104 protein-coding genes, 1 tRNA gene and 1 pseudogene are annotated in these 113,448 nt (G+C 61.9%); 48 read left to right on the forward strand and 58 right to left on the reverse strand.

The window, feature by feature from the left end; translation table 11 throughout:
- Positions 1 to 400: 400 nt before the first annotated feature.
- The 6 genes from AC1DUY_RS28845 to AC1DUY_RS28870 all read right to left on the reverse strand — a co-directional run bounded on the left by AC1DUY_RS28845 (position 401) and on the right by AC1DUY_RS28870 (position 4,607).
- A complete protein-coding gene (locus tag AC1DUY_RS28845) occupies positions 401 to 622 on the reverse strand; it encodes a hypothetical protein (RefSeq protein WP_068732570.1) in 222 nt (73 codons plus the stop codon).
- A 35-nt stretch (positions 623 to 657) separates the two neighbouring features.
- Positions 658 to 888: a hypothetical protein gene (locus AC1DUY_RS28850; RefSeq protein WP_089263849.1), complete on the reverse strand. Its 231-nt coding sequence runs from the start codon at positions 886 to 888 to the stop codon at positions 658 to 660.
- A gap of 205 nt (positions 889 to 1,093) precedes the next feature.
- A complete protein-coding gene (locus tag AC1DUY_RS28855; protein ID WP_478118774.1) occupies positions 1,094 to 1,453 on the reverse strand; it encodes a hypothetical protein in 360 nt (119 codons plus the stop codon).
- A gap of 201 nt (positions 1,454 to 1,654) precedes the next feature.
- Positions 1,655 to 2,167 carry a transcriptional regulator LdtR gene (ldtR, locus tag AC1DUY_RS28860; protein WP_068732529.1) on the reverse strand — a complete coding sequence of 171 codons (513 nt, stop codon included), beginning with the start codon at positions 2,165 to 2,167 and terminating at the stop codon, positions 1,655 to 1,657.
- Positions 2,168 to 2,506: 339 nt separating this feature from the next.
- Positions 2,507 to 4,072, reverse strand: coding sequence for an AMP-binding protein (locus tag AC1DUY_RS28865; RefSeq protein WP_478118777.1), 1,566 nt, complete (start codon positions 4,070 to 4,072; stop codon positions 2,507 to 2,509).
- Between the two features lie 55 nt (positions 4,073 to 4,127).
- Complete coding sequence (locus AC1DUY_RS28870; protein WP_478118778.1) at positions 4,128 to 4,607, reverse strand: DUF6163 family protein; 480 nt, start codon at positions 4,605 to 4,607, stop codon at positions 4,128 to 4,130.
- A gap of 230 nt (positions 4,608 to 4,837) precedes the next feature.
- On the opposite strand from AC1DUY_RS28870, the gene hemB reads away from it, so the two are divergent.
- The 3 genes from hemB (at position 4,838) to AC1DUY_RS28885 (ending at position 7,500) form a co-directional block, all read left to right on the forward strand.
- Positions 4,838 to 5,899 (forward strand): porphobilinogen synthase, encoded by a 1,062-nt coding sequence (gene hemB / locus AC1DUY_RS28875; RefSeq protein ID WP_478118780.1) that lies wholly within the window; start codon positions 4,838 to 4,840, stop codon positions 5,897 to 5,899.
- Positions 5,900 to 6,042: 143 nt separating this feature from the next.
- A complete protein-coding gene (locus AC1DUY_RS28880) occupies positions 6,043 to 6,624 on the forward strand; it encodes an RDD family protein (RefSeq protein WP_089263843.1) in 582 nt (193 codons plus the stop codon).
- A gap of 99 nt (positions 6,625 to 6,723) precedes the next feature.
- The gene (locus AC1DUY_RS28885; RefSeq protein ID WP_089263842.1) at positions 6,724 to 7,500 is read left to right on the forward strand and encodes an arginyltransferase; all 777 of its coding nucleotides are present in this window, start codon (positions 6,724 to 6,726) and stop codon (positions 7,498 to 7,500) included.
- A 59-nt stretch (positions 7,501 to 7,559) separates the two neighbouring features.
- Here AC1DUY_RS28885 and AC1DUY_RS28890 read toward each other — a convergent pair.
- Positions 7,560 to 8,046 (reverse strand): annotated as a pseudogene (locus AC1DUY_RS28890) (divalent metal cation transporter); the annotation flags it as partial.
- Positions 8,047 to 8,381: 335 nt separating this feature from the next.
- Here AC1DUY_RS28890 and AC1DUY_RS28895 point away from each other — a divergent pair.
- On the forward strand, positions 8,382 to 11,708 hold the full coding sequence (locus tag AC1DUY_RS28895) for an adenylate/guanylate cyclase domain-containing protein (RefSeq protein ID WP_478118783.1): 3,327 nt from the start codon (positions 8,382 to 8,384) through the stop codon (positions 11,706 to 11,708).
- 19 nt (positions 11,709 to 11,727) lie between these two features.
- Entirely contained in the window at positions 11,728 to 12,408 is a 681-nt protein-coding gene (locus AC1DUY_RS28900; protein WP_478118785.1) for a peroxiredoxin-like family protein, read from the forward strand.
- A gap of 347 nt (positions 12,409 to 12,755) precedes the next feature.
- On the opposite strand, the gene AC1DUY_RS28905 is transcribed toward AC1DUY_RS28900, so the two are convergent.
- Entirely contained in the window at positions 12,756 to 14,150 is a 1,395-nt protein-coding gene (locus AC1DUY_RS28905) for an Nramp family divalent metal transporter (RefSeq protein ID WP_439064131.1), read from the reverse strand.
- A gap of 154 nt (positions 14,151 to 14,304) precedes the next feature.
- Here AC1DUY_RS28905 and AC1DUY_RS28910 point away from each other — a divergent pair, with 154 nt between their 5' ends.
- The 5 genes from AC1DUY_RS28910 (at position 14,305) to AC1DUY_RS28930 (ending at position 20,893) form a co-directional block, all read left to right on the forward strand.
- Positions 14,305 to 15,564 (forward strand): MFS transporter, encoded by a 1,260-nt coding sequence (locus tag AC1DUY_RS28910; protein WP_478118788.1) that lies wholly within the window; start codon positions 14,305 to 14,307, stop codon positions 15,562 to 15,564.
- Between the two features lie 198 nt (positions 15,565 to 15,762).
- Positions 15,763 to 16,896, forward strand: a complete 1,134-nt coding sequence (locus AC1DUY_RS28915; RefSeq protein ID WP_089263837.1) for a TRAP transporter substrate-binding protein — start codon at positions 15,763 to 15,765, stop codon at positions 16,894 to 16,896.
- Between the two features lie 118 nt (positions 16,897 to 17,014).
- Positions 17,015 to 17,683 carry a TRAP transporter small permease subunit gene (locus tag AC1DUY_RS28920; protein WP_120292142.1) on the forward strand — a complete coding sequence of 223 codons (669 nt, stop codon included), beginning with the start codon at positions 17,015 to 17,017 and terminating at the stop codon, positions 17,681 to 17,683.
- Positions 17,680 to 19,536, forward strand: a complete 1,857-nt coding sequence (locus AC1DUY_RS28925) for a TRAP transporter large permease (protein ID WP_478118791.1) — start codon at positions 17,680 to 17,682, stop codon at positions 19,534 to 19,536. Before AC1DUY_RS28920 ends, AC1DUY_RS28925 begins: the two co-directional genes overlap by 4 nt.
- A 130-nt stretch (positions 19,537 to 19,666) precedes the next feature.
- Positions 19,667 to 20,893 carry a multidrug effflux MFS transporter gene (locus AC1DUY_RS28930; RefSeq protein WP_478118793.1) on the forward strand — a complete coding sequence of 409 codons (1,227 nt, stop codon included), beginning with the start codon at positions 19,667 to 19,669 and terminating at the stop codon, positions 20,891 to 20,893.
- On the opposite strand, the gene AC1DUY_RS28935 is transcribed toward AC1DUY_RS28930, so the two are convergent.
- Genes AC1DUY_RS28935 through AC1DUY_RS28945 form a run of 3 tightly spaced genes read right to left on the reverse strand, consistent with a single transcriptional unit; the run spans position 20,890 to position 26,516 of the window.
- Complete coding sequence (locus tag AC1DUY_RS28935; RefSeq protein ID WP_093761424.1) at positions 20,890 to 22,152, reverse strand: adenylate/guanylate cyclase domain-containing protein; 1,263 nt, start codon at positions 22,150 to 22,152, stop codon at positions 20,890 to 20,892. The two genes, AC1DUY_RS28930 and AC1DUY_RS28935, sit on opposite strands and share 4 nt — an antisense overlap.
- A 51-nt stretch (positions 22,153 to 22,203) precedes the next feature.
- The gene (locus AC1DUY_RS28940; RefSeq protein WP_309945368.1) at positions 22,204 to 25,371 is read right to left on the reverse strand and encodes an efflux RND transporter permease subunit; all 3,168 of its coding nucleotides are present in this window, start codon (positions 25,369 to 25,371) and stop codon (positions 22,204 to 22,206) included.
- Complete coding sequence (locus AC1DUY_RS28945; RefSeq protein WP_420882336.1) at positions 25,368 to 26,516, reverse strand: efflux RND transporter periplasmic adaptor subunit; 1,149 nt, start codon at positions 26,514 to 26,516, stop codon at positions 25,368 to 25,370. The genes AC1DUY_RS28940 and AC1DUY_RS28945 overlap by 4 nt, the downstream gene beginning before the upstream one ends.
- 388 nt (positions 26,517 to 26,904) lie before the next feature.
- On the opposite strand from AC1DUY_RS28945, the gene AC1DUY_RS28950 reads away from it, so the two are divergent.
- Positions 26,905 to 28,206, forward strand: coding sequence for a hemolysin family protein (locus AC1DUY_RS28950; RefSeq protein WP_439058706.1), 1,302 nt, complete (start codon positions 26,905 to 26,907; stop codon positions 28,204 to 28,206).
- A gap of 30 nt (positions 28,207 to 28,236) precedes the next feature.
- Here the strand turns inward: AC1DUY_RS28950 and AC1DUY_RS28955 are convergent, their stop codons facing one another.
- Together AC1DUY_RS28955 and AC1DUY_RS28960 are read right to left on the reverse strand one after the other, a co-directional pair.
- Positions 28,237 to 29,697: an MmgE/PrpD family protein gene (locus AC1DUY_RS28955; RefSeq protein WP_439058707.1), complete on the reverse strand. Its 1,461-nt coding sequence runs from the start codon at positions 29,695 to 29,697 to the stop codon at positions 28,237 to 28,239.
- A gap of 142 nt (positions 29,698 to 29,839) precedes the next feature.
- Complete coding sequence (locus tag AC1DUY_RS28960; protein ID WP_441229926.1) at positions 29,840 to 31,318, reverse strand: MmgE/PrpD family protein; 1,479 nt, start codon at positions 31,316 to 31,318, stop codon at positions 29,840 to 29,842.
- Positions 31,319 to 31,740: 422 nt separating this feature from the next.
- On the opposite strand from AC1DUY_RS28960, the gene AC1DUY_RS28965 reads away from it, so the two are divergent.
- Positions 31,741 to 32,709 carry an amidohydrolase family protein gene (locus AC1DUY_RS28965; RefSeq protein WP_478118797.1) on the forward strand — a complete coding sequence of 323 codons (969 nt, stop codon included), beginning with the start codon at positions 31,741 to 31,743 and terminating at the stop codon, positions 32,707 to 32,709.
- Between the two features lie 175 nt (positions 32,710 to 32,884).
- On the opposite strand, the gene arsC is transcribed toward AC1DUY_RS28965, so the two are convergent.
- From arsC to rpoZ, 17 genes are all read right to left on the reverse strand, one after another.
- Positions 32,885 to 33,232 (reverse strand): arsenate reductase (glutaredoxin), encoded by a 348-nt coding sequence (gene arsC, locus AC1DUY_RS28970; RefSeq protein WP_478118799.1) that lies wholly within the window; start codon positions 33,230 to 33,232, stop codon positions 32,885 to 32,887.
- An 11-nt stretch (positions 33,233 to 33,243) separates the two neighbouring features.
- A complete protein-coding gene (gene parC, locus AC1DUY_RS28975) occupies positions 33,244 to 35,502 on the reverse strand; it encodes a DNA topoisomerase IV subunit A (protein WP_120292122.1) in 2,259 nt (752 codons plus the stop codon).
- A 181-nt stretch (positions 35,503 to 35,683) separates the two neighbouring features.
- Positions 35,684 to 35,938 carry a copper-binding protein gene (locus AC1DUY_RS28980; RefSeq protein ID WP_244528470.1) on the reverse strand — a complete coding sequence of 85 codons (255 nt, stop codon included), beginning with the start codon at positions 35,936 to 35,938 and terminating at the stop codon, positions 35,684 to 35,686.
- Between the two features lie 103 nt (positions 35,939 to 36,041).
- Positions 36,042 to 36,503 (reverse strand): cupredoxin domain-containing protein, encoded by a 462-nt coding sequence (locus tag AC1DUY_RS28985; protein WP_478118801.1) that lies wholly within the window; start codon positions 36,501 to 36,503, stop codon positions 36,042 to 36,044.
- A gap of 52 nt (positions 36,504 to 36,555) precedes the next feature.
- Positions 36,556 to 37,941, reverse strand: coding sequence for a multicopper oxidase family protein (locus AC1DUY_RS28990; RefSeq protein WP_478118803.1), 1,386 nt, complete (start codon positions 37,939 to 37,941; stop codon positions 36,556 to 36,558).
- A 13-nt stretch (positions 37,942 to 37,954) separates the two neighbouring features.
- Complete coding sequence (locus tag AC1DUY_RS28995) at positions 37,955 to 39,421, reverse strand: TolC family protein (protein ID WP_478118805.1); 1,467 nt, start codon at positions 39,419 to 39,421, stop codon at positions 37,955 to 37,957.
- A gap of 9 nt (positions 39,422 to 39,430) precedes the next feature.
- Positions 39,431 to 39,724, reverse strand: coding sequence for a hypothetical protein (locus AC1DUY_RS29000; RefSeq protein WP_478118807.1), 294 nt, complete (start codon positions 39,722 to 39,724; stop codon positions 39,431 to 39,433).
- Between the two features lie 77 nt (positions 39,725 to 39,801).
- Complete coding sequence (locus AC1DUY_RS29005) at positions 39,802 to 40,290, reverse strand: hypothetical protein (protein WP_478118808.1); 489 nt, start codon at positions 40,288 to 40,290, stop codon at positions 39,802 to 39,804.
- Positions 40,291 to 40,371: 81 nt separating this feature from the next.
- Positions 40,372 to 41,121, reverse strand: coding sequence for a DNA repair protein RecO (recO, locus tag AC1DUY_RS29010; protein WP_089263820.1), 750 nt, complete (start codon positions 41,119 to 41,121; stop codon positions 40,372 to 40,374).
- Positions 41,122 to 41,166: 45 nt separating this feature from the next.
- Entirely contained in the window at positions 41,167 to 41,559 is a 393-nt protein-coding gene (locus tag AC1DUY_RS29015) for a hypothetical protein (protein ID WP_120292114.1), read from the reverse strand.
- Between the two features lie 33 nt (positions 41,560 to 41,592).
- A complete protein-coding gene (gene era / locus AC1DUY_RS29020; RefSeq protein WP_175368495.1) occupies positions 41,593 to 42,546 on the reverse strand; it encodes a GTPase Era in 954 nt (317 codons plus the stop codon).
- Positions 42,536 to 43,417: a ribonuclease III gene (gene rnc / locus AC1DUY_RS29025; protein ID WP_478118811.1), complete on the reverse strand. Its 882-nt coding sequence runs from the start codon at positions 43,415 to 43,417 to the stop codon at positions 42,536 to 42,538. The genes era and rnc overlap by 11 nt, the downstream gene beginning before the upstream one ends.
- Positions 43,354 to 44,112, reverse strand: a complete 759-nt coding sequence (lepB, locus tag AC1DUY_RS29030) for a signal peptidase I (protein WP_089264616.1) — start codon at positions 44,110 to 44,112, stop codon at positions 43,354 to 43,356. The genes rnc and lepB overlap by 64 nt, the downstream gene beginning before the upstream one ends.
- Positions 44,113 to 44,397: 285 nt before the next feature.
- Positions 44,398 to 44,817: a holo-ACP synthase gene (gene acpS, locus AC1DUY_RS29035; protein WP_093761400.1), complete on the reverse strand. Its 420-nt coding sequence runs from the start codon at positions 44,815 to 44,817 to the stop codon at positions 44,398 to 44,400.
- A complete protein-coding gene (locus AC1DUY_RS29040) occupies positions 44,814 to 45,578 on the reverse strand; it encodes a pyridoxine 5'-phosphate synthase (RefSeq protein ID WP_441229935.1) in 765 nt (254 codons plus the stop codon). The genes acpS and AC1DUY_RS29040 overlap by 4 nt, the downstream gene beginning before the upstream one ends.
- A 32-nt stretch (positions 45,579 to 45,610) precedes the next feature.
- Positions 45,611 to 47,932, reverse strand: coding sequence for a RelA/SpoT family protein (locus AC1DUY_RS29045; RefSeq protein ID WP_093761398.1), 2,322 nt, complete (start codon positions 47,930 to 47,932; stop codon positions 45,611 to 45,613).
- A 153-nt stretch (positions 47,933 to 48,085) separates the two neighbouring features.
- A complete protein-coding gene (gene rpoZ, locus AC1DUY_RS29050; protein ID WP_068732476.1) occupies positions 48,086 to 48,478 on the reverse strand; it encodes a DNA-directed RNA polymerase subunit omega in 393 nt (130 codons plus the stop codon).
- 369 nt (positions 48,479 to 48,847) lie between these two features.
- On the opposite strand from rpoZ, the gene AC1DUY_RS29055 reads away from it, so the two are divergent.
- Together AC1DUY_RS29055 and AC1DUY_RS29060 are read left to right on the forward strand one after the other, a co-directional pair.
- Complete coding sequence (locus tag AC1DUY_RS29055; protein WP_068732474.1) at positions 48,848 to 49,474, forward strand: LabA-like NYN domain-containing protein; 627 nt, start codon at positions 48,848 to 48,850, stop codon at positions 49,472 to 49,474.
- Positions 49,455 to 50,165 (forward strand): uracil-DNA glycosylase, encoded by a 711-nt coding sequence (locus AC1DUY_RS29060; protein ID WP_478118816.1) that lies wholly within the window; start codon positions 49,455 to 49,457, stop codon positions 50,163 to 50,165. The genes AC1DUY_RS29055 and AC1DUY_RS29060 overlap by 20 nt, the downstream gene beginning before the upstream one ends.
- Before the next feature lie 53 nt (positions 50,166 to 50,218).
- On the opposite strand, the gene AC1DUY_RS29065 is transcribed toward AC1DUY_RS29060, so the two are convergent.
- The 4 genes from AC1DUY_RS29065 to dapA form a co-directional block, all read right to left on the reverse strand.
- Entirely contained in the window at positions 50,219 to 50,794 is a 576-nt protein-coding gene (locus AC1DUY_RS29065; protein WP_478118818.1) for a peroxiredoxin, read from the reverse strand.
- A 38-nt stretch (positions 50,795 to 50,832) separates the two neighbouring features.
- Positions 50,833 to 51,306, reverse strand: a complete 474-nt coding sequence (gene smpB, locus AC1DUY_RS29070) for an SsrA-binding protein SmpB (protein ID WP_068732465.1) — start codon at positions 51,304 to 51,306, stop codon at positions 50,833 to 50,835.
- A gap of 65 nt (positions 51,307 to 51,371) precedes the next feature.
- On the reverse strand, positions 51,372 to 51,788 hold the full coding sequence (mscL, locus tag AC1DUY_RS29075; RefSeq protein ID WP_089263809.1) for a large conductance mechanosensitive channel protein MscL: 417 nt from the start codon (positions 51,786 to 51,788) through the stop codon (positions 51,372 to 51,374).
- Positions 51,789 to 51,888: 100 nt separating this feature from the next.
- Complete coding sequence (dapA, locus tag AC1DUY_RS29080) at positions 51,889 to 52,782, reverse strand: 4-hydroxy-tetrahydrodipicolinate synthase (RefSeq protein ID WP_478118821.1); 894 nt, start codon at positions 52,780 to 52,782, stop codon at positions 51,889 to 51,891.
- Positions 52,783 to 53,118: 336 nt separating this feature from the next.
- On the opposite strand from dapA, the gene AC1DUY_RS29085 reads away from it, so the two are divergent.
- Positions 53,119 to 55,278 (forward strand): lytic transglycosylase domain-containing protein, encoded by a 2,160-nt coding sequence (locus tag AC1DUY_RS29085; RefSeq protein WP_478118891.1) that lies wholly within the window; start codon positions 53,119 to 53,121, stop codon positions 55,276 to 55,278.
- Positions 55,279 to 55,452: 174 nt separating this feature from the next.
- Here the strand turns inward: AC1DUY_RS29085 and AC1DUY_RS29090 are convergent, their stop codons facing one another.
- Positions 55,453 to 56,979, reverse strand: a complete 1,527-nt coding sequence (locus tag AC1DUY_RS29090; protein WP_478118823.1) for a porin — start codon at positions 56,977 to 56,979, stop codon at positions 55,453 to 55,455.
- A 667-nt stretch (positions 56,980 to 57,646) separates the two neighbouring features.
- Between AC1DUY_RS29090 and AC1DUY_RS29095 the strand changes: the two genes are divergently transcribed.
- Both AC1DUY_RS29095 and AC1DUY_RS29100 read left to right on the forward strand, forming a co-directional pair.
- Positions 57,647 to 57,737, forward strand: a tRNA-Ser gene (locus AC1DUY_RS29095).
- 263 nt (positions 57,738 to 58,000) lie between these two features.
- Positions 58,001 to 58,531, forward strand: coding sequence for a DUF4145 domain-containing protein (locus AC1DUY_RS29100; RefSeq protein ID WP_478118824.1), 531 nt, complete (start codon positions 58,001 to 58,003; stop codon positions 58,529 to 58,531).
- Positions 58,532 to 58,728: 197 nt separating this feature from the next.
- Here AC1DUY_RS29100 and AC1DUY_RS29105 read toward each other — a convergent pair whose 3' ends face one another.
- Entirely contained in the window at positions 58,729 to 59,049 is a 321-nt protein-coding gene (locus tag AC1DUY_RS29105) for a hypothetical protein (protein WP_478118826.1), read from the reverse strand.
- Positions 59,050 to 59,200: 151 nt separating this feature from the next.
- On the opposite strand from AC1DUY_RS29105, the gene AC1DUY_RS29110 reads away from it, so the two are divergent.
- Positions 59,201 to 59,593 carry an AprI/Inh family metalloprotease inhibitor gene (locus tag AC1DUY_RS29110; protein ID WP_478118828.1) on the forward strand — a complete coding sequence of 131 codons (393 nt, stop codon included), beginning with the start codon at positions 59,201 to 59,203 and terminating at the stop codon, positions 59,591 to 59,593.
- Positions 59,594 to 59,658: 65 nt separating this feature from the next.
- Here AC1DUY_RS29110 and AC1DUY_RS29115 read toward each other — a convergent pair whose 3' ends face one another.
- From AC1DUY_RS29115 to AC1DUY_RS29155, 9 genes are all read right to left on the reverse strand, one after another.
- Complete coding sequence (locus AC1DUY_RS29115; RefSeq protein ID WP_478118830.1) at positions 59,659 to 59,928, reverse strand: hypothetical protein; 270 nt, start codon at positions 59,926 to 59,928, stop codon at positions 59,659 to 59,661.
- A gap of 1,395 nt (positions 59,929 to 61,323) precedes the next feature.
- A complete protein-coding gene (gene gatB / locus AC1DUY_RS29120) occupies positions 61,324 to 62,808 on the reverse strand; it encodes an Asp-tRNA(Asn)/Glu-tRNA(Gln) amidotransferase subunit GatB (protein ID WP_478118832.1) in 1,485 nt (494 codons plus the stop codon).
- Between the two features lie 88 nt (positions 62,809 to 62,896).
- Positions 62,897 to 64,285, reverse strand: coding sequence for a patatin-like phospholipase family protein (locus AC1DUY_RS29125; protein WP_478118834.1), 1,389 nt, complete (start codon positions 64,283 to 64,285; stop codon positions 62,897 to 62,899).
- A gap of 201 nt (positions 64,286 to 64,486) precedes the next feature.
- Positions 64,487 to 65,584 carry a sensor histidine kinase gene (locus AC1DUY_RS29130; RefSeq protein ID WP_309945308.1) on the reverse strand — a complete coding sequence of 366 codons (1,098 nt, stop codon included), beginning with the start codon at positions 65,582 to 65,584 and terminating at the stop codon, positions 64,487 to 64,489.
- Between the two features lie 87 nt (positions 65,585 to 65,671).
- Positions 65,672 to 67,150: an Asp-tRNA(Asn)/Glu-tRNA(Gln) amidotransferase subunit GatA gene (gene gatA, locus AC1DUY_RS29135; RefSeq protein ID WP_478118836.1), complete on the reverse strand. Its 1,479-nt coding sequence runs from the start codon at positions 67,148 to 67,150 to the stop codon at positions 65,672 to 65,674.
- Positions 67,151 to 67,384, reverse strand: a complete 234-nt coding sequence (locus AC1DUY_RS29140) for a hypothetical protein (RefSeq protein ID WP_478118838.1) — start codon at positions 67,382 to 67,384, stop codon at positions 67,151 to 67,153.
- Positions 67,385 to 67,415: 31 nt separating this feature from the next.
- On the reverse strand, positions 67,416 to 67,703 hold the full coding sequence (gene gatC / locus AC1DUY_RS29145; RefSeq protein ID WP_093761362.1) for an Asp-tRNA(Asn)/Glu-tRNA(Gln) amidotransferase subunit GatC: 288 nt from the start codon (positions 67,701 to 67,703) through the stop codon (positions 67,416 to 67,418).
- An 89-nt stretch (positions 67,704 to 67,792) separates the two neighbouring features.
- Positions 67,793 to 68,869, reverse strand: a complete 1,077-nt coding sequence (locus AC1DUY_RS29150; protein WP_478118841.1) for an NAD(P)H-dependent flavin oxidoreductase — start codon at positions 68,867 to 68,869, stop codon at positions 67,793 to 67,795.
- Positions 68,870 to 69,006: 137 nt separating this feature from the next.
- On the reverse strand, positions 69,007 to 69,231 hold the full coding sequence (locus AC1DUY_RS29155; RefSeq protein ID WP_478118843.1) for a hypothetical protein: 225 nt from the start codon (positions 69,229 to 69,231) through the stop codon (positions 69,007 to 69,009).
- 83 nt (positions 69,232 to 69,314) lie between these two features.
- On the opposite strand from AC1DUY_RS29155, the gene AC1DUY_RS29160 reads away from it, so the two are divergent.
- The 3 genes from AC1DUY_RS29160 to AC1DUY_RS29170 are packed head-to-tail and all read left to right on the forward strand — an operon-like array spanning position 69,315 to position 71,342.
- Entirely contained in the window at positions 69,315 to 69,872 is a 558-nt protein-coding gene (locus AC1DUY_RS29160; RefSeq protein WP_478118845.1) for a GNAT family N-acetyltransferase, read from the forward strand.
- 47 nt (positions 69,873 to 69,919) lie between these two features.
- On the forward strand, positions 69,920 to 70,411 hold the full coding sequence (gene ruvX, locus AC1DUY_RS29165; protein ID WP_184517728.1) for a Holliday junction resolvase RuvX: 492 nt from the start codon (positions 69,920 to 69,922) through the stop codon (positions 70,409 to 70,411).
- Positions 70,412 to 70,415: 4 nt separating this feature from the next.
- Positions 70,416 to 71,342 carry an AEC family transporter gene (locus AC1DUY_RS29170; protein ID WP_093761352.1) on the forward strand — a complete coding sequence of 309 codons (927 nt, stop codon included), beginning with the start codon at positions 70,416 to 70,418 and terminating at the stop codon, positions 71,340 to 71,342.
- Positions 71,343 to 71,404: 62 nt separating this feature from the next.
- Here AC1DUY_RS29170 and AC1DUY_RS29175 read toward each other — a convergent pair whose 3' ends face one another.
- From AC1DUY_RS29175 to AC1DUY_RS29185, 3 genes are all read right to left on the reverse strand, one after another.
- The gene (locus tag AC1DUY_RS29175) at positions 71,405 to 72,199 is read right to left on the reverse strand and encodes a lysostaphin resistance A-like protein (RefSeq protein WP_478118848.1); all 795 of its coding nucleotides are present in this window, start codon (positions 72,197 to 72,199) and stop codon (positions 71,405 to 71,407) included.
- Positions 72,196 to 73,842 carry an acyl-CoA dehydrogenase family protein gene (locus tag AC1DUY_RS29180; RefSeq protein ID WP_478118850.1) on the reverse strand — a complete coding sequence of 549 codons (1,647 nt, stop codon included), beginning with the start codon at positions 73,840 to 73,842 and terminating at the stop codon, positions 72,196 to 72,198. Before AC1DUY_RS29180 ends, AC1DUY_RS29175 begins: the two co-directional genes overlap by 4 nt.
- Positions 73,843 to 73,909: 67 nt before the next feature.
- The gene (locus AC1DUY_RS29185) at positions 73,910 to 74,683 is read right to left on the reverse strand and encodes a M15 family metallopeptidase (RefSeq protein ID WP_478118852.1); all 774 of its coding nucleotides are present in this window, start codon (positions 74,681 to 74,683) and stop codon (positions 73,910 to 73,912) included.
- Between the two features lie 146 nt (positions 74,684 to 74,829).
- Here AC1DUY_RS29185 and AC1DUY_RS29190 point away from each other — a divergent pair, with 146 nt between their 5' ends.
- The 4 genes from AC1DUY_RS29190 (at position 74,830) to AC1DUY_RS29205 (ending at position 78,632) form a co-directional block, all read left to right on the forward strand.
- Entirely contained in the window at positions 74,830 to 75,783 is a 954-nt protein-coding gene (locus AC1DUY_RS29190) for an aspartate carbamoyltransferase catalytic subunit (protein WP_089263769.1), read from the forward strand.
- A gap of 5 nt (positions 75,784 to 75,788) precedes the next feature.
- The gene (locus AC1DUY_RS29195) at positions 75,789 to 77,090 is read left to right on the forward strand and encodes a dihydroorotase (RefSeq protein WP_089263768.1); all 1,302 of its coding nucleotides are present in this window, start codon (positions 75,789 to 75,791) and stop codon (positions 77,088 to 77,090) included.
- Positions 77,091 to 77,174: 84 nt separating this feature from the next.
- On the forward strand, positions 77,175 to 77,762 hold the full coding sequence (gene plsY / locus AC1DUY_RS29200) for a glycerol-3-phosphate 1-O-acyltransferase PlsY (RefSeq protein WP_478118854.1): 588 nt from the start codon (positions 77,175 to 77,177) through the stop codon (positions 77,760 to 77,762).
- Positions 77,763 to 77,930: 168 nt separating this feature from the next.
- A complete protein-coding gene (locus AC1DUY_RS29205) occupies positions 77,931 to 78,632 on the forward strand; it encodes an alpha/beta fold hydrolase (protein WP_478118856.1) in 702 nt (233 codons plus the stop codon).
- Positions 78,633 to 78,674: 42 nt separating this feature from the next.
- On the opposite strand, the gene AC1DUY_RS29210 is transcribed toward AC1DUY_RS29205, so the two are convergent.
- Positions 78,675 to 79,139 (reverse strand): hypothetical protein, encoded by a 465-nt coding sequence (locus AC1DUY_RS29210; protein ID WP_478118858.1) that lies wholly within the window; start codon positions 79,137 to 79,139, stop codon positions 78,675 to 78,677.
- A 79-nt stretch (positions 79,140 to 79,218) separates the two neighbouring features.
- Here AC1DUY_RS29210 and dprA point away from each other — a divergent pair, with 79 nt between their 5' ends.
- On the forward strand, positions 79,219 to 80,367 hold the full coding sequence (gene dprA, locus AC1DUY_RS29215) for a DNA-processing protein DprA (RefSeq protein WP_478118860.1): 1,149 nt from the start codon (positions 79,219 to 79,221) through the stop codon (positions 80,365 to 80,367).
- Positions 80,368 to 80,371: 4 nt separating this feature from the next.
- On the opposite strand, the gene AC1DUY_RS29220 is transcribed toward dprA, so the two are convergent.
- Positions 80,372 to 80,752, reverse strand: a complete 381-nt coding sequence (locus tag AC1DUY_RS29220) for a winged helix-turn-helix transcriptional regulator (RefSeq protein ID WP_439077507.1) — start codon at positions 80,750 to 80,752, stop codon at positions 80,372 to 80,374.
- Positions 80,753 to 80,849: 97 nt separating this feature from the next.
- Between AC1DUY_RS29220 and AC1DUY_RS29225 the strand changes: the two genes are divergently transcribed.
- Positions 80,850 to 81,458: an FMN-dependent NADH-azoreductase gene (locus tag AC1DUY_RS29225; RefSeq protein WP_120292059.1), complete on the forward strand. Its 609-nt coding sequence runs from the start codon at positions 80,850 to 80,852 to the stop codon at positions 81,456 to 81,458.
- Between the two features lie 172 nt (positions 81,459 to 81,630).
- Here the strand turns inward: AC1DUY_RS29225 and AC1DUY_RS29230 are convergent, their stop codons facing one another.
- Positions 81,631 to 82,404 carry a glucose 1-dehydrogenase gene (locus AC1DUY_RS29230; protein WP_120292057.1) on the reverse strand — a complete coding sequence of 258 codons (774 nt, stop codon included), beginning with the start codon at positions 82,402 to 82,404 and terminating at the stop codon, positions 81,631 to 81,633.
- A gap of 126 nt (positions 82,405 to 82,530) precedes the next feature.
- Between AC1DUY_RS29230 and AC1DUY_RS29235 the strand changes: the two genes are divergently transcribed.
- Positions 82,531 to 82,980 carry a winged helix-turn-helix transcriptional regulator gene (locus AC1DUY_RS29235; RefSeq protein ID WP_441229955.1) on the forward strand — a complete coding sequence of 150 codons (450 nt, stop codon included), beginning with the start codon at positions 82,531 to 82,533 and terminating at the stop codon, positions 82,978 to 82,980.
- Here AC1DUY_RS29235 and AC1DUY_RS29240 read toward each other — a convergent pair.
- Positions 82,969 to 83,175 (reverse strand): hypothetical protein, encoded by a 207-nt coding sequence (locus tag AC1DUY_RS29240; RefSeq protein ID WP_441229956.1) that lies wholly within the window; start codon positions 83,173 to 83,175, stop codon positions 82,969 to 82,971. The genes AC1DUY_RS29235 and AC1DUY_RS29240 overlap by 12 nt on opposite strands.
- Before the next feature lie 232 nt (positions 83,176 to 83,407).
- On the opposite strand from AC1DUY_RS29240, the gene topA reads away from it, so the two are divergent.
- From topA to AC1DUY_RS29265, 5 genes are all read left to right on the forward strand, one after another.
- Entirely contained in the window at positions 83,408 to 86,152 is a 2,745-nt protein-coding gene (gene topA, locus AC1DUY_RS29245; RefSeq protein WP_478118864.1) for a type I DNA topoisomerase, read from the forward strand.
- Positions 86,153 to 86,163: 11 nt separating this feature from the next.
- A complete protein-coding gene (gene rnr, locus AC1DUY_RS29250) occupies positions 86,164 to 88,560 on the forward strand; it encodes a ribonuclease R (RefSeq protein ID WP_478118866.1) in 2,397 nt (798 codons plus the stop codon).
- A gap of 4 nt (positions 88,561 to 88,564) precedes the next feature.
- Positions 88,565 to 88,987 carry a DUF983 domain-containing protein gene (locus AC1DUY_RS29255; protein WP_089263757.1) on the forward strand — a complete coding sequence of 141 codons (423 nt, stop codon included), beginning with the start codon at positions 88,565 to 88,567 and terminating at the stop codon, positions 88,985 to 88,987.
- A 54-nt stretch (positions 88,988 to 89,041) separates the two neighbouring features.
- Positions 89,042 to 89,779, forward strand: a complete 738-nt coding sequence (locus tag AC1DUY_RS29260) for an NUDIX hydrolase (protein WP_184517759.1) — start codon at positions 89,042 to 89,044, stop codon at positions 89,777 to 89,779.
- Positions 89,780 to 89,896: 117 nt separating this feature from the next.
- A complete protein-coding gene (locus AC1DUY_RS29265) occupies positions 89,897 to 90,124 on the forward strand; it encodes a hypothetical protein (RefSeq protein WP_092144352.1) in 228 nt (75 codons plus the stop codon).
- A 51-nt stretch (positions 90,125 to 90,175) separates the two neighbouring features.
- On the opposite strand, the gene AC1DUY_RS29270 is transcribed toward AC1DUY_RS29265, so the two are convergent.
- Positions 90,176 to 90,913, reverse strand: a complete 738-nt coding sequence (locus tag AC1DUY_RS29270) for an SDR family oxidoreductase (protein WP_089264610.1) — start codon at positions 90,911 to 90,913, stop codon at positions 90,176 to 90,178.
- A gap of 117 nt (positions 90,914 to 91,030) precedes the next feature.
- Here AC1DUY_RS29270 and AC1DUY_RS29275 point away from each other — a divergent pair, with 117 nt between their 5' ends.
- The 4 genes from AC1DUY_RS29275 (at position 91,031) to AC1DUY_RS29290 (ending at position 94,812) form a co-directional block, all read left to right on the forward strand.
- Positions 91,031 to 91,945 (forward strand): LysR family transcriptional regulator, encoded by a 915-nt coding sequence (locus AC1DUY_RS29275; RefSeq protein ID WP_478118869.1) that lies wholly within the window; start codon positions 91,031 to 91,033, stop codon positions 91,943 to 91,945.
- Positions 91,946 to 92,156: 211 nt separating this feature from the next.
- Positions 92,157 to 93,482, forward strand: coding sequence for an LLM class flavin-dependent oxidoreductase (locus AC1DUY_RS29280; protein WP_478118892.1), 1,326 nt, complete (start codon positions 92,157 to 92,159; stop codon positions 93,480 to 93,482).
- 126 nt (positions 93,483 to 93,608) lie between these two features.
- A complete protein-coding gene (gene rpmG / locus AC1DUY_RS29285; RefSeq protein WP_068732385.1) occupies positions 93,609 to 93,776 on the forward strand; it encodes a 50S ribosomal protein L33 in 168 nt (55 codons plus the stop codon).
- Positions 93,777 to 94,038: 262 nt separating this feature from the next.
- The gene (locus AC1DUY_RS29290) at positions 94,039 to 94,812 is read left to right on the forward strand and encodes a hypothetical protein (RefSeq protein ID WP_439064175.1); all 774 of its coding nucleotides are present in this window, start codon (positions 94,039 to 94,041) and stop codon (positions 94,810 to 94,812) included.
- 7 nt (positions 94,813 to 94,819) lie between these two features.
- Here the strand turns inward: AC1DUY_RS29290 and AC1DUY_RS29295 are convergent, their stop codons facing one another.
- Both AC1DUY_RS29295 and AC1DUY_RS29300 read right to left on the reverse strand, forming a co-directional pair.
- Positions 94,820 to 96,193, reverse strand: a complete 1,374-nt coding sequence (locus tag AC1DUY_RS29295; RefSeq protein WP_089263751.1) for a PleD family two-component system response regulator — start codon at positions 96,191 to 96,193, stop codon at positions 94,820 to 94,822.
- Between the two features lie 10 nt (positions 96,194 to 96,203).
- A complete protein-coding gene (locus tag AC1DUY_RS29300; protein WP_068732379.1) occupies positions 96,204 to 96,569 on the reverse strand; it encodes a response regulator in 366 nt (121 codons plus the stop codon).
- A 222-nt stretch (positions 96,570 to 96,791) separates the two neighbouring features.
- On the opposite strand from AC1DUY_RS29300, the gene AC1DUY_RS29305 reads away from it, so the two are divergent.
- From AC1DUY_RS29305 to AC1DUY_RS29325, 5 genes are all read left to right on the forward strand, one after another.
- Complete coding sequence (locus tag AC1DUY_RS29305; protein ID WP_092144364.1) at positions 96,792 to 97,085, forward strand: DUF3572 domain-containing protein; 294 nt, start codon at positions 96,792 to 96,794, stop codon at positions 97,083 to 97,085.
- Positions 97,082 to 98,377: a DNA polymerase IV gene (locus AC1DUY_RS29310; RefSeq protein WP_309945264.1), complete on the forward strand. Its 1,296-nt coding sequence runs from the start codon at positions 97,082 to 97,084 to the stop codon at positions 98,375 to 98,377. Before AC1DUY_RS29305 ends, AC1DUY_RS29310 begins: the two co-directional genes overlap by 4 nt.
- Positions 98,378 to 98,896: 519 nt before the next feature.
- A complete protein-coding gene (locus tag AC1DUY_RS29315; RefSeq protein WP_478118873.1) occupies positions 98,897 to 99,304 on the forward strand; it encodes a FixH family protein in 408 nt (135 codons plus the stop codon).
- The gene (locus tag AC1DUY_RS29320) at positions 99,301 to 100,716 is read left to right on the forward strand and encodes an efflux RND transporter periplasmic adaptor subunit (protein WP_478118875.1); all 1,416 of its coding nucleotides are present in this window, start codon (positions 99,301 to 99,303) and stop codon (positions 100,714 to 100,716) included. Before AC1DUY_RS29315 ends, AC1DUY_RS29320 begins: the two co-directional genes overlap by 4 nt.
- Positions 100,713 to 103,868 carry an efflux RND transporter permease subunit gene (locus AC1DUY_RS29325; RefSeq protein ID WP_478118877.1) on the forward strand — a complete coding sequence of 1,052 codons (3,156 nt, stop codon included), beginning with the start codon at positions 100,713 to 100,715 and terminating at the stop codon, positions 103,866 to 103,868. Before AC1DUY_RS29320 ends, AC1DUY_RS29325 begins: the two co-directional genes overlap by 4 nt.
- A 28-nt stretch (positions 103,869 to 103,896) precedes the next feature.
- Here AC1DUY_RS29325 and AC1DUY_RS29330 read toward each other — a convergent pair whose 3' ends face one another.
- Positions 103,897 to 104,943 carry a 2,5-dihydroxypyridine 5,6-dioxygenase NicX family protein gene (locus AC1DUY_RS29330; RefSeq protein ID WP_478118879.1) on the reverse strand — a complete coding sequence of 349 codons (1,047 nt, stop codon included), beginning with the start codon at positions 104,941 to 104,943 and terminating at the stop codon, positions 103,897 to 103,899.
- A 140-nt stretch (positions 104,944 to 105,083) separates the two neighbouring features.
- On the opposite strand from AC1DUY_RS29330, the gene AC1DUY_RS29335 reads away from it, so the two are divergent.
- Positions 105,084 to 106,085, forward strand: a complete 1,002-nt coding sequence (locus AC1DUY_RS29335; protein ID WP_478118881.1) for a flavin reductase — start codon at positions 105,084 to 105,086, stop codon at positions 106,083 to 106,085.
- 190 nt (positions 106,086 to 106,275) lie between these two features.
- On the opposite strand, the gene AC1DUY_RS29340 is transcribed toward AC1DUY_RS29335, so the two are convergent.
- Positions 106,276 to 107,262, reverse strand: a complete 987-nt coding sequence (locus tag AC1DUY_RS29340) for an ABC transporter substrate-binding protein (RefSeq protein WP_068732554.1) — start codon at positions 107,260 to 107,262, stop codon at positions 106,276 to 106,278.
- Between the two features lie 174 nt (positions 107,263 to 107,436).
- Here AC1DUY_RS29340 and AC1DUY_RS29345 point away from each other — a divergent pair, with 174 nt between their 5' ends.
- A complete protein-coding gene (locus tag AC1DUY_RS29345) occupies positions 107,437 to 108,816 on the forward strand; it encodes a malonyl-CoA decarboxylase (RefSeq protein ID WP_478118884.1) in 1,380 nt (459 codons plus the stop codon).
- A gap of 170 nt (positions 108,817 to 108,986) precedes the next feature.
- On the opposite strand, the gene AC1DUY_RS29350 is transcribed toward AC1DUY_RS29345, so the two are convergent.
- Complete coding sequence (locus AC1DUY_RS29350; protein WP_439077521.1) at positions 108,987 to 109,862, reverse strand: cell envelope integrity EipB family protein; 876 nt, start codon at positions 109,860 to 109,862, stop codon at positions 108,987 to 108,989.
- A gap of 252 nt (positions 109,863 to 110,114) precedes the next feature.
- On the opposite strand from AC1DUY_RS29350, the gene AC1DUY_RS29355 reads away from it, so the two are divergent.
- From AC1DUY_RS29355 to AC1DUY_RS29370, 4 genes are all read left to right on the forward strand, one after another.
- Positions 110,115 to 110,582 (forward strand): RidA family protein, encoded by a 468-nt coding sequence (locus AC1DUY_RS29355; RefSeq protein WP_089263740.1) that lies wholly within the window; start codon positions 110,115 to 110,117, stop codon positions 110,580 to 110,582.
- A gap of 78 nt (positions 110,583 to 110,660) precedes the next feature.
- Positions 110,661 to 111,407 carry a glycerophosphodiester phosphodiesterase gene (locus AC1DUY_RS29360; RefSeq protein ID WP_478118886.1) on the forward strand — a complete coding sequence of 249 codons (747 nt, stop codon included), beginning with the start codon at positions 110,661 to 110,663 and terminating at the stop codon, positions 111,405 to 111,407.
- 199 nt (positions 111,408 to 111,606) lie between these two features.
- Positions 111,607 to 112,842: a GNAT family N-acetyltransferase gene (locus AC1DUY_RS29365; protein WP_478118888.1), complete on the forward strand. Its 1,236-nt coding sequence runs from the start codon at positions 111,607 to 111,609 to the stop codon at positions 112,840 to 112,842.
- Between the two features lie 71 nt (positions 112,843 to 112,913).
- The gene (locus tag AC1DUY_RS29370; protein ID WP_184517779.1) at positions 112,914 to 113,345 is read left to right on the forward strand and encodes an HIT family protein; all 432 of its coding nucleotides are present in this window, start codon (positions 112,914 to 112,916) and stop codon (positions 113,343 to 113,345) included.
- Positions 113,346 to 113,448: the final 103 nt, after the last annotated feature.

Raw genomic sequence — 113,448 nt, forward strand, 5'->3', positions numbered from 1 at the left:
ATCGAAACGCGTTCGGCCAAGTGCTTTGCGGCTACCCTGTCCCTCCGCCCTGGGACATTAATTTTGGTGATGGGACCGTTCGCCATGGCAGATGTGCAGGCAACCGAAAAAACACCGCAGGCGGAACGCTGGGCACTCGCTCGGCGCCTCCGAAAGTCCTGATGCACACTAACCTGCGGAAGACCGCATTCGCATCAGGCCCAAGGGTGCAACGGGCACCCGGCGTTCCGCACGCCCTCTCACAAGGGGCGGGAATGCAAGCAACGACGGCGCCCCCGCGCCGCAAATAACAGGGGTGATGACGCATGTCTGAAGGGTCGTGGCTGTTTGACAGTTGAATCTGATGAAGCCCTGGACAGGGCGCCAGCGCTTAAACGCAGCGCTATTGCGCCCTACTCCCTCAAAGGCCGGTAAACCCGGCCTTCACCGGATCGTTGCTGCCATCAAGCTCACGCAAATAGGTCAAGCCGAACACCGTCAGCCGGTGCGGATCCTTCTCGCCGCCGTCGAACAGCGACTGCACATAATCGGTCACCTTGGTGCGGGCTTCGTCCGATGCCGCCTGGGTGCGGCTCATCATCAGGTCATAGGTGTGCATGATGCGGTCGATGGCAATCTGCATGTCGTCATTTTCCCCGTTGGACATCAGAAAACCGGCTACGCGGCTTCAGCCCGTGCAGCCTGGAATTGCGCGATCGCTCTGTTCGCAAGGCGAAGCTTGTTGTCTTCGCCGCGATGAAACATCCGGACGATGATTTCGAGCAGCCGATCGTTGGTGAGATAAGTATCGGGGATCGCGCCGGACTTGCGCAGGTAGTTCGCAGCGATGGCATAGGCGTCGCCCACCGCCTCGACATTCATCACTTTCAGACCGCGTTCGACCAGCATGACTTGATCCCTTCTGACGAAGCGATAAGCCGCGAGAATGGAACCGGTTCCACGAGAGACGAAGGAAATTTCGCGAGCGGCAGAACGGAACGCTACGCTCTCCTCCAAGGAAGCGCAGGACGGCAAGAGCCAAGGCGTCGCGCGAAGCGCGCCCGATGTTAAATTCCGCAAAACCCATCAAGGCTTGGCACGAGCGATGAATCGCTCACGCCGCCTTCACGCTTTCCCTTGGTTTATTTGACAGCCACGAACACACGGCGGCTGGAATTGCGCCGATCAGACCGAGTGCCACGAGTTGCTTGCTGGAGCCGAGAAGCAAGGCCATCGCCAACACCGATAGCCCGTAGGCAAGAAGCGTCGTCGTCATGACCGCAGGCATAGACGTTCTGGCGACGAGCCAGTCCAGCAAGGCGACTAGGAGCCCCGGCACAATAAAGACGAGATACATTACAACCGGCCCTGTCCCACTGTCCTGCGCCGCGCCTGTCAGGATGTACGTCACTGCGTAGAACGCGACAGTCGCAACGGCAGGAAAGAGGAGCAGAAAGATCAACAAGCGCTTCATGAAATCATCTCCAATATCTCTGTGTCTGTCTTGGAGGTGTTTTCGTTCAGCAAGCGTGGGATGCGCGTAACGCCAAAGAAAAAGGCGCCCTGCGAGGGCGCCTTGATCAATTTCAGTGTCGCATGCGTCTTGCGCGCATTTCGATGTGCTTTCGGAGGGCAATCCGTCGGCAGTGGTTCGGCGACTTGGAGGTCGAAAGTCTCAGAGACGATACAGGATCTGGTCGGTCCAGAAACGCTCGAGGCGATGCAGCGACTTGTTGAGGGTCGCGAATTCCTCGTTGGAGATGCCGCCGACCTGCTCGACCGTCTTGACGTGCTTCTGATAGAGCGCGTCGACGATGTGGCGGATTTCCTGGCCCTGCGCCGTCAGACGAATGCGAACCGAGCGACGATCGACGCGCGAGCGCTGATGATCGAGGAAGCCGAGTTCGACGAGCTTCTTCAGGTTATAGGACACGTTGGAGCCGAGATAGTAACCACGAGTGCGCAGCTCGCCGGCGGTCAGTTCCTTGTCGCCGATATTGTAGAGCAGCAGTGCCTGGACCGAATTGATATCAGCGCGGCCGCGGCGATCGAATTCATCCTTGATGACGTCGAGCAGACGGCGATGCAGACGCTCCACCAACGTCAAGGCTTCCAGATAAAGCGGCTGAACCGGCGCCTGGCCCGGAACGAGATCGACGCTTTCCACCGTCGCAACGGTCTTCATCATGACACTACCCCTGTTGTCGTTTTTATCGACTTATTCGACGAAACTTGTGTCCCGTCTGATAGGGCCAACTTAAGGGGGAGCGTTTGAAGAACCGCTTAAATAAGACAATAAAGAGATCATGAATTTGAGACAGTGAATCTGAGATTAAGCCGGTGAAACAAGGGGTTTTCGCAAGGTTTGATTCACGCTGCAGAGCCCATGTTCCAGCTTTGTCCGCCCGATCTGTCGCATAGCGGAACAGCTTCCGTAAAATTCGAAACACTCGCGTAAGGTTCGTAACCGGGGCGTTAGGGTGACCGAAGTCTTACCGCCAACGCCCCGAAAATTAATTCGACAATTTTACGCAACTCCGCGCGTTCGCCCGTCCCAATATGGCGCCCGCAATGCCTTGCGATCGATCTTGCCGAGGCCCGTCACGGGGATCTCACTGACGAAATCGATGGTCTTCGGCGACCACGGCGCGCCGCGCTTGTCTTTCACATGCGCCTGAAGTTCCTCCGCGGAATTATTCGCGCCGGCTTTCAGCACCACGAAGGCCTTCACCGCCTCGCCCCACTTCGCATCGGGAATTCCGATGACCGCAGCGGACGCCACCGCATGATGCGCCATCAAGGCATCCTCGACTTCACGCGGATAGATGTTGAAGCCGCCGGAAATGATCATGTCCTTGGTGCGGTCGACGATATAGAAGAAGCCGTCGCTGTCCTTCACCGCGACATCGCCGGTGTGCAGCCAGCCACCGCGAAACGCGTCTTCGGTGGCATCCGGCCGTTTCCAGTAACCCTCCATCACCAGCGAGCCACGCACGCAGATCTCGCCGGGCTCCCCTGTCGCCACTTCGCGCATCTCGGCATCGAACAGTTTGACCTCGACCATCGGATTGGCGCGGCCGCAGGAACCGAGACGGCCCGGCTTGCTGTCGTCGTGATCGATCTTGCGCATGGTGGTGATGATCTGCGGCGCTTCGGTCTGGCCGTACAGCTGCACGAACACGTTCCCGAAGATGCCAACGCCCTCGCGCAACCGGTCCGGCGACATTGGCGCCGCTCCGTAGACGATCATCTGCAATGACGACATGTCGTATTTGGCGCGCAGCTGCGGCGCGTCGATCAGCGCATAGATCAGCGTCGGCACCAGGAAGGTCGCGGTAATCTTCTCCTCATGCACCACGCGGCAATAGGTTTCCGCATCGAAACCCTGCACCAGCCGTGCGAAACCGCCGCGCAGCATCACCGGAAACAGCGTGATGCCGGCGGCGTGGCTGATCGGCGTCGCCGCGAGATAGCGGATATCGGCCGGCCAGTCCCAGTCCGCATAGATTGCCAGCGACATCGCCACCAGCACGCGATGCGGCAGCATCACGCCCTTGGAACGGCCCGTGGTACCGCCGGTATAAGCGAGCCAGCAGATATCGCCGGTGCTGCTCTCGTCGACCAGCGGCGCCGGCGTCGCATTGGGCAGTTCGGCCAGCAGATCGCGGGCGCCCTCAAGCGCGCCGAAGGAAAGCAGATGTTTCAGGCCCGGCACGCGGCTGCGCAGTACGAGGCCGCGCGCGGCGAACTTGCCGGCCTCTACAATCAGCGCGGAGATCTCGGCATCCTCAAGAATGAAGGCGTGATCGTCCTCGGCGGCCATCGGATGCAGCGGCGTGTAGCGCAGGCCCATCACGGCGGCGGCGGAAATCGCGGCCCAGCTCTCAGCGCGGTTGCCGGAGAGAATGGACAGCGCATCGCCTTTCTTCAGGCCAAGGCTGCGGAACAGGCTGATGAAACGCGCGACCACGTCGCCGAAGTCGCGGTAGCTCCAGCGGACATGGCCGTCCGCGAGCGCGGGCTGGTCGCCATAGCGGGCGATCGCGCTGACGATGAGGCTGCCGGCGGTGCCGCCGGAATAAAGCTGGTTCAAAATGACCTCCCTGAATGCAGGGCCTTCTGCGAGGCCTCTGCTTGACGTCCTGAGCCTATGGCGGCCGCTCGCGCGCCGCCATCCATGCCAGCGCAAGGTAGCCTGCGAGAAACGCAGCCTGGACGCCGACGATCAGGAGGTTGCCGCCATAAATGGTCGGAAACATCAGCTCGATAACCGCCATGGACACCACGGTTGTCAGCCAGACGACGGCGCCCCATGGCGTCGCGAGCCAGAGGCCGACGGCGCTGACCAGCTCGATGACGGCGAAATAGACCGTGGCGGCCTGCCAGCCCATGGTCTGGACCTCGAAGGCATCATCCTCGGTGCCGACAAAGCCGGTGACCTGCGCCCAGTGATAAAGGCCCTGCATCATGGAGACGACGGCCATCACGCGCAGGAACAGGACCAGGCGCCGGGTCCAGATGTTCTCATCAGATTCGATGCGTCCGGACGAGATCGCCGCAACCGACATGGCATGGTCCCGCGACGTGGGGTCTCTCGACCCAAGGTCGCGCGGCATCTGCTCAGACATGCGAATGCGATCTCACGGGTGCGAACTGGACGTTTGGGCGACGGTTCAGGCGATTCATGGGGGCTTTTTGTGAGCCTTTGGGCCTGCAAAATCAATGACCCAGCCCGTCACATCACGCGCGCATGACGTGCATGATCGCGGTGACGCCGGGACATCAAGGTGCTAGACTTAGAACAGGTCGAATTTAAGGGGCTTTCGACCTCACGAAGGCCCGCGGGAGAGACGGTATTATGGCAATCAAGTTCGGGCGCCCCATCGAATTGCGCGATCACGCCCCCCGCCCGGCCACTTATGATGCCCCCTCCCTCGGCCTGACCACCCGCCCCCGCCGTAACCGCAAGTCCGAATGGGCTCGTAGGCTGGTGCGCGAGAACGTGCTGACCACCGACGACCTGATCTGGCCGCTTTTCGTGATCGACGGCGACAACCAGCGCGCGGCCATTGCCTCGATGCCTGGCGTGGAACGCCTCAGCGTCGATCAGGCGGTGCGCGATGCCGAGCGCGCCATGAAGCTGGACATCCCCTGCATCGCGCTGTTCCCCTATACCGACCCGTCCTTGCGCGACGAGATGGGCACCGAGGCCTGCAACGCCAACAATCTGGTTTGCCAGTCCGTGCGCGCCATCAAGAAGGAATTCCCCGATCTCGGCGTGCTCTGCGACGTGGCACTGGATCCGTTCACCAGCCACGGCCATGACGGGTTGATCCAGAACGGCAAGATCCTCAACGACGAGACCGTGGCCGTGCTGGTCCAGCAGGCGCTGGTCCAGGCCGAAGCCGGCTGCGATATCATTGCGCCATCGGACATGATGGACGGCCGTGTCGGTGCGATCCGCGAGGCGCTTGACGAAGCGGGATTCCTCGACGTGCAGATCATGGCCTATGCCGCGAAATATGCCTCGGCCTTCTACGGCCCGTTCCGCGACGCCATTGGCTCGGCCAAGACGCTAACCGGCGACAAGCGTACCTATCAGATGGATAGCGCCAATTCCGACGAGGCGCTGCGCGAGGTCGAACTCGATCTCGCCGAAGGCGCCGACATGGTCATGGTCAAGCCTGGCATGCCCTATCTGGATATTGTGCGCCGCGTGAAGGACACGTTCGCGGTTCCGACCTTCGCCTATCAGGTGTCCGGCGAATACGCGATGATCATGGCCGCCGCGAACAACGGCTGGATCGACGGCGACCGCGCCATCATGGAAAGTCTGCTCGGCTTCAAGCGCGCCGGCGCCGATGGCGTGCTGACCTATTTCGCGCCGCATGCCGCGGAACGCATCAAGGCATCGCGCTGAGCGCATCCGCGCTCAAGCCTCGCCTGATTTAGATCCACGCCTGATTTACGTCATGGACAGTCTGTAACGATTCCGCGCACTTGTTGCGCGGTCTGGTGATATCCATGTGATGGACCGTGAGGATGCAAACGGAGGGATGCGTCATGTCTGATACCGGCCCGAATGCTGGCGGCCCCAATAACGGAAGCTGGCAGGGTGACACCTGGCGCAGTGCCGGTACCCCGCCCCGCGCCCATGCCTTCGACCCCTATGCGCAGCCGGATTTGTTCCGCGGCGTGTTGATGCGGCGCGTCGTCGCCTTCCTGATTGATCTCGTGGTGCTGTCGATTCCGATCGTGCTGGCGTGGGTGTTCATTCTTCTGTTTGGCGTCGTCACCCTCGGCCTCGGCTGGGCGCTGTTCTGGCTGATCTCGCCGGCGACGGTGATCTGGCCGGTCGTCTATTACGGCATGTCGCTGGGCGGGCCGCATTCGGCCACCGTTGGCATGCGGATGATGGACCTGCAGATGCGCACCTTCAGCGGCACGCCGGGCTACTTCGTTCTTGGCGCCGCACACGCGGTCTTGTTCTGGGCCTCGGTGTCGCTACTCACGCCGCTGGTGCTGGTGGTCGGCCTGCTCAACGGCCGCCGTCAGTTGCTGCACGACCTCGTGCTGGGAACCGTGGTGGTGAATAATTCCGTGGTCCGCGCCGCTTACGCCCAGCCGCCCGGCCGCGCCTACTAACAGCCGCGATTGACGCCAACTTGGCCGGGCAAAGCGATTGACCGTTTGCCCGGCCGGCGCGATGCTACGCCAAACTGCTTCGGAGACCGACGGCAACCCGTGACCCAGCACTCCCGCGACACTCCGCAATTCTACCTCACGGCGCCGTCGCCCTGCCCCTACTTGCCGGGCCGGCACGAACGGAAAGTTTTCACCCATCTGGTCGGCGACAAGGCCGGCGATCTCAACGACCTGCTCACCCATGGCGGCTTCCGGCGCAGCCAGTCGATCGCCTATCGCCCGGCCTGCGACCAGTGCCGCGCCTGCGTCTCCGTCCGGGTCATCGCCAATGAGTTCAAGCCGTCGCGCAACTTCCGCAAGATCCAGGCACGCAATGCCGACGTGATCGGCGAGCAGCGCAGCGCGGTGCCGACCTCCGAACAGTATTCCGTATTCCGCGCCTATCTCGACCAGCGCCATCGCCATGGCGGCATGGCCGACATGACCGTGCTCGACTACGCCATGATGGTGGAAGACAGCCACGTCGAAACCCGCATCATCGAATATCGCCGCCGCGGCCCCGATACAGGCATCACCGGACGCGGCGAGGACCTGCTCGCAGTCGCGCTGACCGACGTGCTGAGCGATGGGCTGTCGATGGTCTATTCGTTCTTCGAACCTGGTGAGGAAAGCCGCTCGCTCGGCACCTTCATGATCCTCGACCACATCGCCCGCGCCAGGCGGCTCGGCCTGCCTTACGTCTATCTCGGCTACTGGATCGAAGGCTCCAAGAAGATGGACTACAAGGGCCGCTACTTGCCGCAGCAGCGGCTGGCGCCCTCGGGCTGGTTGCGCGTGGACGCGACTGGCGAGACGATGCCCGAACCGCAGGATTAGCTGGCCCGGCTGACGATCCGCCTTCGGCATCATCCGCCACCGTCCTGGATTTCAGGTCTTCAGCCGAAAAAAGTGTCGTAAAGCAGCTTGCAGTTCAGGATCACGATGATGCCGGCGATGATCCATGCCACCGTGGCGACCGACCGCGAAATCACGAAGTCACCCATTTTTCGCCGATCCGAGACAAACCGCACCAGCGGGATGACCGCAAACGGCAGCTGCATTGACCTGACTGAAGACGAGGAGTTGTCCGGTGCCGCGTTCGCCATAGAGCGCGGTGACGACCACGACCGGGACGATCGCGATGCCACGGGTCACGAGCCGGCGCGCCCAGTTCGGCAGGCGCAGCCGGAGAAAGCCTTCCATCACGATCTGGCCGGCCAGCGTCACCGTCACCGTCGAGTTGAGACCGGATGCCAGCAGTGCGATCGCGAAAAGCGTCGATGCGATACCGAGGCCTAGCAACGGCGACAACAACTCGTAAGCCTGACCGATCTCGGCCACATCGGCATGACCTGACGTATGGAAGGACACCGCGGCATCGACGGAGTGCCGTCTGCAATCGTCGAAACTGGTCGATCCGATCGTCACGCGCCACATTGCTCTGGCGATGTCGCGTCATGGAAGCCTGACGCTGGCATGTCGGACTGTCATGGAGCTCATGCGGGAGATCGCGAAATCCAGCGCTGCGGGACTACGCCGCGCGTAGTCGAGGCCCGATCAGCGGCATCGGTGATCCCGGTCGCGCATGCGGCTGGCAGGGCCGCAGTCATGGCTTGCTCTTCCGGCGCCACAAGCCCATTGTTACCAGGGATCCAGGGCCTGTTCGACGAGGTCCAGGATTAGATCGTGCCATCGCGGCTTCCGCGAGGTCTTGATCCATGAACTGCTCGTGTTGCGGTTTCGAGGTTCGGAGCGGCTTTGCGTTCTGCCCAAAATGCGGCGCGAAGCAGCCGGACCCATGCCCCAGTTGCGGCTACGCGTGCGCACCGGATTTTGCGTATTGCCCGAAATGCGGCGCCCGCGTCGATCACGCCCCCAAGGCCGGCAACCAGCGGGAGCCGTCATCGCCAACAATTCCGGCGACGGTCACGACTGGCGCCCGTTCACCGGCGCTGATGCTTGTCGAGCCCGAGCGCGCACCCCGGCGGACGCTCCATAAGGTCGACAGCGAAGCTAACCGCCGCACCATCACGGTGCTGTTTGCCGACCTCAGCGGCTTCACCACGATGAGCGAACGGCTCGACCCGGAAGTCGTGCAGGCGTTTCAGAACGAATTATTCGAGGAACTGACCGCAGCGGTGCAAAATTTCGGCGGCTTCGTAGACAAATTCATTGGCGATGCGCTACTCGCTCTGTTTGGTGCGCCGGCCGCGCACGAGGACGATCCTGAGCGGGCACTCCGCGCGGCCCTCGACATGATCAAGCGGACGGCGTGCTTGAGCGAACGTTCGAAGATATCCGCCGGATCGCCGCTCATGCTTCATATCGGAATCAACACCGGGCACGTGGTTGCGGGTGGATTGGGCGCAGGCGTTGCCAAGTCCTATTCAGTGACCGGCGACACGGTGAATACCGCTCAACGCTTGCAGTCGATGGCCCCCCCGGGCGACGTGCTGGTGGGACCGCTGACCTACCGCCTCACCCGGCATGCATTCTCGTATGAATCGCTCGGCGACGTTGCGCTGCGCGGCAAGGCAGGCAGCGTCCTGGTCCATCGTCTGAGGGGGCCGCTCGAGACACCGCGTGCGGCACGCGGACTCGAGATACTGGGCCTCAGCGCGCCGCTGATCGGGCGCGACGCGGAGATGGCCCGTATGATGGGGTGCCTTGACCTGGCGTGTGGCGGAGCTGCCCAGCTGATGCGGCTGGTTGGCGAAGCCGGCATCGGAAAATCGCGCCTGGTGGATGAATTCGTTACCCGCGCTCGCGATGAGGATCGCTTCGCAGGCGTGGCGATCCGGCGAGCCGCTTGCTCGCCGCTGGGCGAGCAATCCTACGGTACTCTTGCCGCAGTGCTGCGCAGCGCCTACGGCATCGCGCACAAGGCTTCGGCGGCAGAGGCGCAAGCCAAGCTAGCCGAAGCGTTGTCGGGGCTGGGCATGGCGACCGAAGAGGTCGAGCGGCTGATGCCCCTCTATTTTTATGTTCTTGGTCTCGGCGACCCCGACGACGCCCTGCAGCACGTTGAACCGGAACAGCTTCGACGGCAGATTTTTTTCGCGATCCGCACCGTCTTCGAACGGCGTCTGGCCCTATCGCCCCTCCTGATCATTGTCGAGGACCTGCACTGGGCCGACGCCGTATCGCTTGAGGCGCTGCGGTTCGTGATGGATCGGCTGGAGCGCGGGCGGCTGATGCTATTGTTCACACACCGGCCGACACTTGAAATGGATCAGCTCGACTCAAGTCGAATTAGCCATACAACACTGCGGCTGGTACCCCTTGGCATCGCCGACGGACAAAAGCTGCTCGCGGCGTTCTTCGGTGACGGTTGGAATGGATCATCCGGCAATCTGTTCAATCGAATTCTTGAACGCGCAAGCGGGAATCCGCTGTTCGTTGAAGAAATCATACGCGGTCTCATCGAAGCTGGCATTTTGGAACGTGACGGCTCGCATTGGCAGATCAAGTCAGATGAAGCGGCCGCTGACATCCCGGCGAGCATTCAGGCGCTGCTGCTCGCGCGAGTGGACCGACTGCCACACGGCGTGCGCAGGTTGGCTCAGGAGGCAGCGGTCATCGGGCCGCGCTTTGATGCGGCCCTTCTCGGTGCCACAGCGACCGACCCGGCGAAAGTAGAGGCAGGGCTTGAACTGCTATGCGACGCCGAGATCATCGAGGAGATCGCGGGCGCAAACTCGATTTCGCTGCAATCCTATCGTTTCACGCAAACCATGCTTCAGGATGTGATCTACCAAAACCTCCTTCTGCAACGGCGCATTGAGATGCATGGGCGGATCGGTGCTGCCCTGGAGCGGCTGTGCGGAGATGATCCGGAGCGGCTCGAAGACCTCTCCCTACTGGGACATCATTTCAGCCTCAGCGCGAGCAAGCCGAAGGGTGCACATTACCTGAGCGCGGCCGGCGATCGCGCACGCGCGATCTATGCCAACGACGACGCCATCCGCCTCTATCAGCAGACCCTCGCCGTCTTGTTGACCGCTGGCGATCAAGGACCGGAACGGCTTGTGCTATACGAACGAATTGCCGACCTGTGTGGAGCGGCGGGCCGGCGTGACACGGCCGACGAACATTACCAGACGGTATTGGAGGCACACCGCGCGGCCGGGGACCGCGCCGCCGGAGCGCGGATACTTCGCAAGCTTGGCCGTTTGATGTGGGACGCCGGCAAACGAAACGGGGCGGAGGCGCATTACGCCGAGGCGGCTGCGTTGCTCGAAGGAACGGACGCGCCGATCGAGTGGGCGCACCTGTTACAGGAGCGCGGCCACCTCGCGTTTCGCATCGGCGATCATGCTGCGGCCGCGAGATGGGCAGACGATGCGCTTGGCTACGCTCAATCCGTGCCGCCGGAGGTAGACAAGCAAGCCGGACTAGAAGCGGCTCGCGCCACCGCGGAGGCACTCAATACCAAGGGGGTTGCATTGGCGCGGCTGGGCCGAAGCCAGGAGGCCGTTCGCGAGGTGGAGCGAAGCGTCGCAGTTGCCGAAGCCGCTGGCCTTCTCAGCGCAGCCTGCCGCGGCTACACCAATCTTGGCGTGCTCTACACGATGGTCGATCCGGCGCAAGCCATGGAAGTATGCCGGCGCGGTCTTGATGTCGCCCGCCAGATCGGCGATCTCGGTTTTCAGGCGCGTCTCCTTGTCAATCTCGCTGTCGCCTGTTGCACCTTCACGGACAGGTGTGCCGACGAAGGCGTGCCGGCGGCCGAAAAGGCGATCGAACTCGACCGTGCGCTTGATCAGCGCGAACATCTCGCTGTGCCATTGATTGTGCTCGGGCAAATTCATCAATGCCATGGCCAGCCGGAACTTGCCGCCCGCTGCTACAATGAAGCAATTGAGGTGGCGCAGGAAACGGGCGAGCCCCAGCAGCTCTTTCCATGCTATGATGGTCTCGCGACGCTGAACCTCGATCGAGGCGACATGCCTGAGGCCGAGCGGTATTTTGCTCTGGCGCACGATGTCTGCGCCCGGCACGGGCTTGATCCCGAAGCGCTGGTCGTACTGCCATTTCTTGATTAGCAAGTAGAGGAGGTTGACCATGTCTGAACATCATGTCGATGGGTTACTCCACGCGGGCGACCGCGCACCGAACATCGTGCTGGATGCGATCACACGTGACGGCAAGATCGCGCTTGACGACTTTCGCGGCCACAGCCCAGTATTGGTCGGCTTGTTTCGAGGCCTGCACTGCCCGTTTTGCCGGCGCCATCTCGCGGCCCAGGCGCAACTTGACCCGGCCCTGCGCGAGAAAGGCGTCGAGAGTCTCGTGGTGGTCAACACGCCTATCGACCGTGCGCGGCTCTATTTCCGGTATCATCCCCTGCCCAATCTGCTCGCCGCGTCCGACCCCGAGCGCGTCTCGCACCGCGCGTTTGGCTTGCCCAATCTCGAGTTCACGGAGAGCGAAACCGAGTGGCCGCGCAAAATGGGGATGAACGCCGTGATGAGCATGCGGATGGACATGCCGGGCGAGCTGCCCGAGCCGATGAATCCGATGGCGGCGGCTGATCTTCTCAACACCAAGGACGGCTACGAAATAACCGAAGCCGACGAGCACATGCTGGCAACTGGCCAGGGTCAGCTCTTTGGCCAATTCCTGCTTGACCGGGAGGGCATCGTACGTTGGAGCTTTACCGAAGTTCCTGAGGGTGGCCATCGCATGTTCGAGGCTCCCACTCCGCGAGAGCTGATGTCGGCGGCTTCCGAGGTTGCAGGCTAAGGCATTTCGCTCAACGTCGCCTTGGAGGCCGATTCACTCAGCCTGCAAACGCATATTGTCGCCGAAGGAAGCATCTACGCTTTGCTGGGACCCTATGCAGTCGCCGAGGCATCGAAGGATGTGCCGTCTGCAATCGTCGAAACTGGTCGATTCGGTCGTCACGCGCCACATTGCTCAGGCGATGTCGCGTCACGGAAGCCTGACGCTGGCATGCTGGACTGTCATGGAGCTCACGCGGGAGATCGCGAAATCCAGCGCGGCAGGATTACGTCGCACATAGCCACAAAGGCCAGTCCCCTTCACCAAAGTTGGTGGCATCATCTGCAGCTGCCTTAAATTTCAAGGCTTCAGCCGAAAAAGGTGTCGTAAAGCAGCTTGCAGTTCAGGATCACGATGATGCCAGCGATGATCCATGCCACCGTGGCGACCGACCGCGAAATTACGAAGTCACCCATCTTTCGCCGATCCGAGACAAACCGCACCAGCGGGATGACTGCAAATGGCAATTGCATCGACAGGATGACCTGACTGAAGACGAGGAGTTGTCCGGTGCCGCGTTCGCCATAGAGCGCAGTGACGACCACGACCGGAACGATCGCGATGCCGCGAGTCACGAGCCGGCGCGCCCAGTTCGGCAGGCGCAGCCGGAGAAAGCCTTCCATCACGATCTGGCCGGCCAGCGTTGCCGTCACCGTCGAGTTGAGACCGGATGCCAGCAATGCGATCGCGAAAAGCGTCGATGCGATGCCGAGGCCTAGCAACGGCGACAACAGCTCGTAAGCCTGACCGATCTCGGCCACATCGGCATGACCTGACGTATGGAACGTCGCGGCGGCGACGATGAGGATCGCCGCGTTGATGAACAGCGCCAGCATCAGCGCGATGGTGCTGTCCGTCGTCGCCCACTTGATCGCGTCGCGGCGGCCTGCATCGGTGCGCGGATAGGCACGGGTCTGCACGATCGACGAATGCAGATAAAGGTTATGCGGCATCACGGTTGCGCCGATGATGCCGATCGCAATGTAGAGCATTTCGGGATTGGTCACGATCGCGGTGGACGGCAGGAAGCCGCTCAACACGGCAGCCACGGGCGGCGCCGCAGCGACAATCTGAACCGTGAAACAGACTGCGATGACGATGAGCAGCGCGATCACAAAAGCTTCCAGAAAACGGAAACCCTTGTTCATCAGCAATAGCAACAAAAAGGCATCCAGCGCAGTGATGAGCGCGCCCCCGATCAGCGGAATGCCGAACAGCAGCTGCAGCGCAATCGCGGTACCGATCACTTCCGCCAGATCGCAGGCGATGATCGCGGTCTCGCAGGCCAGCCACAGCATGATGTTGACCGGCCGGGAAAAGCTGTCGCGGCAGGCCTGCGCCAGGTCGCGGTCGGTAACGATGCCGAGACGCGCGGCCAATGCCTGCAGCAGGATCGCCATCACGTTCGACAGCAGGATCACCGAGAGCAGCGTGTAGCCGAATTTCGAGCCACCTGCGAGATCGGTCGCCCAGTTGCCGGGGTCCATATAGCCGACCGAGACCATGTAACCCGGTCCCGCGAATGCCAGCAGCCGGCGAAACCAGTGGCCGCCGATCGGAACCGGGATCGACGAATTGACCTCCGAGAGGCTGCGCCGGAAATCCCCGCCAAGGCCGGAGCGCCAGCCGGCCGCGTCTGGAACGCTGCCGGGGATTGGAGACGTTGACGAATCGGGCGAGGTTTTTGGCGAAAGTGCATCCATCAGAGCTGCATAGAGCAATCCCTCCCTTGTTGCAACTCATTTGCAACTGCATCTAGCCGGTTGGTGGGCACTCCCTGTCACGGCGCACGCTCAGTAATCGGGTGGCTGCGTGCTCGTCCGGACCCCATGGTGGCTGTCACAGACAGGAATCGCCATGTCCCACTCCTCCATTGATCGACTGCCTGACACTTTCAACCGCCTCGCCTGGTCGAACCTCGCGGCGCAGTCGGCCGAGCAGATCGCGCTGGCGGCCGCGCCTATCGTCGCGGTGCTGTTGCTCGGCGTCGGTGAAGGCCAGACCGGATTGCTGCAGACCGCGCTGACCCTGCCCTTCGTGCTGTTCGCCATTCCCGCCGGCCTGCTCGCCGACCGGATGTCGCGCCGCACGCTGATGGCCGGAGCTGAGGCGCTGCGTGCGATCGCGCTGTTGCTGACGCTGGGGCTGATCTGGTTCGGCGCGCTGACGATGACGCTGCTCGCTTTGCTCGGCTTCGTCGCGGTGTGCGGCACCGTGGTCTACAGCGTCGCCGCGCCGTCGCTCGTGCCATCGCTGGTCGTGCCGCAATTGCTCGGCGCGGCGAATGCACGGATCGAACTCGCGCGCACTGTGGCCTTTGCAAGTGGTCCCGCCATCGGCGGCGCGCTCGTCGGCTTCACAGGCGCCGCGCCTGCCTTTGGCTTTGCCGCTGCGCTGTCGATCATCGCTGTCGCCTTGCTATCGGGCATCCATGAGCCCACGCGCACAACCATTCAACAACGCAATCCGGTGCAGGACATCGCCGAAGGTCTGTCCTTCGTCTGTTATCACCAGTATTTGCGACCGGTCTTCATCACACAGTTCATCTTCAGCGCCGCATCCTTCATGGTGCTGGCAGTGTTCGTGCCTTACGCGGTTCGCCGTCTCGGCCTCTCCGCCTCCGGCGTCGGCGTGACACTCGCGATGTATGGCGTCGGCATGGTGGTCGGCGCCCTACTGGCGACGCGCGTGATGAGGCGGCTGCCGTTCGGCACGGTGATCGCGCTTGGCCCCGTCACCGGCTTCGTTGCCTCCGTTGTGATGGCACTGACCACATGGATCCCCTCGCCGGCTTTGGCGGGCCTGAGCTTCTTCCTGCTCGGCGTCGGTCCGATCCTGTGGGTGATCTCCACCGCGACGTTGCGACAGTCGGTAACGCCGCCGAGCCTGCTCGGACGCGTCTCCGCGATCAACACCCTGAGCTATGGCGCCCGCCCGATCGGAACCGGCATCGCTGCCGTTGTCGGCGGGCTCTATCACGCGGAGGCGTGCCTCTATCTCGCCGTCGCGGGTTTCGCCTGGCAGGCCGTGGTGATCCTGACTTCGCCCGCAGTGACGCTGGAACGGCAGCCAGACATGATCGGCGATGTGACCGGATGTGTTCCGACGAAAGTCTAACAGGCTTGGTGTAGTTCATCTGTAGTTCGCACTCGCTCATGATCTCCCCGCACCGCAGCACGGCTAGTTAGTGTAGTTACGCCGCGTCGAAGCGTCGCAGCAAAGCGAACTTTCTTGCCAAAGCTGCAAGCAAGCCTTTGTCTTGTCACCAATCAACAAGGTCAGTCCGCAAAAGGACGACCATTCGGGGAGAACACAATGGCTTCATCCAAGGACAGGACTCCGTCTCGGCGCCGTTTTCTGAAGGTCGCCACCGCCGGTGCCGCTGCAAGCGTCGTCGCACCGGCAATCGCCCAGGCGCAGGGCCCGATCAGCATGCGCTGGCAGAGCACCTGGCCGGCCAAGGACATCTTCCACGAATACGCGCTCGACTACGCCAAGAAGGTCAACGACATGACCGGTGGCGACCTGAAGATCGAGGTGCTTCCGGCTGGCGCCGTAGTCCCGGCCTTCGGCCTGCTCGATGCGGTCTCCAAAGGCACGCTCGACGGCGGCCACGGCGTGATGGTCTATCACTACGGCAAGCAGACCGCGCTGGCGCTGTGGGGCTCTGGCCCGGCCTATGCGATGGATGCCAACATGCTGCTGGCCTGGCACAAATTTGGCGGCGGCAAGGAGCTTCTGGCAAAGCTCTATGCATCGATCAATGCCAATGTCGTGTCACTTCCCTACGGGCCGATGCCGACCCAGCCACTCGGCTGGTTCAAAAAGCCGGTGACCAAGGCCGATGATCTCAAGGGTGTGAAATTCCGCACCGTCGGCATCTCCATCGACGTGTTTACCGGCCTTGGTGCAGCAGTGAACGCATTGCCCGGCGGCGAAATCGTCTCGGCGATGGATCGCGGCCTGCTCGATGCGGCCGAGTTCAACAACGCTTCGTCGGACCGCATCCTTGGATTCCCCGACGTATCCAAGACCTGCATGCTGCAGAGCTATCACCAGAATGCTGAACAGTTCGAAATCCTGTTCAACAAGACCAAATATGACGCCCTGCCCGAGAAGCTGCGGGCGATCATCGCGGGCGCCGCCGATGCGGCCGGTCAGGAAATGTCCTGGAAGGCCATCGACCGCTATTCGCAGGACTACGCGGAGATGCAGAGCAAGGACAAGGTCAAGTTCTACAAGACACCTGACTCGATCCTGCAGAAGCAGCTTGAGGTCTATGACGAGGTCGTCGCCAAGAAATCGGCCGAGAATCCCCTGTTCAAGGAAATCTCCGAGTCCCAGCAGGCCTTCGCCAAGCGCGCCACGCAGTGGGAGCAGGACACGGTCGTGAATCGCCGCATGGCCTACAACCATTACTTCGGCCCGAACGCGAAGAAGAAGACCTGACGCCATCAGGCGCACATATCCCGCATCATCCGGGACTTTCTCCCGGATGATGCTTTGCTGTTGCCTGATATCGCCGATCTTCACCTGCCCACATGTCCTGTAGACTGGCCTCCATGAAATGACCGCCGAGCGTTTCCTGCAATCCATCGACGGTATCAGTACATTCGCCGGCAAGGCCGCGGCCTGGCTCATTTTGGGATTGATGGGCCTCGTCTGCGCCGAAGTGTTCAAGCGCTATATGCTGAACATGCCGACGGCATGGATCTTCGACGCGTCGAACATGCTCTATGGCACGCTATTCATGCTGTGCGGCGCCTATACGCTGGCGCAGAACGGTCACGTCCGTGGCGACTTTCTATACAGCTCGATGCGGCCGCGCACGCAAGCCTCGCTCGATCTCGTTCTCTACATCGTGTTCTTCCTGCCCGGCATCGCCGCGCTGGTCTATGCGGGCTGGGACTATGCGGGCGACAGCTGGCGCATCCGCGAGCATTCCAACGTCACGGCGGACGGACCGCCCGTCTATCATTTCAAGGCAATGATCCCGCTGGCCGGCGCGTTGCTGTTGTTGCAGGGCATGGCTGAAATCACCCGCGCCGCGATTTGCCTGAAGACAGGGGTGTGGCCGAGCCGGCTCAAGGACGTGTCCGAAATCGATGTCGTCGAGGAGCAGCTCGCGCATAGCGAACACGTCGATGATGACGTGCGTAGGAATGCCATCGCGCAGGCGCAAGAGATCGAGGAAAGCGCACGCCAGCGCGGCATGGGCGGGGAGACGCAAAAATGAGCGATCCTGCACTCGGCCTCCTGATGCTCGGCCTCATCGTTGTCGTGATCATGCTGGGCTTCCCCACGGCCTTCACGCTGATGGGTCTCGGCATGTTCTTCGGCTTCTTCGCCTATTACCGCGCGGGTGAGTCCTGGGCCGACAACCACATCTTCGACCTGATGGTCCAGCGCACCTATGGCGCCATGACCAACGACGTCCTGATCTCCATTCCGCTCTTCGTGCTGATGGGCTATGTGATGGAACGCGGCGCGCTGGTCGACAAGATGTTCTATTCGATCCAGCTCGCCTTCCGCCGCGTCCCGGCCTCGCTGGCGGTGGCGACGCTGATCGTCTGCACTTTCTGGGGCATTGCCTCAGGCCTCGTCGGCGCTGTCGTCGTACTGATGGGCGTGATCGCCTTCAATCCGATGCTGAAGGCCGGCTATGACGTCAAGCTGGCGTCCGGCGTGATCACGGCCGGCGGCACGCTGGGCATCCTGATCCCGCCATCGGTGATGATCATCGTCTATGCCGCCGTCGCCGGACAGTCTGTCGTGAAGCTCTATGCCGCTGCGATGTTTCCGGGCTTCTTTCTGGCCTTCCTCTATCTCGTCTACATCATCGGCTGGGCGCTCATTAACCCGAAGATCGCGCCGAAGCTGCCCGAGAGCGAAACGCGCGTGCCCGTCCGGCCGTGGATCGCCGATCTGCAGCAAGCCTATTCGCACAAGATGCTGCCGGCTTTGCTGACGGCAGCCGTGGCGCCGTCGCGCGCGATGGCCCTGACCATGGATGGCGCACGGATCACCTACACGACGATCCTCAAGAATCTCGGCTTTGCTTTGGTGCCGCTGGTCCTGGCGCTGACCACGCTATGGGCTGCGTGGTGGTATGTCGTCATCCATCCGCAGCCCGACGCCCCCGCGCCCGCCGCGATCACCGAGCGGGTTCAGTCCGGCGGCACGGTCGCACCAGAAGAAGAAAAACTGGAAGAGCTGGGCGCCGCCCAGTCCGGCTCGGCAAAAGAGAGTGAACCGGAAGTGTTGCAGCAGATGGGCAATGCCGACCTGCAGAACAGCCCCGCAAATGCGCCGGTCGATGCCGGGCCGCCGCCGGAATTCTACACCTACTTCGCCTTCACGGCAGCCATCATAGCCCTGATGCTGTTCTATTACTACTGGACCATGGGCGCCGCGCAGTTCGAGGTGCTGCGGCTGCTGACATCGTCCGTGATGCCGCTCGGCATCCTGACTGCCATCGTGCTGGCCGTGATCCTGCTCGGCATCACAACGGCAACGGAGTCCGCCGCAGTCGGTGCCGCCGGCGCGTTCCTGCTCGCCTTCCAGGCGCGGACGCTGGACTGGAAGCGCACCAAGGAGGCCGTGTTCCTGACCGCCAAGACCACCTCCATGGTGTGCTGGCTGTTCGTCGGATCGGCGCTGTTCTCCGCGGTGTTCGCCATTCTCGGCGGACAGGCGCTGCTGGAGAGCTGGGTATTGTCGCTGAACCTGACGCCGGTCCAGTTCATGATCCTGTCGCAGGCGATCATCTTCATCCTCGGCTGGCCGCTGGAATGGACGGAGATCATCGTGATCTTCGTGCCGATCTTCCTGCCGATGCTGAAGCATTTCGGCATCGACCCGATCTTGTGGGGCGTTCTCGTCTTCGTGAACCTGCAGGCCGCCTTCCTGTCGCCGCCGGTCGCGATGTCCGCCTTCTATCTGAAAGGCGTCGCGCCATCGCACGTGACGCTGAACCAGATCTTCTCCGGCATGATGCCCTATATGCTCATCGTCATCATCTGCATGGTGCTGATGTATATCTGGCCCGGCCTGACGCTGTGGCTGCCGAATTACCTCTACGGCAACTGATCCATCAGCCTCGACCACCGCCGGGAACGCGGCAGTGGCACTCACGTCCTCCCGGAATACCGCATGACTGCCCTGCTCTTTGCAGCTCGCTTTATATGATGTACATCATTTATAAAATGAGGATCATCATATGACCGACCGCACGGCAGACGCCATGGCAGACACCCCGCCGCAGGAAGCATCCTCCACCGCACTGCAGATCGCAGTCCTCGCGGGGCTGGCCTCGATGGGTACCCTGGCGACCAACATTCTCCTGCCATCGCTGCCACAGATGGCGGTATCGTTGCAGGTAACGACGCCCGCGGTCACGGCATCGATCACCGTGTTTTTGCTAGTCTTCGCGCTTGGCCAATTGCTGGTCGGACCGATCTCCGACCGTTACGGGCGCCGCATGCCGGTGCTGGCCGGTTTCGCTGTCTTCATCATCGGCAGCATCTGGTGTGGCGTCTCGACTGATCTTTCTTCGCTGCTGATCGGCCGCGCGATCCAGGCCGCCGGTGCCTGTTCGACCTCGGTTCTCTCGCGCGCGATCGCCCGCGACCTGTTCAGCGGCGCGGCGCTGGCACGCGCACTCACCTTGGTGATGATCGCGCAGGCAGCAGCCCCCGGCTTCTCCCCGCTGCTCGGTGGCGGTCTCGATTATTTTTTCGGATGGCGTTCAGAATTTGTTTTCGTCGGCGCCTTCGCTGTGTTGTCGGCTCTCAGCTATGTCCTGGTGCTCGGCGAAACCCACAACACGACGCGCATCCCGCTCAATCCGCTCGCCGTCAGCGCAACCTATCTCAAGCTCTCGGTGAACCGCCATTTCCTGATCCCAGCCGCCACAGTTGGCCTGATCATGGGAGGACTGTTCTCGATCTTCTCCGCAGCACCTCGCATTCTTATTGAGGGCTACGGCTTCACACCGATTGCGCTCGGGCTGTTCTTTGCGGGCACCGTGCTGGTCGTGTTCGGCTCGGGCATGCTGGCCGCCCGCCTCGCCCCGCGCTTCGGGCTGGATCGGGCCATTCGCTATGGATTGCTGATCGCGTTCATCGGCAGTATTGCGGTGCTCGCAACCGCCTACTTCCACGGCAACGTTGTCACCTTCATCGCCGCGACTTGCGTGTTCCTGCTGGGCATGGGCGTAGTCAATCCGCTCGGCACGGCGCAGGCGCTGTCGCCGTTCGGCACCCATGCCGGCGCCGCCTCGGCACTGCTCGGCTTCTGGCAGATGATGGGGGCCGCGATCGGCGTATCCCTGTCGGCCATGATCGTGCCGCAGGCCGCATTGGCGCTCGGCATCGTCCTCGGCGCGGCCTGCCTGATCGCCATCGTACTCTACGCGATGCGCCAGCAAACCACGGCAGTCAGCTAACGGGCCAGATAGCGCTCATAGCCGCCACGTACGACCTCGTCGCTGTCGATCTCGGGATCCAGCGTATAGAGGTCCTGCGCGCGGCCAATGCCGCGCAAGGCGTAGCGGCCCGTGGAGACCAGATATTTGCGGCCAGCTGCGTCGAGCCCGGCCTGGAACGCGGACGAGGTCAGCAGCGGCCGATCGACCGACGAGCACATGGAAGCGATGCGGCTCACCTCATTGACCGAGGGACCAACCACGGTGAAATCGAGCCGCTCGTCGCTGCCGATATTGCCGTAGAATACCTCACCCTCATGCAGACCGACATAGGCCGTCGTGACCGGCCGGTTCGCCGCTAGTCGTTTCGCATTCAGCTTGGCGATATTCTTGCGGAACTGATGTTCGGCGCGCAAGGCGTTGCGCTTCGCCTTCACCATGTCGTCGCCGGTGAACATCGCCAGAATGCCGTCGCCGATAAGTTTGAGCACGTCGCCGCCGACATCATGGATCGCAGCGATCGAGGCTTCGGCATAGTCATTCAAGAACGGGATGATCTCGTCCGGTCCAATCGCCTCGCTGATCCCCGTGGAGTTGCGCAAGTCGGAAAACCACAACACCGCATTGATACGCTCGGTGACGCCTCGCGCGATCTTGCCGCGCAGAACCTGTTCGGCGGCATCGCGGCCGAGATAGACGCGGCCAAGCGTGCGCGCGATCTCCATCTGGGCTCCCGACTTGATGGCGAGACCGAGCATCGGCACCAGTTCGCGCAGCGCCGACATCTGGCGCTCGTCGAACCCGTCTTCATGGCGCGTGGCCCAATAGGAATAGAGGCAATCCATCTGCCCCATCGAGCCAGCCTCGCCGAACTTGTGCAGGAACACGGCGCCATGGCGGTGACCGCCTTCCTGCAAGCTGCTGACCATCGAGAAGCGGTCGGCGATCCCGGGCGCGTGCAGATCGAGCCGCAATTCGTCGTGCCCCTCTTCCAGCATGTGGAAGAATACCGATCGTCGCCAGTTCGCGGCAGCCTCGCCGATCTCGGTCGAGCCGTATTCGAACACGTCGCTCTCGTTGCTGGCCGTGTCGTTCCAGCGGAAGCCACGGCCCTCGAAGATCGGATGCAGCGTGTCAATGAAGACTAGGCCACGGGATACATCGATGCCGCCGGCACGGCAGCGCTCGCAGAAGCCACGGATCAGGTCGTTTTCGGGAAGGCCGGTCAGACCCTCGCCGACCAGCCAGCTCATCAGTTCAATGCGTGCGGCAGTTTCCATGAGACACTTGTAGGATGGGTTGAGCCTTTGCGAAACCCATCCTGCGGCGCTTTAACCATGCGCGCCTTGCTTCTTGGCGTGAACCTCGACGGAGCCGGGGAACAGGCGCCGGATCAGGATGTAGAAGACCGGCGTGAAAACGAGGCCGAAGATCGTGACGCCGATCATGCCGAAGAACACCGCAACACCGACGGCCTGACGCATCTCCGAGCCGGAGCCCGACGAGATCACCAGCGGCAGCACGCCGAGAATGAAGGCGAAAGACGTCATCAGGATCGGGCGGATACGCAAACGGCAGGCCTCGATCACGGCTTCGAGCTGGTCGCGGCCTTCCTGCTCGATGTCGCGGGCAAACTCGACGATCAGGATCGCATTCTTTGCCGCCAAGCCGACCAGCACGACGAAACCGATCTGGGTGAGGATGTTGATGTCCTGCCCCATGATGCGTACGCCGATGGTGGCCGCGAGCAGGCACATCGGCACGATCAGGATGATCGTGAACGGCAATGTCCAGCTGCCATATTGCGCGGCCAGCACCAGGAACACGAACAGCACGCAGATCGGGAAAATATAGAGACCCGCATTCGCGCCGGTGGACTGCTGATAGGACAGATCGGTCCATTCGAAGGCAAAGCCGCTCGGCAGCGTGTCGTCCGCGAGCTTCTTCATGGTCGTGAGCGCCGTCGCCGAACTGGTGCCCGGCAGCGTGTCACCTTGCAACTCGGACGACGGATAGAGATTATAGCGCGCGACGCGGTCCGGACCTGCCGTGTCGCTGAAATTCACGACACTGCCCAGCATCACCATGTTGCCCGCGCTGTTGCGGGTCTGCAGCCGCGCCAGATCCGCCGTTTCCTTGCGGAACGGATAATCCGCCTGCGCGGTGACGTGATAGGTGCGGCCGAGAATGTTGAAGTCGTTGACATAGGTCGAGCCGAAATAGGTCTCGATCGCCTCGGTCACATTCTGCATGGGCACGCCGAGCATCTGCGCCTTCTGGCGATCGATATCGACGAACACCTGCGGCGTGTTGGCGGAGAAGGGCGAGAACACCGAAGTCAGGCCCGGCGCACGGCGCGCGGCATTGACGAGTTCATCGGTCGCCGCGGCCAGCAGCTGCGGCCCCCTGCCCTGACGATCCTCGATCCGCATGGCGAAACCACCGCCGGTGCCGATGCCCGGCACCGCGGGTGGCGGCAGCACGATGATGAAGGCGCCTTCGATCACCGAGAGGCGCTTGCGCAATTCAGCCGTGATGGCTCCCGCGCTCAGCCCCTTCTTGGCGCGCTCCTCGGGATTCTCGAACACGGGGAACATGGCGGCCGCATTGCCGGCCTGGGTGAAGGTTGCGCCGGACAGGCCAGCCAGCGCCGGCATGCGCGCGACACCGGGCGTATCCAGCACGATGCCTTCGATCTGCTTGACGATCGCCGTCGTGCGCGCCAGTGATGAGGCACCGGGCAATTGCGCGACCACGATGACATAGCCACGGTCCTGCGCCGGAATGAAGCCTTGCGGTGTGGCGTAGAGCAGCCAGCCGGCGGAGCCGATCAGGGCGACATACAAGATCAGCATCAGCGCCGAATGTCTGATGACAAAGCCTGCGAGGCCACCATAGGCATGCGACAGGCGGTCGAAACCGCGATTGAACACGCCGGTGAACGCCGCCCATCCTCGTGCCAGAAAATTCCAGCTCGCCGGCGGCTTCTTCTCGTGATGCGGCTGCAGGATCAGCGATGCTAGTGCCGGCGACAGCGTCAGCGAACAGAAGCATGAGATCGCCGTTGCGACCGCTATCGTGATGGCGAATTGCTGGAAGAACTGCCCGGAGATGCCGCCGAGGAATGCCGTGGGCACGAACACCGCACACAGCACCAGCGCGATCGAGATCAGCGCGCCGCCGACCTCGTCCATGGTCAGCAGCGCCGCGTCGCGCCGGCTCATGCCGTCGCCGAGATGGCGCTCGACATTCTCCACCACCACGATGGCGTCGTCGACGACAATGCCGACCGCGAGCACAAGCCCGAACAGAGTAAGGTTGTTGATCGAGAAGCCCAGCGCGGCCATCACGGCGAATGTGCCGACCAGCGACACCGGAATGGCGATGATGGGAATGATCGCCGGTCGCCAGCCTTGCAGGAACACCAGCACGACGATGACCACCAGCACCATGGCTTCATAGATGGTCTTGATCAGCTCGGAGACCGACTGGGCGATGAATTCGGTCGGGTTGTAGCCGATATTGTAGTCCAGCCCCTTCGGGAAATCGGCCTTGAGCTTCTTCATCTCCTCTTCGATGTTCTTCGCGGTCGCCAGCGCGTTGGAACCCGGACGCTGATAGACCAGCATGGCCACCGCTTCCTTGCGCAGCAGGAAGCCGTTGGTCGTCGACGACAGCGCGCCTATCTCGACGCGCGCGACATCGCGGAGACGCACCAGACGGCCATCGTCGCCCGCTTTCAGCACGATGTCCTCGAACTGCCGCGGCTCCTTCAGACGACCGGTGAAGGTCAGGTTAGGCTGAAACGCGCGATCTGCAATCGGCGGCTCGGCGACCTGGCCGCCCGCAATCTGCAAATTCTGCGCGCGGATGGCAGTCAGCACGTCGCCTGCGGTCATGCCCAGCGTGGCAATCTTGTCAGGATCCAGCCACAGCCGCATCGAATAATCGCGCGCGCCGAAGATGGTAATGTCGCCAATGCCATCGAGGCGCAGGAGCGGATCGCGGACCTGACGCAGCGCGTAATTCGAAATGTAGAGCTGGTCGTAAGTGTCGTTAGGCGACAGCATGAACACGACCATCATCAGGTCGGGACTGTTCTTGCGGGTGACGACGCCGTTGCGCTGGACCTCCTCCGGCAGCCGCGGCTGCGCGATGGCCACGCGGTTCTGCACCAGCACCTGGGCTTTATCCAGATCGGTGCCGAGCTTGAAAGTCACGGTGATGTTGAGCTGGCCGTTCGAGGTGGCCTGGCTGTAGATATACAGCATGTCCTCGACGCCGTTGATCTCCTGCTCGATCGGCGTCGCGACGGTATCCGACACGGTCTGTGCCGATGCGCCGGGATATTGCGTGGTCACGACCACGGTCGGCGGCGCCACCTGCGGATATTCCGCAACCGGCAAGGTCGTGTAAGCAAGCGCACCGACGATCAGCAGCACGATGGAGAGCACCATCGCCAGGATGGGCCGGTTGACGGAGAGGCTGCCCAGATTCATGGCTTTGTGCCAGCTGCTGGTGCGGGCGTCGCGGCCGCCATCTTCGGCGCCACCTTGGCGCCCACACGGGCGCGCTGAATCCCGTCGACGATTACCCGATCGTCGGGTTTGAGCCCTTCCCTGATCACCCGCAATCCGCCATCCAGCGGACCAAGTGTCACAGGCCGCGCCTCCACCGTGTCATCGGCTTTCACCACCATCACGATCTTGCGTGACTGGTCGTTGGCGACCGCAGCATCAGGAATCAACAGCGCTTCATATTCGCCGCTGGCGATGACCCGGACCCGGGCGAACTGCCCCGGCAGGATGGAGAGGTCCTTGTTGTCGACAATAGCACGACCGCGCAGCGTGCCGGTGCCGACATCGAGCCGGTTATCGAGGAAATCCATCTTGCCCTCATGCGACGGCTTGGTTTCGCCGACCAGCGTGATCTGCACGGGATTGGGCGTATCGCGCGAGCTCGGCCGCTTGCCCTCAAACCACAGCTTGCTGTTGCGGACGTAAGTGGCTTCATCGGTGTCGAAATAGACGTAGATGGGGCTCAGCGACACGATCGAGGTCAGCAGCGTCGCGCCACTCTCGCTGCCTTGCACCAGATTGCCGACTGTCACGAGATGGCGGCTGACACGGCCGGCGATCGGCGCGACTACCTTGGTATATTCGACATTGAGTTGCGCTTGCTTCAGCGCACCTTCGGCCTGCAGCGTCGCGGCCTGCGCGGCCGCTATTGCCTGGCTACGTTGATCGACGATGTTTTCGGAGATCGCCTGGGTCTTGATCAACGTGGTGGCGCGTTCGAGCTCCTTCTCTGCCAGCACGACCTTGGCCTTGGCATCGTCGAGCTGGCCCTGCGCCTGCTCCGCTGCAGCCTGATACTGGCGCGGGTCGATTTCGTACAGCAGATCGCCGGCCTTGACGACGGCGCCGTCCGTGAAAGCAACCTTGGTAACGAAGCCGGTTACGCGGGCGCGGATCTGCACCTGTTCGATCGCATCGAAGCGGCCGGTGAATTCATCCCAATCGGTCGTGACCTTCTTGGTGGGATTGGCGACCGTGACCGGTGGCGGCGGAGGTGCAGCGGCCTCCTCCTTCTTGCCGCAGCCGGCGAGCAGGAGAAGAGCCACAACAGGCGCTGCGACCGACAAACACGACGCAAAGGCATTTCCAACGTCATATAATCGCGACAAACTGATTGAATGTTTCAAAACCAGACCCCCGCCACGACACGCGATATGGCGGTCATCATGCGCTATATCAATTCGACATCAAGCGAAATAATTGATGCCCGAATGGGCTGCTATCCTGCGGCCATTGTCTTGCCACATCCACGCGACGCCTCGCGTCATACCGACGTTATAATAACGTCCTGCTGCGGGACGTGCGCCTGCGCAAGGCGTCGGTTCGGGGGGAGCGACCTATGGGCGCACCGAGGAATTCAACCCGCCCGGCGGAGTGTCGCAACGCCACTTGCCACCATGGCGCGAGATAAGCGGATCGACTATAATACCTGCCCATCATCCAAAAGGATTGAGCGTGTTATCTCTCGAACTCGGGATCGTTGCGATCCTGATCGTCGTCAACGGTCTGCTGGCAATGTCGGAGCTGGCGATCGTATCCTCCCGTCCTGCCCGCCTCGCCGCTTTGGTTGAAAAAGGCGTGACAGGTTCACGCCGCGCACTGACGCTGGCCTCCGATCCCGGCAAGTTCCTCTCCACCGTACAAATCGGCATTACACTGATCGGTGTTTTGTCGGGCGCCTTCTCCGGTGCGACGCTGGGCCAGCGTCTCACCGTACTGTTGCTTGACCTTGGCGTATCAAAAGGTCTCGCCGATACGCTCGGCGTCGGCATCGTCGTATCGATCATTACTTACGCTTCGCTCATCATCGGCGAACTCGTGCCGAAGCAGATCGCACTGCGCGATCCCGAAGCCGTGGCCGTGCGCGTTGCGCCGGCCATGGTGTTGCTCGCAAAAATCTCACTGCCGCTGGTGTGGCTGCTTGACCGCTCCGGCAAGGCGATCCTGTTTCTACTTGGGCAGCGCGGTGAAGCCGAAGAGAAGGTCAGCGAAGACGAAATCCGCACGCTCGTGACTGAAGCGGAAACCGCCGGCGTGCTTGAGCCCGGCGAGAAGGAAATGATCGCAGGCGTGATGCGCCTCGGCGACCTACCCGTCGGTGCCGTCATGACGCCGCGCCATGAAGTGGCGATGATCGATCTTGCCGACCCCATCGAGACCATCCAGGCCGAACTCGCCGGCAGCTCGCATTCGCGCTTTGCGGTGTTCGATGGCGACGGCGATTCCGCCATCGGCATCGTGCAGGCCAAGGATCTGCTCGATGTGTATTTGAGCGGCAAGACGCCGGACATCCGCGCGCTGGTGCGCGAGGCTCCGGTCATTCCCGACACGGTCGATGCGCGCGACGTGGTGGCGATCCTGCGTGACTCGCCATTCCATATCGGCCTCGTGCATGATGAATACGGCGTGTTCCAGGGGGTGGTGACATCAGCGGATATTCTGGAGTCGATCGTCGGCGCCTTTCACACCGAGGAAGGCCCGGCCGAGGTCGCCTTCCACAAACGCGAGGACGGCTCCTACCTCATCTCCGGCTGGATGCCCGCGGTGGAGTTCGCCGCCCTGCTCGGCATCGACTTGCCCGCGCAGTCGCGCCCCTATCAGACCTTCGCCGGCTTCCTGCTGCAGGAATTCGGCAAGATTCCCGAGGTCGGCGACGAGATCATCTCGCATGCCTGGCGGTTCGAGGTCATGGACCTCGACGGCCGTCGCATCGACAAGGTGCTGGCGAGCCGCGTCAAGGAAGAAGCGCTAGGGTAAATTCATCCCAGCGCTCCATGTATCGGGACATCAGGCCGTGAAGAGCGGCCGCAGCGAGCGGATATCCTTGACCTTCTCCAGATTGTTGATCTGATCGATCAGCTTCTTCGCCTTTTTGGCCCCGAGAACCGGCGCGATCAAGTCACGGGCCTTTGCACTGACGGCTTCGGTGCTCAGCGGATTTTCCTTGGTGCCGGGCGGGAACTTGGTGAAGTGCTCCACCTTCTTGCCATCCATCATCTCCACCTCGACGATAGCGCCGCGCGGCGCGGCCGGATCCATCAGGGCCTTATCACCGACCACGGTTACCTTGGCGCGCTGCTCAAGGATCTTGGAATCCTTCATCAGCGCCTGGTCATGGCTGTCGACGAACGACACGGCACCCTTGACGAGCGCGACCGCCACCAGATGCGGGCAGTTGACGTCGGGCATCGCGCTGGTGCCGACGATCCCCGTCGCATCGGTCGGAATCTTGACAAGGATGCTCTTCACATTGCCCGGTGTCAGGCCATTCTGCTTGCGCAGGGTCAGGATCGCGTCGAGAGGCGACTGGATGGGATAGCCGACCGAGAATGTCTTGATCGCCGTTTCAGTGACGTAGAAGCGGCTGCCAAGACCGGCGAGCATCTCTTCCGGCTTCGGATCCGTGGACAGCGCAATGAACAAGTTATGCGTGCCATCGAGGACGTCATGAACGCCGGTCAAACCGGCCTGAACCATGGTCACGGCGGTCAGGCCGTTGCGGGCGCCCATGCCCGCGAAGTCGAAAGCCTTCTCGACGTGATCCTCGTCCTTCACCCAGCTCCACAGACCAGCCACCTGCTGCGAGGAATAGGAGATCGCATAACGCATACCCTTCTCGTCTAGCCGAGCCAGCGATGCGGCTGCACCGAGCGAGCCGAAGGTGGAACTCGTCCCTTCCGCGCTACGATGGCTGCCGCGCACGAGGTCAGGTCCGAGCGCCATCAACAGACGGCAAGTGAGATCATAGCCGAGCGTCACCGCGCGTATGAACTCGATGCCCGAACGGCCGCCTTCCTTCTCCGCCATGGCCAGCGCGGACGGCACGACAGCGCTTCCCGGATGCGCCTTGGTGACCGGCTCGAAATCATCGGTCTCGTCCGCATGCGCGCGCATGGCATTGGCCAGCGCGGCGTTGACGGCGGTAGTGCGGAAACTGGATCCGATCACCGACGCCTGCTGTTCGCCGCCGAGCCCCCGAACATATTTCAGGACCATCTCGCCCGGATGCATCCGCGCACCGGAGACCATCGCGCCGAACGTATCGAGGATGCGGTGTTTGCATTCCGTCATCACCACATCAGGAAGCGCCTTGTCGCGCGCCGAGACCATGTAGCGCGCAAGACGCCCGGTGACATCCGCATCCGCTGCTGCAGCCTTGCGAATGATGGACGGCGAAAGCGTTAATGCGGCGAGAGCACTGGCAGACTGGAGAACGCGACGGCGTGAAGGCGTACGACGCTGGGACATGTCATCCTTTAAGGAGTGTTGGCCGCAAGGCTCCCTGGAGGGATGCGGCGAGGTTTCTGCTCACAATACTGACGGCGTGACGATTGACGTACGTTCAGGCCACCTCGCGAAGGCCTCAATGCTTCATCGCGGGCAACGGCTGTCAGGCAGTGGATCGCGCGCCTGCCCTTGCAATATCTCCGGCGCTCGCCAAGCCCTCCACCTTCCAGCACAGCTCCATGACCTTTGCCGCCTGCTTGTGCGGCAGGATTCCTTCAGCGAGATCCTTGAACTTGCGTTCGAGATCGGCATCGCTCATAGGCTTCTCGAGGCTGCCGATGGCGTGCTCGATCCGCTTCTTGAGCACGCGCCCGTCATTCAACTCGACGGACATCTCGACCTGTTCCGGCTTGATCGATTGATCGACAGTCGGAACGACTTTGCCGCGCAATTCGATCGTCTTCGCGTCGCGCACCGCCCCATCGCTGAACTGCTTCTCGCCGCCGGCGCCTTCGATAAAGGCGATGGCAACCGCATGGTAGACGCTGAATTTTCCTTCGAGCCCCTCCCTGGGGGTCTTCTTCCCGGTAAGCTCGAGCACCAGCGGATGAACCTTCACGTCAACCTGCTTGATCACATCCGGCGTCAGCTTGTTCTCATTCCTGAGTTGGATCGCCGCGTCGATCAGCGGATGCAGGACGATGCCGCAGGCAAACGGCTTGTAGGTGTTGAGCGCTGACTCGTAACGCTTGCCGAGCCCCTCGGTGATCTCGGCATAGTCCTGCTTGGTGCTGATGGCATTGGCCCAGCCGCGCTTGGCCTCGATCATGCCATCGGAGCTGGTGTAATTCTTTGACGCAAGGATAGCGGCAAAGATGCCGTTGCTGGCAGCACGGCCAGGATTGAAGCTCTTGTTCATCGAACCGAAGGACTCGCGCAGGCCGACAGGCTGCGAGGCCGCGAGCCCCAGCGCCCAGATCATCTGCTGTTCGTTGAGACCGAGCAGCTTGCCAGCGGCGGCGGCCGAGCCAAATACCCCGGCGGTGCCGGTGATGTGCCAGCCGACGTCATAGTGGTTCGGATAAACGGCATTGCCGATCCGGCATTCGGTCTCGATACCGAGCACCAGCGCATTGAGGAAATCCTTGCCGGACACCGGCTTCATTTCCGCAATCGCCAGAATCGCAGATGCGACTGGACCTGCCGGATGAATGATCGTCTTCAGATGGGTGTCGTCATAATCGAAGATGTGACTCGAGACACCATTGATGAAAGCGGCGTTCATGATGTCGAAGCGTTCGTTGCGCCCGAACAGCGAGGCCTTCGCCGGACCGGAGAATGGCGCCAGCGCCGACGCCGCGATGTCCACCGTCTGATGATGCGAACCGCCAATGGCGACACCGACCCAGTTCAACAGCGTCCGCACGCCTTCCTTACGGACACTTGCCGGAAGGTCATCGTATTTGGCGTTGACAATGTAGTGCGCGAGAATCTGCGTCACATGCGGCGGAGCAACCGATGCGACTTTCTTCGGCGCCTCACTGGCAGCTGGCTCCGCAGCCAACGCACCACGCCCCGCTGCAGCCAGCGCTGGGAGCGCAGCAGCTGCCTGCAAGACGGTCCTGCGATTGGTGTACGCCATGGGATTTCCTCCGAACTATCATTCTTCGCGCGATCGACGCGCCGCTTCGTCGGGCTGCGGCGATACGCCTATTACAATTCGATAGCAAGCTGTTCGAATTCAGGCGACCTTACGGATTTGCAATATATGCACGAGATAGCGCTATTATCCCGAATTTCTCATTTGTTTCATAAATTCACCCCCTCTAGTTTTGATGCGGTCTGTTTCCGTTGCACGTCATGCGCGCCCTGGATTCCAACAAATAACTTTAAGGGTGAAACGCTGCAGAGATTCATCATCCGGCCATGAGCGCTGCTCGCATTCCCGCAGAGACATATCGTTTCGACAGCCAACAAATTTGCAGGTGCCGCTCTACGGCGACACATGCACCGATGATTCACGTCTGGTGCATGCCGCAGCGCATGCAGACGTAAGGAGATTAAATGCACCGACGTGACGTTCTGGCCGCGATGGCATCACTTGGCCTCACAAATGTGATTGGAAGCCGAATAGCGCAGGCTGCCGACGAACCCGCAATCCCCGCCATTGCCGGCCCCGATCTCAATACAATTCCTCCAAAATTCCGCGCGCCCGCCGGAAGCGTCGATACGCATACACACATCTTTGGCCCTGCCGCGGTGTATCCGTTCTCGCCCAAGCGCCCCTACTCACCGCCTGACGCTCCGCTTGAGATGTTTCGCAAGCTGCATGAAGCGATCGGCGTCGAACGCGCCGTCATCGTCAATGCGACCGTCCATGGGTTTGACAACCGCGTGGTGATCGACGCGATCGCGCAGAGCGGCGGCAGGTACAGGGGCGTCGCCAATGTGAACAACAGCATGTCGGAAGCCGATCTCATGGCGCTCGACAAAGGCGGCATCCGCGCCTGCCGCTTCGCCTTCCTCAAACGACTTGGCGGCGTCGGCGACATGAAGGTCTTCCGTACGCTGGTCGACCGCGTCGCCGCCATCGGCTGGCATGTGGACATTTATCTCGAAGCCGGCACAGTCCGTGAGTTCGTGCCGATCCTGAAAGCGCTCCCGGTGACCTACGTGATCGATCACATGGGGACGATCAGTGCCGCCAAGGGCCTCGACGATCCCGAATTCAAGGCACTGCTCGATCTGCAGGTCAGCGACGATAAGTGCTGGATGAAAATTACAGGTCTCGAACGCGCCTCGGCTGGCGCAGCTCCGTTCCATGACTCCGTGCCGTTCGCGAAGCAGTTGATCGACAATGCGCCGGACCGCGTGTTGTGGGGCACCGACTGGCCGCATCCGAATGTCAAGATCATGCCCAATGACGGCACGCTCGTGGATCTGATCCCGCTTTACGCGCCGGATCCTGCGGTTCAACACAAACTGCTGGTGACCAACCCAGAGAAGCTGTTCAAGTTCGCGCCGGTGACGTAGTTGCTGCGGCCCATCTGGCGCCGAGATCTGCAGCCCTCATGGTGAGGAGCGCGCCTTTTGCACTCGTCTCGAACCATGGGCTCGTTGACACCAACGTTGCCGCCATCCTTCGAGACGCCGCACAAGAGCGCGGCTCCTCAGGATGAGGCCGTCGTTTGATCGGCGAGTTGGACCCCTAGAGCAGCTCCAGCACCACATCTGCCAGCCGGCACAATCGCGTGCCCTTCGGCGTCTCGACGATGGGTCGGTTCATCAGGATCGGATGCGCGATGATCGCGTCGATCAGTGCGTCATCGCCGAGCGTGGGATCAGCAAGCCCAAGCTCGCCATAGACACTTTCCTTCTCACGTAACAGCGCCCGAACGCCTCCGCCCATGGCGCCGATGAGCGCAACCAGCCGGGCGGGATCCGGCGGCATCTTGAGATAGTCGATCACCACCGGCTCGATCCCGCTCTGCCGGATCATCGCGAGCGTATTGCGCGATGTCCCGCAGGCGGGATTGTGGAAGATGGTGACCGTCATGGTACGCGAGGTTACTCGATCACCCGGCCGAACTTGTTCGACTTCGGCAGACCGGTCGCGAGACGGCCGGCGTCCGCACGGTTGCCGCGCCAGTCGGCCAGTTCTTTCCAGGTCAGACGATGCTCGCGGTCTGACGAGTCCTTCCAGGTCAGGCCTTCCTTGGCCACGAAAGTGGCGACATCCGACAGACCTGCGCTGGTGTACTTCTGCAAACGCACGCCGCGGCCACGCGCCATTTCCGGCACCTGGTCGAGCGGGAAGATCACCATCTTGTGGTTGGTGCCTATGACAGCGACCTGATCGCTGCCTTCGCCGACCACCGTCAGCGCCCGCGCCTCGTTCGGCATCTCGACATTCAGCACCTGCTTGCCCTTGCGGGTGGTGCCGACGCAGTCGTCCTCATTGACGAGGAAGCCCTGACCGTCATGGCTGGCAATCAGGAACTTGCGGCCGCCCTTGTGCACGAACATCGAAACGATGGCGGCATCGCCCTCCATGTCGATGAACAGGCGGATCGGCTCGCCATGGCCACGACCGCCCGGCAGCTTCGACACGTCGAGCGAATAGAACCGTCCATTGGTGGCCAGCAGCATCAGCTTCGAGGTGGTCTCGGCAAAGAACGCCTTGTCGAGCTTGTCGTCGGTCTTGAACGTCAGGTTGGAGAGATCTGCGACCTGGCCCTTCAGCGTGCGGACCCAGCCCTTCTCGGAAATCACCACCGTGACGGGCTCGCGCTCGACCAGCGACTCTTCGAGAGCAGCGAGATCGTGCTCCGGCGCGTCGGCAAACACCGTGCGGCGCTTGCCGAGCGGCGTCTTCGGCCCGAAGATGTCGCGCACCTTGCGGACCTGCTCGCCGACCTTGGCCCACTGCTCGGTTTCGGACTTCAGGATCGCGTTGATGCCCTTGAGCTCCGCGCGGAGCTCCTTGTCTTCTTTCCTGATCTCGAACTCTTCGAGCTTGCGCAAGCTGCGCAGCCGCATGTTCAGGATCGACTCGGCCTGCAATTCGGTGAGGCTGAACGCCTTCATCAAAGCCGGCTTCGGCTCATCCTCGGTGCGGATGATCCGGATGACTTCATCGATATTGAGATAGGCGATCAGGTAACCGCCGAGCACTTCCAGCCGATGTTCGATCTGGTTCTTGCGGAAGTTGGAGCGGCGCAGCAGCACGTCGCGCAGATGGTCGAGCCATTCGCGCAGGCACTCGGCGAGGCCGAGCACCTTGGGGATGCGGCCCTTGACCAACACGTTGAGGTTCAGCGGAATCTTGCTTTCGAGCTCGGTGAGCTTGAACAGCGACTCCATCACCAGACCAGCATCGACATTGCGCGTCTTCGGCTCGATGACGACGCGGATGTCTTCGGCGGACTCGTCGCGGATGTCACCAATCAGCGGCAGCTTCTTGTCGTTCAAGAGCTCGGCGATCTTCTCGATCAGACGCGACTTCTGCACCAGCCATGGAATTTCGGTGACCACGACATTCCAGGCGCCACGGGCGCCCTCTTCCACATGCCACTTGGCGCGGGTACGGAACGAACCGCGCCCGGTCATATAGGCCTCGGCAATGCTTTCCTTGGAATCGACGATGATGCCGCCGGTCGGGAAATCCGGTCCCTTCACCCAGCGCATCAGCGATTTCGATTTGGCGTCGGGCTTGTCGATCAGATGCAGCGCGGCGTCGCAGAGCTCGGCGACGTTGTGCGGCGGGATCGAGGTGGCCATGCCGACCGCGATGCCCTGCGCGCCATTGGCCAACAGGTTCGGGAAACCGCCCGGCAGCACGGCCGGCTCCTTGGTCTGGCCGTCGTAATTCGGGCGCAGCTCGACCGCGTCTTCGTCGATGCCTTCGAGCAGCAGCCGCGCAACATCGGTCATGCGGGCTTCGGTATAACGATAGGCTGCCGCGCTATCGCCGTCGATATTGCCGAAATTGCCCTGGCCGTCGACCAGCGGGTAGCGCGACGAGAAATCCTGCGCGAGGCGCACCAGCGCGTCATAGATCGACTGGTCGCCATGCGGATGGAACGAGCCCATCACGTCGCCGACGATCTTGGCGGATTTCTTGAACGGTGTACCCGGATCGAGCCGCAGCAGGCGCATGCCATAGAGGATGCGGCGGTGAACCGGCTTCAAGCCGTCCCGCGCATCCGGCAGCGCCCGATGCATGATCGTTGACAGCGCATAAGCGAGATAGCGCTCCTCGAGCGCGTCCCGCAGCTGCACTTCGTGAATTTCAGCCGGCTCCGGCGGAATCAGTCTTTTTCCCATGGCGAGGGGTTAGCGCCTCCCGGCGAATCGGGCAAGAAATGAATCACGCGCCACCGATCAAGTTCCATCGATATCGGGGCGCCCTCGCCCCGGGGAGAGGCCGCCCACGTCATTTCGTCAGCCATGAGGCGATGGGATAGATGGCGGTTCCAGGCTCAGCCTGGACGCCATCTTCCCGCGGCTATTTGGATTTCTGGATGGAGGTCACGACGATCTGACCATCGACGCGACCGGCATCGAACTTCACCTTGTCGCCCACCTTGACCGATTTCAGCATCGCCGGGTCTTTCACGCGAAAGACCATGGTCATGCCCTCGTCCATATCGAGGCTCTTGATCGGACCGTGCTTCAGAGTGATCTTGCCTGCCGCTTCATCGATCTTCTTTACTTCTCCGCGCACCGCAGCGTCCTGCGCGTAACCCGCGACGCAGAACATTGAGAGCGCAACAAACGCGACAAGCGCGACAGATCCATTGGTCTTCATAGTGCAGTCCTTTGCGTGAGATTGAGCTGTTTGCATCTGAGCTGTTTGCATCGGCCTATTTCACGATGATCTTGCCGGTCATCCCCAATTCGCGATGCGTCGGGATCAGGCATGAATATTCGAACGTCCCTGCCTTCGAGAACTTCCACAGGATTTCCCCGGACTTCTTGGCAGCGAGACGCAGGCCATTGGGCTCGTCATGCTCCATATCGGGATTTTTCTTCATCGCTTCGCCGTGCTTCAGATTCTCTGCCGTGGTCGCCAGCAGGAATTCATGTGCTTCTGTCCCCGCGTTACGGATGACGAAGCGAATCTGCTCGCCGCGCTTCACCTCAATGACCGCAGGCGAATAATCCATCTCGTTCATGCTGACGACAATCTCCCGCGCCGGTTTTTTGGGATCGCCGGGTTCGCCAGCCGAATATCCTCCGTGCTTGTCGTGGGCCGCAGCAGCAGCCGAGTAAGCCATCGCGGCCAGCATGACGCCGCAACCGATGTATTTTCGAGTCTCGTTCATTTCAGTTTTCCGTGTTGATTGTTGTCTGTGATGACGATGTGCAGTCCTGGCCCTACATTCCCTTCATTTTCATGCCCTTCTTCATGTCCATCGGCTTCGATCCTTGGCCTTTGATGGTTTTGTCCTTCACGCTCGTCTGTCGTGGCACTTCGCTCTGCGGCGCCTCGATCTCATAGGCCACCGTGCCTTTCGGGAAATCGTAAGGACCCGGATCGCGGTAATCGTCGCGCGCGAGTCCGTCCCGCACCTTCATGACGCTGAACATGCCGCCCATCTCGATCGGACCGAACTGACCTGATCCCGTCATCATCGGCAGAGTGTTGTCAGGCATCGGCATCTCCATCTCGCCCATGGCACCGCCGGTGGATCCCATCACCATCGCGTCCGGCGCCAGCTTGCCGACTGCCTTCGCCAGATCCTTTTTGGAGACGCCGATCAGGTTTCTGACGTCGTGACCCATCGCATTCATGGTGTGATGCGACTTGTGGCAGTGGAACGCCCAATCGCCGGGATTGTCGGCGACAAAATCGAATGCGCGGATCGCACCCACCGGCACGTCAGTGGTGACTTCCGGCCATTGCGCGCTGTCAGGCACCCATCCGCCATCGGTACAGCTGACCGCAAACTTGTGCCCATGCAGATGGATCGGATGGTTGGTCATCGTGAGATTGCCCACCCGTATCCGCACACGGTCGCCGAGACGCACCGGCAACGGATCGATGCCGGGAAAGACGCGACTGTTCCACGCCCACATATTGAAGTCGGTCATCTCGTTGACCTTCGGCAGATAGGTACCGGGATCGATGAGATAGCTGCTCATGATGAAGACGAAATCGCGATCGACGGGCCGGAAGCTGGTGTCGCGGGGATGCACGACCATCATCCCCATCATGCCCATCGCCATCTGGACCATCTCGTCCGAATGCGGGTGATACATGAACGTGCCGCTGTGCTTCATCTCGAATTCGTAGACGAAGGTCTTGCCGGGCTTGATGTGCGGCTGGCTCAGCCCGCCGACGCCATCCATGCCACTTGGCAGGATCACACCGTGCCAATGCACGGTCGTGTGCTCCGGCAGTTTGTTGGTAACGAAGATGCGAACCTTGTCGCCTTCGACAGTTTCGATCGTCGGCCCCGGCGACTGGCCGTTGTAGCCCCAGAGATAGGCCTTCATGCCATCGGCGAATTCGCGCTCGACGGGCTCGGCGACCAGATGGAATTCCTTCCAGTCGCCATTCATACGCCACGGCAACGTCCAGCCGTTGAGCGTAACCACCGGATTGTAATCGGGTCCACTCGACGGATGCAGCGGCGGCTGCATCGTTACCTTGTCCATCATGGGCGCTTCGGGAATATTCGCGGCCTGCACGCGGCCGGTCACCGCAGCCGCACTGGCAAGCACCGTGGCTGTGCCGAGAAAGTTTCGCCGGGACAACATGGTTTTCTCCATTTCAGTGCCCTCCTCCACTGGACGCCTGCGCGGCCGTCGCGGATCTTGTTTCGGATGATGGTTCGCTGCGGCCGCCGCCATTGATCGCGGTCTGCAGTTCCGACTGCGCGAGCCAGAAATTGCGCTTGGCCTCGATGGCTGCGCGCAAAGCTGCGATGCGTTGGCGGGCCTCGGTCAACAGCGCGAATACATCGACCTGCATGCTGCTGAAGCGCAATTGCATCTCCTCCGAGATGATCTTGCGCAGCGGCAACACCTCGCGCTGGTAGTGACCGGCGATATCGTAGGTCGAGCGATAGACCCTGAAGGCATCGCGCGCTTCGGAGCGGATATTCACCGCCTTCTCGGTCAACAGGTTGAAGGCCTGATTATAGGTCTCCGCCGCCTGTCGAACTCGCACTTCACCACCGTCAAAGATCGGAATCTGAAACTGCACGTCGAAGCCGCGTTCGCGGAACGGCGGCCCCTCCGGATCCCGCGTCTTGCGGTCGATGGCGGCGACGTCGAGCAATGTCACGAACCGGCTTGCTTCGGTCAGATTGAGCGACCGGGCGAGTGCGGCCAGTTCAATGCGCGCAATCTGCAGGTCAATACGATGTGCGATGGCATCGACTTCGATCCCCGGCAGCGACAGCGGCTGACGCGGCAGACCCGGCAGCTTCTGCGGCAGCCTGATGCCGATGTCGGTGTCCCAGAGACCGAGCAGACGGATCAAGCGCTCGCGCGAACTCGTGGCCTCCTGGCGGAGCGTTGCGAGATCGGCGGTCGTCTCCGCGTAGAATACCTGCTCGCGGGCTTGATCGAGTTTGTTCAGCGACCCGGTCTCGCCCAGCTTCTGGGCGAGTTGCGCTGTGGCTTCCGCCGTCGACTTGGCGTCCGTTAGCAGGCCGACAAGTTCGTTGGCAGCGACGGCGCGGTAGTAGGTGCGTCTGACGTCCGCGGCAAGCCGCAGCGTCTCTTCTGCGGCACGCAATTGCGCCTTCTGGAATCGCTGACGGGCGATCTCGGAGCGGAACGGCAGTGTCGCCAGCGCGAGAATATCGCCGACGACCTGTCGCTCGATTTCCAACGCGCCGTTGCCGGAAATGCGCGAGATCGAGAATGTCGGATTAGGCGGCAGGCTGTCGCCGACGAGATCCGTTTCCGCAAGCGCCAATTCATTATACGCAGCCTGCAGGCCGCGATTGCTGAGCAATGCGATCTGCACCGAGCTGTCGACTGTCAATGGCCGCCGCAGCAGGGCTTTGACGGTTGCATCGGCACGTTGTGCGTCATCCGTCGTCCGGATCGCAATCACGTCCTTGTTGATGGTCCCGCTTGCTACCCCGGCGACGACGCCCATACCGCCGTCAGGCGAGAACGATGCACATCCCGCCAGCAACAGCGCCGACAGCAGCGAAATGCTGGCTGCAGACCTTGAACCGAATTGGCGCGCATGCGTGCGCGACTTGTGATGCTTATTGAACATGACGCGCCCCTACCGGCCAGATTTCGGCATAGGAGCGACACGGTCGTTCTGCTCGCGCCATGACGACGGGGCAACCGGCCGAAGGTTGCTGTAAGGAGCCACGGTGGAGCGATAGCCGACGCCAGCGACCTTGGTGCCGGGATCTGCCGGGTCGGCGCCAGCCAACGGTGCGGTCACTGGCATGCAGCCACCGAGCGACATACTGGCAGCGGTCATCGCTGCGAGGATTCCAAATCTGATATCGAATAGCTTCCCGACCACCGAACAAACGGCGGCGAGCTTCGCCCCAAGCTGCGCAAGCATGTTATCTTCCTGAAATGACGATGGATCACAGGCGCGCGTGCCCTTAACGGGCGCGGCACCGCGTCGATACGATCAGATCAGGAAATGGGAGGGCGGTAGAGCCGGGCGGGTGCGCTGTCGGTGACCGCGCGATAGCCTTCGATGACACGAAGGACCGTCGGCACCGAAGGGGTCACGATGTCAGTCAGCGGTGCCGGCAGCGCGGAGACACACATCAGGCCGCAGCATGGACCGTTCGGTGAGTGCGGGACCTTGTGCGGACCGGAAGCATCGTCGATCGCCGTCAATGCATGGTCGCCATCAGTCTGTGCGGCTGCAGAGTGTGCAGCAGATGCGTGCGCGACAGAGTGATCGTGCGCGTGACCATCCCCATGCATGTGCGCCAACGCGCTGCTGTTAACATGAACCATGCCGGTCATATGACTTTCGCCAGTCAGGCACGGCGCGACCGGGTGCTGTCCCGGCAAGGCAAGGGAGATCGTCGGCGCCAGCACGCACAACAAATAAACCAGGGCGACGAACCACCCTGCTCTCAGCCGCTGCACTCTGGTCAGACGAACCAGCATCTGGATGCGATATCTTCCCATCAACCCGTCAACGCACGGAACATAGACGCGAATCCGGCATTCGCCAATGTCGAACTTGCCTCAGGACGATGAGATTCGCGCGAGGTGCCGCGTCACCGCGTTGATGAACCCTTCGCGGGCGTCGGAATGGCCCTGCCCGCGCGGTTCCAGCACGTTGCGGAGCAGAAAGCGCCCGGTCAGGTCGAAGCCATCCTGCAGGTCGCGGTCGGAGATGCTGTTCTGGCCGTCTTCACTCTCGCGCAGGAATGACGGCAGCCGCATCAGCCGGTCGCGATACGGTTCACCCGCGGTCCGGGACACCGCGTTGCCAGATTTGGGTGACACGTAAATCAGGTCAGAGGTCACGCCGGTGGCAGCGCAATTCTCCAGATCGAGGCCGAAGCCGAGTTCGGTCAACATCGCCAGCTCAAACCGGATCACATGGAGCGCGGCTTCGCCGACATCATCGAAGTCATCCAGGATGCGCTCCAGCGTCTCGTAGATGTCTTCATGCGGATCGCGCTCAGGCAGCAACCGCGCCAGCGAGGCGAGATGGGTGATGCCGTAGACCGCATGGGACGAACCCAGCAGCGTCGCGGCACGCATCAACGTGCCTTCCATCAGGTAATAGCCGAGCTGTTCGTCCAGCCGCGCCCGCCATATCGCCTGCACGCTATTGCCGGGTTGCAGCAGCGGTCGCATCTTTGACCCCGCACCACCGCGCACCAGGCCGAGATGACGACCATGGCTACGCGTCAGCAATTCGACGATGGCACTGGATTCGCCATGCCGCCGCACGCCAAGGATGATGCCCTCGTCCGTCCATTCCATGGGGGGCAGTTTACAGGAATTCGGCAGCCGCCGCAGTAAATGCGATCAGGCCTTGAACCAGGTTTTCGCATCGCCGGTGAAAGCGCAATACAGCCCGAGCCCGGTCAGGATGCATGACACGATCTCGATCGCACTGTCGAACTGCAGTCCGTACAGGCCAAGCACCTGAAACAGCGACAATACCGAGAAGGCCAGCGACACCACCAGCACCCAGCGCGGCCAGCCCTTGCGGTGATAGGCGGCGAGCCAGACGAGCCAGACGAAGAACAACAGCATGCAAGCGGCGACCAGATTCGCCGCCATGATGGTGCTCTCGGACATCGCAAGGTCAGGCGTGCGGTCCTGGAACGCGATCGACAGCGCGTCGAGGATCAGCGACATGTAGAGCAGGACTTCGAAATAGAAGACGTTCTTCGGAAGGTTGGCGGGAGCGGTCATCTTGTCGGCTGCACTTCCATCATCGCTCCCCGATCACTCGTGAGGAAATTCGAGGCCCATTTCGCGATAACGATTGGGATCGTCGCCCCAGTTTTCGCGCACCTTCACGAACAGGAACAGATGCACGGGCGCGCCCACGATCTCGGTCAGCTCCCTGCGCGAGTCCGCACCGATCTGCTTGATCGTCGCGCCGCCCTTGCCGAGCACGATCTTGCGCTGGCTTTCGCGCTCGACGAAAATCGTCTGCTCGATCCGCACCGACTTGTCCTTGCGCTCGGTCCAGCTATCGGTCTCCACGGTCGATTGGTACGGCAGTTCCTGATGCAACTGGCGAAAGATCTTCTCGCGGGTGATTTCCGCCGCGAGATGCCGCATCGGCGCATCCGACATCTGGTCTTCGGGATAATGATACGGGCCGGCGGGAACGTCGGCTGCCAACCTGCGGCGCAGGTCGTCGACGCCGTCACCGGTCATCGCCGAGATCATGAAGGTCTCTTCGAACTTCAGCCGCTCATTGGCCATCTGCGCCAGCTTCAGCAGCTTTTCCTTGGAGACGATATCGACCTTGTTGATGACGAGGATCTTCGGGTGATTGACGCTCGCAAGCTGCGCGAAGATCGCCTCGGCCTCTTCGTTGATGCCCGCTTTGGCATCGAGCAGTACGCAAACGACGTCGGCATCATGCGCACCGCTCCATGCCGTCTTGACCATCGCCCGGTCGAGGCGCCGCTTCGGCAGGAAGATGCCGGGCGTATCGACCAGAATGATCTGGGCGTGGTTCTCGATCACGATGCCGCGGATCAGTGCGCGGGTGGTCTGCACCTTGCGCGAGACGATGGTGACTTTGGAGCCGACCAGCGCATTGACCAGCGTCGACTTGCCGACATTGGGCGCACCGATCAGCGCGACAAAGCCGCAGCGGGTCTCGGTAGGTGTCCCTGCGGACTCATGGTCTGGTTCAGCATCGTTCACGACATCATCCTTCATTGCCGCCACTGCTGACGCCTTCACGCGCAATCATCGCCTGCGCCGCGGCCTTCTCGGCGGCGCGCTTGCTGCCGCCCTCGCCTTCGGCCGGCGCAAACCCCTTCACATCCACCTCGATCTTGAAATGTGGATCGTGGTGCGGACCGGAGCGTTCGACCTCCCGATAGGCCGGTGTCGGCAGACCGCGGCCCTGGGCCCATTCCTGCAGCACCGTCTTGGGATCGCGCAACGGACGCACCGGCTTGCGCATGCGCTCGGTCCAGTTGCGCTGCACGAAGCTTTCCGCAGCCGGATAGCCGCCATCGAGGAAGATCGCGCCGATCACGGCTTCGCAGATATCGCCGAGGACCGACTTGCGCAACCGCTGACCGGCGCCGGCGCCGACCGTGCCGAGCTTAATACCCTCGAGGAGACCCAACAGCCGTGCGACGTCGGCGCATGCTTCCTTGCGGACGAGGTCGGCGAGTCGCTTCGACAACTCGCCTTCATCCGCATTCGGGAAAGCGCGAAACAACATGTCGGAGACCACGAGGCCGAGTACGTGGTCGCCGAGAAACTCGAGACGCTGGTAGCTCTCGGTCCGGCTGCGCTGCGACTTCAGGGCCGACACATGGGTGAAGGCTGTCGCCAGCAGCAGAGGATCCTTGAAGCTGTGGCCGATGCGCGTTTCGATCTCGGCTGCGGCGACCTTCGCCGCTGCGCGTGCCTTCTTCTTCCGGGCAGCAGCCGTCTCCGGCGTAGCCTCGGTCGTCGAGCTAACTTCGGCGGTCTTCGGCGCGGTCTCGATGGGATTGTTGGAGTCGTCGGTCATCGCACGATAGAGAAAATTCGATTCCAGCGTACGGCGGTCGGCCAGCGCCAGATCTGCCAAGCATGTTCGCCTTCGGCGATCGAGAAGAAGATCATTTGCGCGCGACCGACGAGATTCTCGAACGGCACATAGCCGACGGCCGACAGCACCCGGCTGTCCGTCGAATTGTCGCGGTTGTCGCCCATCATGAAGAAATTGCCAGGCGGCACGGTGTAGACATTGGTGTTGTCGTAGAAACCGTTGTCGACGCAATCGAGCGTCTCATAGGTGACGTTATTGGGCAGCGTTTCCTTCCAGCGCTTGACGCGCGCCGTTGCGTCGGAACCGCACGGATCTTCGCCGACGAAGTCGCTCATACGCTCGCGCTGCACGGGCTTCTCGTTGATGTAGAGTAGCCCCTCTTTCATCTGGACGCGGTCACCGGGCAGACCGATCACGCGCTTGATGTAGTCGGTGGAGTCGTCCTTCGGCAGACGGAACACCACGACGTCACCGCGCGACGGCTCGGAACCGAAGACGCGGCCGGAGAAGATATTCGGCGACAGCGGGATCGAATAGTGGCTGTAGCCGTAGGAATATTTCGAGACGAACAGGTAATCGCCGACCAGAAGCGTGGCCTTCATCGAGCCCGACGGGATATTGAAGGGCTGGAACAGGAAGGTCCGGATCACCAGCGCGATCAGCAGTGCGTTGATGACAACACGGATGGTCTCGCCGACGCCGCTTTCAGTCTTGGTCCCGGATGTCACACTCATCGCTTTCCCGATTCCCGCAGCGTCGCCGCGCGGCTGGTAGCGCATTTTGGGGCAAGGCGGCGTCGCGCCTCGCACGAAAAATGCATTAGATTCATATAATTACGGCAAAGTCCTGCAAATGCCATGAGCGGCGTCAGCGAGAATTGGCGTCGGTTCGGTGTCCTCGCAGGTTTAAACGGTTGTTGGTAACGGTGCAATGAACCGCCCCGAAAAGCCGCTATTTCCCGCCAGTTTGACGTGCCGGCTTGTGATCGCACCGCTTCAGGTGCGGCTCCCGGCCAGCCCTCAGGGCTTGGGCGACGGGACGGCCGAAATTATGACGAAAGCCTGCGCCAGGGGCCAATCGTCCGTGATCGACAGATCGATCTGGGCCTCGTGGCCGGGCGGTATCAGGGCCTGCAGGCGTTCCAGCGCGCCGCCGGTGAGCTTCATGGAGGGTTTGCCACCCGGCAGATTGACGACGCCCATATCCCGCCACCAGACGCCCTGACGGATGCCGGTGCCCAGCGCCTTGGACATGGCCTCCTTGGCAGCGAAACGCTTGGCATAGGTCGCGACCACCATCCTCTCGCTCTTCGCGCGGCGCTGCGCCCTCGCCCGCTCGGCCTCGGTGAAGATGCGATCGAGGAAGCGATCGCCATGGCGTTCGATCACCTTGGCAACGCGCGTAATGTCGATCAGATCGGAACCGATGCCGATGATCATGAGGCGCTCTTGGACTGCATCCGCCCGCGATCCATCGCGGCGCGCATCAGGCGCACCGTATCGGACAGACCGATGAACAGTGCCTCGCCGATCATATAGTAGCCGATGTTCAGCTCCATGATTTCGGGCAGCGCCGAAATCGTCTCGGCGGTCGCATAGTCGAGGCCATGGCCGGCATGCACTTCCAGGCCTGCGGACTTCGCCAGCCTGGCGCCGGCGGCAATGCGCTGCCACTCGTTGGCGGCCTTGGCCGTATCGCCATCGGTGATGGCATCGCACCAGGCGCCCGTGTGGAGTTCGATCACGGGGGCCTTCAGTTTGGCAGCCATTTCGATCTGCTTGGGATCAGCCGCAATGAACAGCGACACCCGAACGCCTGCCTCTGTGAAGCGTGCGATCGACGGCTCCAACGATTCACGCTGGCCGACCACGTCGAGGCCGCCCTCGGTGGTCAATTCTTCGCGCCGCTCCGGCACCAGACAGACCGCATGTGGCTTCACCGACAGCGCAATCCGCACCATGTCCGGCGTCGCCGCCATTTCGAAATTCAGCGGCTTGGAGATCTCCGCTTTCAATCGCTCCATATCGGCGTCGCGGATGTGGCGACGATCCTCACGCAAATGCGCCGTGATGCCGTCGGCACCAGCCGAAATAGCTTCCAGCGCAGCGCGGACCGGATCCGGGTGCTTGCCGCCCCGCGCGTTGCGCAGGGTCGCGACGTGATCGATGTTGACGCCGAGGCGCAGCGAGGATGATGACATGACGGAATTCCAGAAGACCTTAAGGGAAGACGCTACCCATTGACCCGCTCGACCTTGGCGACAACAGCCTTGGCGCGCAACTGATTGATGATCGCGCTGAGATGCTTGAGGTCATAGACACCAAGATCGATGGTCTGTTCGGTGAAATCGGGCGAGCGTCGATGCATGCTGATATTGTCGATATTGCCGTCATGGTCGGCAATCACCTGGGCGATCTGCGCCAAACTGCCGGGCTCGTTGACATTCTGCAAAAAGAGTCTGGCCGGGAAACGCTGCGGCGAGGATTCATCGATATCCCAGCGCACGTCGACCCAGCGCTCCGGCTCTTCCTCAAAATCCTTCAGCGCCGGTGACTGGATCGGATAGATCGTGATGCCCTCGCCCGGCGTAACGATGCCGACGATGCGGTCGCCTGGCACGGCGCCACCGTTCGGAGCGAATTTAATTGGCAGATCGGAATCGACGCCACCGATCGAGATGATCGAGGTGAAGCGTGCCGCGCCATCCGGCGTTCTGACCTTGTCCGCCGTCGACTTCTTGTTGTTGGCCGAAAAGCGGCCGATGCGCTCTTCCTTGTAGTCGGGATACATCGCACGCGCGACGTCCGCGGCGCGCAATTCGCCGCGGCCGACCGAGGCCATCACATCGTCGATAGACGTGCGCGCCAGACGCGGCAGCGCGCCCTTCAACTGGTCGTCCGAATATTCCATCTTGGCGCGCACGAACAGGCGCTCGACGATCCGGCGGCCGAGGCTGGCATATTGATCACGGACCGCTGTTCGCGTCGCACGGCGAATGGCGGCGCGCGCTTTGCCAGTGACCGCCAGGCCTTCCCACGCGGATGGCGGCGCCTGCTGTGCGGCCGAAGTCAGCACCTCGACTTCGTCGCCATTCTGCAATTCGGACGACAGCGGCGCGAATTTGCCGTTGATCTTGCAACCGACCGCACTGTTGCCAACGTCGGTATGCACGGCATAGGCGAAGTCGACGACATTGGCGTTGCGCGGCAGCGCGATCAGCTTGCCCTTCGGCGTGAAGCAGAACACCTGGTCGTGGAACAGTTCGAGCTTGGTATGCTCCAGGAATTCTTCCGGATTGGTGCTCTCCGAGAGAATGCCGATGGTATGGCGCAGCCACGAGAACGCGTTGGATTCGCGCTTGAGCATTTCGGTCGGCGAACCGATGCCATCCTTGTAGAACGCATGCGCCGCGATGCCGTATTCGGCGATGCTGTTCATGTCCTCGGTGCGGATTTGCAGTTCGACGCGCTGGTTGCCGGGGCCGATCACCGTGGTGTGGATCGAGCGATAATCGTTCTGCTTCGGCGTCGAGATGTAGTCCTTGAAGCGGCCCGGCACGACGGGCCAGGTCGTGTGCACCACGCCGAGTGCGCGGTAGCACGCCTCCATATCCTGCAGCACGACGCGGAAGCCGTAAATGTCCGACAGCTGCTCGAAGCCGACCGACTTGCGCTTCATCTTGGTCCAGATCGAAAACGGCTTCTTGCGCCGGCCAGTGACCCGCGCCGTGATGCCGTTCTTCTCCAGCTTCGTAGAGAGATGGCTCTCGATCATGTCGATGAGGTTGCGATTGCGCTCGGTCAACGAGTCCAAGCGCTGCATCACCACCAGATAGGCGTCGGGATCGAGCACCTTGAACGACAGTTCCTCAAGCTCCTCGCGCATCGCCTGCATACCCATACGGCCGGCGAGCGGCGCATAGATGTCGAGGGTCTCCTCGGCGATGCGACGGCGCGAGGCTGGCGGCATGAACTCCATCGTCCGCATATTGTGCAGACGGTCGGCGAGCTTGATCAGCAGGACCCGGACGTCGTCGGCGATCGCCAGCAGCAGCTTGCGCAGGTTCTCGGCCTGTTTGGCTTCGCGCGACACCAGTTCAAGCCGCTTCAGCTTGGTCAGGCCCTCGACCAGCGCGCCGATTTCGGCGCCGAACAGCTTGTCGATTTCGGTCCGGGTGGCCTCGGTGTCCTCGATCGTGTCGTGCAGCAGCGCCGCCACGATGGTGGCGTCGTCGAGCTTGAGGTCGGTGAGGATCGCCGCCACTTCCAGCGGATGGGAGAAATACGGGTCGCCGGAGGCCCGTGTCTGCTCGCCATGGGCGACCATGGCATAGACATAGGCGCGGTTGAGCAGATCCTCATCGGTGTTCGGGTTATAGGCCCGGACGCGGTCCACCAGATCGTATTGCCGCATCATCCGGACACGGGACGTCCGCGGCACCTTGGCCGGAATTGGCGTCTCTGCAGACAGCGCTTCAGGCGAAACTGGCGAGACCGCGGCGACCGTGTCGTTCGCAGCCTGCATCTGCCGTTTATTACGGCGCGAAGTCGCCATCCTAGCCTCGTTCGATCCGGTCAGCAGCGACCTGGATTCTTCATCTCAAGTTTGCCCCGAAACGGACTGCAAAAGCAAAGGCCCGGAAGCATGTCCGGGCCTTTGTGATGACTGATAATCAAAACGGTTAAGCAAAAAACCGTGTGTATCGCTTTACTCGTCTTCTTCGGGCTGCTCTTCCGGCGGAGCGAGGCCCTCGAGACCCTTGAGGAGCTCTTCTTCGGTCATGCGCTCGACGGCCACTTCGGTATCGTCGGCATCGACGCTGGCGCCAGCGGAACCGATCAGCGGAATCGTATCCGGCTCCGGCTCGTCGACTTCCACGAACTTCTGCAGCGAATGGACCAGTTCCTCACGAAGATCTTCCGGGGAAATGGTCTGATCAGCGATTTCGCGCAGCGAAACAACCGGATTCTTGTCGTTGTCGCGATCAATCGTAAGTTGTGAACCGGACGAGATCATTCGTGCCCGGTGTGCTGCCAGCAACACCAGGTCGAACCGGTTGTCGACCTTATCGATGCAATCTTCGACGGTTACGCGCGCCATAAAATGTCGCTCCGTTTGTTGTGGGACCGAATATGATGATTAAGTCCCGTAGGTATAGGGGCTTTGCGGCATTCGCAAGGACCAATTTGGAATTGCGCCCTTCTTGGCTTGGTTTTCTGCCGCACTATGGTACCCTCAAAAAGACCGCAGAAGCGGTGGCACCATCTGGCCAGAAGCGGATATCTCGACACCAAAAGGCTTCATTGCAAGGGCAGATGGATCGGCATATTCGGGCAGTTCCAGACCAGCTGATTGCGTGGCGTCAATAAGGCCGATCCGACGAAGAGCGGACGACAAATGTGATTCAAATGCGCAACGACGAAGTCGCGCCAAAAACGCTAACAACAACAAACCACATGAGAAAACTTGATGTCCCTCACATCTAACAAGATCGCACTCTTCATCGACGGCGCCAACCTGTACGCCACCGCCAAGACCCTCGGCTTCGACATCGACTACAAGCGCCTCCTCAAGGAATTTCAGAGCCGTGGCACCCTCGTCCGGGCCTTCTATTACACCGCCATTATCGAGGATCAGGAATACTCGTCGATTCGCCCGCTGATCGATTGGCTCGATTACAACGGCTATACGGTGGTAACCAAGGCCACCAAGGAATTCATCGATGCGTCCGGCCGACGCAAGGTGAAGGGCAATATGGACATCGAGCTCGCCGTCGATGCCATGGAACTGGCCGAACATGTCGACCAGATCGTGCTGTTCTCGGGCGATGGCGACTTCCGCTCCCTGGTCGAAGCCGTGCAGCGTCGCGGTGTCCGCGTCACCGTGGTGTCCACCATCTCGAGCCAGCCCCCCATGATCGCCGACGAGTTGCGCCGGCAGGCAGACGTGTTTACCGATCTCATGGAGCTGCAGAGCAAGCTCGGCCGCGATCCGGCAGAACGCCCTGCTCCGCGCGAACCGCGTCACCAGACGCCGCAATTCCTGCAGCGCGCGACCACCATGGCGCCACGAGGCGATGAAGATTTCGAAGACTAAGACGCAACTCAGCAGACAACAGCCGGCGGTGGTCGCAACCGCGATTTCCGCTGGCACTTCCACCGATCCCGGGCGCGATTGTCCCCTGTGCCCCCGCCTCGTCGAGTACCGGCTGGAGGTGCGCGAGCGTGACCCCGACGGCTACAACGGCCCCGTGCCGTCCTTCGGCACCTCGGATGCAGCACTGCTGATCGTGGGCCTCGCCCCCGGCGTGCAAGGCGCCAATCGTACCGGGCGTCCCTTTACCGGCGACTATGCCGGCGATCTGCTCTACGAGACCTTGCTCGATTTCGGCTTTGCCTCCGGCACCTATGAAGCACGCCCTGATGACGGGTTAGTGCTGCAGGATTGCCGGATCACCAATGCCGTGCGCTGTGTACCACCCCAGAACAAGCCGCTCCCCGTCGAGATCACCACCTGCCGGCCGTTCCTGATTGCCACGATGGACACCATGCCGCGATTGCGCGCTATCGTGCTGCTGGGCCGCGTCGCCCACGACACCATGCTGAGGACGCTCGGCATTCGCGCCGTCACGGCGCCCTTTGCGCACGGCGCCGTCCACGATGTCGGCCGCTTCAAGCTCTACGACAGCTATCACTGCTCGCGTTACAACACGAACACGCGCGTGCTGACGCCGGAGATGTTTCGTGCGGTGTTTGCGCGGGTGAAGGCGGATCTGAGTGATGCCTAACCTGTAGCCCGGACGAGCGAAGCGCTATCCGGGCTACGACCGCGACAACGCGATCAAACCGGGTTCGCCTTCATCCATTCCAGCACATCGCCCGCGTTCCGGTCCGGTGGAAACACCGGATAGAACACATGGGTGATCTTGCCGTCGTCGATGATCATGGCCATGCGCTTGATCATCGTGAGATCGGCAACCTCCATGGTCGGCAGGCTGAGTGCGTCGCTCAGCTCAAGTTGCTCGTCGGACAACACCGGAAACGGCAGATGCAGCCGCCCGGCCATTTCAGTCTGATATTCGTTGCTCTGCGTCGACAGGCCAAACACATGCTTGGCACCAGCGGCCTTCAGCTCCGCGAACAGATCCCGGAACGAACAGGTTTGCGGTGTGCAGCCACGCGCGCCCGGGATCATGTCCCAGTCATCGACCAGCCCGATTTTGCCGGGCTCGCCTGTGCGCGGATAGCCAAACACCACGGTGCGGCCGGTGAGTTCGGACAGCGTAACCGCTGTATCGTTCGTGGCGCGCAGGCTGACCGGTGGGATGGTCATGCCGGTCAGATGATTGGCGGCGCCGTCGTCTTCCGGCGCCGGAATCTTGCTCCAGTCGACTTCGAGCAGGTTGCCTTGCGTCATCTCATCCTCTTGTTTGAAAGAATGGGCGACGCCCAGCCTTATCCCCGCGCGCGCAACAGACGGCCCTTCTCGCGGCCCCAGTCGCGGTCCTTCTCGCTCGCACGTTTGTCGTGGAGCTGCTTGCCCTTGGCCAGCGCAAGCTGCAGCTTAACCCGGCCGCGTTCGTTGAAGTACATCTTCAACGGCACAAGGGTCATGCCCTGGCGTTCTACCGCACCCATCAGCTTGTTGATCTGCTTGCGATGCAGCAGCAGCTTGCGCGGCCGCTTCGGCTCGTGGTTGAAACGGTTGGCCTGCAGATATTCAGGGATGTTGCAGTTGATCAGCCAGATCTCGCCGTCCTTCGGATCGGCGTAGGATTCCGCAATGGTGCTCTTGCCGTTGCGGATCGACTTCACCTCGGTGCCTGTCAAGGCGATACCCGCCTCGACCGTGTCCTCGACGGCATAGTTGAACCGCGCCTTGCGGTTCTCGGCGATCACCTTGATCGGGCGTTCGTTCTTTTCGGCCATCGTTCAATACTTTCAGCGTGCTGACCGAATATAGGTGCCGCGAATGCCCGACCCAAGCCTTGGGCTCAGGCCTTCTTGAGCAGGTCGCGGATCTCGGTCAGCAGTTCTTCTTCACGGGTCGGCTTCGGCGGTTCAACCGGCTTGGCGGCATCGTTGCGCTTCAGCTGGTTCATGAAGCGGATCACCAAGAACAGGACAAAGGCGACAATGATGAAGTTCAGCGTCAGGGTCAGGAAGCTGCCCCAGGCCAGCACGGCGCCCTGCTTCTTGGCGTCGGCCAGATTGGTTGCCGTAACGGATTTTGAGAGACCCGTGAAGTAATTCGAGAAATCGAGACCGCCGGTGATGGCACCGATGATCGGCATGATGACGTCGGCCACCATCGACGAGACGATGGCACCGAAGGCCGCGCCGATGATCACGCCGACCGCGAGATCGACCACATTGCCCTTCATCGCGAAATCGCGAAATTCCTTCAGCATCTGCAATTCCTTTTTGTTTTCAACGAACGATAAGTACGCGCTTACAAATAGGGAGAGATGACGCAGCCAAAATCACTCAACATCCGGTTGATGCAGATACCTAGTTGATGAGGCCGGCGAAGACCATGGCGTCGCGGATCACCTTGCCGGTCGGCGGCGTCACCGTCATCAGCGGCAGACGTACCTCTTCCTTGATGCGGCCCAGCAAAGCGAGGCCGTGCTTGGCGCCGGCAAGGCCCGGCTCCTTGAAGATCGTGTCATGCAGCGGCGTCAGGCGATCCTGGACCTTGAGCGCCCCGGCATAGTCGCCCTTGAGCACCAGCGACATCAGTTCGGCACACAGCTTCGGCGCAACATTCGCCGTCACCGAAATGCAGCCATGGCCACCCGCCGCCATATAGGCCAGCGCGGTCATGTCTTCGCCGGACATCTGGATGAAATCCGGTCCCATCGCGTGACGCTGCTTGGACACACGCGCGAGATCGGCAGTGGCATCCTTCACGCCGGCGATGTTCTTCAGCTCATACAGGCGCGCCATGGTGTCCACGGACATATCGACCACCGAACGGGGCGGAATATTGTAGATGATGATCGGAATGCCGATCGCGTCGTTCACCGCCTTGAAGTGCTGATACATGCCCTCTTGCGTGGGCTTGTTGTAATACGGCGTCACCACCAGCACTGCATCGGCGCCGGCCTTCTCGGCGTGCTTCGCCAGTGCCACCGCTTCCTTGGTGGAATTGGACCCGGCGCCAGCGATCACCGGCACGCGGCCCTTGGCTTCGTCGATGCACCATTCGACGACCTTGTAGTGCTCTTCGTGGCTCAGCGTCGGGCTCTCGCCCGTGGTGCCGACCGGAACGAGGCCGTTGCTGCCCTCGGCGATCTGCCAGCTGACGAGCGCACGAAAGCCTGCCTCGTCCAGCGCGCCATCTTTGAACGGCGTGACCAGCGCGGTGTAAGACCCCCGGAAATTCGTCTTGGTGGCTGCCATGGTCTGCTCCGAACGCGATGCGGCTTTAGCCGTCTGCTTGAACCGATTGATTGAACAGCAAGTCTTATCGAGTCTATGGCTGCGGCGAAAGACCGCCCGAAGCGGTTTCAGCGCGGTTTACCGGCTGTTTGGCCGTGATTTCGCCGCCGTGGCCGGGCAGAGAGGAGCAAACGGTTACAGAAATTGACGATTTGGTCACCGTTTCAATCAAATACATCATGGGAATGCGTGCGATTGTCTGATTCGCCGCGAGGGAATGCCGTGAAGCACCTGTTCCTCACCACGACTGCGCGGCGGACGGCCTTGCAACGGACAGCCTTGGGCTCCGGTCTGGCGCTGGCGGTCGGAGTATCGGTGCTGGCCGTCGAGGCCCGGGCGGCCACCAAGGTTCCATTGCCGAAAGCGCGCCCCATTGCGCGTAGCGCCGCACAGGTCGCCACGGCCGTGGCGGCCCCGGCGAAGCCGCTCGCGCCAGATGCTGCGAGCTCGGCTTCTGTAATCCAGCCCGCCACACGCCAGCATGCGGCGATTCCCCCTGCTGCCAAGAAGCCAGTCGCCCGCGCCGCGGTGGCGGCAACAACATCCACCCCACAGGCGGATGCCGAAACGCTCGAAAGCGTCATCGAGCTGATCCGCAAGCGCAAGGGTTCGGAAGCCGCGCAGGTCGTGCAAACGATTGGCGATCCGGTGGCGCGCAAGCTCGGCGAATGGATCTATCTGCGCAGCGATGACAATGGCGCTTCGGTCGAGCGCTACCGCGCTTTCGTCGCCGCCAATCCGAGCTGGCCATCGCAGACCTTCCTGCGACGCCGCATCGAAGCGGCGCTGTGGGACGACAAGCGCGACGACTCCGCGATCCAGTCTTATTTCGAGAGCGAGAAGCCGATTTCCGCCAAGGGCAAATTCGCTCTGGCCAAGTCGCTCCTCGCGCGCGGCGACCGCGCCGGCGCGGAGCGGCTGATCCGTGATGCATGGCGCAGCGATCCGTTATCGGGCGATACCGAGAACATGGCCATCGACATGTTCGGTCCGCTGATCACACCCGGCGATCACAAGGCGCGCATGGACATGCTGCTCTATGGCAGCGATTCAGATGCCGCGGTGCGCTCTGCCAAACGCCTCGGCGGCGCGCAGATGGCTCTGGCCCGGGCGCGCATCGGCGTCACCAAGAAGGCATCGAACGCCAACGCGCTGCTCGCTGCAGTGCCGTCCGAGCTGCATAGCGACCCCGGCTACATCTTCAGCCACATTCAGCAGCTGCGCCGCGAGGAGAAATTCGGCGAAGCAGCGCGGCTGATGATTGCAGCGCCGCGCGAACCGCAGCGCCTGCACAATCTCGACGAATGGTGGATCGAGCGACGTCTCACGGCGCGCAAGTTACTCGACGTCGGCGAACATCGCTCGGCCTATCTCGTGGCACGCGATGCTGCCCTGCCGGCGCGCGACATCTACAAAACCGAGCAGGAGTTCACTGCCGGCTGGATCGCGCTGCGCTTCCTGAAAGATCCCGCGACGGCCGCACAGCACTTCGCACGCATCGGCGTCGGCAGCGTCAATCCGACAGCTCTCGCCCGCGCCGGTTACTGGCAGGGCCGTGCTGCAGAAGCCGCAGGCCGCAGCCAGGAAGCGCGTGCCGCCTATACGCGCGCAGCAGAGCAATCCACCAGCTATTACGGCCAGCTCGCACGCGCCAAGCTTGGCCTGCAGCAGCTCGACATCAGTGGTGCATTGACCGCCCGCGCGCGTGGGCTCGATCGACTGGAAATCGTCCGCGCGGTGCAACTGCTCTACGCCATCGACGAGCGCGAAGTCGCCATTCCGATCTTCGGTGATGTCGGCGAAAACGGCGATCCGGAAGCTGTGCTCGGCCTTGCCGAGCTCGCGCAACAGAACAAGGATGCCCGCGGCACATTGCTGGTCGGCAAGGCGGCGCTCAATCGCGGCCTGCCGTTCGATCACTATGCCTATCCGACAACGGGCATTCCGAGCTATCGCCCGATCGGACCTGAAGTCGAATCCGCTGTCGTCTATGCGATCGCGCGGCAGGAAAGCGCCTTCAATCCGGCCGTCGTGTCGCCAGCCCAGGCCTATGGTCTGATGCAGGTGACGCCGAGCGCGGCGCAATACGTCACCAAGCGACATGGCGGCACCTATGACCTCGCCCGCCTCAAGGGCGATTCGGTTTACAACGCTACGCTGGGCGCCGCCGAACTTGGTGGCCTGCTCGAAGACTATCGCGGCTCCTACATCATGACCTTCGCCGGTTACAACGCCGGCCGCGGTAGCGTGCGCAAATGGATCGAACGCTACGGCGATCCGCGCGATCCCAAGGTCGATCCGGTCGATTGGGTCGAGTCGATTCCGTTCTCAGAAACGCGCAACTACGTCCAGCGCATCATGGAGAACCTGCAGGTCTATCGCGCCCGCTTCGGCGGCGGCTCACGGCTGCAGATCGAGGCCGACCTGCATCGCGGTGCCAGCAGCAGCGTCGAATAGCGTCAATCAGGACAGCGCAAATACGTCGGATGGGGTAGACCGCAGACGCGTAAGCGTCGAAGCGAAACCCGTCCTGCCCCTCGGCATAGCGATCAATCACGCAAGCAAAAACCCCCGGCAGTTTCCTGCCGGGGGTCTTTGTTTCAGATAGCGATTGCCGTGAGGCAGTCGATATTAGAACGAGCGCAGGATCTGCACCGAACCGTTGTAGAGGTTCTGGTTGCTCGTGTTCAGGAGCGTGCCGGCCGGCTTGCCGGACATGCTCGTCACGGCGTAGGTGCCGTTGAGGTTCTGCTCGAGGCGGCTGTAGGTGAATTCAGCCGACAGGGTCAGGTTCTTGACGGGGGTCCAGGCAGTACGGGTACCGATCTGGGCCACGGCGAAGTCGAAGTTGCCGGTGCCGGTGAAGGTGCCAGCGCGAGATGCTGCAGCCGACGAGCTGCTGGTGCCCGGACCACCCGTGGTGAGGCCCTGGAATGCGGCGAGCATCAGAGCATTGCCGTCACCGTACGAGATGCTGCTGTAGCTGCCGAACAGCGACGTGCGCCATGCCGGGTTCCAGTAGTGCTCGTAGAAGCCAGCGACCGACCAGGCTTCGCTCTGGATGATCTGGCCATTGGTGGTGTAGACGCCATCGAGAACGTAGCCGAAGCCGATGGTGTTGCCGTCGACCTTCGCGAAACGACCGCCGCCCGAGGTATCGGTGGTGCCGCCAGCGATCGCGTACTTCGCTGCGCCCTTGGCGTAGGTTGCTTCGAGCTTCAGAGTGTCACCAGCGCCGGTGGGCAGGTTCTTGAATTCAACCGCACCGTTGACTGCGAAACCGTATTTGTCGTCAGCGTGACCGGTAGCTTCGTTCGCGCCGTAGAAGCCCGGGGTAGCAGTGTGCATCGCAGCGCCGAAGTGCAGCGTGCCCCAAGCCTGGTCGAGGCGGATGTTGCCGACGACGTCAGGAATGTGGTTGCCGCCGTAGGCATTGCCGAGGAACGTGTTCGAGGTCGTGCCGTAGAAGGCCCCCGTGAACGTGCTCGCGCCCGGTCCGGTGATGAAAGAATTGGTATTCCAGAGGCCGGCGTTGCGGTAGGCCGAAGCGTTTTCGAGCGAGATCGTCGCCGACACGCCATTACCGAACGAAGCGGTGTAGGCGATCTGCGGGATACCGGTCGTGTTGTTCGAACCAGCCATGAAGCCCGACGAGATGTAAGGCTTGTTGAGGGCCCACTGCGGATCGAACTGCGAGACGGCCTTACCGAAGGTGAAGCCGGCGAACTGGATGAAAGCGTAGTCGACTTCGGTGAAGCCGCCAGCGATCGATTCACGGTTCTGCGAGAAGTCGAACTGCATGTTCGCGTAGGTACGAACGACACCGTATTCGGTGGCGGTGCGGGTATCTGTGGTCAGGTTGATACGTTCGCGGGTGATGAAATAATCCTTGGTCCAAAGATTATTGCCACCAGCGCCACCCTGCCAGAACGGGGTATCGTAAGCTGCGGCGTTGAACGAGGTGTCCAAACGGATCGCGCCGCCGATCTTGATGCAGGTATCGGTGCCCGGGATGTAGTAGAAACCCGCGCCGTAGAGGGAGCAGATCTTCACGTATTCGACCGCTTTGGCCTTGACGGGAAGATCGGCTGCCTGAGCTCCGCCAACGGCAAGCAGAGCTGCCGTCGAGCCGAGAATAAGGCCCTTAATCGTCTTCATGTAAACCTCCAAGTTGCTTTAGGGAAGGTTCTGCAACGGGGTGGAGGCCACCCTGAAGACAAGTCCCCTTAATCCCTGACAACCCGCAAACGCTCCGAATCACAAAACCCGCCGCACGAGCGTGCCGACGAGGTTCAGGACGAACCACCTTACGGGACGACCTCGGGATGCCCCCCTCCGTCGCACCGAGACCATCTCCTAAGGTCTCTCGCTCCGCAACAATGGAACGCCTCAAAGCGGCCTCCATTCGGCCGTTTCCCAGGCTGTGTTGCTTAAATCACACGGACTCGTGAATGCGCATTCTTGGCAAGCAATTGTTTCAACATAAGAATTTCTAGCGCCGCATTTCAGGGCACCGACCCATCCCGTAACGAGCAGAAACACATTCCCACCCGCATTCGATGTATCTGGCCGACTTTCCTGGCCCATCAGCCGAATCGTTTCACATCTGCCAGAGAATTCCGGCAAGTGCGGAACGGCGGATGGCCATCGATAAACGGCCCCGGGGGCCTATTTCCCTGCGGCAAATGCACGACAAGCGGGCGCGCCATCTGAAGATTATAAAGGCACATCCACATCTGACGTGTCCGATTTCTGCGAACATGCGCTACAGACTGCGATCTGGCGCTTGCGGCTCGCGACGGTGTCGGGCATATGCAGCAATGATGGAGCTGTGGCCGAGTGGCTGAAGGCACCGCTTTGCTAAAGCGGCATACCTCTCAAGGGTATCGAGGGTTCGAATCCCTCCGGCTCCGCCATTATTTTAATCAAGCACCTGATATCATTAAGAAAAGCGCATCCATGGGCTCCCTGCCCCAACCTGTGCCCCAAAAGATAACGGTGACAGGTCTTGTGGGAGAGCCGCACTATGAAGTGCCCGTTTTGCACGATCAATTTTCACGATAATTGGATCGAAGCTCCCGTTAGCCGAAACGGAAGACATTTATTGGTGCCGGGAGGCAACGAAAACCAAAGGTGGACACTCCGATCCGCTATTTGACCCGGTGCCGACTGCGGCAAGGTGACCATTGAACTATCTATACGCGATGCGCTGTCCAGCATCTACGCCATGCCATGGCGGCGTATCGTTCCAATCGGTGCAAATCGCGGACCTGTACCGGGCGTCGTTCCAAAACCAATCGCCGCTGACTATGTCGAGGCATGCAACGTACTACCGATTAGTCCGAAGGCATCGGCCGCCCTCTCTCGGCGGTGTCTGCAAAACATGATGCACGATCACGGCTACAAAGATCGAGATCTCGCGCGAGAGATCGATCTGCTACTCAAAGAGACCGATCCATTGAAGGCGTTCCCCCGGAAGCTGCGGCAGACAGTCGATGCGATCCGCAACTTCGGGAATTTCAGTGCTCATCCCATCGACGACAAGACGACGCTCCAGATCATCGACGTAGATCCACACGAGGCGGAATGGTGCCTCGAAACGATCGAAGAAATGTTCGATCATTTTTATGTCGGTCCCGCAGAAGCAGCAGCGAAGGAAGCTGGTCTTGATGCAAAGCTAAAAGCCGGCGGCAAGCCTCCCTCAAAGTAGGAAAACCCGCCGGGTCGCTCCGGCGAGTCTCTACCTGCTAGCGGTACTCAAACTCTCCGCTTAAGCGAATGATGCCCGGCAATCCCCAAAGAAGGATTCCGGACGCCTCTCCGCCATCACCTTCCACGACAGCATGCACACCCTCGCAGGACGACACTCGCGGTCGCCGCCGAGTCGTCACATCCTGGATGACGGACCTACCAGGTCTGGTTCCGCGAATTGTCTCCAACGCCATAGCCGTAGCCGGGATGCGATACCCCGCCTGCCCCGCCGACATAGCTGCCCCCGCCAACATAGCTGCCATAGGCATCACGCGGAGATGTGCGCCTCACCTGCCGGTTCTTGCGTGCCGCACTGATATCGGTGGATGTGACAGCAGCGGGCGCGCTGATCGATTGCGGATATGCGGGCGCCGATGCAGCAACTGCAGGCTGGGCTGCGCCAACGGCAATAACCACCAGACTCGCAACGCCGCTGGCGCGGATGATCGATGGGAGCGTGAGTTTCTTCGTCGACATGGCATTGTCCTTTTTGTTGCGCGGCCTCTCGGCCTCGTTGCAAGCGACGAGACAGACATTGGGGCGCACATGCCCGTTACAACCGTGATGCTCGTAACAAGGCCGTGACGTGGCTACGGTACATTTGGAAACATGCGAGGGAGTGCGCGATATGAAATGGGCCGCCGTGATGGCCGTCGCGATGGCGATCTCATCTGCCGCCTCGGGGCAGACCCTCAAGCTGATGGATCTCAAGGAGGTCGATCCGGCGCTGCTCAGGGATATCTACGGGACCTGGGAACTCCAGGACGCCAAGGGCAGGAAACGCTGCCGCGTGGTTTTGAAGAGCGAAAGCACCATCGGCGGCTCACAGATCGACGTGGCCAAGGACTGCGCCAGGACTTTCCCCGTCATGGACGAAATCGCGGCGTGGCGGCTCTATGAGGGTTGGACGATTGGCTTTGCCGACGCGACCCGCAAACTGCGCATCCAGTTCTCGACGCCGGACAACCGCTACGTGGCGGAGCCGGAGACCGACGGCATCTTCACCATCGTCAAGAAGTAGCGGCTCATCACCCTGCCCCGGCGGGCATCGCGCCTGCCGAACCACCGCGAAAACACGCAGTCGGCTTAGTGAACCGTCGACAACCAGGCGCGGGCATCGCGCTGCGCGGCAGCGATCTCGACATCCGACATCATCTCGGCGACTTCGCGGCGCATCGGGATGGCGTCGACCCGGCCCTTGAGGGCAGCGAGGTTGAACCACTTGTGCGCGGCGACGAGGTCAACGATCCCCGAGCGACCCGACGCCCAGTACAGACCGCGCTCGAACAGCACGTCCTGGATGGCGGTCTCTGCGATCGGTATCGCAGCTTCAAAATCAATCTGCCCCTGAAACATCGGTCATTCCTTTTTTTGCTTTTGCCGCCCCCAACCGAGCGCGGCTCCTGTCCGTTATCTGATGCAATCCCAACCGCCGTTTGCCGGCTTGTTGGGATCAATATGACCGATCAAATTTGAAGAGCAGTTTAAGTATCGGGATGAACGAAATCTGAAGAGCCGAAGCCTGAATCGGCCCGTACGCGGCCAAAAACCCAGCATTTATGCGGGTTTTCTGCATTTTCGCGGAATTTGGTTTACCCTGCTGTTTTGGGATGCCGTAACCATCTCGGCAGCGTCGGCAACCAGGGATATTAAAAGGGCCTGCTCCGCGCATGCGACGACGCCAATGCGAGATACGTCACAGCGAGCAGATCAAAAGCTATTCGGGATCGGGACATTCAAAGCGCCGGGGATGAACCGCACCGGCAAAAACGAGGGCGTCGGCAACACGTCAGGATCATATCTCATGTGGCCGGAGCCACCGATGAAACTGCGGACCAATGATCCGCACCGAATAAAGAACGCCAATCACGGAATGACCGGCTTCTTTGCCGGACCGGTTCGCGGGAAGAGCAAGCTCTGCCCCGGAGTGACGGTCCAGCCGTTTGACCTGATGTCTCGCCGACACCCTCTTTCGTCGACCAGAGTTGCGATCAATATCCGCTTCGAGAAGCAAATTGTCGTCGAGGCTCTCGTGACGTCGCCGGCGTTGCCACCGGCGTCGATCGTGGCAGAAGAAGTTACTTCTTCTTGGCGACCTTCTTGGTCTTCTTCGCGGTCTTCTTCACAGCGCTCTTCGCTGCCTTCTTGACGGTCTTCTTGACTGCCTTCTTCGTAGCTTTCTTGGCCATGTTGCCCTCCATAAAGAGATGACTTGATCGCTGCGTGCACTCGGGAATCGAAATGCACTTCATCCCGAATACACCAACGATTTCAAAAGAACAGTCTCCCGCTTAAGGAAGTGTTGATGAGCACAACGCGCCACTTCCCCCACGGGCTCAGTCACAACTTGAAATCCGGCACGCGAGGCGACGCGAGAAACGCCCGAAAACGCTGCGTCCATAAATGTCAAGATTGCAGAAAGTGCTTATTTTTTCCGTGCGCCCGCAATTCGTACTATCAAACAACTACACAAACTTCTGCCGTCCCCAAGCGTGAGTCGGGGCACTGAAAACAGCTGCCGCGGACTCTGAGTCGGGATTTTTGGCAATGAAAATATTTTTCGGGAAAACGCGTTCGCGACTTATCGGTGCTGGCCACAACCGCACTTTTTGTCGACTGACGGCACGCCGATTCGCGATCTGATCCCGCGCTCGTGACCCTTTATCGCGTAGGTTACGACGCGCCAACGAGGTTCGCCAAAACGAAAACGGCGCCGCTTGAGGCGGCGCCGCGGTCATCGCAAGGCCGTCGTCAGATACCGAGCTTGCTCTTGAGGAGGTCGTTGACGACCTGCGGATTGGCCTTGCCGCCCGAGGACTTCATCACCTGGCCGACGAACCAGCCCATCAGAGCCGGCTTGGCCTGCGCCTGTGCGACCTTGTCGGGATTGGCTGCGATGATGTCGTCGACCACCTTCTCGATCGCGCCGGTGTCCGTCACCTGCTTCATGCCGCGCTCTTCGACGAGCGCGCGCGGGTCACCGCCTTCCGTCCAGACGATTTCGAACAGGTCCTTGGCGATCTTGCCGGAGATCACGCCTGCCCCGATCAGGTCGATGATGGCAGCCATCTGTGCCGCCGACACCGGCGACGACGCAATGTCCTGGCCTTCCTTGTTGAGGCGCCCGAACAGTTCATTGATCACCCAGTTGGCGGCGAGCTTGCCGTCGCGTGCTTTGTCGGCAAGCCCGGCGAGCGTCGTCTCGAAGAACTCAGCACTCTCGCGCTCGGCCACCAGCACGGCGGCGTCATAGGCCGACAGGCCGAACGCGCTGATGAACCGCGCCTTCTTCTCGTCCGGCAGTTCCGGCAGCTCGGCTTTCAGCGCGGCGACATAGTCCTCGCTGAATTCCAGCGGCAGCAGGTCGGGATCCGGGAAATAGCGGTAGTCATGCGCCTCTTCTTTGGAGCGCATCGAGCGGGTCTCGCCCTTGTTGGGGTCGTAGAGCCGCGTCTCCTGATCGATCACCCCGCCATCCTCGAGAATTCCGATCTGGCGGCGCGCCTCATAGTCGATGGCCTGGCCGATGAAACGGATCGAGTTGACGTTCTTGATCTCGCAGCGGGTTCCCAGGGGATCGCCCAGCTTGCGGACCGAGACGTTGCAGTCGGCGCGCAGGTTGCCTTTCTCCATGTCGCCGTCGCAGGTGCCGAGATAGCGCAGGATGGTGCGGAGCTTCGACACATAGGCCTGGGCCTGTTCGCTGGAGCGCATGTCTGGCTTGGAGACGATCTCCATCAGCGCGACGCCCGAGCGGTTGAGATCGACCGAGGTACTGGACGGATTGCGGTCGTGCACCAGCTTGCCGGCGTCCTGTTCGAGATGCAGGCGCTCGATGCCGACGATGGCGGTCTCGCCATCGGCCAATTCGATCGTGACCTCGCCCTCGCCGACGATCGGCGACTTGTACTGGCTGATCTGGTAGCCCTGCGGCAGGTCCGGATAGAAATAATTCTTGCGGTCGAAGGTCGAGCGCCGGTTGATCTGTGCGTTCAGGCCAAGCCCGGTGCGCACCGCCTGCTTGACGCATTCCTCGTTGATGACCGGCAGCATGCCCGGCATGGCCGCATCGACCAGCGACACATGGCTATTCGGCGCACCTCCGAACTCCGTGGACGAGCCGGAGAACAGCTTGGCGTGAGAATTGACCTGGGCGTGGATCTCCAGACCGATGACCATTTCCCAGTCGCCGGTGGCGCCCTTGATGAGCTTCGAAGGTTTGACAGGTGCGTTCATGGAGCGGTTTCTACCGCGACCGCGGGCGCGGGAAAACCCCCAGTGAGGCTTTCCAGCGTCGCTTCCAGGGCATTTGCCCCCTATCCGATCAGATGCCCGAAGCGAAAGCCCTGAACACGGAGCTGGCACGCAACGTCTCGCGGCCGGCCAGGATCAAGTCATCGACCTGTCCCTGCGGCAGCTGGAAACGCGTCGGAACTGCTTCGAGCACTGCGGCACGCGCCGGATCTAGCTGATCGAACCCAAGCCGGCCGACGAAGAGCTGCAGATCGGTACAGCGCCAGCCGGGCCGCGCGCCATAGCGGGCTCGCTCTGCCGCCGACAAGCCGCAGCGCCACTTGATCAGCGACGATTGCCAGTCCTTCATGGTTCGGTCGAATGCGGTGTAGCTGGAGCCGATGCTGGCATCCATAGTGGTGTCCACCGCAGCCTTGATCAGATCGACGCCTTCAGGCCCTTCCACCGTATTGATCCAGTTGCCGGAGAGACCGACTTTGGAATCCACCACCATAAATATCCCGCGGCGCAGCCGGACCGCCTGCTGCGGTGTCATCGGGCCATAGGGTGTCTCGGAGGATTCGCGCACGATGGTCAGCGCAGAGACGCCATAGTTGTCGACCAGCCCGCCATCCATCAGCTTGATGTAGGGCACCGCGCCGTCGCGGTAACGCATCACTGCCTTGGAATAGGCACTCAACATCGGCGACGCATTGCGGTTCGCGGCTGCGCGCGCGACCCAAGGCGGCAGCGGCTCGTTGCATGTGCCGGGGAAGGCCTGCACCACGGCCGGCGCAAAGGCGAGCGGCACCGCGGCCGACGCAGCCACGGCGCCCGACAGCGGATACTTGCTGAGATCGCTGCAGATCGCGGCGAAGGCCGTGTTGTCGAACACGAACGGCACGCGGTTATAGATGTCCGAGGCGTTGATCCAGACCCGTGGCGAACCGCTATTTCGCAGGCTGCCAAAAGTCGCATTGTGGAACAGGTTGGCGTCGAGCCAACTGGTGAAGCCCTTGGAGTCATTGATGCCGCCGCCCAAGGCACGGCCGATAGTACCTAGCGACAACTGCGTCGTCAGTCCGGCCTCGGCATTCTGCAGCAGGAAGCGCTCGCGGAAATCAGACAGCGCCGCGCGCTTCTTCAATCCGTAATAGGCCGCCGTGACCGAACCGCCAGAAACGCCGGACAGAAAATCGATGCGCTCCAGCATGGTGTCGGATGCACCGCGCATGCGGATGCTGCCCAGTTCTTCCAGGACACCGAACGAAAACGCCGCAGCGCGCGTGCCACCGCCTGAGAACGAAAAACCGATCAGCAGGTCGTCCTGCTCGGCAGCATCCTTGAAAACGGCGTCGAGATTGGGATCGAGGGAGGCGCCGGCCAGCGGCACGTTGGCGGGAAGGTTGTAGACCGACGTACAGCCCAGCAGCAGCGCACAGGTCGTGACCACGACACCGATCGAACGCAACGCACTCATCACTTCTCTACCGATCCCACAAGACGGCCGCACCAAACGGCACGGACCGTGTCCGGACGGTCCCCAATCCGGAATCTCAATCAGATATTACCGTAAAGCGTTGCAATTCGATGCAAACTGACGATCCGGCACCAATCGCGCCAGCAACGTGGCTAATGAATGGTGAAACAAGGTGCGCGCCAAATGGCGCAGCGCCAATCCTCAGTTCAGCTGCGTGCCTGGCGCGGCATCAAATACCAGCGTGAACCAGCTGCCCTGCCCGCGAATGCTCTCGGCGTTGAACTTCACGTTCGGCGCATTCTCTTTGAGCGTCTGCAGGATCAGCGCGCCGAGCTTGCGCGGCGACGGCCAGTCCTGGCCTTCGCCAAGGCCGATGCCGTCATCGGCGACAACCACCGTGACGTGGCCGCCTTCCAGCTTGCAGATCAGCTTGATCTGACCGCCGGCACGGCCGATGAAGGCGTATTTCAGCGCATTGGTCAGCATCTCATTGACCAGCAGTCCCGCCGGCATCGCGATATTGATCGACATCGGGCAATAGCCGACCTGCAGATCGAGCGTGATATCCGCCGTCGCGCTGGCAGCCATCACCGCATTGGCGATGTCCGATAGATACTGTCCGAGATCGATCTCGGGCGTCGCATTCTCGTCGGACAGCGTCCGGTACAGCACCGTCAGCGCATCGATCCGGCTCGCCAGCCGGCCGAGCGCAACAGCCTCGCCTTCCACGGCCGAGCGGGCTTCGAGCCGCACCAGCGCCGTGATGAGTTGCAGATTGTTCTTCACCCGATGCTGCAGCTCGCGCATCAGCATGTCGCGATCGCGTATCTGGTTCTCGAATTGCTCGATCTGCGCACGCTCGCGGCCACCGACATCGACCAGCGCGGCGATCCGGAAATTCTCGACGCCGTCGTCACTCTCGATCACCGAGGCATAGGCCTGAACGATCACCAGCCGATCGACCGGCACCGACGGCCGGAAAACACCGATGAAGTCCTCGCCATCGCGGATCGCTTCGCCCAGCGTCTGGCTCTGGTTGTCTTCGTTGAGAAAGCCGTCGAGACAGGTCCAGCTCTGGCCTTCGACATCGGCAGGCGCCATTGTCATCAGTTGCTCGAAGGCCTTGTTGATATAGACAACCTGCTGATCGCTGCCCAATCCGCGCGAGATGGCGAGCGCAACGGGAACATGATCCAGCAGATGCTTGTAGCGATCATTCTCGATCGCCTGCGCAAGCTTCGGGGAACCCAGAATCTGATCGACCTGTTGGGAAGGCGGAAGCCCGTCGTCGGTGCTCATGCACGGTCCATGCTCATGGGCAAACCATGGCCAAGTGCACCGCAAAACGCAATGTCAAACGCGCAACACTTCACGCGGATGATGATGTCAGGCCCACCACTTGGGCGGCGTGAAACGCCCCGATGCCTGCTCAATGGTTTCGCCGAGCGAGAACAGCGTCTCCTCATCGAACGGACGGCCGATCAGCTGCAATCCGAGCGGCAATCCCTGCGCATCCTTGCCGGCGGGAACCGCTATACCCGGCAGGCCGGCCATGTTCACCGTCACCGTGAAGATGTCGTTGAGATACATCTCGATCGGATCGGCGCCACCCTTCTCGCCGATGCCGAAGGCCGCCGACGGCGTCGCCGGCGTCAGGATCGCATGGATGCCCTTGGCAAAGCACTCCTCGAAGTCGCGCTTGATCAGCGTGCGCACCTTCTGCGCGCGCAGATAATAGGCGTCGTAATAGCCGGCGGAGAGCACATAGGTCCCGATCATCACGCGGCGGCGCACTTCCGCGCCAAAGCCTTCAGCGCGGGTATTCTCATACATGTCACTGATGCTGCGGCCGGGCACGCGCAGGCCGTAGCGCACACCGTCATAGCGCGCGAGGTTCGACGAGGCTTCGGCGGGCGCCACGATGTAATAGGCCGGCAGCGCGTATTTAGTGTGCGGCAACGACACGTCGACGAGTTCGGCACCGGCGGCCTTGAGCTGCGCAGCGCCTTCCGACCAAAGCTTTTCGATCTCGGCCGGCATGCCGTCGATGCGATATTCCTTGGGAATGCCGATCTTCATACCCTTCACGGACTTGCCGATCGCCGCCTCGTAGTCCGGCACGTCGCGATCCACGGACGTCGAGTCCTTCGGATCGTAGCCGGCCATCGAGCGCATCAGGATCGCGGTATCGCGCACGGTGCGCGCGATCGGCCCGGCCTGGTCGAGCGAGGACGCGAAAGCGACCGTGCCCCAGCGCGAGCAGCGGCCATAGGTCGGCTTCATACCGACGATGCCGGCGAACGCCGCGGGCTGGCGGATCGAGCCGCCGGTGTCGGTCGCGGTGGCACCAAGACAGAGTCCTGCGGCAACGGCCGAAGCCGAACCGCCGGACGAGCCGCCAGGCACCAGATTGACGTCGGAGCCGTCGCGCCGCCACGGATTGATCACCGGACCGAAGAACGAAGTCTCGTTCGCCGAGCCCATGGCGAATTCATCATTGTTGAGCTTGCCGAGCATAACCGCACCGTCACGCCACAGCTGTGCGGTCACGGTCGACTCGTAAGGCGGCACGAAATTGCCAAGGATTTTCGAACACGCGGTTGTGCGCACGCCCTTGGTCGCGAACAGATCCTTGATCCCGAGCGGGACGCCGCCAAGCCAGCCGCCCTCGCCCTTGGCGAGTCTCGCGTCGGCCGCCTGCGCCATGGCGCGCGCCTGATCCGGCGTCTCCAGCACATAGGCGTTCAGCACGCGTGCGGCTTCCATCGCCTTGAGATGCGCATCGGTCAGTTCGACTGACGTGAAGGATTTGGTCCCAAGGCCGTCACGCGCCTCGGCGAGTGTCAGCGACGTCAGATCTGTCATCTATTTATTGACCGGGCTGCAAAAGAAGGGAGAGAGCGTCTTGTCGTTTTCAGGTGCATCTTTTTTGAAAGAGCTGCGGCGGAGCTTGTCGTCAGTCTGCTGTGCGGCCTGAACCTTGTCGAGGATGGCATCCATGGCCGCGTCGACGTCCTTGACCTTCCCCTGACGCTCCATCTCGTCGAGGTAGTCCATATAGAGCTGATAGGACTTTTCATCGTCGCAAAGCAGGCACATGGCGGTTTCCGTCCAAACGGTTCTTGCTCGATTACTCGACGACCTTCGGCACCAGGAAGAAGTGATCCTCCGACTCCGGCGCATTCGCCGTCACCGCATCGACGATCTCGCCGTCATTGACCACGTCGGCGCGCTTCTTCATCTCCATGGGCATCACCGAGGTCATCGGCTCGACGCCGTCGACATTCACTTCCTGCAACTGCTCGACAAAGGCCAGCATCGCGTTCAGCTCGCCCTGCAGATGGGGAACTTCAGCGTCTGTGACCGCGATCCGCGCAAGATGCGCGATACGGCGAACGGTGGCAGCATCGACGGACATTATATAGGGCCTCAGGCGAAATCTGCCCGCCGTATAGCAGACGGAGGTTTCGCGCCGCAACCGGTGGACGCCTCCGCCTGTTTGACGCCCTAGCCCCGCAATTCGGCCATCCGCGCCAATGCCGCCGCCGCCAGCGACCGCGTCAGCTCTGCCGCAGGCCGTTCGCTGCCCATTCCGACCGACTGTCCGGCCCAGAGATTGGTAAAATCGGCCCGACCGAGCTTCTCGGCGGCGGCTTTCAGAGGCCCCAGCGCGGTCGCCGAATGCGGGAACGCCGGCGCATCGGGCGATACCGGCCCGACCTCGCGCATCACACGGTTGATGACGCCGCGGGCCGGACGGCCGGTCATGACATTGGTGATGACGGTGGAAGCATCCGACGCCCCGGCCAGGGCTGCACGGCCCGGTCCGCTCACCTTGGATTCCGGTGTACGCAGATAGGCGGTGCCAATCTGCACACCGGCCGCGCCGAGCGCAAAGGCTGCCGCGATGCCACGCCCATCGGCGATACCGCCCGCCGCGATCACCGGCACCTTCACCGCATCCACCACCTGCGGCAACAGCGCGAACAGGCCGGGCTGCGTGGCGATATCCTCGGTCAGGAACATGCCGCGATGACCGCCGGCCTCCGCCCCCTGCGCAATGACCGCGTCGACGCCGCGCTCTTCGAGCCAGACGGCTTCCTTGACGATGGTCGCAGAGGCAATGACCCGACAGCCGGCTGCCTTGATGCGCTTCAAGAGCGCCGGGTCCGGCAGGCCGAAGTGAAAGCTGACCACTTCGGGCTTCAGCTCTTCCACCAGCGCGCACATCGCCTCATCGAACGGCGCGCGGTTGGCCGCATTGATGTCTGCATTCGGATCGAGCCCGAGTTCGGTGTAATAGGACGACAGCCGCTTGCGCCAGTTGGCCTCGCGTGCCGGATCGGCGTCCACCGCCGTATGGCAGAAGTAATTCATGTTGACCGGCGCGGAGACGCGCTGGCGCACGATATTGATCTGCTCACGGGCTTTCTCCGGCGAGATCATTGCGCACGGCAACGAGGCCAGCGCGCCGCCCTCCGCTGCGCCGATCATGATGTCGGCATCCTGCACACCGGCCATCGGCGCCTGCACGATGGGAAATTCGGTGCCGAAAAGGTCGATCAGTCGGCGGTCGGGCCACATGGGGGATCTCCGGATTCTTGCGGCAATGCCTCTGAATCCAGCGGCAAAGCAGTGACGATCTTGAGACGAACGTGAGGAAATGGCACGCGCATCATTGCCGAGCCTTGCTCAGGCTAACACGGCCGCACCCGCGTGAGCTATGCGGTTGCGCGGGGGATGAGCATCCACCTGCGCAGCGCCACGCCGGCCCAGATCGCCTCCACCAGCCCGAACGGCCAGGCGCCCTGCAGGAAGCCATAGAGCGATCCGAGCCCGCAGGCGCCGGCAAAGGCCAACGTGAACCACGGACTGCGTGCCTCCAGCGCGTAGCAGACCAGCATGGCGCTGACGGCGAACAGTCCAAACAGGCTGAGAGCGTCCATAGATCGAGCTCGTGACGTAAGACGCAGAAACGCGGGAACGATGCTACCTTGCCGCAAATCACCACCGATGTGAAACGCGACCGATGACCGCTGCCATTCCCGAACTCATCACGCCCAGACTGATCCTGCGCCCACTCGTGCTGGGTGACTCCGATGCCGTGCAAAGGCTTTTCCCGCGAATAGAGGTGGTGCGTTTCCTGGCCAGCCGCGTGCCATGGCCCTACCCGGCTGATGGCGCCTTCACTTTCCTGCGCGATGTCGTGCTGCCAAGCATGGAGGCTGGCACCGAATGGCACTGGTCGATCCGCCTGAAGACCGCACCGGATCAGCTGATCGGTATGATCAATGTCAGGGACAGCAGTGACGATAACCGCGGCTTCTGGCTCGATCCCGCCTGGCACGGACAAGGCCTGATGACCGAGGCCAGCGACGCCGTCACCGATTACTGGTTCGACACCCTGCAGCGGCCCGTGTTGCGTGTCATCAAGGCCATCGCCAATACTGCTTCGCGCCGGATTTCGGAAACATCCGGCATGCGCGTGATCGCCACCGAGGATCGCGACTACGTCTCCGGCCGTTGGCCCTCGGAAATCTGGGAAATGACCGCCGAGGAATGGCGCAGCCGCCGTCCGCCCCGATAATTGCGGCGCAGCGTTTGATCTGATGGCTCCGCGTGTTATGCGGGACCATGCCTGCTGTGATCCTCCCCCTCGTCGAAGCCGCCGCATATCTGCCCGCCCGCGGCGCACTGATCGGTCTCGATCTCGGCACCAAGACCATTGGTGTCGCGGTGTCCGATCCCGATCGCCGTCTCGCGACCGGCATTGAGACTGTCGAACGAACTGCTTTCAAGGCCGATGCCGCACGCCTCATCAAGCTTGCCGCTGAGCGAAATATCTGCGGCTTCGTCCTTGGTCTTCCCATCAATATGGACGGCAGCGAGGGACCGCGCGCGCAATCGACCCGCGCCTTCGCCCGCAACTTCTCGAAACTGACTGAATTGCCAATCGCCTTCTGGGACGAGCGGCTCTCCACATCTGCGGTCGAGCGCGAACTGATCGCCAATGATGTCAGCCGCGCCAAACGCGCCAAGGTCATCGACGAACATGCCGCGATCTTCATTCTTCAGGGCGCGCTAGATCGCCTCGCCGCCTTGCTGCGCACGCCGGATATTCGCTGACCCCATGCTGACGGTATTTGCCGCTCTCGTCCCGGTCTTCCTGCTCATCGTGCTCGGCTACGCGCTGCGGCGCCTGCTGCTGAAACAGAACATCGAATGGGTCGGGCTGGAACAGCTCGTCTATTACGTCCTGTTCCCCGCCCTGCTCATCGACACACTGGCGCGCGCCAATCTGGCGTCGGTGCCCATCGCAGGTGTCGGCGGTGCCTTGTTGCTCTCCGTCATCCTGATGTCTGCGCTATGTCTGGCGCTGCGTCCGTTGCTGGCGCGGGCCATCGGCCTCGATGGGCCGGCATTTACGTCACTATTTCAGGGCGCCACGCGTTGGCAGACCTTCGTGGCACTATCGGTCGCTGGCAATCTGTGGGGCGATCTCGGCATCACGCTGGCCTCCGTCGCCATGGTGGCGATGATCCCGCTGCTGAATATTCTGGCGGTCTGGGTGCTGGCGCATTACGCCTCGCCGCAGCGGATGGCGTGGCCAGCGCTGCTGCTGACCATCGCCAAGAACCCGCTGATCTGGGCCTGCGTGATCGGCCTCGCGATCAACCTGGCCGGATTGCCCGTGCCGCGCCCCGCACACGAATTCCTCGATGCGCTCGGGCGCTGCTCTCTGGCGATGGGCCTGCTCATTGTCGGCGCAGGTCTTCAACTCGAAGGCCTGCACAGACCCGGCATGGCTGCAGCACTGACGGTCGTCTTGAAACTGGCCGTGATGCCGCTGATCGCCATGGGCCTCGGCATCGCCTTCGGCCTGTCCGGCGCCAATCTCGCGGTGGTCGTCTGCTGCGCGTCGGTGCCGTCGGCGTCGAACGGCTATATTCTGGCGCGGCAGATGGGCGGCGACGCGCCCCTCCTGGCGCAGATCCTGACCATTCAGACCACGCTGGCGGTCCTGACCATGCCCGTCTTCATTGCGCTGGCGGAATAGGTTTTTCTTTTTTTGAGCATGATCTTGCCCGAAAACCGGTTCCCACTTTTCGGGATCATGCTCTAGGGCGATATCACACCGTTCGCGATGAGCAGCGTCTGAACAGTCGCCGCCAGATTGTTGAGGCCATGCAGAAAGATCGTCAGCCATGTCGAGTGGCTGCGATAGCGCATATAGCCGAACAGCAGGCCGATGGTGAAAATCTCGACGAAAAAGAACCAATCGTACTGCAGATGCATCGCCGTCCAGACCAGCGATGATGCCACGATGGCGCCAAACGGCCGCAAGAACGATTCCGACCAGCCGCGATAGAGGAAGCCTCGCGCGAAGAACTCTTCGGTCATCGGCGCGCCGACGCAGAACGCGATCACGAGCAGCCACAGCGCGCCGTCGGCGCGGGCCGACTTCAACACTTCCAGCATGAAAGTCGGCGCGGAGTCGCGCCCCATGCCTTTTGCGACCAGCTCCCAGGCGCCGACCAGCGCGATCAGCGCCACCGTGCCGATGACATAGTTTTTCCAGGACGTGCCGCGTAGCCCCAGATAGTCCGCAAAGGATTGCCGCGCCATGCGCGTCGCCAGCCACAGCGCCAGACACACGGCCGGAAGCCCCATGAGAACGGACGCGGCGATGGTCGTACCGCTGCTCATCGCCTTGATCAGCAGCGCCGCATCGAGTGGCGCATCCTTGATCAGGAGGTAATAGGCGACGACGGTCAACTGACCGACGAACATCGCTGCAAAAGCGAACAGCCCCCAGAGGCTGGTGCCCCAGAATTTCCAGACACGCGGCGGCTTTGTCGCGGGTGGCAGATCCGAGGGTGCGACGGGAGCGATCGGCGTCTCCAGTGCACTCACTGCGGCAACGCCCGCTCGAGCAGTCCCCGACCCTGAGCTTCGGTCAATTCAGCGGTGCCGTAGATCGTACTGCGCGCACCATCGAGGCGTGTCCGCGCAAACAGTTCGGCATGGGGCGGATGCACCATGTTCAGTGCGGCGCAGGCCGCCAGCAATGCCAGCGATTCCACTGCTTGCCGCGCTACACGCTCGCTATCGGGCCGCAGCAAGGTGCGAATGATAAAGGCCGCAGTGTCGGCCGCGCCGGGCAGTCCGCGCGTCTCCAGCATCAGATCCTGCAGCACCGCGGTCGATGCGTCGCCTTCGCGCGACAGCGCCCGTAGCACATCGAGGCACATCACATTGCCGGAGCCTTCCCAGATCGCATTGACCGGCGCCTCACGATAGTGCCGCGCCAGAATGCCCTCCTCGACATAGCCGTTGCCGCCCATGCATTCCATGGCCTCGTAAAGGAAGCCCGGCGCCGATTTGCAGACCCAGTACTTCACCACCGGCGTGAGGAAACGCATATACGCCGCCTCGGACGTATCCTCCGCCGCCAGGTCGAAGGAGCGACACAGCCGCATCACCAGCGCCGTCGATGCCTCCACATGCAGCGCCATATCGGCGAGCACGCTTTGCATCATCGGCTGGTCGGCAAGATGTTTCTGGAACACGCTGCGATGCCTGGCGTGATGCAGCGCATGAGCCAGACCCGAGCGCATCAATCCGGCCGATGCTGTGGCGCAATCCTGCCGCGTCAGCTGCACCATCTGGATGATGGTGCGGATGCCCTTGCCCTCGTCGCCGACGCGCAGTGCATAGGCGTCGTTGAATTCGACTTCCGACGAGGCGTTGGAGCGATTGCCGAGCTTGTCCTTCAGACGCTGGAAATTCAGCGCGTTGAGCGAGCCATCGGGCCGGAATCGCGGCATGAAGAAACAGCTGAGGCCATCTTCGGCTTGCGCCAGCACCAGAAACGCGTCGCACATCGGTGCCGACATGAACCATTTGTGGCCGCTGATGCGATACGCATCGCCGTCGCGCACCGCGCGCGTCATGTTGCTGCGCACATCCGTGCCGCCCTGCCGCTCGGTCATGCCCATGCCCAGCGTCATGCCACGCTTGGCCGACCATGGCGCAAAGCTCGGATCGTAATCGCGGCTGGCGATGACCGGCATCACCCGCGCCAACACATCCGGCTGCATCGCCAGCGCGCCGACGGCAGCCCGTGTCATGGTGATAGGGCATAGATGTCCGGTCTCGACCTGCGCGGCCATGTAGAATTTTGCGGCGCGCGCCACTTCGGACGCGCCTCGCGCGGACTTGCCGTCACGCGTCCATGTCGAATTGTGAATTCCCGCTGCAACGCTCTGTGCCATCAGCTCGTGATAGGCTGGATGAAACTCAATCTCGTCGCGCCGGTTACCGCGTGCATCGAAAGTCCGCAGCTTCGGCGTATTCTCGTTGGCCAGCCGCGCGCGCTGCGCCATCTCGGCCGATCCCCAGAGCTGACCGAATTCGGCGTGGTCGACATAGGCGAACGAGCCCTCATTCATCGCAACGGCTTCCACGAGCGGCCGGTCCAGCTCGAACAGATTGACGTCCTCGAAGGGAGGCGACTGGTTGAGCACCGCATGAATGGCAGAGGTAGCGTCGGTCATGAATCAGTTCCGGCTGGAGGCGGTATTGCGAATCATTTTACGCCGGATCGGGCGGGATTTCACGGGGCTATCTTGCCTGCCGTGCAATCGGGAAATCGTAGGCGCGCGCACCTGTGCCCGGCAGCGAGAAGTGCCACCATTCCTTGGAATAATTCACAAAGCCCTGCCTGCCCATCGCAGTCACCAGGAGATCGCGCCAGCGCCGCTGCGCGGGTGAGATCGCGCGCGATCCGGTATGCGCCTTGGCATCGGAGCAATCGTAACCCGTGCCCATGTCAACGCTGCCCTCGGGCGCGCGCTGTGCTTCCGGCGCGATGCAGCTGGCATAGGCCTTGTTCGGATCGAATGTCGGCGACGCCGGCGCGCGCAGATCGACCAGCGTCAGATCGAGCGCCGCGCCGGTGGAGTGGCCCGAGCGCTCGGCGATGTAGCCGAGCCTGAACAGATCGGCTTTACTGAAGGCTGGATTATAGCGCTTCTGCGCCGGCGTCTCGTTGCCATCGCGCGCCCACGCCACCATGTCGCGCGACGCCCGCGCCGGCCGATAGCAATCCAGCATTTTCAGCGACAGGTTTTGCGCCATCAACTCGCGCTGCACCTTCTGCAGCGCGAGGCCGACTAGGCGCTTCACCACGCATTCCGCGCTATCATAGCCGCTGAGCTTGCGGCCGACGAAATTGTTGACGCCGGCATAGCGGATGTCCTGCCGGATCGAGGGATCGATATCCCTAAGGAACACGAAATCGTCAGGCAGGTTTTGCGCCTGCGCAGGCTGGGCGCTCCACGCCAGCCAGAGCCCCGCCGAGACCACCCTCAACAGTCGATTTGGAGAACGTCTCATCAGCAGGCTCGCGATCCAAACGGGCGACTTTACGGCGATTTATACCCATCATCTTTACCCTGCCACCGGACTGACCGGGGGATAACCGAAAAGCGGACGAATCGCGCTTGCTCCGCTTTTCAACTCTGCCTATAGCTTTCGTTTTAATGACCCAAGCCACGAAATCCTCTTTCGTCCTCGGACACCGGCATTTGCTGGGCATCGAGGGCCTTTCCGCCGCGGATATCACCGGCCTCCTCGACCTGTCCGAGGAATATGTCGAGCTGAACCGCCAGGTCGACAAGAAGCGTTCCTCGCTGCGCGGTCGCACCCAGATCAATCTGTTTTTTGAGAATTCGACGCGCACCCAGTCGTCGTTCGAACTGGCCGGCAAGCGGCTCGGCGCCGACGTCATGAACATGTCGGTGTCATCGTCCTCGATCAAAAAGGGCGAGACGCTGATCGACACCGCGATGACGCTGAACGCGATGCATCCCGACATTCTCGTGATGCGCCATCATGCCTCCGGCGCGGTCGAACTGCTGGCGCGCAAGGTCGACGGCTCCGTCATCAATGCCGGCGACGGCGCCCATGAACATCCGACACAAGCTCTGCTCGACGCATTGACCATCCGTCGCAACAAGGGCCGCCTCGAAGGTCTCGTGATCGCGATCTGCGGCGACGTGCTGCATTCGCGGGTCGCCCGCTCCAACATTCTCTTGCTCAACACGATGGGCGCACGCGTCCGCGTGGTCGCGCCCTCCACGCTGCTGCCACCGGGCATCGAGCGCATGGGCGTCGAGGTCGCGCGCGACATGCGCGAGGGCCTCAACGGCGCCGACATCGTGATGATGCTGCGGCTGCAGCGCGAGCGCATGAACGGCTCCTTCGTGCCTTCGTCCGCCGAATATTTCCAGTATTTCGGCCTCGACCAGAAGAAGCTCGCTTACGCCAAGCCCGATGCGCTGGTGATGCATCCCGGCCCGATGAACCGCGGTGTCGAGATCGACTCCCTCGTCGCGGACGGCGCGCAGTCGCTGATCCGCGAACAGGTCGAGATGGGCGTAGCGGTCCGCATGGCCGTGCTCGAAGCGCTCGCGCGCAACCTGCCGAACGCGTGATGCCCATGCTGACAGATCGCCGCCCTATCCTCCTCGCCAATGCGCACCTGATCGATCCATCCAGCGATCTCGACGGCGTCGGTGACGTCCTGATCGCCGACGGCGTGATCCGCGATGCCCGCCGTGGCATCGGCGCGGCCGGTGTGCCTGAAGGCACCGACATCATCAATTGCGTCGGCAAGGTCGTGGCCCCCGGCCTCGTCGACATGCGCGCTTTCGTCGGCGAGCCCGGCGCCAGCCACCGCGAGACTTTCGCCTCTGCCAGCCGTGCAGCCGCAGCTGGCGGCATCACCACCATCATCTGCCAGCCGGATACCTCGCCGACCATCGACAATTCCGCCACAGTCGACTTCGTGCTGCGGCGCGCCCGCGACACCGCCATCGTCAACATCCATCCGATGGCCGCCCTGACCAAGGGCCTCGAAGGCCATGAGATGACCGAGATCGGGCTGCTGAAAGCGGCCGGCGCCGTCGCTTTCACAGATGCCGACAAGAGCATCACCAACGCGCAAATCATGCGCCGTGCGCTGACCTATGCGCGCGATTTCGACGCGCTGATCGTGCATTACACCGAGGATCCCGACCTCGTCGGCGAAGGCGTGATGAATGAAGGCGAGCGCGCGTCACGGCTCGGCCTGATGGGCATTCCCAATGCCGCCGAAGCCATCATGCTGGAGCGCGACATGCGTCTCGTCGCCCTCACCGGCGGGCGCTACCATGCGGCCTCACTGACCTGCATCGAATCCATCGAGATCCTGAAGCGTGCCCGCGACGCCGGCTTGCGTGTCAGCGCCTCCGCGTCGATCAATCACCTGACGTTGAACGAAAACGACATCGGGCCCTATCGCTCCTATCTCAAATTGTCGCCGCCGCTCCGCACCGAAGAGAACCGCCGCGCGCTGGTCGAGGCCGTCGCGTCAGGATTAATCGACGTCATCATGTCCGACCACAATCCGCAGGATGTCGAGACCAAGCGGCTGCCATTCGCCGAAGCCGCGCCGGGTGCCATCGGCCTCGAAACAATGCTGTCGGCGGGATTGCGGCTGATCCACAATGGCGAGCTCACCTTCACCCAGTTGATCCGTGCGATGTCGACACGCCCGGCCGAACTGCTGGGCCTGCCCGGCGGCACGCTGCGCCCCGGCGCTGTCGCCGACATCATTGTCATTGACGCCGATGTACCGTGGGTGCTGGATCCCGCGGACCTGAAATCGCAATGCAAGAATACTCCATTCGACGAAGCCCGCTTCACGGGGCGCGTCGCACGCACTATTGTTGGCGGACGCACCGTTTACGAGCACGTCTGACGCGGAGCACGCGTTTAAAGGCACCGAAAGCGGAGCGCGTCTGAGAGCACGAAAATGCGAAGCGCGTCTTAGAATAGAGGTCCAATGATCGTTCTCTACATATTCGCCGCCGCGCTCGGTTATTTCCTCGGCTCGGTTCCGTTCGGGCTGGTGCTGACCAAGCTCGCCGGCACGCAGGACATCCGCACCATCGGCTCGGGCAATATCGGCGCCACCAACGTGCTGCGCACCGGCCGCAAGGGCCTCGCAGCGGCGACGCTGCTGCTTGACGCCCTCAAGGGCACCGTCGCCGTGATCATCGCCGGCAGCGTCGGTGGTCCAATGCCGGCCATGATCGCCGGTCTCTTCGCGTTCCTGGGCCACCTCTTCCCGGTCTGGCTCGGCTTCAAGGGCGGCAAGGGTGTCGCCGTCTATATCGGCATCATGTTCGGCCTGTACTGGCCTGCCGCCATCGTGTTCTGCCTTGCCTGGCTCGCCTGCGCCTTCACCTCGCGCTACTCGTCATTCTCCGCGCTGACCGCCAGCGCCATCACGCCGATCTTCCTGTGGTGGGCCAAGGCACCGCAACTCGCCGTGCTGGCCACCGCGTTGACGCTGCTGCTGTGGTTCATGCACCGCGAGAACATCAAGCGATTGCTGAACGGCACCGAAGGCAAGATCGGCGCGAAGTAGTAGTTGCAGCATTAAAACATCAGAATCCACGGCCAAGATCTCCCGGCGCGGCGCCACTTCCCACCAGACAAGTCTGCAAAGGCTCCACGCGTGCTTCATCTACACAGATCAAGCAGGCCGAACCTACCCGCTGTCGTATTCCTGCACGCAATCGGAACCAGCGGCTGGATGTGGCAGGAGCAGATCGAGCAGTTGACGGATTTCGATTGTCTCATCCCCGATCTGCCGGGCCATGGGCACAGCCATGACGTCAGGTGGCGCTCGTTCGAGCAGACCGCCGATCTCGTCGCGGAGATCATCCGCAAAAATGTACCGTCGGGGCGCGCGCATGTCGTCGGTCTCTCGCTCGGCGCCTATGTCGGGCTGACGCTTCTGGCGCGGCATCCCAGTGTCGTCGAGCGGGCCGTGTTGAGCGGGATCAACGTGTTGCCGCTCCCCAACAGATGGCTGATCGACGCCGCCGCCTATGCGATTGCGCCGCTGATCAAAACCCGGCTGTTTGCGCGCCTCAACGCGCGGGCACTGAACATTCCAGCGGATCGGTTCGAGGCCTATCGCCGATCGCTTCAGCCGTTGTCTATCCGAGACTTCATCGGAGCAAGCCACGACGCCAGCGCGTTTTCACTTCCCGCGAACGCGGCAGCAATTCAAACGCCGACGCTGCTCGCCGCGGGCGAACACGAACACCCCTTGATCCTCGCTTCAATGGCGCGGCTGCGCCAGGTGCTGCCGAATTCGCAAGCGCGGCTGGCCAAGGGCGTCGGCCATGCCTGGAATGGTGAACGACCTGACTTGTTCGCCGCCACCGTCAAGGCATGGTGCGCGCAGCGCGAACTTCCCGACGAACTAATGAATTTGACGATGCAGTAGCCGAAGAAACAAGCGGCATTCTGATCACGCCACGCGAGGACATTAAGACACCCGCGCACCCTGCTTCGCGTCGAGATCGAACTCCCAGATCTCGACGCCGCGGCTGATCAGGTGGCCGTTGTTCTTGATATAGTGTGAGATCAGACTCACCTTCGAATGCGGGTGAAGATGTTTGAGCACGAACAAAATCTTCCGATAGTCGCGCGGCGCCGCACCGAACAGCAGCATGGCTTCGTTCATGCCGCGGATCTTGGCGCTCGGCCGATTGCCGGACACTGTCCAGGTGTAGGACTTGCACTCCACCAGGACGCGCGGGCTGGCGCTGCCGAGATCGAAGCGCTTGTTCTTCTGCAGCCGGTGGCCGACGGGTACGACGAAATTGCGCGCAAGCTGCACGCCCTCGGAATGAAAGAAGATCTGCGCCGCTTCCTCGAACTCACGCCCAACGGCGGCGTTGCTCGATGCGCCGATCCGCTGGAAGTTGTTCACGTCCCAAAGCATTGCCATCACTGAACACAAGCCATCAGGGCTCACCCCTACTCTCGCACCTTAAGTACGAATGTCAATTGAATGCATCCTTAAGTTGATGGATGCTCTCCAACGGGGGGAGCGTGGCTTGGACAGCATCTCACAGGGCAGCACACAGCTTACGGACGCTCAGCGGCTCGATTGGTTGCGGCTGATCCGCAGCGACAATGTGGGGCCGCGTACTTTTCGATCGCTGATCAACCATTTCGGCAGCGCACGCGCCGCGCTGGAGCGGCTGCCCGATCTGGCGCGCCGCGGCGGCGCTGCCCGCGCCGGCCGGATCTGCAGCGCCGACGACGCACAGCGTGAACTCGACCTCGGACGCAAGATGGATGTCGCGCTTGTCGCGCCCGGTGAGCCCGGCTACCCGCCGCGATTGGCGGGGATCGACGATGCACCGCCGCTGCTCGGCATCCGCGGCAAAGTGGATGCGCTGATGCGGCCGATGATCGCCATCGTCGGCTCGCGCAATGCGTCCGGCGCAGGACTGAAGTTCGCCGAGAGACTGGCGCGCGATCTCGGCGACGCAGGCTTCGTGATCGTGTCGGGCCTCGCACGTGGCATCGATCAGGCCGCGCATCGCACCAGCACCACCAGCGGGACGGTCGCTGTGCTGGCTGGCGGTCATGACAAAATCTATCCGCCCGAACACGAGGGCCTGCTGTTCGCCCTGGTGGACAACGGCGGCGCGATTTCCGAGATGCCGCTCGGCCATGTCCCACGTGCTCGCGATTTCCCGCGTCGCAATCGCCTGATCTCGGGTGCAGCGCTCGGCGTCGTCGTGATCGAAGCGGCGCATCGCTCGGGCTCGCTGATCACCGCGCGGATGGCCGCCGAACAGGGCCGCGAAGTGTTTGCCGTGCCGGGCTCGCCGCTCGATCCCCGCGCCGCCGGCACCAACGACCTCATCAAGCAAGGCGCGGCGCTGGTCACCGAAGCATCCGACGTCATCAATGCGGTCGCGCCGATCATGGAGCGGCCGATCGAATTGCCGAGCCGTGAACCTGATGACGTCACGTCATTCGATGAACCAGACAGCAGCGACCGCGCACGCGTGATCGCATTGCTCGGTCCAAGCCCGGTAGGCATCGACGATCTTATCCGCCTCGCCGGCACGTCGGCCCCCACGGTCCGCATTGTGCTGCTGGAGCTCGAGCTTGCCGGACGGCTGGAGCGTCATGGCGGAGGGTTGGTGTCGATGATCTGAGGACTCAGTCCTGCGAATTGCGCCCGTCGAAGTTTTTTCGTGCGGTGTCGATATCGGGCAGATGTTGCTGCGCCCATTCGCCGAGCTTTATGACCGGATCGCTCAGGCCTCGGCCGAGATCCGTGAGTTCATAGTCCACACGCGGGGGCACGGTCGGAAACACGGTACGCGTCACCAGACCGTCGCGTTCAAGCCCGCGCAAGGTCAGGGTCAGCATCCGCTGCGAGATGCCGCCGACCATCCGTTTCAACTCGTTGAAGCGCCGTGGACCGTCGCCGAGCAGCATGATCACCAGCACGCTCCATTTGTCGCCGACCCGCGCCAACACCGAGGCAACGCCGCGACAGTCGCTCTCCTGATGCGGAATCGCCGGCAAAGCAGGCACCTTTTTGTGCTCGGGTTTCAAAATTGTGCCTTCTTGTGCGGTTTCGGCCAGTCACTCATGTAGCGTCAGTTACAAACCAATACCATGAGGTGACCACATGAAACTGCTCCATATCGATTCCAGCGTTCTCGGCCCCCACTCCGTCAGCCGGCAGGTTTCCGCCGCCATTACCGACCGGCTGGCCAAGGCCAATCCCGGCCTTGAGACCACCTATCGCGATCTCACCACCACGCCGCTGGCGCATCTGTCCGGCTCCCATCTCGCCGTCGCGCAGGGCGCAGCGCCCGATGCGGCGCTTCAGCCCGATCTCGCCGCCGGTAGTGCCGTGCTGGAGGAGTTTCTTGCTGCCGATATCGTGGTGATCGGCGCACCAATGTACAACTTCACCATTCCGAGCCAGCTCAAGGCGTGGATTGATCGCATCCTCGTCGCCGGCAAGACATTCAAATACGGCGACAAGGGTGCCGAAGGCCTCGCGGGCAGCAAGCGCGTCATCGTCGCCATTTCACGCGGCGGCTTCTACGGCGCGGACATGCCGACGGCTGCCGGCGAACATCTCGAAACCTATCTGCGCTGGGTGTTCGGCTTCATCGGCGTCACCAATCTCGAATTCATCGCCGCCGACGGCATCATGATGGGACCGGAGCTACGCGAGAAAGCCGTTGCCGGTGCCTTGCAGGCAGCGACAGATCTGCACGCGGCTTAACTAACGCGTCGTTCCGGGGCGCGTCTTCAGCGCAGCTGAATGCGCGAACCTCAGCCACTCCAATTGGAGTGGCGAGGAACCTCGAAATGAGATTCACATATCGAGATCCCGGGTTCATGCCGTCCGCTGCGCGTTCGGCCTGCCCCGGGATGACGATGCGCGTTGCGATCATTCAGCTACGATAGGCCGGTGCACCTGCCGGGGCCGATGTCACGCCGCCATCGACGAAAATCTCGGCGCCCTGGATGTTCGATGCATCATCCGACGCGAGAAACAGCACGGTCTTCGCAACTTCTTCCGGCTTGCCGAAACGCCCGAGCGGAATGGTCTGCGACAGGCGCTTCTCGAATGCGTTGAAAGCTTCCGGCGTCGGCGCAACACGGTCCCAGATCGGCGTCGCGGTCGCGCCCGGCGAGACCACGTTTACGCGGATGTTGCGCGGCGACAGTTCGGACGCCATCACGCGGGCCATCGCGCGCACGCCGGCCTTGCTCGCGGCATAGGCAGCATAGCCGGGATTTCCGAGCACGGAGATCACCGAACCGTTGAGAATGATGGACGCGCCATCGTTGAGATGCGCGGCTGCCGCCTGCACGGTGAAGAACACGGCGGTGATGTTGGTCTTCAAGACGGACTCGAACACATCGAGCGCGGTGCCACCCACTGGCGTATGCGCGCTGATGCCTGCATTGGCGAATACGATGTCGAGCTTGCCGAATTTCTCGACAGCTTTGGCCACGGCATTCTCGGTGGCAGCAATGTCAGTCGCATCAGCCACGATGCCGATCGCATTCGGGCCGAGTTCGGCCACCGCCGCGTCGAGCCTCGCCTTGTCGCGACCAGTGATGGCCACCTTGGCGCCCTCAGCGACGAAGAGCTTCGCCGTGGTCAGTCCAATACCGCTATTGCCGCCCGTGATGAGCGCCGTCTTGTTCGCCAAACGCATGGTGATCTCCTGATGATCAAGTGGTTGCTTTTTAAAACCACATTGCCATTTAGGGCGGATGGTTTCATAATGCAACCACATGTCCGCTAATCACTGCATTTCTTTTTCCCGCCGCTGGAAAGTCGCATGGCCAAACGCACCAGTCTCAAGGACTCCACCTGCCCCGTCGCCCGCTCCATGGAGGTGATCGGCGACTGCTGGACGATGATGATCATCCGCGACGCCATGCTGGGCGCCCGGCGCTTCGGCGAATTCCAGAAGAGTCTCGGACTGGCGAAGAACATTCTCGCCGTCAGGCTGAAAGCCCTCGTGGAGGACGGCATCCTGAAACTGGAGCCGGCAGCCGACGGCAGCGCCTATCAGGACTATGTCCTGACCCCGAAAGGCCAGGCGGTTCATCCAATCATGGTGGCGCTGCGCCAGTGGGGCGAGGATTATGCGTTCAAGCCCGGCGAACCGACGACCATCATGGTCGATCGCAAGCGTGGCAAGCAGATCAAGAAGCTGGAACTGCATGCGGCCGACGGCAGGCTGCTCGGCTATGGCGACACCACGATTGTGCCCTCAACGGCCTGACGGCTTGCGCAAGTCACACAGCCGCAGGATCTCCTCGGTTTCGAGATGCGCCATGTCGAGCAGGTAAGCGAGCATGTCGTGGCGATGGCGGCGCGCCATCCGCGACAGATCGCGGACCGCACTCTTTATATAAAGAGCCGCCTCCTCGGGCCCGCCATCGCCCTGCGCCTGATCGTCCGGAATGGGCGGTGTCATAGGCATTCCCTACCCGGGCAGTCCGGGCGAAATCAGCACCAACGAAGCATCAAATCATACCCCCAATGGTTGCATTTTACAACCCTTGGTAAGTGATTGGGAACCAACAGGCGTGGCCATCAACAACTCACGATTTGACACGAGACCCCTTCGCACCCATGTTCGCCGCGAAACGGCTGGCGCGACTCTCGCAGACCCAAGCCGGATTCCCCCTGTAAGTTATTGGAATCACATGAATCTCGTCATTGTCGAGTCGCCTTCAAAGGCCAAGACGATCAACAAGTATCTGGGCAAGGACTATGAGGTCCTGGCGTCGTTCGGCCATGTCCGCGACCTTCCCGCCAAGAACGGATCGGTCGATCCCGACGCCAATTTCCAGATGATCTGGGAGATCGACCCCAAGGCCGCCAGCCGGCTGAACGACATCGCCAAGGCCGTCAAAGGCGCCGACAAGCTCATTCTCGCGACCGACCCTGATCGCGAAGGCGAAGCGATCTCCTGGCACGTGCTCGAAGTCCTCAAGCAGAAGCGCGCCCTGAAGGACCAGAAAATCGAACGCGTGGTGTTCAACGCGATCACCAAGCAGGCCGTCACCGACGCGATGAAGAACCCACGCGAGATCGATGGCGCACTGGTCGACGCCTATATGGCGCGCCGTGCACTCGATTATCTGGTGGGCTTTACGCTTTCTCCTGTGCTGTGGCGCAAGCTGCCCGGCGCCCGCTCCGCCGGCCGCGTGCAATCGGTCGCGCTGCGCCTGGTCTGCGACCGCGAGCAGGAAATCGAGAAGTTCATCCCGCGCGAATACTGGTCGCTGGTGACCACGCTGGCGACGCCGCGCGGCGAGAGTTTCGAAGCCCGCCTGGTCGGCGCTGACGGCAAGAAGATCCAGCGTCTCGATATCGGCACCGGCGCCGAAGCCGAGGACTTCAAGAAGGCCATCGAAGCCGCCAACTTCATGGTCTCCACGGTCGACGCAAAACCCGCGCGCCGCAATCCGCAAGCGCCGTTCACGACCTCGACGCTGCAGCAGGAAGCCAGCCGCAAGCTCGGCTTCGCGCCGGCGCACACCATGCGCATTGCGCAGCGTCTCTATGAAGGCATCGACATCGGCGGCGAAACCACCGGTCTCATCACCTATATGCGAACCGACGGCGTGCAGATCGACCCCTCCGCCATCACTCAGGCTCGCTCTGTCATCGGCGAAGACTACGGCAAGCAATATGTGCCGGACGCCGCGCGGCAATATACGAGCAAGGCCAAGAACGCGCAGGAAGCGCACGAAGCGATCCGTCCGACCGATATGTCGCGTCGCCCGGCGAGCCTGCGCGGCCGTCTCGATAGCGATCAGTCGCGGCTCTATGAATTGATCTGGATGCGCACCATCGCCAGCCAGATGGAATCCGCCGAGATGGAGCGCACCACCGTCGATATCGCTGCCAAGGCAGGTTCGCGCCTGCTCGAATTGCGCGCCACCGGTCAGGTCGTGAAGTTCGATGGTTTCCTTGCGGTCTATCAGGAAGGCAAGGACGACGACGCCGAGGATGAAGATTCACGCCGCCTGCCCGCCATGAGCGAAGGTGAAGCGCTGAAGAAAGAGAACCTCGCGGTTACCCAGCATTTCACCGAACCGCCACCGCGCTTCTCGGAAGCCTCGCTGGTCAAGCGCATGGAAGAGCTCGGCATCGGCCGTCCCTCGACCTATGCATCGATCCTGCAGGTGCTGAAGGATCGCGGCTACGTTCGTCTCGAAAAGAAGCGCCTGTACGGCGAGGACAAGGGCCGCGTCGTCGTCGCCTTCCTCGAAAACTTCTTCGCCAAATATGTGGAATACGATTTCACCGCAGCGCTGGAAGAGAACCTCGACAGGATCTCCAACAACGAGATTTCCTGGCAGCAGGTGCTCAAGGATTTCTGGACCGACTTCATCGGCGCCGTGAACGAGATCAAGGATCTGCGCGTGGCGCAGGTGCTGGATGCGCTCGACGAGATGCTCGGCCCGCACATCTACGCCCCGCGCGAAGACGGCGGCGATCCGCGCCAGTGCCCGACCTGCGGCACCGGTCGTCTCAATCTGAAGGCCGGCAAGTTCGGCGCCTTCGTCGGCTGCACGAATTATCCGGAATGCCGCTACACGCGTCCGCTCGCCGCCGATAGCGGTGCCAACGCCGATCGCGTGCTCGGCCCCGATCCGGTGTCAGGTCTCGAAGTCGCGGTGAAGGCCGGGCGTTTCGGGCCCTATATCCAGCTTGGCGACGCCAAGGATTACGAAGAAGGCGAGAAGCCGAAGCGCGCCGGCATTCCGAAGAACACGTCGCCCAGCGATGTCGAACTCGATCTGGCACTCAAGCTCCTGTCGCTGCCGCGCGAGATCGGCAAGCACCCGGAGACCGGCGAGCCGATCACCGCAGGCCTCGGCCGTTTCGGGCCGTTCGTGAAACATGAGAAGACCTATGCCAGCCTCGACGCCGGCGACGAGGTGTTCGATATCGGCCTCAACCGCGCGGTCACGCTGATCGCCGAGAAAATCGCCAAGGGCCCATCAGGCCGTCGTTTCGGCGCCGATCCCGGCAAGCCGCTCGGCGACCATCCGACCCTCGGCGGCGTCGCCGTGAAGGGCGGGCGTTACGGCGCCTATGTCACCGCGGGCGGCGTCAATGCAACGATCCCGAGCGACAAGACCCAGGAAACGATCACGCTCGAAGAGGCCATCGCGCTGATCGACGAGCGTGTGGCCAAGGGCGGCATCAAGCCGAAGCGCGGCGCCAAGAAAGCACCGGCGAAGAAGGCCGTCGCCAAGAAGGCCGACGCGGCCGAGAAGAAGCCGGCGGCCAAGAAGGCCGTTGCGAAGAAAGCCGCAGCTAAACCCAAGGCTGAAACGGCTGCCGCCAGCAAGGCGCGCGCGCCGGTGAAGGCGAAGACATCGCCTGCCAAGAAGAAGGCCGCGAAAACGGTCGCGAAGAAAAGCGCTGGCTAGAACGGACAATTGTGAACAAGAAACGTGACAGCAGCTTTCCAACCAGGGATGCCATCGTCGCGTTCGTTCGCGCGTATCCCGGCAAGATCGGCACCCGCGAGATCGCGCGTGAATTCGGACTGAAGAACGCCGCCCGTGTCGAGCTCAAGCGCATACTGCGCGAACTCGCCGACGAAGGCGCCATCGCCAAAAAGGGCCGCAGCGTGCGCGAGCCCGCAGCGCTGCCACCCACCGTGCTCGTCGACATCACCTCCAGGGATGCCGATGGCGAGTTGATCGCCACGCCCGTCGAATGGGACGAGGCAGACGGCGTCGTACCGAAAATTCGCATTCATACGCCGCGCCGTCCCCTGCCCGGCACCGCGGCAGGTGTTGGTGACCGCGCATTGTTGCGCATCGAGAAGATCGAGAACGATGGCGAATTAGCCAGCTATCAGGGCCGCGTCGTTCGGGTGCTCGAAGGTGCCCGCACGCGCCTGCTCGGCATATATCGCGCGCTGCCGAATGGCGGCGGACGATTGATCCCGGTCGACAAGAAACAGGCCGGGCGCGAACTCAACATCGCGGCATCCGATGCCAACGGCGCCGAGGATGGCGATCTCGTCAGTGTGGATCTCATTCGCACGCGTGGCTATGGCCTCGGCTCCGGCAAGGTGAAGGAACGGCTCGGTTCGCTCTCCTCCGAGAAAGCGGTCAGCCTGATCGCGATCCACTCGCACGATATCCCGCAGGCGTTCTCCCGCGATGCGCTGAAGGAAGCGGAAGCCGCGCAGCCTGCGACATTGCAGGGGCGTGAAGACTGGCGCGACGTGCCGCTGGTCACCATCGATCCACCAGACGCCAAGGATCATGACGACGCCGTCTATGCCGAACTCGATCCCGATCCGCACAATGCAGGTGGATACATCGTCACCGTCGCCATCGCCGATGTCGCTTTCTATGTGCGTCCCGGCTCTGCGCTGGATCGCGACGCACTGATCCGTGGCAACTCCGTCTATTTCCCCGACCGCGTCGTGCCGATGCTGCCGGAGCGCATCTCCAACGACCTGTGTTCGCTGGTGCCGGGCGAACCGCGCGGCGCCCTCGCCGTGCGCATGGTGATATCAGTCGATGGCCGCAAGAAGTCGCACACGTTCCATCGCATCCTGATGCGCTCGGCGGCCAAGCTGAATTACGCACAGGCGCAGGCCGCCATCGATGGCCATCCCGACGATACTACCGGCCCGTTGCTCGAACCGATCCTGAAGCCGCTCTATGCGGCCTATGCGCAGGTCAAGCTCGCGCGCGACGAACGCGATCCGCTCGACCTCGATATCCCCGAGCGAAAAATCCTGCTGAAGAAGGACGGTATCGTCGATCGCGTCATCGTACCGGAGCGGCTCGACGCGCATAAGCTCATCGAAGAGTTCATGATCCTGGCCAACGTCGCCGCAGCCGAAACGCTTGAAAAGAAGGCTCTGCCGCTTATCTATCGGGTACATGATGAGCCTTCGGTGGAGAAGGTTCACAACCTGCAGGAATTCCTCAAGACCCTCGACATGCCGTTCGCCAAAGCGGGCGCATTGCGGCCATCGGTATTCAACCGGGTGCTGTCACAGGTCAAAGGTCAGGATTCCGAACCGCTGGTGAATGAAGTGGTTTTGCGCTCGCAAGYCCAGGCGGAATATGCCGCCGAGAATTACGGACATTTCGGTCTGAACCTGCGCCGCTACGCGCATTTTACTTCGCCTATCAGGCGATACGCAGATCTGATCGTGCATCGCGCACTGATCCGTGCGCTCGGGCTTGGCGAAGGCGCACTGCCCGAGACCGAAACCGTGGAAACGCTGAGCGAAATCTCGGCGCAGATTTCGGCCACCGAACGCCGGGCCATGAAGGCCGAGCGCGAGACGTCCGACCGGCTGATCGCGCACTTTTTGGCCGACAAGATCGGCGCCACCTTCCGGGGCCGGATCTCCGGTGTCACCAGGGCTGGACTCTTTGTCCGATTGACCGAGACCGGCGCCGATGGCCTGATCCCGATCCGCACGTTGGGCACCGAATACTTCAACTATGACGAAGCTCGCCACGCCCTCGTCGGTACACGCAGTGGTGCCATGCATCGGTTGGGCGACGTCGTCGATGTCCGTCTGGTCGAGGCAGCCCCCGTTGCAGGTGCCTTGCGGTTCGAAATGCTCTCCGAGGGCAATACCGCCCCACGGAACCGCCGACGCGAACATGCCCGCAGCAATGACGCTGCAGACCGGCCGCGTCATCCGGGTGCCAAGCCTTCTGGTGCGACGAAGTTCAAATCGTCGAAGAAGCTCAAGGCGCCCAAGAAGGCCAAACCCGGTCGCAACGCGCGGCAGGCGGCCAAAGCTGACAAGGCTCGCGCCGGTGGTAACCCCGGCAAGCCGAAAAAGGGGTAACGTCATGATGACATTGACCACACCGAAGATCTGGAGCGCGACGCTGGATTCCTCCGCCAAACGCAATGTGTGGACCGCGATGAAGCGCGGCTTCGCCTGCCGCTGCCCGAACTGCGGCGAAGGCAAGATGTTTCGCGCCTTCCTGAAGACCGCCGATCACTGCGACAAGTGCGGACAGGATTTCTCTGCACACCGCGCCGATGATCTTCCCGCCTATCTCGTGATCGTCATCGTCGGTCACATCGTCGTGCCGATCGCATTGTGGATCGAGACCAACTACTCGCCATCGGTCGCGCTGCAACTTGCGATCTACCTGCCGATCACGCTGATCGCGTCGCTGTTGCTGCTGCAACCGGTCAAGGGCGCCGTGGTGGGATTGCAGTGGGCATTCCGCATGCATGGATTTGGCGACGGCCCGGCTGACTGATACGTTCTCCGTCCCCTTGAACAGCACGTAATAAGAAGAATTTCAGGAGACGGAATGAGCGACGCAGTCGAGATCGGCAAGGAAGCCGACCACCATCCCTATAAGCGTCCGCGCGACGCTGCGACCCTGATGCTGGTCGATCGCTCTGGCCCGATTCCGAAAGTGCTTGTGGGCAAGCGTCACGACAAGGTCGTGTTCATGCCAGGCAAGTTCGTGTTCCCCGGCGGCAGTGTCGACACCACGGACAACAAGATTCCGGTGGCTGCACCTTTGCCGCCGGAGCTTGAAGCCAACCTGATGAAAGGCAGCCCGAAGACGCCGCCGTCGCGCGCGCGTTCGCTCGCTGTCGCCGCGATCCGCGAAGCCTGCGAAGAAACCGGCCTCTGCCTCGGCCGCAAGGTTGATGGCGCGACCAGGAAGCTCCCCGGCGTATGGGAGGCTTTTAGCGATGCAGGTCTCCTGCCCGATCCCTCAGGCCTGTTTCTGATTGCGCGCGCCATCACACCACCCGGCCGTATCAAGCGCTTCGATACACGTTTCTTCACAGCGGATGCATCGTCGATCGCGCATCGCGTCGAGGGCGTCGTGCATGCCGATGCCGAATTGGTGGAACTGGTCTGGGTCGAACTCGGCTCCGCACATCTCGCCGACGCGCACGCAATGACGAAGAACGTGCTCAATCAATTGCAGCAGCGTCTCGCCACCGGCCCGCTCCGTCACGACGCGCCGCTGCCCTTCTTCCATTGGTACAGCGGCAAGATGCAACTCGACATGCTGCCCAGCGAAAGCTGAGTTAATCAAGTAACGGGTCTCGCTTTTCGATCTATTCTAATTCTAACTGTTTCCGTAGTGGGATAACTGGTGAGGCACGGTAAGCTACCGTTGTCTTGCTCACAGGAATTCCCAGTTATGGGACAGATGAATTGGACGCCGCAGGTCGAGTCTTCGACATTTACGCGCGCGTCACTGGAATATCGCCGCAAGGCGTCGGCACTCAGCCAGCGCGCCAGCGTGGAAGCTGACCCACGCAAAATTCGTGCATTGCTACAACTCGCCATCTCGTGGATTCAGGTTGCTGAAAACGAAGAGCTGATGGCGAGCGAGTATCGCGCCAGCGCACACATGCACAGTTTCTGACACGAGAAGACGCCGCATCCGCGGCGCCTTCCTGCTCTGCCAAGCCCATCGTCAGATCTGAGCGAGACCACCGTCGACGAACAATTCTGCGCCGGCGACGAAGCTGGAATCGTCCGATGCCAGGAACAGAACCGCCTTCGCGACTTCGTCCGCGGTACCGAGACGGCCGAGCGGCACGATGGTCTTGAGGTAGCCCTTCACATCGTCATTGGCGAAGACGTCGAGGCCGGGGGTCTGGATCGGTCCGGGGCTGACGACATTCACGCGAATTTTGCGCGCCTTGAGGTCCGAGGTCCAGCTGCGCGCGAACGAGCGGATCGCTGCCTTGGTGGCGTTGTAGACGCTGAAGGACTCCATGCCCTTCGATCCCGACACCGAGCCGGTGAGAACCACCGAGGCGCCGTCGGAGAGCAGCGGCAATGCCTGCTGCACCGTGAACAAAACGCCCTTCACATTGATGTCGAACATCTTGTCATAGACGTCTTCGGTGATCTGGCCGAACGCGCTCAATTCATAGCCGCCGGCATTGGCGAACAGCACGTCGATCTTGCCCTTGGCAGCCTTCACCGTATCGAACAAATGCGCGAGATCGGCGAGCTTGGCAGCGTCCGCCTGTACGCCGACGGCCTTCGGTCCGAGCTGCTTCACGGCGGCATCGAGCTCGGCCTGGCGGCGGCCGGTGATGAACACGGTGGCGCCTTCGTCGATAAAACGCTGCGCGGCGGCCAGACCGATGCCGGCGCTGCCACCGGTGACGACTGCGATTTTGCCTTCGAGTTTACGGGTCATGATGCTCTCCATTTGATCTGGGGCGGCGCCATCGCCGTCCGACATGGAGAACATCGTCCATTCGCCCGTTGGCGGTTATGGGCTTGTTCGGATATTATTTATCCGTATTTTGGATGAATGACCGATACAGTCGCCCTTTTCCAGGCTTTCATCCGCGTCGTCGAAGCGGGCTCATTCACCCGTGTGGCTGAGGAGCAGAATTCCAGCCAGCCGACCGTCAGCCGCCAGGTGGCAACGCTGGAAGACCATCTCGGCACCCGGTTGTTCACCCGCACCACGCGCAAGCTGACGCTCACCGATGACGGCCGCAGCTTCTACGAACGCGCCAAACTGGCGCTGGAAGCCGTTGCCGAGGCCGAGGGTGCCGTGGGACGCCGCCGGGCCAGACCATCAGGCACGTTGCAACTGGCCCTCCCGGTGGTGTTCGGACGGCTGCGGGTGATCCCCCATCTGAAGGGCTTTCTGGCGCGTTACCCCGACGTCAGTGTCGACCTCGTGATGAGTGACGGCTTCAGCGATCTGGTCGAGGACGGCATCGATCTCGCGATCCGCTCCGGCGTCGTGACCGACCCGAATCTGATCGCCCGAAAGATCGGCGTGACGCGCCGCATCCTGGTGGCGTCGCCGTCCTATCTGCGCGGCAAGACGCTGCCCGCGCATCCGAACGATCTCATCGGGCATGGTTGCATCCCCTATACGCGCTTCACCGGCGGCGTGACCTGGCGCTTCGAAAGTCCGGACGGCCCGATCGCTATCGAAGCCACGGGACCGGTGCGCACCCAGAGTTCGGAAGGTATTCGCGAAGCCGTGATGTCCGGCCTCGGTATCGGGTTTGTGCCGATCTGGCATTTCAGGGATGAGATCGAGACCGGTCGTCTCATTGTGTTGCTCGAAGCTTTCGAACCGAAACCGGTGCCGATCAGCGCGGTCTATCCCTCGCGCCGCTTCGTGCCGCAAAAGACCCGCGCCATGATCGACTACCTGGAAACGCAATTCGCGATGGACCCAACGCTGAATCCGAAGAAGGGGTGAGCTCCGTCCTCATGGTGAGGAGGCGCTACTTTAGCGCCATCTCGAACCATGAGCTCCCGTCTCCATCCTTCGAGACGCGGCGAAGACGCCGCTCCTCAGGATGAGGTTCTGCGGATAATCCCGAAATCGCAATAATCTTCTCGTGAGCAGCATCTACCTGCGCGCGCTGGCGTCCCTATCTGTTCCCGACCAGCATCACGGGGAATTCCAGATGGCGAAGCGTCAGTTGAAGCTCGGGGCCTTCATGCGCCCGATCAGCATCCACACCGGCGCATGGCGCTATCCCGGCGCTCAGCCTGACGCCAACTTCAACTTTCCCTTCCTCAAACAGATGATCCGCAAGCTCGAGGCCGGCAAGTTCGACGCCTTCTTCATGGCCGATCATCTTGCCGTGCTGAATATGCCCGTCGAGGCGCTGAAGCGCAGCCACACGGTGACATCGTTCGAGCCGTTCACGCTGCTGTCAGCGCTGGCCGCCGTCACCGACAATATCGGCCTCGTCGCCACCGGCTCCACCACCTTTGACGCGCCCTATCACGTCGCCCGCCGCTTCGCCTCGCTGGACCATATCTCGGGCGGCCGCGCCGGCTGGAATATCGTCACCACATCCAATCCCGACGCAGCGCTGAACTTCGGCCTTGATGATCACATGGAGCATGCCGAGCGCTACAAGCGCGCGCGTGAATTCTATGACGTGGTCACCGGCCTGTGGGATTCCTTCGCTGATGACGCCTTCATCCGCGACGTCGAGAGCGGCATCTTCATGGACCCCGACAAGATGCATGTGCTCGATCACAAGGGCCCACATCTCTCGGTGCGCGGCCCACTGAACATCGCCAGGCCCGTGCAGGGCTGGCCGGTGATCGTGCAGGCCGGCGCATCCGAAGACGGTAAGCAGCTTGCCGCCGAAACCGCAGAAGCCGTGTTCACCGGCGGCGGCGCCATCGGCGATGCGCAGAAGCTCTATGCGGACATCAAGGGCCGCATGGAGAAGCTCGGCCGCAATCGCGATCATCTCAAGATCCTGCCCGGCGCCTTCGTGGTGGTCGGCGACAGCGTCGAGGAAGCTAAAGAGAAACGCGCGCTGCTCGACAGCAAGGTGCATTACGCCAATGCCATCGCCTCGCTTTCGATCAATCTCGGCACCGATGCTTCCGGCTTCGATCCCGATGGCCCACTGCCCGAGAGCCCGGAGACCAATGCCAGCAAGAGCGGCCGCGAGCGCGTCATCGCCCTCGCCCGGCGCGAGAACCTGACCGTGCGCCAGCTTGCCCAGCGCCTCGGCGGCTATGGCGGCTCCGCCTTCGTGGGCACGCCCCAGACCATCGCCGACGAGATGCAGGAATGGCTGGAAACCGAGGCCTCAGATGGCTTCAACATCATGTTCCCCTATCTGCCGGAGGGGCTGAACGACTTCGTCGACCGGGTGATCCCGGAACTCCAGAAGCGCGGGATTTTCCGCACGGAGTATGAAGGCCGGACGCTCCGCGAGAATTTGGGGCTACCGCGGCCCAAAAACCGCTTCTTTCCGGGTTAAGACCCGCAAATCCCCGGATTTACCGCCCCAGAAAACCTTGACTTTGGGGCGTTCGGGGCTAGGTTGCGCCCCAACACGGCCAGTTCTCTGGCTGTCACCCGATTCCCGACATTCAGAGGTTCTGCCATGGCCAAAGCGGTCACCATCAAGGTCAAGCTCGTTTCCACCGCGGACACCGGCTTCTACTACACCGCCAAGAAGAATTCGCGCACCATGACCGACAAGATGGTCAAGAAGAAGTACGATCCGGTCGCGCGCAAGCACGTCGAATTCAAGGAAGCCAAGATCAAGTAAGCGCTGATTACAGCTGCTGACGGATTTTGAACGGGGCCCTTATCGGGCCCCGTTTTCTTTTGACCTCTCCCGCGCAACGCGCGGGGCGAGGTTAAGTAAGAAGCCGAGCTCAATCGTTTCAATTTTAGCGATGCGTGCAGTATCGTGTTTACCCTGCCACAACTATGGCGGGCATGAAGCCTGCGATTGAAACGGTATTCACGTCATTTCGTGCGACAAGTCGGTATCATTCGACGCAATTGATTTGCATCGGGAGCGACCCTTGTCTTTTCGCGACACAGACACGACGGCTGGCCAGCTCACCTCCGCCGTGTCCATGGCAGGCATCGCCGTCCGCTACGCATTCTATTTCTTCGGAATGATCGTTTTCGGGATCATCGCCCTCGCCTTGATCTGGCAGTGGCACAACCGAACCCGCATCATCGATGACAAGCCCGCTTTCAGGATTGCAGACGGGAGTATCGCCAGACTTCCCGTGAGCACCGACATCGTTTCGCGCGCATCGAAGGCGCGGATCGACATCCTGCGCTATGGTACGCTGCAAAATCGCACGACGGACTTGGCGCTGGCGATCACATTCCCGAGCCGTGGCAGCGGAATGACGTCGCCGGGCATGGGTGTGCTGAGCAACGGCTTGCTCACTGATCTCAATTTCCGGACGCTCGCCGGGCATTTCGATCTCGAGACGCGCTACGGTCCCTACCATGCCGTTGAAATGCGCATCGAGGCCGATGGTCGCTGGAAACAGTGCCTAGCCTTCAGCTCACGCTTCGACACGAACGTGGTATTTGTCGCCGGCTGGACCTGCGATGCGACGGGCACCAAGCCCGGCGCCGATGCCCTTGCCTGCGCACTCGACAAGCTGGTGATCGACAAGGAATTGCCGACCAAGGAAGCCGACGCCTATCTGCGGGAACGCATGACACGGCCGGCGTTCTGTTCGTCCCGGCAGGTCTCACAGACCTTCGATACGGGATCGCGCCCGATCTCGCCGCCGTCCCGATGGTCGCAGCCGTCAGCGCGAACGCGGCTCTGATAGTAACTCAGGCGGCCGCAGCAACCACGCGGTTGCGGCCATCATGCTTGGCGCGATACAGCGCCACGTCGGCACGCTTGAGCACGTCGGCGACGGGCTCGCCTTTCTTCTCCAGCGTCGACAACCCGATCGAGATCGTGACCTCGATGCGCTTGTTGCCCTTGTCGATGGAGAACGGCTCGCCGGCGATCGAGCGGCGCAGACGTTCGGCGACCATGCTGGCCACATGCATGTCGGTTTCCGGCATGACGATGACGAATTCCTCGCCGCCGTAGCGACAGGCCAGATCGATGCCACGGATCGACTTGCGAATGCGCACGGCGAATTCGCGCAGCACGTCGTCACCGCAATCATGGCCATGATTGTCATTGATCGACTTGAAGAAGTCGATATCGAGCATCATCAGCGCCAGCGGCTTGCCGCGGGTGGCCGCCTGCTCTGCCAGCGTTTCCAGATGGCTTTCCATGTAGCGACGGTTGTGCAGTCCGGTGAGCCCGTCGGTGATCGCAGCTTCGATGGAGTGCTGAACGTTGTCGCGCAGATGATCGGTGTAACGGCGACGGCGGACCTGCGTGCGGGCGCGGGCCAGCAGCTCGTTCTTGTCCACCGGGCGCATCAGGTAGTCGTTGACGCCGATCTCGAGACCACGCAACAGCCGCGGATTGTTATCAGCATCAGCAATCGCGAGAATCGGAATCTGCCGCGTGCGCTCCAGCGAGCGCGCCTGGCTGCACAGCCGCAATCCGTCGTAATTCTCGAGGCTCAGCGAGACAATGAGCAGATCGTAATTGCCCTCGGCGGCATGAAACAGCGCCTCGGTCGGATTGGGTTCGACATCGACGGTGTGTTCGGCCGACAGGACAGGTGCCAGCCGCTCATAGGATGACGGACGATCGTCAACCAGCAGGATGCGTCCACCCACACCCAGATCAGACACGGCGCTGCGCTCAGGCGCCTGCACGCCGATTTCCAGCGAGGTGATGGCGCGCATGCGCAGCTCATCGGTCATCATCTTCAGACGCGTCAGCGAGCGCACGCGCGCCACCAGCACGGCATCGGCGACGGGCTTGGTAAGAAAGTCGTCGGCGCCGGCTTCCAGACCGCGCACGCGATCCGACGGTGAATCCAGCGCGGTGACCATCACCACCGGAATGAAATGCGTCTTCGGATTGGCTTTCAGGCGACGGCAGACTTCGAAGCCGTCCATGTCGGGCATCATGACGTCGAGCAGGATCAGATCGCATTCGGAACGCGCGCAGACTTCCAGCGCCTGTGCGCCGTTGGACGCGGTGATGACGTCGAAATACTCCGCCGAGAGACGGGCTTCCAGAAGCTTCACGTTGGCGGGGATGTCATCGACGACAAGAATACGCGCTGACATAGGGAACTCCCTAACCGATGAACCGACGCACGGTTTCGATAAATTTTCCGACCGAAATGGGCTTTGACAAATAGGCTTCGCAGCCGCCTTCGCGGATACGTTCTTCGTCGCCCTTCATGGCGAAGGCTGTGACGGCGACGACGGGGATCATGCTGATCGCAGGATCCTTCTTGATCCAGCCGGTCACTTCGAGACCGGAGACCTGCGGTAGCTGAATATCCATGAGGATGAGATCGGGGCGGAGCGAGCGGACAAGATCGAGCGCTTCATAGCCATTGCTCGTGCCGACAGTCTGATAGCCATGGGCTTCCAGCAGGTCACGGAAGAGCTTCATGTTGAGCTCGTTGTCCTCCACGATCAGGACGGTTTTTGCCATCCCGCCCTCCAATCCAGAACACGAGCGTTCTTGTTTCGCTGGGCATGATTGCCCTGCGTCACCGGCCAATGTGATGTTCGAAGCGAACTTCCAAATTCACTTCGGCCACCCCGCCGAAGTGCCCGTGTACCGCGCGTATCCCTGCAACTGGAATCGCCCCGGTGACTCGGGCATGATGACTTAAAATAGAGACGATAAGTTACGGAAAGGCAAACACGCGTGATGAAAAAACCCCAGCGCCACCCCAGCGAAGTTGCTGAAATCGTTGCGATTCAGGCGCTGTCCTTCGTTGCCGGCGACCCCGAGCGGCTGGGCCTGTTCCTGTCCGAGAGCGGAATCGGTCCGGAGACCCTCCGCTCGGCTGCAAAGGATCCACAGTTCCTCGTCAGCGTGCTCGATTTCGTGCTGCGCGACGACGAGACCGTGAAGGCGTTTTCGGCGTCGTCGCAACTGGACCCGACCACCATCGCCGCCGCACGGCAGGCGCTCGATCCCCGCGGGCAGGACTTTACGTGAGCCCCTCTCCGGCAGAGCTGAGCGGACCGCGCTGCTTCTGCCGGGATTGCCTTGTCGATCTGGATGCACGCGTCAAGCGCTGCACGTCATGCGGGTCGCCGCGCCTGGTGCGACACCACGCGCTGCCGTCCCTGACGCTGGCACATATCGACTGCGATGCGTTCTACGCCACCGTTGAGAAGCGCGACAATCCCGACATCGTCGATCGGCCCGTCATCATCGGCGGCGGCAAGCGCGGCGTGGTGTCCGCCGCCTGCTACATCGCGCGCACCTATGGCGTGCGCTCGGCGATGCCGATGTTCAAGGCGCTCGATCTCTGCCCCGACGCCGTCGTGGTGCGGCCCGACATGGCGAAATATGTCCGCGTCGGCCGCGAGGTCCGCCATGCCATGCAGGCGTTGACGCCACTGGTCGAACCATTGTCGATCGACGAAGCCTTTCTCGATCTCTCAGGCACGCAGCGCGTCCACGGCATGATCCCCGCCAAGGTGCTGGCGAAATTCGCGGCCGACATCGAACGAACTGTCGGCATCACGGTTTCGGTCGGCCTGTCGGTCAACAAATTCCTCGCCAAGATTGCCAGCGACCTCGACAAGCCGCGCGGCTTCGCCACGCTCGATCAGGAAGACGCTGTGGCCATGCTCGCGGATCGGCCCGTCAGCTTCATCTACGGCGTCGGCCCGGCGACCGCGGAGAAACTCTCGCAGCGCGGCTTTCGCAAGATCAGCGATCTACAGCGCGCCGATGAGACCGACCTGATGAAACAGTTCGGCGGCGAAGGCCGCAGGCTGTGGCGCCTCGCCCGCGGCATCGACGATCGCCTTGTCGTCGCCGATCGCGGCGCCAAGACGATTTCCAACGAAACGACGTTCAACGAGGACATCCGCGACTACGCCACGCTGGAAAAGATTCTGTGGCGACTGTCGGAGAAGGTTTCATCGCGTCTCAAGAGCAGCGAATTGTCCGGCACAACGGTGACGCTGAAACTCAAGACCGCGGATTTCCGCCAGCGCACCCGCTCGCAGTCGATCCAGTCGCCGACGCAGATGGCCGCGCGCATCTTCGATATCAGCCGCGAGATGCTGGCAAAGGAAATCGACGGCACCGCCTTCCGCCTGATCGGCACTGGTGTCAGCGCGCTCAAGCCCGGCAACGAGGCCGGCGACGACAACATGCTCGACCGCCGCTCGTCGCATGCCGAGCGGGCGATGGACGATCTCAGAAAGAAGTTCGGCAGCGCCGCGGTGATCCGCGGCATCGCCTATGACGGGCCCGAGAAGCCAAGGACATAATCCCCATAGGGATTGCGAACTTGTGATGTGCCCGGGCTTCCCACGCTGTGGTGGCCGTGAGATGGTCGAATATGGATCTTCGTCGGCTCCTGAAACTCTTTCTGGCGATCTTCGTGACCATCGGCCTCTCGGTGGCGCCAATGGTGACTCCGGCGGCTGCCAACGGGCCGTCGGCCACGATGACCGACATGTCGGCGATGTCTGGAGACATGCCCTGCTGCCCATCCGAACAGAAGAGTAAGGATTGCCAGGACTGTCCACTTCTCGCGATTTGTGTGTTGAAGACCGCCCAGGCGGGGCCCTCCCTGGCGCCACCCATGACGGTTCGCCACGCCGTCCGAACCTACCACTCGGTGCTGAATGACGCGCTGACTGATGGCGTCAACCGCCCCCCTCCAGACCACCCTCCTCGCACTTCGATCTGAGCGGCGCTGAGCGCCGTCGCTGCCGCTTGCCTCCTGGCGCGCGGATAACGCATGCCGTTCGCGGCACATCAGATTCAATCGAGGATACCAAACCATGAAAACGTCTAACTCCCCGCGCGCCTTCCGGGCTGCGTTGCTCGCTGTCGCTTTGGGCAGCGCAAGCACGGCTGCACTGGCTGACATCAAGGACTACACGTTCGAGCTCGTCGATCAGTCCGTTCAGGCCGGACCCGACAAGATCATCACCGTCCGCCTGATGAACACCAAGACTGGCAAGCCCGTGCCGGATGCCGTCATTTTTGCAACCCGTCTCGACATGGCTCCTGACGGCATGCAGGAGATGGCCACCAAGGTCACGCCAGTATCGGGGACCGAGCCCGGCACCTACAAGTTCAAGGCCACTTTCGGAATGGCCGGTCGCTGGCAGCTTTCTCTGGGCGCCAAGGTGCAGGGAGAAACCGGCTCCGTCGAGAACAAGCTCGTCATCACGGCGCAGAAATGAACCGCGCCGTTCTAGCTGGCACCGCCGCCGCGTTCATCGCGGCGGCCGGAGGCGGATTCATCATCGCACAGCGACCGCCGGCGCGCGCCTTCGCCCTAGTCACCCCCGCCGATGCGCAGGAAGCCGGCGCGCCTATCTACTATCAAGATCCGGATGGAAAGCCGGCTTACTCGCTGACGCCGAAGAGAACGGCGTCAGGTCGCGACTACCGCGCCGTGCCCGCCGGAGCCGACGTCAGCTTCGAAGACCCCACGGAGACCATGCCGATGTCGGAGCCAACGTCCGCTGGCACCGACACGAGCCGCAAGATCAAGTATTACCGCAATCCGATGGGACTGCCGGACACGTCGCTGACGCCGAAGAAGGATTCCATGGGGATGGATTACATCCCGGTCTTCGACGGCGACGATTCCGACGATGGATCAGTCAAGCTCTCACCGGGCAAGATACAGCGCACGGGCGTGAAGTCCGAGCCAGCCACCAAGCGCGTGATCCGGACGACGATCCGCGCACCCGGTACGATCCAGCTCGACGAGCGGCGCATCTCCGTGATCTCGATGCGCGCGGAAAGCTGGGTGCAGAAGGTTGCAGATGTCACCACCGGCACGAAGGTCCGCAGCGGGCAGCCCTTGATGGATATCTACAGCCCCGCGATCTCGTCCGCTGCGGCGGAATACGTCGCCACCATCACGTCGAAGACGACGGGCGGCGATGGACTGTATGGGCGTGGGTCGCGTCAACGGATCATGAATCTCGACGTTCCGGACACGGTGATTGCCGAGATCGAGAAGAGCCGCATCGTCCCGATCTCCATCGCGTGGGCCGCACCGCGGGACGGCATCGTTCTCGAGCGCAACGCCATCGAAGGGATGCGGGCGCAACCCGGCGACATCCTCTTTCGTATCGCCGACACGTCGCTGGTCTGGGCGATGGTCGATGTCGCGGAGCGCGATCTTGGAGCCATCGCCGTCGGACAGCCGGTGAATGTCCGGACGCGTAGCCTCTCCGGCAGGCAGTTTGCAGGCAAGGTCAACGTGATCTACCCGCAGGTCAATCGCGAGACCCGGACGACACGCGTCCGTATCGAACTCACAAACGCCGATCTCGCTCTGCTACCGGACATGTATATCGACGCTTCGATCGAGACCGGAAGTGCGGATCCGGTCGTGTCCGTCCCGGAGAGCGCTGTGATCGACACCGGCACCCGGCAATCGGTGTTCATCGACAAAGGACAGGGTCGCTTCGAACCGCGCGGCGTCGGACTCGGCCGTCGCGGCGGCGGCTACGTCGAAATCCGCGAGGGAGTCGCAGACGGCGAACCAGTCGTCATTTCGGCCAATTTCCTGATCGATGCAGAAAGCAATCTGAAGGCCGCGTTGAAGGGCTTTTCCGACGCGAGGAGCCCACAATGATCGCCCGCATCATCGCATGGTCGGCGCGTAATCTGCTGCTGGTGTTGTTCGGCACAGGATTCGCCGCAGCCGCGGGCATCTACGCGCTGGCGCATCTGCCGCTCGACGCCATCCCGGATCTCTCCGACACGCAGGTCATCGTCTATACCGAGTACCCCGGCCAGGCGCCGCAGGTGATCGAGGATCAGGTCACCTATCCGTTGACGACGGCAATGCTCACGGTGCCGAAGTCGAAAGTGGTGCGCGGGTTCTCGTTCTTCGGCGTGTCGTTCGTCTATGTCATCTTCGAAGACGGGACCGACATCTACTGGGCCCGGTCGCGCGTTCTCGAATTCCTGAACGGAGCCACGTCCCGCCTGCCCGCCGGCGTCACACCGACGATGGGCCCCGACGCCACTGGCGTCGGCTGGGTCTACCAGTACGCGATCATGTCCAGGGAATTGAACCTTGCTGACACACGGGCAATCCAGGACTGGAATCTGAAGTTTGCGCTCGCCAAAGCCGAAGGCGTCGCCGAAGTCGCCAGCGTCGGTGGCTTCGTCAAGCAATATAACGTCGTGCTCGATCCGCTTCGGATGCGCGACCTCGGCATCACCATGCAGAAGATGCGCGATGCCATACGCGCCAGCAACGCCGATGTTGGCGGTCGCACGGTGGAGTTGTCCGAATTCGAATACGTCATCCGCGGCAAGGGCTATCTGAAGTCGATCAACGACCTCGGCAATGTCGTGCTCAAGACGAACAACGGCACGCCGGTCCTGCTGCGCGACGTCGCGCGGATCGAACTCGGTCCCGACGAGCGGCGCGGCATTACCGAACTGAACGGCGAGGGCGAAGTCGCCAGCGGCATCGTGCTGCAGCGTTTCGGCGTCAACGCGCTCGACGTCATCGAGAACGTCAAGAAGCGCTTCAAGGAGATCGCCGGCAGTCTGCCGAAGTCCGTCGAGATCGTTCCGGTCTACGATCGCTCGAACCTGATCAACGCCGCCATCGCCACGCTCAAGCACACATTGCTGGAGGAAAGCGTTGTCGTCGCACTCGTCTGCATTTTGTTCTTGCTGCATGTTCGCAGTGCGCTGGTCGCGATCCTGATGCTGCCGGTCGGTGTGCTGATGGCGTTCGGCGCCATGAAGCTGCTCGGTCTTGGCTCCAACATCATGAGTCTCGGCGGCATCGCGATCGCCATCGGCGCCATGGTCGACGCCGCCATCGTCATGATCGAGAACGCCCACAAGCATCTCGAACGCGCGGATCCCGGCAAGTCGCGCGTCGAGGTTCTGATCGAGGCAGCCTCCGAAGTCGGCCCGGCACTGTTCTTCAGCCTGTTGATCATCACCGTGTCGTTCATGCCAATCTTCACGCTGGAATCGCAGGAAGGACGGCTGTTCAGTCCTCTGGCGTTCACCAAGACGTTTGCGATGGCAGCCGCCGCCATCCTGTCGGTGACACTGGTCCCGGCCCTGATGATCATCTTCGTTCGCGGCCGGATCGTTCCGGAACACAAGAATCCGATCAACCGCTTTCTGATCTGGGTCTACCGGCCTGTCATCACCGTTGTGATGCGCGCGAAGACGCTGGTCGTCCTGCTCGCAGTCGCCGTTCTCGCGGCCAGTATCTGGCCGGCACGTCAGCTCGGGACCGAGTTCATGCCCAGTCTGAACGAAGGCACGCTCATGTATATGCCGACGACGCTTCCGGGCATCTCCGTCACCAAGGCCGGAGAACTGCTGCAGATGCAGGACAGGATCATTCGATCGTTTCCGGAGGTGGCTTCGGTCTACGGCAAGGCGGGGCGCGCTGCCACGGCGACTGATCCGGCGCCCTCCGAAATGTTCGAGACAATCATCAACCTCAAACCGAAGGAAGAGTGGCGATCCGGTCTCACGGTCGATGGACTGATCGCCGAGATGGACAAGGCGCTGCAGTTTCCGGGCGTGTCGAATGCCTGGACCATGCCGATCAAGGCCCGCATCGACATGCTGTCGACGGGCATCCGCACGCCCATCGGCGTGAAGGTGATCGGCACCGACCTCGTCGAGATCGACCGGCTTGCCAGGCAGATCGAGCAGGTACTCAAGGCGGTGCCGGGCACGTCGTCGGCCTATGCCGAGCGCGGCATCGGCGGCTACTACCTCGATGTGACACCGGATCGAGAGGCATTGGCGCGCTACGGCATCCTGATCCAGGACGTTCAGGACGTGATCGGAACCGCGCTCGGCGGCCAGACGGTGACAACGACCGTGGAAGGCCGGCAACGCTTCACCGTCAACATGCGGTACCCCCGCGACCTCAGAGACAGCCCGCAGGCCATCGCCAGCGACGTGCTGGTGCCGATGCCCGGAGGTGGCGCGGTCGCGCTCGGCGAAGTGGCCAGGATTGCGCTGGCGAGAGGGCCGACGTCGATCCGGACGGAGAACGGACAGCTGGCCACCTACATCTATGTCGACATCCGCGACCGGGACCTCGGCGGCTACGTGGCCGAAGCACAGCGCGCGGTCCAGGCGAGCATTCAATTTCCGCCCGGCTACTACGTGATGTGGAGCGGCCAGTACGAATATCTCGAACGTGCGACGGCGCGCCTGAAGATCGTCGTGCCGGTGACGCTGTTGATCATCTTCCTGCTGCTGTACCTGAACTTCCGGTCGATCACCGAAACGATGATCGTCATGCTGTCGCTGCCGTTCGCGCTGGTCGGCGGCCTTTGGCTGATGTGGTGGCTCGGTTTCAACCTGTCGGTTGCAGTCGTCGTCGGTTTCATTGCGCTGGCCGGCGTTGCCGCCGAGACCGGCGTGGTGATGCTGATCTATTTGAATCAGGCATTGACCGCGATCCAGGCGCGACGGGACATTGAAGGACGGCCGCTGACGCGCAACGACCTGTACGATGCGATCATGGAGGGTGCGGTCGAACGCGTCCGCCCCAAAATGATGACGGTGGTCGCCATCATGGCGGGCCTGCTGCCGATCATGTGGAGCACCGGCACAGGCTCGGAGATCATGCAGCGCATCGCGGTGCCGATGATCGGCGGCATGATCTCGTCGACGCTGCTGACGCTGATTGTGATCCCCGCGATCTATGCCATCGTTAAGGGCTATCGGCTGCCTCAGGCCGGCTTGATCTCGGCAGAAGACATAGTGCCCGTGACCAGATAGCCGGGAGCTTGGAGCGACGTATTCAGACTCAGCCGAACACGTCCTGCACCACGCCGTCCTTGATCACGTCCACACCATCGAGTGTGATTGTGGTCTTGAAGATCGGCAGATCGAAATGCCCCGCGGTGTAGCGGCCCGCAAATTCGTTGGCGCCGGTGGAGAACAGGAAATTGCCGGCCACTGCGCGGATCTCCGTGCCGTTGGTGTCGCGTTGATCATACATCTGCAGCGCCTCGTAACGCGCATTGGGATTCATGCCCCAGCCGACATGCGACACGGCGTAAGCTTCACGATCGCCCCAGGCGGCGAGATAGCGCTTCATCATCTCGGCATCGGCGCCCTCGCCCGTGAGTTCGGTGAGATAGTCGTCCTTGAACAGCATCTTCACCGGCGAGGTCAGATAGCGCTTGAAGGTCAGGTTGATATCGCCTGCATCCATCACCACCGTGCCGTTGATGGTCTTGCTCTTCGGAAAGCTCACCACGATGCCGCCCGGCCAATGCGCCAGCGTGCCCGGCTTGTCGGTCCAGCCCCAGACGCCGACGGTGGCCGCGCCTTCCATGTTGACGTCGAGGTCGGTGCCCGCCTTCGAGGTCACCTTCATGTGCTTCGTGCCGCGCAGCATCTTCGCCGCCGCGCGCACGCGCTTCTCGAGCGCCGAGTCCGGCACCATGCGCTCGAGCGCTTCCGGATGCTCGTTGGAAATCACCAGAATGCGCGCGCCGGCCTTCAGGATCTCCGGTGTTTCCATCGCATGCATCAGGCCTTCGATGGTGCAGTCGACGACGAAGCCGGCCTGCTGCAGCGCTGATACAACCGGCCCGAGTTGCTGGATCGCTTCGGACGCGCCGGTGGAGCGGATAGGCACGACCTGCTTGTTGCGCGGCGTCGGCACCACGACATGGAACGGCCGCGCGCCCATGCGGAGCAATGCCAATTCGGCAATGTGAACATTCAGCGCGCGCGATTGCGTCTCGGAGAGGATGGCGGCAGTGTCGCCGGGCTTGACCGCGCAGCGTTCGAAGATCTCGCAGAATGCGTCGATCCATTTCGCCTCGATGCGATCCGCCAGCATGCCGTTTCTCCGTGTTTTAAAGCGATTATGGTTGGATGATAGGCGCGGTCATGTTATATGAAAAGGAATATTTTTAATCTTGAAGGACAATCCGGCGCTGTATTTTGGGCAGTCGCGGGTGTCGCGGAGCGGCGAATTCCATGGCGTTTGACAAGACGGCGCAGGACAAGGTCGCGGATAACAAGCTCCCGGACAAGGCGCAGGCGGTCAACCCCGCCACCTTTCGTCAGGCGCTGGGCCAGTTTCCGACCGGCGTCACCGTTGTCACCGCCACCAATGGCGACCATCCCGTCGGCATGACCGCGAATTCCTTCTCATCTGTGTCGCTCGATCCGCCGCTGGTGCTGTGGAGCGTCGCCAAATCTTCGCCCAGCCACGATCCCTTCGTCGAAGCCGACGCTTTCGCTATTCATTTTCTCGGTGCCGATCACGGCGAGCTCGCGATGCGTTTCGGCCGTCGCGGCTCCGACAAGTTTGCTGATATCGCCCATGCGCCGGGCATCAGCGGCGCACCGCTGATCGAAGGCCTCGCACCGATCTTCGAATGCAAGACCTGGGCGCGCTATCCCGGCGGCGACCACACGATCCTGGTCGGTGAAGTCGTGCACTTCGTCGAGCGCAATCACGACCCCCTCGTCTTCCACTCCGGACAACTGCGCCGCATCGACAAGGCACAGCCACGTGCGCCGGCCCTGGCCAGCAACAGTTTTGCGCGCAGCTACCTGTCCTATCTGCTAGCGCGCGCCAGCTTCAACGTCTCCAGTTCGTTTCACGCGCGGCTGAAAGAATGGGACCTCACCGTGCCGGAATGGCGTGTGCTGGCCTGCCTCGCCGATGTCGAGGGCCTGTCAGTCGGCGAACTCGCCGCAATGGCTTTGATGAAGCAGCCGGGCCTGACGAAAGTGCTCGACCGCATGGAGCGCGACGATCTGCTCAAGCGCAAGAGCACCTCGAACGATCGGCGCCGCGTGACGCTCTACCTGACCGCAAAGGGCCGCGCGCGCGTCAAGCCGGTGCAGAAGGCTGCGCTCGAACATGAGGCGGAACTGCTGAAGCGCTTCAACGACGACGAGCGCGCGACGATCAAATACACGCTGGATCTCCTGATCGACAGCGGTATGTCGGACGCGACGAGCGAGTAGTAGAAGCTACGCCCTCTCGGCCGTCATTGCGAGGAGCGAAGCGACGCGGCAATCCAGAAAGCCACAAGCGAAGGAAGAACTGGATTGCTTCGTCGCAAAGGCTCCTCGCAATGACGGCTGATAGAGGGGCGCGAAACGAAAATGGCCGGGGCAAGCCCGGCCATGACGTAGTCACTGATGCAGCTCGCCGTTACTTGATCGGCGCGACGACCTTGCCCTTCAGCTCGGAAACGTCGAGCTTCTTCGGCAGCATTCCGGACTCGACATAGGTGTCGAGCATCTTCTGGATCGCATCGAAATTCGGCGCGGCGCCGGGGTCGCGTGCGAAGTCGTTATCCTTCAACAGGTAGGTTTCCAGCACCGGGATCGGCGCCTTCATCACTTCATTGACGACCTTCAGCGTTTCATCGCGGTTGGCCAACGCCTTCTGCATGCCCAGCGTCAGATCGCGCACATACATCCTGGCCAGTTCCGGATTTTTCTCGATGAAGTCGGCACGGCAGGCTTCGAGAATATGCACGATGCCGTCCTGCTGCTGCGACAGCGAGAACAGCTTGCGGGTGCCGCCCTTGGCTTCCATGCGCGCGGCGAAAGGCTGGTTCATCACGGCGGAATCGACGCGGCCCGAACGCAGTGCTTCTTCCGAGAGCGCGAAACCGACTTCAACCAGCTTGACGTCCTTGGCGGGATCGAGACCGGCCTGCTTCAGCAGGATCGCCATCGGGCCATAGATGCCGGAGCCCAGCGTGTTGATCGACATCGTCTTCCCCTTGAGGTCGGCGATGGTCTTGATCGGCGAGTCGTCCTTTACCGCCCAATAGACCGAAAAGCTGCCCGGCTTTTCGAACACGTGCTGCGCAACGATCGAAGCCTTGAGGTTGCCGCTCTGCACGCCCTGCGCGAGCGCCAGCACCGATTGCGTCGCGCAGTCCAGCGCGCCGGCCGCGAGTGCCTGCGTCATCGGCGCGGTGCCCTGAAACTGCACCCACTCGATATTGTATTTCTTGCCGAGATCCGCGAATTCCTGCGGACGCTTCATCATCCAGTATTTGGATTCTTCGGCCGGGATGGTCCAGCCAACCTTGATGGTTTGTTGGGCAAATGCCGAGCCACTGCTCAGCAACGCTCCGAGTGCCAGAGCCGCCACAACACCACGCTTCGATGCGATCCGCTTCATCCTGAATTCCTCTGTTTTCAGCGATCCGGCCGCAGTCAGAAACGAATGCAATTCTCTTGCCGAAGCGCTCCCCACTCACAATTGTTTCATGCTTCAAATGATCGCGCAATATGCCTCGCTATGGGCTATATTGAAGCAGACTGGTTGAACTGCCAGCCCGGGAATTGATTCACCATGAGCAATGACTCCTTCTTCTCCGACCTCCTCGCATCCATCTCGGAACGCGGACGCACTCTGCTGCGGCTCGGTCCCGCATCTGTCGATCCTAAACAGAACGCATCGGATTTGATCGAACTCTGTACGGAGCTGTTGTCAGGACGCGGCGAAGCGTCCGGCACGGTCCTCGCGCGCGGCGTGCTCGATCGCTACAAGAGTCTCGACGAGGCCGGCCGCCTCACCTTCTTCGAGAACCTCGCACAGAATTACGGTCCCGATCGTGACAAGCTTGAAAAGGCCATCGAAGCATGGCGTGCCAAGCCGACCGGTGACGTCTCTGGCGAATTGCATTTCGCATCCGAGCCGCAGCGACAGGAACTGTTTCGCCGGCTGAACCGCGCGCCGAACGCGACCAGCGAACTCGTGAAGATGCGTGAAGATCTTCTCGATCTGAAGAATGGTAACAAAGACCTCAACGCCGTCGATCGCGACGTCGTTCATCTCTTGGCATCGTGGTTCAACAGGGGATTTCTGGTGCTGCGCAAGATCGACTGGTCCACGCCCGCCAATGTGCTCGAAAAAGTCATCAAATATGAAGCGGTGCATGAGATCCACGACTGGGACGATCTGCGCCGCCGCATCGATCCCGTGGATCGCCGCTGCTATGCATTCTTCCACCCTGCGCTTGTCGATGAACCGCTGATCTTCGTCGAAGTTGCGCTCACCGAAACCATTCCGGGCGCCATCGCGCCGCTGCTCGCGGTCGATCGCCAGTCGGTGCCGATCGAGCGCGCACGCACCGCCGTGTTCTATTCGATCTCCAACTGCCAGCGCGGCCTCGGCGGTATTTCCTTCGGCAACTTCCTGATCAAGCAGGTGGTCGAGGAACTGCGCCGCGAATTGCCGAAGCTCGACACGTTCGTGACGCTGTCGCCAGTGCCGGGTTTCATGAAGTGGCTCAAGAAGGCCGATGACCTCAACCTGTCCAATGAGGATCAGGCGCTGGTCGACATGCTCGCCGATCCGCTATGGGTCAACGACACCGCGCTGACGGCGCAGCTCAAGCCCGTGATGGAGCAGCTCGCTGCGCATTACTTCCTGAAGGCCAAGAGCCCGCGCGGCGGCCCGATCGATTCCGTCGCCCGTTTCCATCTCGGCAACGGCGCACGGCTGGAGCGCATCGACTGGCTCGGCGACACGTCAGCCAAGGGCCTGCGCGAGTCCGCCAGCCTGATGGTGAACTATCTGTATCGTCTCGACGATATCGAGAAGAACCACGAAGCCTATGCCGACCATTACGAGATCGCGGCATCGAGCGCGGTGAAGAAGCTGCTGAAGAGTGAAAGCGGCGGTGGCCTGCGTTTGCTGGACAGCATGCGGCTGTCGAGAGCGGAGTGACGAACTTCACCTCTCCCCGCTTGCGGGGAGAGGTCGACTGAAACGCGCGAAGCGCGTGGAAGTCGGGTGAGGGGGACTCTCCACCTGCTCAGCTCTCGGAGAGTCCCCCTCACCCGTCGCGGACTTCGTCCGCGCCACCCTCTCCCCGCAAGCGGGGCGAGGGGCATCCCTCACTTACAAGGCTTGCTGTCCTTCACATTGAACTTGCTCATGGCGCCGCCGATGACGAAGTCATTGTAGTCCAGCATCAGCGACCGCGAGACGCCGTTCTCATAGAGTTCAAACGACATCGCATAGACCGGTGTCTGCTCGCCGCCGTCGGAGGATTTGGCCGATTTGTCGTAATAGCTGACGGTGACCGGCCAGCGCGTCAGCTTTTTCATCCCGTCATCGCCCGTCGAAGGATCGGGTTCGCTCACCTTGCGATCCCCAGGGATCGCCTGCCCGATCACCGTGAGCGTGCTGTAGACTTTCTCGCCGGTATCCGACCCGTCATAGACATTCAGTTCCAGCACCGACTTGCCGTCGCGTGCAGCGGCAATGATGCGGTGGATCTGTTCGGTCGGAAATACGGTGGAACCCTCCAGCGTGAAGGTCTTCGCTACCGGCTGCTTCAGCTTGACGGTGACGTGATCGCCCTCGCGCTCCGCCATGCCGTCGACGGCGCTGGCATCACCGTCATTCATGCGGGTGTCGATCTTGAAGCGATAGCTCTTGCCGTCGCCGGCTTCCCAGCTGGTGGAGCGCAGATCGCTCAGCGTGGTCTTGTCCTCGCCGCTGTTGAGCTCCGAGACCTGACGGAAATCCGACGTGTAGCCTTCGCAGGCGCTGCCGGTAAAGTTATAGAGGATGCGGCCGCTGGCGCTGTTGACGCTGGCATTGCCGCGCGACTTCAACAGCTTCAGCTCATACAGCGCCTGATGCGCGACGAACGGCGTGCCCGCAGCAGGCGGAGCCGCGAATGCCGACACCGGCGCTACGAAGGTCGCAATGGTCAGTGCCAGCGAAGCAGCCTGGAGGCGCGAAACGGAGGAAATGCGGCGCATGGGTTTTCCCTGGATTCTGGAACTATAACAATAGAGAGCGTCCTATTGCGTCGCAACTACGGCCACGTCGGATTCGCACTGCGGAAATGCCATATTCTGCAGCGAATCTTGCCAAATCCGCACAGTTGCGGCGGCGACCCGGTGTCGCCCGATCGTCACTTGCGCGGCGACGCGGTATGGGTGAAACAGACAGTGCCTGAACCCTTTGGGGACTTTTGTTCAGGCACATCATCAATTGTTTGGGGAATCACGATGGCAGGAACGGTCGAGCAGAAACTTGCGGATCTGGGGGTCAAACTTCACGAGCCGGTGAGCCCGGTGGCGAATTATGTCGGCTTCGTCCGCACGGGCAATCTGCTGTTCGTCTCCGGCCAGATCTGCATGGGCGCCGACGGCCAGCTGATCGCCAAGGGCAAGCTCGGCGCTGGCGTCACCCTCGAACAGGGCGTCAATGCGGCGCGCGGCTGCGCCATCAACATCCTGGCCCAGGTCAAGGCTGCGCTCGGCGATCTCGACAAGGTGGCCCGAGTCGTCCGTCTCGGCGGCTTCGTCAATTCGACGCCGGATTTCATTGACGCGCCGAAAATCATCAATGGCGCATCGGACCTGATGGTCGCCGCCTTCGGCGACAAGGGCCGGCACTCCCGCGCCGCTGTCGGCGTCGCCTCGCTGCCCGCCGATTGCGCGGTCGAGATCGACGCCGTGTTCGAAGTCATCTAGCTTTTCGTTTTGACGCGTTTTCTTCACGCGAACCGGTATCCACTTCGCTTGAAAACGCTCTGATTCAGGACAATCCCGATGCGCGCACCTGACTGGCTTATCGCCCGGCCGGTCGCGCATCGTGGCCTGCACGATCGCACCCGCGGCATTATCGAGAACATGCCCGGCGCCATGCACGCCGCCATATCAGGCAACTTCAGCATCGAGACCGATGTGCAGCTCACCGCCGACGGCGAGGCGATGGTGCATCATGACGATGAACTCGGCCGCCTGACCGAGGGCTCCGGTCCTCTGCTCACGAAGACCTCCACCGAACTCAAGCAAATAGCCTTCAAGGACACGCCCGAGCGCATGATGTCGCTCGGCGATCTGCTTGCACTGATCGACGGCCGCGTCGGACTCGTGATCGAGATCAAGAGCCATTTCGATGGCGACCGCAAACTGGTCACCCGCGTCGCCGAGATTCTGAAAATCTATCGCGGGCCGGTTGCCTGGATGTCGTTCGATCCCGATCAGGTTCTCGCGATGCGCGAGATCGCCCCCGAGATCCCGCGCGGCATCACCGCCCAGCGCACCTATGACGACGGCGAGTGGCTGACACTGACGCCAGCCCAGCGCGACGGCATGCGCCATCTCCGCCATGCCTTCCGCACCCGGCCGCATTTCGTCTCCTACTGGGTCAAGGAACTGCCAGCCCCGGCGCCCTGGATCGCCCGCAACCTGTTCGGCTGCGCGCTCCTGACCTGGACCGTGCGCACGCCGGAACAGCGCGCCATCACCGCCCGCTATGCCGACCAGATGACGTTCGAGGGCTTCGTGCCATAGCCACAAGCGCGTAGGATGGGTAGAGCGCAGCGAAACCCATCGCTTTCCCAGCGAGTGATGGGTTTCGCTCCGGCGCGATGCGCCTCCGCTCTACCCATCCTACGCGCCCGGACGTTACCCTTGAACTGTCCGGCGCGATGCACAATCTTAGGAGCGGTCACCGCGACGGTTGATCGCATATGACCGGTTCAAGTGATTGATGACGTCATCGGATATTACGCTCGAAGCAGTGGCGTCCATCAGCCAGATTCCGGCCACGGACTGGGATGCCTGTGCCACCGGCCATGCCGATCTCGGTGGCATTGAGAGCCTCGATACGCTGGCCCCGGCAGCCAACGGTTGCGCCTCAAAAGCCAATTACAACCCGTTCGTGTCCCATGCCTTTTTCACGGCCGTCGAGAAGTCGAATTCGGCCTGCGCCCGCACCGGCTGGGGACCGCGCCATCTGATCGCCAAGAGTGATGGCCGTATCGTCGGTGTCGTGCCCTGTTATCTGAAATCGCACTCGCAGGGCGAATACGTGTTTGACCGCGGCTGGGCCGATGCCTATGAGCGCGCCGGCGGGCAATATTACCCGAAGCTGCAGGCCTCGGTTCCGTTCACGCCCGCCACCGGCCCGCGCCTGCTGATCCGCGACGGCGTCGATGTGGAACGCGTCGGCGCGGCGCTGGCCGGCGGCCTCGTCGGTCTCTGCGAGGCCACCGATGCATCGTCTGTCCATGTCACTTTCGCGCGCGAGAGCGAATGGCAATTTCTCGCCGCACGCGGCTTCCTGCAGCGGACCGACCAGCAGTTTCATTTCCGCAATGATGGCTACGCCACCTTTGACGATTTCCTGGCAACGCTGAATTCGCGCCATCGCAAGGCGATCAAGCGCGAGCGCCGCGATGCGCTGGCCAATGGCATCACCATCCACCCCCTCACCGGCAGCGAGATCACCGAGGATGCGTGGGACGCGTTCTTCGCCTTCTACATGGAGACCGGCTCGCGCAAATGGGGACGCCCCTATCTCACGCGTGAGTTCTATGCGCTGATCGCCGAGAGCATGAGCGACAATGTCGCGCTGATCATGGCCAGGCGCGACGGCAAGTGGATCGCCGGCGCCATCAACTTCATTGGTTCGGACACACTGTTCGGCCGCCACTGGGGCGCCATCGAGCATCACCCGTTCCTGCATTTCGAGGTCTGCTACTATCAGGCCATCGACTTCGCCATTCGCCGCGGGTTGAAGACCGTTGAGGCCGGTGCCCAGGGCGAACACAAGATCGCACGGGGCTATCTGCCGCAGACCACCTATTCGGCGCATTACATTGCCGATCGCGGACTGCGTCAGGCCGTCGGCGAATATCTTCAGCGCGAGCGCGAATATGTCGCGGAGGCTGTCCGCGAATTGACCGAGGCCGGCCCGTTCAGGAAGGGCGACGAGCAGGATTAAGCCGTCTTGACCGGCTCCCCTCTGGCGGCGACAGTCGCCAAAATTTGCGCCGAAATTTCCCGGAGGATTCCATGACCGCGTATGACCCGAACAACATCTTCGCCAAGATCCTGCGCGGCGAATTCCCCTGCTACAAGGTCTATGAGAACGACCACGTTCTGGCCTTCCTGGACATCATGCCGCGCTCCCCCGGCCATACGCTGGTGATCCCCAAGGCGCCCGCGCGCAATATCTTCGACATCACACCGGACGACTATGCCCATGTCATCCGCGCCGCCCACAAGATCGCCGCCGCCTGCAAACAGGCCTTCAAGGCCGACGGCATGACCGTCGCACAGTATTCGGAAGCCGCCGGCGGCCAGGTAGTGTTTCACCTGCACATGCACGTGATGCCGCGCCACGACAATGTCGGCCTGCTGCCGCCGGCGTCGCGCAAGGAAGACCCGAAGGTGCTGGAAGACAACGCAACGAAACTGATCGCGGCACTGGCGGCGGTTGGGTAGATCGTCGCCTGTCTTACCTCGCCCCGCTTGCGGGGAGAGGTCGAAGCCTGAGCGATAGCGAAGGCTTCGGGTGAGGGGGAGCCAGTGTTTCACTCACTGGCTC

The organism is Tardiphaga sp. P4_G1 (assembly GCF_056401215.1).

Coding starts and splice junctions, on each gene's coding strand:
- AC1DUY_RS28845 (WP_068732570.1), bottom strand. CDS start 622: ATGCAGATTGCCATCGACCGCATCATGCACACCTATGACCTGATGATG.
- AC1DUY_RS28850 (WP_089263849.1), bottom strand. CDS start 888: ATGCTGGTCGAACGCGGTCTGAAAGTGATGAATGTCGAGGCGGTGGGC.
- AC1DUY_RS28855 (WP_478118774.1), bottom strand. CDS start 1,453: ATGAAGCGCTTGTTGATCTTTCTGCTCCTCTTTCCTGCCGTTGCGACT.
- ldtR (WP_068732529.1), bottom strand. CDS start 2,167: ATGATGAAGACCGTTGCGACGGTGGAAAGCGTCGATCTCGTTCCGGGC.
- AC1DUY_RS28870 (WP_478118778.1), bottom strand. CDS start 4,607: ATGTCTGAGCAGATGCCGCGCGACCTTGGGTCGAGAGACCCCACGTCG.
- hemB (WP_478118780.1), top strand. CDS start 4,838: ATGGCAATCAAGTTCGGGCGCCCCATCGAATTGCGCGATCACGCCCCC.
- AC1DUY_RS28880 (WP_089263843.1), top strand. CDS start 6,043: ATGTCTGATACCGGCCCGAATGCTGGCGGCCCCAATAACGGAAGCTGG.
- AC1DUY_RS28895 (WP_478118783.1), top strand. CDS start 8,382: ATGAACTGCTCGTGTTGCGGTTTCGAGGTTCGGAGCGGCTTTGCGTTC.
- AC1DUY_RS28900 (WP_478118785.1), top strand. CDS start 11,728: ATGTCTGAACATCATGTCGATGGGTTACTCCACGCGGGCGACCGCGCA.
- AC1DUY_RS28905 (WP_439064131.1), bottom strand. CDS start 14,150: ATGGATGCACTTTCGCCAAAAACCTCGCCCGATTCGTCAACGTCTCCA.
- AC1DUY_RS28910 (WP_478118788.1), top strand. CDS start 14,305: ATGTCCCACTCCTCCATTGATCGACTGCCTGACACTTTCAACCGCCTC.
- AC1DUY_RS28915 (WP_089263837.1), top strand. CDS start 15,763: ATGGCTTCATCCAAGGACAGGACTCCGTCTCGGCGCCGTTTTCTGAAG.
- AC1DUY_RS28920 (WP_120292142.1), top strand. CDS start 17,015: ATGACCGCCGAGCGTTTCCTGCAATCCATCGACGGTATCAGTACATTC.
- AC1DUY_RS28925 (WP_478118791.1), top strand. CDS start 17,680: ATGAGCGATCCTGCACTCGGCCTCCTGATGCTCGGCCTCATCGTTGTC.
- AC1DUY_RS28930 (WP_478118793.1), top strand. CDS start 19,667: ATGACCGACCGCACGGCAGACGCCATGGCAGACACCCCGCCGCAGGAA.
- AC1DUY_RS28935 (WP_093761424.1), bottom strand. CDS start 22,152: ATGGAAACTGCCGCACGCATTGAACTGATGAGCTGGCTGGTCGGCGAG.
- AC1DUY_RS28940 (WP_309945368.1), bottom strand. CDS start 25,371: ATGAATCTGGGCAGCCTCTCCGTCAACCGGCCCATCCTGGCGATGGTG.
- AC1DUY_RS28955 (WP_439058707.1), bottom strand. CDS start 29,697: ATGTCCCAGCGTCGTACGCCTTCACGCCGTCGCGTTCTCCAGTCTGCC.
- AC1DUY_RS28960 (WP_441229926.1), bottom strand. CDS start 31,318: ATGGCGTACACCAATCGCAGGACCGTCTTGCAGGCAGCTGCTGCGCTC.
- AC1DUY_RS28965 (WP_478118797.1), top strand. CDS start 31,741: ATGCACCGACGTGACGTTCTGGCCGCGATGGCATCACTTGGCCTCACA.
- arsC (WP_478118799.1), bottom strand. CDS start 33,232: ATGACGGTCACCATCTTCCACAATCCCGCCTGCGGGACATCGCGCAAT.
- parC (WP_120292122.1), bottom strand. CDS start 35,502: ATGGGAAAAAGACTGATTCCGCCGGAGCCGGCTGAAATTCACGAAGTG.
- AC1DUY_RS28980 (WP_244528470.1), bottom strand. CDS start 35,938: ATGTTCTGCGTCGCGGGTTACGCGCAGGACGCTGCGGTGCGCGGAGAA.
- AC1DUY_RS28985 (WP_478118801.1), bottom strand. CDS start 36,503: ATGAACGAGACTCGAAAATACATCGGTTGCGGCGTCATGCTGGCCGCG.
- AC1DUY_RS28990 (WP_478118803.1), bottom strand. CDS start 37,941: ATGTTGTCCCGGCGAAACTTTCTCGGCACAGCCACGGTGCTTGCCAGT.
- AC1DUY_RS28995 (WP_478118805.1), bottom strand. CDS start 39,421: ATGTTCAATAAGCATCACAAGTCGCGCACGCATGCGCGCCAATTCGGT.
- AC1DUY_RS29000 (WP_478118807.1), bottom strand. CDS start 39,724: ATGCTTGCGCAGCTTGGGGCGAAGCTCGCCGCCGTTTGTTCGGTGGTC.
- AC1DUY_RS29005 (WP_478118808.1), bottom strand. CDS start 40,290: ATGCTGGTTCGTCTGACCAGAGTGCAGCGGCTGAGAGCAGGGTGGTTC.
- recO (WP_089263820.1), bottom strand. CDS start 41,121: ATGGAATGGACGGACGAGGGCATCATCCTTGGCGTGCGGCGGCATGGC.
- AC1DUY_RS29015 (WP_120292114.1), bottom strand. CDS start 41,559: ATGACCGCTCCCGCCAACCTTCCGAAGAACGTCTTCTATTTCGAAGTC.
- era (WP_175368495.1), bottom strand. CDS start 42,546: ATGAAGGATGATGTCGTGAACGATGCTGAACCAGACCATGAGTCCGCA.
- lepB (WP_089264616.1), bottom strand. CDS start 44,112: ATGAGTGTGACATCCGGGACCAAGACTGAAAGCGGCGTCGGCGAGACC.
- acpS (WP_093761400.1), bottom strand. CDS start 44,817: ATGATCATCGGCATCGGTTCCGATCTGATCGACATTACGCGCGTTGCC.
- AC1DUY_RS29040 (WP_441229935.1), bottom strand. CDS start 45,578: ATGTCATCATCCTCGCTGCGCCTCGGCGTCAACATCGATCACGTCGCG.
- AC1DUY_RS29045 (WP_093761398.1), bottom strand. CDS start 47,932: ATGGCGACTTCGCGCCGTAATAAACGGCAGATGCAGGCTGCGAACGAC.
- rpoZ (WP_068732476.1), bottom strand. CDS start 48,478: ATGGCGCGCGTAACCGTCGAAGATTGCATCGATAAGGTCGACAACCGG.
- AC1DUY_RS29055 (WP_068732474.1), top strand. CDS start 48,848: ATGTCCCTCACATCTAACAAGATCGCACTCTTCATCGACGGCGCCAAC.
- AC1DUY_RS29060 (WP_478118816.1), top strand. CDS start 49,455: ATGAAGATTTCGAAGACTAAGACGCAACTCAGCAGACAACAGCCGGCG.
- AC1DUY_RS29065 (WP_478118818.1), bottom strand. CDS start 50,794: ATGACGCAAGGCAACCTGCTCGAAGTCGACTGGAGCAAGATTCCGGCG.
- smpB (WP_068732465.1), bottom strand. CDS start 51,306: ATGGCCGAAAAGAACGAACGCCCGATCAAGGTGATCGCCGAGAACCGC.
- mscL (WP_089263809.1), bottom strand. CDS start 51,788: ATGCTGAAGGAATTTCGCGATTTCGCGATGAAGGGCAATGTGGTCGAT.
- dapA (WP_478118821.1), bottom strand. CDS start 52,782: ATGGCAGCCACCAAGACGAATTTCCGGGGGTCTTACACCGCGCTGGTC.
- AC1DUY_RS29090 (WP_478118823.1), bottom strand. CDS start 56,979: ATGAAGACGATTAAGGGCCTTATTCTCGGCTCGACGGCAGCTCTGCTT.
- AC1DUY_RS29105 (WP_478118826.1), bottom strand. CDS start 59,049: ATGTCGACGAAGAAACTCACGCTCCCATCGATCATCCGCGCCAGCGGC.
- AC1DUY_RS29110 (WP_478118828.1), top strand. CDS start 59,201: ATGAAATGGGCCGCCGTGATGGCCGTCGCGATGGCGATCTCATCTGCC.
- AC1DUY_RS29115 (WP_478118830.1), bottom strand. CDS start 59,928: ATGTTTCAGGGGCAGATTGATTTTGAAGCTGCGATACCGATCGCAGAG.
- gatB (WP_478118832.1), bottom strand. CDS start 62,808: ATGAACGCACCTGTCAAACCTTCGAAGCTCATCAAGGGCGCCACCGGC.
- AC1DUY_RS29125 (WP_478118834.1), bottom strand. CDS start 64,285: ATGAGTGCGTTGCGTTCGATCGGTGTCGTGGTCACGACCTGTGCGCTG.
- AC1DUY_RS29130 (WP_309945308.1), bottom strand. CDS start 65,584: ATGAGCACCGACGACGGGCTTCCGCCTTCCCAACAGGTCGATCAGATT.
- gatA (WP_478118836.1), bottom strand. CDS start 67,150: ATGACAGATCTGACGTCGCTGACACTCGCCGAGGCGCGTGACGGCCTT.
- AC1DUY_RS29140 (WP_478118838.1), bottom strand. CDS start 67,384: ATGTGCCTGCTTTGCGACGATGAAAAGTCCTATCAGCTCTATATGGAC.
- gatC (WP_093761362.1), bottom strand. CDS start 67,703: ATGTCCGTCGATGCTGCCACCGTTCGCCGTATCGCGCATCTTGCGCGG.
- AC1DUY_RS29150 (WP_478118841.1), bottom strand. CDS start 68,869: ATGTGGCCCGACCGCCGACTGATCGACCTTTTCGGCACCGAATTTCCC.
- AC1DUY_RS29155 (WP_478118843.1), bottom strand. CDS start 69,231: ATGGACGCTCTCAGCCTGTTTGGACTGTTCGCCGTCAGCGCCATGCTG.
- AC1DUY_RS29160 (WP_478118845.1), top strand. CDS start 69,315: ATGACCGCTGCCATTCCCGAACTCATCACGCCCAGACTGATCCTGCGC.
- ruvX (WP_184517728.1), top strand. CDS start 69,920: ATGCCTGCTGTGATCCTCCCCCTCGTCGAAGCCGCCGCATATCTGCCC.
- AC1DUY_RS29170 (WP_093761352.1), top strand. CDS start 70,416: ATGCTGACGGTATTTGCCGCTCTCGTCCCGGTCTTCCTGCTCATCGTG.
- AC1DUY_RS29180 (WP_478118850.1), bottom strand. CDS start 73,842: ATGACCGACGCTACCTCTGCCATTCATGCGGTGCTCAACCAGTCGCCT.
- AC1DUY_RS29185 (WP_478118852.1), bottom strand. CDS start 74,683: ATGAGACGTTCTCCAAATCGACTGTTGAGGGTGGTCTCGGCGGGGCTC.
- AC1DUY_RS29190 (WP_089263769.1), top strand. CDS start 74,830: ATGACCCAAGCCACGAAATCCTCTTTCGTCCTCGGACACCGGCATTTG.
- AC1DUY_RS29195 (WP_089263768.1), top strand. CDS start 75,789: ATGCTGACAGATCGCCGCCCTATCCTCCTCGCCAATGCGCACCTGATC.
- plsY (WP_478118854.1), top strand. CDS start 77,175: ATGATCGTTCTCTACATATTCGCCGCCGCGCTCGGTTATTTCCTCGGC.
- AC1DUY_RS29205 (WP_478118856.1), top strand. CDS start 77,931: ATGTGGCAGGAGCAGATCGAGCAGTTGACGGATTTCGATTGTCTCATC.
- AC1DUY_RS29210 (WP_478118858.1), bottom strand. CDS start 79,139: ATGGCAATGCTTTGGGACGTGAACAACTTCCAGCGGATCGGCGCATCG.
- dprA (WP_478118860.1), top strand. CDS start 79,219: ATGGATGCTCTCCAACGGGGGGAGCGTGGCTTGGACAGCATCTCACAG.
- AC1DUY_RS29225 (WP_120292059.1), top strand. CDS start 80,850: ATGAAACTGCTCCATATCGATTCCAGCGTTCTCGGCCCCCACTCCGTC.
- AC1DUY_RS29230 (WP_120292057.1), bottom strand. CDS start 82,404: ATGCGTTTGGCGAACAAGACGGCGCTCATCACGGGCGGCAATAGCGGT.
- AC1DUY_RS29235 (WP_441229955.1), top strand. CDS start 82,531: ATGGCCAAACGCACCAGTCTCAAGGACTCCACCTGCCCCGTCGCCCGC.
- AC1DUY_RS29240 (WP_441229956.1), bottom strand. CDS start 83,175: ATGACACCGCCCATTCCGGACGATCAGGCGCAGGGCGATGGCGGGCCC.
- topA (WP_478118864.1), top strand. CDS start 83,408: ATGAATCTCGTCATTGTCGAGTCGCCTTCAAAGGCCAAGACGATCAAC.
- AC1DUY_RS29255 (WP_089263757.1), top strand. CDS start 88,565: ATGATGACATTGACCACACCGAAGATCTGGAGCGCGACGCTGGATTCC.
- AC1DUY_RS29260 (WP_184517759.1), top strand. CDS start 89,042: ATGAGCGACGCAGTCGAGATCGGCAAGGAAGCCGACCACCATCCCTAT.
- AC1DUY_RS29265 (WP_092144352.1), top strand. CDS start 89,897: ATGGGACAGATGAATTGGACGCCGCAGGTCGAGTCTTCGACATTTACG.
- AC1DUY_RS29270 (WP_089264610.1), bottom strand. CDS start 90,913: ATGACCCGTAAACTCGAAGGCAAAATCGCAGTCGTCACCGGTGGCAGC.
- AC1DUY_RS29275 (WP_478118869.1), top strand. CDS start 91,031: ATGACCGATACAGTCGCCCTTTTCCAGGCTTTCATCCGCGTCGTCGAA.
- AC1DUY_RS29280 (WP_478118892.1), top strand. CDS start 92,157: ATGGCGAAGCGTCAGTTGAAGCTCGGGGCCTTCATGCGCCCGATCAGC.
- rpmG (WP_068732385.1), top strand. CDS start 93,609: ATGGCCAAAGCGGTCACCATCAAGGTCAAGCTCGTTTCCACCGCGGAC.
- AC1DUY_RS29295 (WP_089263751.1), bottom strand. CDS start 96,193: ATGTCAGCGCGTATTCTTGTCGTCGATGACATCCCCGCCAACGTGAAG.
- AC1DUY_RS29300 (WP_068732379.1), bottom strand. CDS start 96,569: ATGGCAAAAACCGTCCTGATCGTGGAGGACAACGAGCTCAACATGAAG.
- AC1DUY_RS29305 (WP_092144364.1), top strand. CDS start 96,792: ATGAAAAAACCCCAGCGCCACCCCAGCGAAGTTGCTGAAATCGTTGCG.
- AC1DUY_RS29315 (WP_478118873.1), top strand. CDS start 98,897: ATGAAAACGTCTAACTCCCCGCGCGCCTTCCGGGCTGCGTTGCTCGCT.
- AC1DUY_RS29320 (WP_478118875.1), top strand. CDS start 99,301: ATGAACCGCGCCGTTCTAGCTGGCACCGCCGCCGCGTTCATCGCGGCG.
- AC1DUY_RS29325 (WP_478118877.1), top strand. CDS start 100,713: ATGATCGCCCGCATCATCGCATGGTCGGCGCGTAATCTGCTGCTGGTG.
- AC1DUY_RS29330 (WP_478118879.1), bottom strand. CDS start 104,943: ATGCTGGCGGATCGCATCGAGGCGAAATGGATCGACGCATTCTGCGAG.
- AC1DUY_RS29335 (WP_478118881.1), top strand. CDS start 105,084: ATGGCGTTTGACAAGACGGCGCAGGACAAGGTCGCGGATAACAAGCTC.
- AC1DUY_RS29340 (WP_068732554.1), bottom strand. CDS start 107,262: ATGAAGCGGATCGCATCGAAGCGTGGTGTTGTGGCGGCTCTGGCACTC.
- AC1DUY_RS29345 (WP_478118884.1), top strand. CDS start 107,437: ATGAGCAATGACTCCTTCTTCTCCGACCTCCTCGCATCCATCTCGGAA.
- AC1DUY_RS29350 (WP_439077521.1), bottom strand. CDS start 109,862: ATGCGCCGCATTTCCTCCGTTTCGCGCCTCCAGGCTGCTTCGCTGGCA.
- AC1DUY_RS29355 (WP_089263740.1), top strand. CDS start 110,115: ATGGCAGGAACGGTCGAGCAGAAACTTGCGGATCTGGGGGTCAAACTT.
- AC1DUY_RS29360 (WP_478118886.1), top strand. CDS start 110,661: ATGCGCGCACCTGACTGGCTTATCGCCCGGCCGGTCGCGCATCGTGGC.
- AC1DUY_RS29365 (WP_478118888.1), top strand. CDS start 111,607: ATGACGTCATCGGATATTACGCTCGAAGCAGTGGCGTCCATCAGCCAG.
- AC1DUY_RS29370 (WP_184517779.1), top strand. CDS start 112,914: ATGACCGCGTATGACCCGAACAACATCTTCGCCAAGATCCTGCGCGGC.